The organism is Streptomyces sp. NPDC093801 (assembly GCF_040701585.1).
Taxonomy (GTDB): Bacteria; Actinomycetota; Actinomycetes; order Streptomycetales; family Streptomycetaceae; genus Streptomyces.
In genome coordinates this window covers 113,035-213,280 of the sequence record NZ_JBFBDP010000015.1, presented here as the reverse complement: position 1 = coordinate 213,280, position 100,246 = coordinate 113,035, and the positions used below count along the sequence as shown (strand labels likewise).

The following is a 100,246-nucleotide window of genomic DNA, read 5'->3' as shown; positions in this document are numbered from 1 at the left end:
CCCAACCCTTCTCCGCGACCGCCCCGGGGGACACCGCCCCCGCCCCGTCCCGGCCGGCCGTCCGGGTTCCGCCCTGCCCGGACCCCGCCCCCGGCGCACCCACCCGCATCCGGGGAGGCGGGTGGGCAGGCGCCGCCCCGCCCCCGGCCCCTCGCGGGGGAGATGGCGGGCCCGTACCGCGAGAACACCGCCCCCGCCCCTCGCCGGGGAGAGGGCGGGCTCACCCCGGGAGGGCCACACCCGTCGGGGTCGGGGTCGCCGTCACCAGGGTGTCGCCCGCCAGGGTGGGGGCCGGGCCTCCTCCAGGTGCCTCGTGTTCCCACAGGCGCCGGGCGCGGCCCGAGGCCACCTCCAGGCCCGTCACGAACGGCGGTGCCCCCCGGCCCAGCAGCCCGCGCCGGCCCCCGTGGGCCGAGTGGACGTACAGCACCCCCCGCCTGACGCCCAGCAGTTCGAGTACGCACTCCGTGCCCTCGCGCCGCGTCACCTGCTGCTGCCAGCGCACCGCACCGCTGCCCCCGTCGAGGGCGAACACCGTGTCCCAGCCCTGCTCCGGCCGGTACGCGGCCACGTACACCACGCCGTCCTCGACCAGCAGCCGCTCCGCCGCCGCACCCGGCTCGAAGCGCCACAGCTCGTAGCCCCTGCGCCGGTCCAGGGCGCGCACGACGCCCCCGTCCAGCACGTGCACCGTCCCCGCCGGCAGGTCCGGGAGCTCCCGCGCCCCGCCGCCGTAGCCGCGCGGCCACGACCACAGCGGCGCGCCGGTCGGCAGGTGCAGCGCCCGCAGCTGCCGGCCGTCGCCGAGGACCAGGCACTCGTCCGACACCGTGACCGTCCGCGGGGCCGCCTCCGGCACCGGCTGCCGCCACACCGGCTCGCCGGTGTCCTTGCGCAGGGCGGTCAGCCCGCCCTCCGCCGTCACGAGCAGCAACCCCGGCGACGGCGTCAGCGAAGCCGCCTTCGGCAGCTCCCGCCACCACCGCACCCGCCCGTCCGCCGGCTCCCGGACCACCAGCCGCCCGCCCGGCCCGCCGTCCGTCTCCACCACCACGCACACGCTGTCCGCGTCGGCCGCGCACCACACCCGCTCCGGCTCGGGCAGCGGCAGCGCCGGCACCCCCTCGTCGGCGTACGCCGTCCACCGCGTGGTCCCCGAATCGGCGTCCAGGCAGCCCACCTCGGAGTCCGCCGTCCACACCACCCGCCGCCCGGCCGCGTACAGGGCGTCCGGCCGGGGCGTACCGGCCCGCCAGCGTTCCGCGCGCGACGGACCCGGCCCGGCGGGGAGGCCGCCCTCCCGGCCCGGTGCCGAGGTGTCGGAACGCGGCGGGCGGGTGCCGGGATCGGCCGCGGCCCGCTCCAGCCAGGGCGCGCCCGCCGTGCAGTCCCGGGCGATCCAGGCCAGCTCGCGGCCCCGCTCGGCCGGTTCGGCGAGCTCCCGCGCCGCGGCCGCCCGCTCCCGCGCGGTGGCCGGCTCCAGTACGGACCGGTGGCCCTCGGCGCTCAGTTCCCGGGCGGCCTTGAGGGCGGCGCGGGCCGCGTCCGCCTCCTCCTCCCGCGCCCCGGCCGCCGCCGCCAGCTCGGCCAGGGCCTCCTCGGCCCGTACGAGGGCCTCGTCCGCGCCGGCCCCGTCCCCGACGGCGGTGCGCTCGCCCGCCACCCGGCACAGCGCCCGCACCCTGGCCCCGCCGACGGGTATCCGCGCGGCCAGCCGCAGGGCGCCGGGCAGGTCCTGCCGGGCGACGGCGGTGACGGCCTTGGACTCGGTGGCCGCACGGACCGCCGCGCTCGGGATCCGGGCCAGCCAGCGCTCCGCCCGCGCCGGGTCGGTGGGGGCGCTGGCCAGGACCGCCCGGGCCAGCACCGCCTCCTCCGCCGCGCTGCCGGGGAAGTGCCGCCGGGCCAGCCGCACCCCGCGCTCGGGCGCCACCGCCGCGAGCTCCTCCGCGACCTTCCGCAGCCGGCTGGCGCGGCGCGGCCCGAACACCGGGAACAGCGCCTGCTGCGCGTCGGTCAGGACCCGTTCGGTGCGCGCGGGGGCGTCCCGCGAGATCCGCCGGGCCAGCCCCGTCAGCAGCCCGGCGACCCGGGAGCCGTCCCCGCCGCCGTCGGCCCACGCCCACCGCTCGGCGTCCGCCAGCAGCCGCCCCGCCAGCCCCGCGTCGAACCGCGCCGCCGCCTCGGCCGCCAGCGCCAGCCCCTCGACCCGTACGTCCCCGGCCCCGACGGGCAGCCCGCCGAGCGCATCCTCGGCCTCCAGCAGCAGCTCCCGTACGAACCCCCACGGGTCCTCGGACGTACTCCCGCCCGGGCGGCCCGCGTCGCGGGAGGCGGCGGCGGGCCGGGGCGGGTCGGAGCTCGACGCGGCGGAACCCGCCACGTCCGGCCCCCCGACCGGCTCCGGGCTCCCCGACCCCTCGCCGTTCCCGGCCGGCTCCCCGCTCCCCGAACCCCCGCCGCCCCCGGCGGAGGCCGCCACACCGGGACCCTCCGCCGGGAGCGCGACTCCCGTCCCGTCCGGGCCCGCATCCGCCGCGCCCGCGCCCGCGAGGCCCGCGCCCGTCGCGCCCGCGCCCGTCGCGCCTGCACCCGCGAGGCCCGCGCCCGTCGCGCCCGCGCCCGTCGCGCCCGCGCCCGCGAGGCCCGCATCCGCCGCGCCCGCGCCCGCCGCGCCCGCGAGGCCCCCGCCGGCCGGTAGTTCGCGTAGCGTCCGGGCCACCGTCTGCGCCGACTCCGGGCGGTCCGCCGGGGGCTTCGCCAGCAGGGCGCCCACCAGGGCCTCCAGCTCCGGGGAGACCGCCGCCCCGGCCTCCCGCAGCGGGCGCGGAGGTTCCTCGATGTGGCGCAGCATCAGGACGTACGGGCCCTCGCTCTGGCCGAACGGCGGCTCCCCGGTCAGCAGGGCGTACAGCACGCACCCCAGCGCGTACAGGTCGCACCGGGCGTCCACGTGTTCGCCCCGCCACTGCTCCGGCGCCATGTACGGCGGGGTGCCGAACATCCGGCCGGTGACCGTCCAGCCCGCCGTCGCGTCCGCGGAGTGCGCGATGCCGAAATCGCAGATCTTCAGCCGCCCGCCGGGCAGCAGGAAGAGGTTCTGGGGCTTGAGGTCCCGGTGGACCACCGCCCGTTCGTGCGCGGCGGCCAGCGCCTCCGCCGCCTGCGCGGCCAGCTCCACCGCCTCCGCGGCCGGCAGCCCGCCCCGCTCGCGGGCGAGCACCGCCCCCAGGTCCTCGCCGGGGAGCAGTTCCATCACGATGAACAGCCGTCCCTCGTGCTGCCCCACGTCGTGCACGACGGTGATGCCCGGGTGCTGGAGCCGCGCCCCGATCGTCGCCTCCCGCCGGAAGCGGGCGATCAGTTCCTCGTCGGTCGCCGCCTCCAGCAGCACCTTGACCGCCACCGGCCGGTCCAGGGCCAGGTCGTGGCCCGCCCACACCTCGCCCATGCCGCCCGCGCCGAGCCGGCGGTCCAGCCGGTACCGGTCCGCCAGCAGTTCCCCCACCCGCACCGCGCAGCCCCCTGACACCACGTCATCCGACGGTCGTCCAGGGGGCATTGTCCATCGCGAAGTGAACTACCGGGGGTCGGACGGCGAACGGCGCCGGATCCGGCTGCCCAGCCACACCAGGGGGTCGTACTTGCGGTCCACGGCCCGCTCCTTCAGCGGGATGAGGGCGTTGTCGGTGATCCTGATCCCCTCCGGGCAGACCTCCGTACAGCATTTGGTGATGTTGCAGTAGCCCAGCCCGTGCTCGTCCTGGGCCGTGCGCTTGCGGTCCAGGCCCGCCTCCTCGGCGGCGTCCAGCGGATGCATGTCCAGCTCGGCGACCCGCATCAGGAAGCGGGGGCCGGCGAAGGCGCCCTTGTTCTCCTCGTGGTCGCGCACCACGTGGCAGGTGTCCTGGCACAGGAAGCACTCGATGCACTTGCGGAACTCCTGCGAGCGTTCCACGTCCACCTGCTGCATCCGGTACTCGCCCGGCGCCAGCCCGGCCGGCGGTACGAACGCCGGCACCGAGCGCGCCTTCTCGTAGTTGAAGGACACGTCCGTCACCAGGTCCCGGACCACGGGGAAGGCCCGCAGCGGGGTGATGGTGACCGTCTCGTCCCGGTCGAAGACGGACATGCGGGTCATGCACATCAGCCGCGGCCGCCCGTTGATCTCGGCGCTGCACGAGCCGCACTTGCCCGCCTTGCAGTTCCAGCGCACCGCCAGGTCCGGGGCCTGCGTCGCCTGGAGCCGGTGGACGATGTCCAGGACCACCTCCCCGTCGTGCACCTCGACGGTGAAGTCCCGCAGGTCCCCGCCCTCCGCGTCGCCCCGCCAGACCCGGAAGCGGGCGTCGTAGGTGGTCATCCGGTGAGCTCCTCTTCGGCGAGGTACTTGGCCAGCTCGTCCTTCTCGAACAGGGCGAGCAGGTCGGGGCGGATGGGATCGGTCCGGGTGCGTTCGAGGACGATCCGGTCGGCCGCCGGATCGGCGGGGGCCGGGAGCACGGGCCGGCACAGCAGGTTCACCGGCCGCCACTCCCGCTCCATCGCCGGGCGGTCCTCGCGGGTGTGGCCGCCCCGGCTCTCGGTGCGCTCCAGGGCCGCGCGGGCCACGCACTCGCTGACCAGCAGCATGTTGCGCAGGTCCAGGGCCAGGTGCCAGCCCGGGTTGAACTGCCGGTGCCCCTCGACCCCGGCCCGGGCGGCCCGTACGCGCAGGGACGCCAGCCGCTCCAGGGCCTCCGCCATCTCCGCCTCGCGGCGGATGATGCCGACGAGGTCGTTCATGGTCGTCTGGAGCTCCTGGTGGAGGGTGTACGGGTTCTCCGCGCCCTCGTCGGCGCGGAAGGGGGCCAGCGCCTCGGCGGCCGCGGCGTCGACCTGCTCCTGGGAGACCGCCGGCCGCTCCCCGCCGCCCGCCGCGTGTCCGGCCGCGTGCAGACCGGCCCGCCGGCCGAAGACCAGCAGGTCGGACAGGGAGTTTCCGCCGAGCCGGTTCGAGCCGTGCATCCCGCCCGCGACCTCGCCGGCCGCGAACAGCCCCCGTACCCCGGCCGTGGCGGCGGTGTCGGAGTCGACCGCGATGCCGCCCATCACGTAGTGGCAGGTCGGCCCGACCTCCATCGGCTCGGCGGTGATGTCCACGTCCGCCAGCTCCTTGAACTGGTGGTACATGGAGGGCAGGCGCCGTTTGATCCGCTCCGCCGGCATCCGGGTGGACACGTCCAGGAACACCCCGCCGTGCGGGGAGCCGCGGCCCGCCTTCACCTCGGAGTTGATGGCCCGGGCGACCTCGTCGCGGGGCAGCAGCTCGGGCGGGCGCCGGTTGCCGTCGGGGTCCTCGTACCAGCGGTCGCCCTCCTCCTCCGTCTCGGCGTACTTCTCCTTGAAGACGTCGGGGACGTAGTCGAACATGAACCGCCGGCCCTCGGAGTTGCGCAGCACCCCGCCGTCGCCGCGCACCGATTCCGTGACGAGGATGCCCTTCACGGAAGGGGGCCAGACCATGCCCGTGGGGTGGAACTGCACGAACTCCATGTTGAGGAGCGGGGCTCCCGCGAGCAGGGCCAGCGCGTGGCCGTCGCCCGTGTACTCCCAGGAGTTGGAGGTGGTCTTGAAGGACTTGCCGATCCCGCCCGTGGCGAGGACCACCGCCGGGGCCTCCAGGACGAAGAAGCGGCCGGACTCGCGCTCGTAGCAGAACGTCCCCGAGACCCGGTCCCCGTCCTTCAGGACGCGGGTCACCGTGCACTCCTGGAAGACCTTGAGCCGGGCCTCGTGGTCCCCGTGCTCCCGGAAGTCCTCCTGCTGGAGCTGGACGATTTTCTGCTGGAGGGTGCGGATCAGCTCCAGGCCGGTCCGGTCGCCGACGTGCGCCAGCCGCGGGTACTCGTGGCCGCCGAAGTTGCGCTGCGAGATCCTGCCGTCGGGCGTCCGGTCGAAGAGCGCGCCCCAGGTCTCCAGCTCCCACACCCGGTCCGGGGCCTCCTTGGCGTGCAGCTCGGCCATCCGCCACTGGTTGAGGAACTTCCCGCCGCGCATGGTGTCGCGGAAGTGGACCTGCCAGTTGTCGTGCTCGTTGGCGTTGCCCATGGAGGCGGCGATCCCGCCCTCCGCCATGACCGTGTGGGCCTTGCCGAAGAGGGACTTGCAGATCACGGCCGTACGGGCGCCCCGCTCCCGGGCCTCGATCGCGGCCCGCAGCCCGGCGCCGCCCGCACCGACCACGACCACGTCCCACTGCTGCCGGTCGACTTGGGTCATGTCAGAAGATCCTCGGGTCGGTGAAGGTGCCGGTGGCCAGCAGGTACACGTAGAAGTCGCACAGGGCCACGCTGATCAGGGAGGCCCAGGCGAGCTGCATGTGGCGGGTGTTGAGCCGGCCGACCCAGCTCCACAGCCGGTAGCGCACCGGGTGGGCCGAGAAGTGCTTCAGGCGGCCGCCCATGACGTGCCGGCAGGAGTGGCAGGACAGGGTGTAGGCCCAGATCAGCACGATGTTGAGGAGGAACAACAGGGTTCCCAGGCCCATGTGTCCCCACGCGTAGTGCCGGTCGCGGAAGGTCAGCACGGTGTCGTACGTCAGGATCCCGGCGACCGGGACCGCCGTGTAGAAGAAGTACCGGTGCGCGTTCTGGAGGATCAGCGGGAAGCGGGTCTCGCCCGTGTAGCCGGCGTGCGGTTCGGGGACCGCGCAGGCGGGCGGCGAGGCCCAGAAGCCCCGGTAGTAGGCCTTGCGGTAGTAGTAGCAGGTCAGGCGGAAGCCGAGGGGGAAGACCAGGATCAGCAGGGCGGGGGACAGGCCCCACCAGCTGCCGAACAGGCCGAGGTTGGGGCCGCCGCGCATCGTCTCGCAGTTCTCCGCCAGACAGGGGGAGTAGAACGGGGAGACGTACGGGGCCGCGTAGTAGTGGGCGTTCGCGAAGGCCCGCCAGGTCGAGTAGACGACGAAGGCGAGCAGCCCGGCCGCGGTGCCGGCGGGGGCCAGCCACCACCGGTCGGTGCGCAGGTGCCCGGGTGCGATCGCGGCCCGGGAGGGGGTGTGGACCCCGCCGGGCCGTTGCCGGTGTGGTTCCGTGCCTGTGGCCAAGGAGAACTCCGGGTGGAGTGCGATGAGGGGTGGCCCAGGAGGCCCGGCCGCGCGTGGCGGCCGGGCCAGATGGGGGTGCGGGGACGGGAGGGGATCAGGGGGCGCGGCGGTCGCGGACGCCGAGGCCCTCGTCGTCGGTGTCCGTCCACTTGGACTGGTCGTACGGGGTGTCCGGGACGGGGACCATCCCGCCCGGGGCGGCCGCTCTGGGGGCGGCGGCCGGCGACTGCCGGGCGACGTCCTGCTCCAGCCGTTCCACCGAGCGGACCAGCTCGTTCAGGTTGCGTCGTACGGCCGTCAGATCGTCTTGCAGGGACATGACGTGACCTCACTTCCGCGGGGGTGCGGTGGCAACGCTCACGGGCGCCTGCGAGTGTCGCGCCTCCCGTCCCCGGTTGTGAAGGGACGTGCAGCGATTCCGGGCGCGCAGGCGCAAACCGTGCGCCCCTCCCTGCCCCCATTTTCATCCCTCGAACGAGGGACCGCCCGTCCGGGCCGCAACCGGGATTGGTCCGCACGGGTGGGGTTCGCGGCGTGGCGAGGGTCCGCTCCGGAGGACCCGGCGGGCTGTCTATTTCAGTGGGTTTCGACACCAGTGTGATCAGCTCCATATACCGCCGAACGTGATCAAGACCCCTCTCTTTCACGGCTCCACGCCCCGTCCCGGAGGTACCACCCATGACCCAGAGAAGGCGCAGGTCCTTGGCGCTCCTCACCTCGGGAGTCCTTGCACTGCCGCTCCTCGCGGGATGCGGGGCGGGTGAGGACGACGGCGGGCCGGCCGCCGCCGGTCCGGACATCGGGCTGACGGCCCGCGAGCAGGTCGCCGACGGCGGGGTCCTGCGCTGGGCGGTGGACTCCCTGCCGGAGACCCTGAACGCCTTCCAGGCCGACGCGGACGCCACCACCACGCGGATCGCGGGAGCGGTGCTGCCGCAGCTGTTCACGCTGGACGCCAAGGGGCGGCCGGTGGCCAATCCCGACTACCTGGAGAAGGCCGAGGTCGTCGAGCGCGAGCCCAAGCAGGTCGTGCTGTACAAGCTGAACCAGAAGGCGGTGTGGAGCGACGGGCGCGAGATCGGCGCCGCCGACTTCGTGGCGCAGTGGCGGGCCCTGAACGGCAAGGACTCGGCGTACTGGACGGCCCGCAACTCCGGCTACGAGCGGATCGAGAAGATCGAGCGGGGCAAGAACGACCTGGAGGTCAAGGTCACCTTCGTCCGCCCGTACGCGGACTGGCGCTCCCTGTTCAGCCCCCTCTACCCGAAGCAGGTCATGGGCACCCCGGAGGCCTTCAACGAGGGGGCCCGGGGCGCCCTCAAGGTCACCGCCGGACCCTTCAACCTCGGGGCGATCGACAAGAAGACCGGCACCGCCGCCCTGACCCGCAACCCCCGCTGGTGGGGCCGGGGCGCCAAGCTGGACACCCTCGTCCTGACGGCGGTCCCGCGGGCCGGCCGCCCGGCCGCGCTGGCCGCCGGGAAGGTGGACCTGGCGGAGATCGACCGGGCGGGCGCCGACCGCATCGCCCTCGCCCACCGCGACGCCGGCCGCGTGGACGGCACGCACGGCCCCGGCGCCTCCCTCACCCCCGCGCAGGCCACCCGCTCCTGGGCGCTGGCCCACGGCGCCGACGAGACCAAGGCCAAGGAGGAGCAGGAGAACCGGCAGAAGAACGCCGAGGCGGTGCAGAAGTACGCGGACGAGCAGTCGGCCCTGCGCGGCTTCGAGGTCCGCAGGTCGCTGGAGCCCTCGTACACCCAGCTGGCCATGAACGGGGCCTCCGGACCGCTCTCCGACGAGCGGGTCCGCCGGGCGATCGCCCGGGCCCTGGACCGCAAGGAGCTCGCGGAGATCGTCCTCAAGCCGCTCGGCCTGCCGGCCAAGCCGGTGGGCAGCCACCTGGCGCTGGCCGGGCAGCAGGCGTACGCCGACAACAGCGACGCCCTCGGCGGCCAGGACACCCATGCCGCCCAGGCCCTCCTCGCGGACGCGGGCTGGCGCAAGGACGGCAAGCTGACGGAGCCGCCCGAGGCGAAGGCGGGCCCGGAGGGAGAGGGGGCGACGGACGACTCGAAGACCCCGTCGGGCGCCAAGCCGGGACCGGGCGACGGCACCGGCAACGACGGCCTCTACATCGTGGGCCAGGACGACGGCCGCAACGGCGCCGTGCGCCGGGACCGCCCGGACCGCCGGGGCCGGCCGGGCCGGCCGAGCGCCCCCGTCTCCGGCCCGCGGATCCTCCAGGAGGGGCCCGCCGCCTTCGAGGGGGACCTCGTCGACGAGGGGATGGCCTTCGTCCCCGGTTCCCTGCGCGGGCGGCCCTCGCCCGTGCTGGCCCCGTCCTCCCTGGCCGCCCAGCAGGGTGAGGCGCTGCTGGCCCAGGCGGGCGCCATCGAGGACGGCAAGCGCGCGGCCGCCGCCGCGGCCGCGAAGGCGGAGGCCGAGGCGGACGGGGAGGACGCCAAGGAACCCGCGAAGGCCACCCCGGCCCCGGCTCCGGCCAAGCAGGTCGCCCCCCGCACCTCGGGCGCCATGCTCGCCAAGGACGGCAAGCAGCTCGACCTGCGCTTCGTCCTGCCGGCCGGACCCGGCTCGGAGGCCCTGCGCGCGGTCGGCGAGCGGATCTCCCAGACCCTCCGGAAGATCGGCATCAGCACCCGGATCACCAAGGTCCCGGACGAGAGCTTCTTCAAGGACCACATCGCCTCGGGCCAGTACGACCTGGCCCTCTACTCCTGGCCCGCCACGGCCTTCCCGGCCACCGACGACCGGCCCATCTTCGCCAAGCCGGAGCCGGCCGCCGACGGCTCGCTGCTCGTCGAGCAGAACTACACGCGGGTCGGCACCGACCACATCGACCAGCTCTTCGACCAGGCGGCCGGTGAGCTGGACGAGGCCAAGGCCCGCGACCTGATGCGCAAGGCGGACGCCCGGATCTGGGCGGCGGCCGGCTCCATCCCGCTCTACCAGCGCCCGGAGCTGGTCGCGGCCAAGCCGGGCCTGGCCAACGCCGGCGCCTTCGGCCTCGGGGCGCCCCGCTTCCAGGACATCGGCTGGAAGAAGCCGCCCGCCGCCAAGGACGCGAAGAAGAAGTAGGAGCGGCCGGCCGGGGCCCCGGCGGCCGGAAGGCGGCGCGGCGAAGAAGTGGTGAAAAAACGGGGCCTGTCGGGTTGACCGGCGGGTAGCAAGCTCAGAAGTGACTCAATTTCCTTGCCCGCCGGATTCCCGGCGGGCAAGGTCGTCCCTACCCGTTGACCCGCAGGAACACGGGCCGTACCGACAGCCGGGAACCCCCACCCACGACCCGGCCGTCCTCAGTCGTCCGGCCCCTTGACAGACCCCCCGGCAGGCGGTTCCCGCCGATCGACGTACGATGGTGTAAGGCCGTGGCAGGTTTTCCGCCCGGTCGAGGCGCGCGTGCCAGGCCGTACGCGACGCCATCCACGATCCCGGGAGAAGCGCCGAAGTGCCCACGCGCCACGACATCCGTAACGTCGCCATCGTCGCCCACGTCGACCATGGCAAGACGACCATCGTCGATGCCATGCTCAAGCAGGCCGGTGCCTTCGCCGCCCACCAGCAGCTCGACGACCGCATGATGGACTCGAACGACCTGGAGCGTGAGAAGGGCATCACGATCCTCGCCAAGAACACGGCGGTGAAGTACCACCCCAAGGACGGCGGGGCCCCGATCACGATCAACATCATCGACACCCCCGGCCACGCCGACTTCGGTGGCGAGGTCGAGCGCGGTCTGTCGATGGTGGACGCCGTCGTCCTGCTGGTGGACGCCTCCGAGGGTCCGCTGCCCCAGACCCGCTTCGTGCTCCGCAAGGCCCTCCAGCAGCGGAAGCCGGTCATCCTCTGCATCAACAAGACGGACCGCCCGGACTCCCGGATCGACGAGGTCGTCAACGAGACCTACGACCTGTTCCTGGACCTGGACGCCGACGAGGACCAGATCGAGTTCCCGATCGTCTACGCCTGCGGCCGTGACGGCATCGCCTCGCTGACCAAGCCGGAGGACGGTACCGTCCCGGCGGACAGCGACAACCTGGAGCCGTTCTTCTCCACCATCCTGGAGCACGTCCCGGCCCCGACCTACGACGACGAGGCCCCCCTCCAGGCCCACGTCACCAACCTCGACGCCGACAACTTCCTCGGCCGCATCGCGCTGCTCCGCGTCGAGCAGGGCGAGCTGCGCAAGGGCCAGACGGTCGCGTGGATCAAGCGTGACGGCACGGTCTCCAACGTCCGCATCACCGAGCTGATGATGACCGAGGCGCTCACCCGCAAGCCGGCCGAGGTCGCCGGCCCCGGTGACATCTGCGCCGTCGCCGGTATCCCCGACATCATGATCGGCGAGACCCTGGCCGACCCGGAGAACCCGATCGCGCTGCCGCTGATCACGGTGGACGAGCCGGCCATCTCCATGGTCATCGGCACCAACACCTCCCCGATGGTCGGCCGCGGCGGCTCCGGCAAGGGCGCGGACGCCAAGGCCGCGGTCAAGGACCGCAAGGTCACCGCGCGCCAGGTCAAGGACCGTCTGGACCGCGAGCTGATCGGTAACGTCTCGCTGCGCGTCCTGGACACCGACCGTCCGGACGCCTGGGAGGTCCAGGGCCGCGGTGAGCTCGCGCTCGCCATCCTGGTCGAGCAGATGCGCCGCGAGGGCTTCGAGCTGACCATCGGCAAGCCGCAGGTCGTCACCCGCGAGATCGACGGCAAGGTCCACGAGCCGGTCGAGCGCATGACGATCGACGTGCCCGAGGAGCACATGGGCGCCGTCACCCAGCTCATGGGCGTCCGCAAGGGCCGCATGGACAACATGTCGAACCACGGCTCCGGCTGGGTCCGCATGGAGTTCGTCGTCCCGTCCCGCGGCCTCATCGGCTTCCGTACGGAGTTCCTGACCCAGACCCGCGGCACCGGCATCGGCCACTCGATCCACGAGGGCCACGAGCCGTGGTTCGGCCAGCTGGTCACCCGTAACAACGGCTCCCTGGTCGCCGACCGCGCCGGTGCGGTCACCGCCTTCGCGATGACCAACCTCCAGGAGCGCGGCGTCCTGTTCACCGACCCCGGCACCGAGGTGTACGAGGGCATGATCGTCGGCGAGAACTCGCGCGCCGACGACATGGACGTGAACATCACCAAGGAGAAGAAGCTCACGAACATGCGCTCCTCCTCCGCCGACTCCTTCGAGGCGATCGTCCCGCCGCGCAAGCTCTCCCTGGAGCAGTCCCTGGAGTTCTGCCGCGACGACGAGTGCGTCGAGGTGACCCCGGAGGCCGTGCGCATCCGCAAGGTCGTCCTGGACCAGAAGGAGCGTTCGCGCACCGCTTCCCGCGCCAAGTCGGCCAAGTAGTACGCGAGTAGGCTTCTGGCCGAAACGCACACCATCGGCGACGGCCCCTCCCTGCACCGGCTCGGTGCGGGCAGGGGCCGTCGTCGTTTGTCAAACGGATTGTGTCGCTCAAGTGTCCGCATACCGACCGTGACACTCCGGAAGATGAACTAACCGTCCGTTTCGCACGTGTCTGTCTCCTATCCGTTTGTCCGGATTTCGGGTTTTCGCCATACGGTGATGTTGTGAAAACGAGACCACTTAAGTGTGGTTTACGGTCTGGGCGTCCCTGAGGATGGCTCCATTGAGCTCGGGTCAATGGGTCACACGCTGTGGGGAGCGTCGACTCACGAGCACACACGACGGGACCGGATTTCGCTGTCAGGGGTGTCAGCGGATGACGGACCCTCATCATCGACAGTGACTCCTGAGGAGGCTATTACCCATGCGCGGAGCAACGAGCGCCAAGTGGGTCGTGGGTGCCGTCATCGTGGCGATGGCTGCCACGGCATGCAGCGGTGGCGACGGCGACAAGAAGAACGCGGGTCCGTCGGGCGGTACGTTCCGCCTCGGCATCACCGAGCCGACCGCGATCGACCCGTTCAACTCCCAGGAGTCCGAGGGCGCGCTCGTCACGCACAACCTCTTCACGGGCCTCTACAGCGCCACGGTCGACGGCAAGCTCAAGCCCGAGCTCGCCGAGTCGGTCCAGACCAGCGACGACGGCAAGACCTGGACCTTCAAGATCAAGCAGGGCACGAAGTTCACCAACGGCGAGCCCGTCGACGCCGAGTCCTTCGTCCGCGGCTGGACCCGTGTGGTCGCCAAGGACTCCGCCTCCGACGTGGCCTACCCGTTCGCGGGCGTCAACGGCTACAAGGAGCTCAACGGCGGCAACGCCACCACCTTCGCGGGTGTGACCGCTCCGGACGCCTCCACCCTGAAGGTCGAGCTGTCCGAGGCCGACTTCGAGTTCGACAAGAAGACCGTGCACCAGGCCTTCAGCCCGGTCCCGAAGGCCGCCGGCGCCGCCAGCAACAAGGCGTTCAACGACGCGCCGATCGGCAACGGCCCCTTCAAGATGGAGGGTTCGTGGCAGCACAACAAGTCCATCACCCTCGTCCGTAACGACGACTACGGCTTCGAGAAGGCCAAGCTCGCCAAGGTCGAGATCTCGATCCTGAACGCGGCCAACGGCTCCACCCTGGAGTACCAGGGCTTCCAGTCGGGCCAGTTCGACTGGGCGCGTATGCCCACGCCGCAGCAGCCGGTCGCGAAGGCCAAGTACTCGCCGAAGAAGCAGTGGATCGAGGCCGACACCAGCGGTGTCAACTACCTGGTCGCCTTCAACCAGGTCGCCCCGCTGAACAACCCCGACGCCCGCAAGGCGATCTCCTACGCGATCGACCGCGAGGCCATCGCCAAGGGTGTCTTCCAGGGCATGCAGAAGCCCGCCACCTCCGTCCTGCCGCCGTCCTTCGCGGACACGTACCAGGACGGCGTCTGCTCCTCCTGCGTCAAGCAGGACAAGGAGAAGGCCAAGCAGTTCGCGGAGAAGGGCGGCCTGAAGCCGGGCACCGTCCTCGACTTCGGCTACAACACCGGTGCGGGCCACGAAGAGTGGGTCCAGGCCGTCGCGCAGCAGCTGAAGGACGTCCTCGGCCTCGAGGTCAAGCTGAACGGCAAGCCGTTCAAGGAGGCCCTGGCCCAGCAGCAGGACAAGGGCACCGGCGGTCTGTGGCGCTCGGCCTGGGGCGCGGACTACCCGACCCCGGACAACTTCCTGTACCCGCTGCTCGACTCCGGTTCGATCAACGAGGACCCGGCGACGGGCAAGGCGGCCGGTGACAACCGCGGCCGTTACAACAACCCGAAGTTCGACGAGCTGATCACCAAGGCCCGCGGCACCAAGGACCCGGCGGCCCGCGCCGCGGTCTACAAGGAGGCCGAGAAGCTCGCGGTCGACGAGGAGCAGGGTCTCATCCCGCTGTGGAAGCGCACCCAGTTCCGCCTCGCGGCCACGGACAAGTTCAACAACGTCCAGCTGGACTTCTTCGAGGACCCGAACCTCGCTGAGATCTCGGCCAAGTAAGAGCCTCCTCATCAACAGGTAGGCGAAGGTCGTGGGGGCCCGGAGACACTACTCCGGTCCCCACGGCCTTCGCTCAGTCCCGGGCGCACCCCTCTCTCTCGTCGATCCGCGCCCGGATGCGGCCAATCTCCCGATCGGATGATGCCGCCAACCCCCACGCTCGGTATGTAAAGGAGGCATCGTGGGAAGGTATGTGATCCGGCGGCTCGGACAGATGGTTGTCGTTCTCTTCGGTGCGACGGTTATTCTCTTCTGCTGTCTTTTCGTGCTCCCCGGCGACCCGGTGGGCTCCCTCGGTGGTGACAAGGCCCGTGACCCGGCCGTGGTCGAGGCGCTCCGCGAGCGCTACGGCCTCAACGATCCGCTGCCCGTCCAGTACGGGAACTTCGTCAAGAACCTCGCGCAGGGTGACCTCGGTGAGGACTACACCCAGCGCCGGCCGGTGACGGAGGTCCTCGGGCCGAAGCTCGCGAACACCGCTGAGCTCGCCCTGGCGGCCATCGTCCTGGACATCCTGATCGGCCTGCTGGCGGGTCTGATCGCCGCGCTGTTCAGATACTCGTTCTGGGACGTGCTGATCACGCTCCTGACCACCATGGCCGTCGGCTTCCCGTCCTTCGTGATCGGCATGGTGCTCCAGAAGGCCTTCGTGGTCCAGCTCAAGTGGTTCCCGCTGATCTCCGACGGCACGATGAACTCGCTGATCCTGCCCGCCTTCACGCTGGCGATCCTCGACGCCGCCCTCGTGGCGCGGCTCATGCGCGGCACCATGCTCGAGGTGCTGCGGGCCGACTACGTCAAGACGGCCGTCGCCAAGGGCCTGCCGCGGCGGACCGTGCTCGTCAAGCACGTCATGCGCAACTCGATCATCCCGGTCGTCACGTACCTGGGTATCTCCTTCGGCTCGCTGCTCGGTGGCGCCCTGATCACCGAGGCGATCTTCAACTGGGATGGCATCGGGCTCGCCCTGGTGCAGGCGGTCCAGCAGCAGAACAACCCGATCATCATCGGCGTGGTGAGCTTCGGCGTCGCCGTGTTCGTCCTGCTGAACCTCCTCGTCGACCTCTTGTACGCGGTCCTCGACCCGCGCATCCGCCTCGCCTGATCCCAGGCAGCCCGTTCTAGGAGTTACCCATGACCGAGCTCACCAAGAGCACATCGGTGGCGGGGGACGCGACCGCACCGGCGCAGGCCGCGAACGCGGAGGCCGAACCGGCCGTCGCCCGCGTGACCCAGTGGGGCGAGATCCGCCACCGCTTCCTCGCGAACAAGCTGGCCGTCGTCGGCCTCGGCCTCGTCGCGCTGCTGTTCCTGACCGCGATCTTCGCCCCGCTGATCGCCCCGCAGGACCCGCTGGCCCAGGACCTGAACAACACCCTCCAGGAGCCGGGCAACGGCCACCTGCTGGGCACCGACGCCCTCGGCCGCGACCAGTTCTCCCGCATCATCTACGGCACCCGCATCGCCGTGGAGATCGGTCTCGCGTCGATCTTCCTGGCGTGCCTCATCGGCATCGTCATCGGCGCGCTGGCCGGCTACTTCGGCCGCGCCACCGACTCGGTGCTGATGCGCATCGCCGACATCTTCTTCGCCTTCCCGCTGCTGATCGGTGCCATCGTCATCATCATCGCGATGGGCCGGGGCGTGATGCCGGTGATCATCTCGCTGGCCGTCTTCTCCTGGCCGACGGTCTCCCGTCTGCTGCGCAGCTCGATCCTGTCGGTCCGCGAGGCCGACTACGTGCTGGCCGCCCGCGCCCTGGGCGCGGACACCCGCCGGATCATCCTGCGGCACATCATCCCCAACTCCATCGCCGCCGTGATGGCCTACGCCGCGTTCAGCGTCGGCGGCGCCATCGTGGCCGAGGCCTCGCTGTCCTTCCTGGGCGTGGGCGTCAGCCCGGAGGTCCCGGAGTGGGGCAACATGCTCGCCGCCGCCAAGGACTTCATGGGAGTCAAGGACTTCCTGTGGACCTACCCCAGCATCGCGATCGTGCTGACGGTCCTTGGCTTCGTATTCGTCGGTGACGGGCTCCGCGACGCCCTCGACCCGAAGCTGCGCTAGAAGGGCGGCACCACCGAAATGACTGCTTCAAGCATCACCGCAGACGTGCCCCGCCAGAGGGGCGGCGACTCCGAGGTTCCCGTTCTCGAAGTGCGCGACCTGCACGTCGAGTTCGCCACCCGCGAAGGCGTCGTCAAGGCCGTCAATGGCGTGAACTACAGCGTCTCGTCCGGCGAGACCCTGGCCGTGCTCGGCGAGTCCGGCTCCGGCAAGTCCGTGACCGCGCAGGCGATCATGGGCATCCTCGACTCGCCCCCCGGGCGGGTCGCCAAGGGAGAGATCCTCTTCCGCGGTGAGGACATCCTCAAGCTTCCGGAGAACGAGCGGCGCAAGCTGCGCGGTCCGAAGATGGCGATGATCTTCCAGGACGCGCTGTCCGCGCTGAACCCGGTGTTCTCCGTCGGCAACCAGCTGGGCGAGATGTTCCGCGTCCACCAGGGCATGTCGAAGAAGGACGCCAAGGTCAAGGCCATCGAGCTCATGGACCGGGTGAAGATCCCCGCGGCCAAGAGCCGGGTCGACGACTACCCGCACCAGTTCTCGGGCGGCATGCGCCAGCGCATCATGATCGCGATGGCGCTCGCCCTGGAGCCGGACCTGATCATCGCGGACGAGCCCACCACGGCGCTCGACGTGACGGTCCAGGCCCAGGTCATGGACCTGCTGGCGGACCTGCAGCGCGAGTACAACATGGGTCTGATCCTGATCACCCACGACCTCGGCGTCGTCGCCGACGTCGCGGACAAGATCGCCGTGATGTACGCGGGCCGCATCGTCGAGCAGGCGCCGGTCCACGAGCTGTACAAGCGCCCCGCGCACCCGTACACCCGTGGTCTGCTGGACTCGATCCCGCGCCTGGACCAGAAGGGCCAGGAGCTCTACGCGATCAAGGGTCTGCCGCCCAACCTGCTCAAGGCCCCCTCCGGCTGCGCCTTCAACCCGCGCTGCCCCAAGGTGCAGGACATCTGCCGCACCGAGATGCCGCCCCTGCTGCAGGTGACCGAGCAGGACGGCACCGAGCTGGCCGGCCGCGCCAGCGCCTGCCACTTCCGCGAGGAGCAGCTCCATGGCTGAGACCCACAAGAAGGACGACGCCGTGGACGCCACCCCCGGTATCAGCGAGGTCGAGGTCGTCGAGGCGGCGACCGAGACGGCGGCCGTGGCCGCCATCGAGGCGCCCGTCGAGCGCGGTGAGCCGATCCTGCAGGTGCGCAACCTGGTCAAGCACTTCCCGCTGACCCAGGGCATCCTGTTCAAGAAGCAGATCGGCGCCGTCCGCGCGGTCGACGGGATCTCCTTCGACCTGCACCAGGGCGAGACCCTCGGCATCGTCGGCGAGTCCGGCTGTGGCAAGTCCACCGTCGCCAAGCTGCTGATGCTGCTGGAGACGGCGACGTCCGGCGAGGTCTTCTACAAGGGCCAGGACATCACCAAGCTGTCGGGCAAGGCCCTCAAGGCCGTGCGCCGCAACATCCAGATGGTGTTCCAGGACCCGTACACCTCGCTGAACCCGCGCATGACGGTCGGCGACATCATCGGCGAGCCCTTCGAGATCCACCCCGAGGTGGCTCCCAAGGGCGACCGCCGGCGCCGGGTCCAGGAACTCCTGGACGTGGTGGGCCTGAACCCGGAGTACATCAACCGGTACCCGCACCAGTTCTCCGGCGGCCAGCGCCAGCGCATCGGCATCGCCCGCGGCCTCGCGCTCCAGCCCGAGATCATCATCTGCGACGAGCCGGTCTCCGCGCTCGACGTGTCGGTGCAGGCGCAGGTCATCAACCTGATGGCGAAGCTGCAGGACGAGTTCAACCTGTCCTACATCTTCATCGCGCACGACCTCTCGATCGTCCGGCACATCTCGGACCGCGTGGGCGTCATGTACCTGGGCAAGATGGCCGAGATCGGCACCGACGCCCAGATCTACGACCACCCCACCCACCCGTACACCCAGGCGCTGCTCTCCGCGGTGCCGGTGCCGGACCCGGATGCCCGCGAGGGCCGCGAGCGGATCATCCTGACCGGTGACGTCCCGTCCCCGGCCAACCCGCCCTCGGGCTGCCGCTTCCGCACCCGCTGCTGGAAGGCGCAGGACATCTGCTCCACCGAGGTGCCGCTGCTGGCGGTCCCGGAGCGCTTCAAGGGCCAGGACACGGCGGCCGCGCACGAGTCGGCGTGCCACTTCGCCGAGGAGAAGACGGTCCTGCCCGTCTGATCCCCCTGCGCACACCCGACCGGGCACGGCCGCTGAGCGGCCGTGCCCGGTCGGCGTTCACGGCCCCGTCCGAGCGGAGCCGGGGGTTCCGGAGGTGTACCCGTACCGCCTCGGTAACGTGACCGCTCAGGTATGTTCTAGGGGTCCGGGCGTCCTCGAGGATGGCCCCATCGAGCTCGCGTCTCGGGTCAAGCGCTGTGGGGAGCGTCGGCTCACGAGCACATCGACAGTGACTCCTGAGGAGGCAATTTCCCATGCGTGGAGCAACGCGCGCCAAATGGGCCGCCGGCACCCTGGTGCTGGCGATGGCGGCGACGGGCTGCGGCAGCAGTGCGGAGGACCTCACCGCCGGCGTCAAGACCGGCGGGCACATCAGCGTCCGGCTGAGCGAGCCGCAGCACGGCCTGGTGGGGCAGAACACCGGCGAGTCCGAGGGCTCCGAGGTGCTCCACGCGCTCTTCACGGGCCTGGTCTCGTACGACAACAAGACCAGCGAGCCGAAGCTCGCGGTCGCCGAGTCCATCGAGACGACCGACTCCAGGACCTGGACGGTCAAGCTCAAGGACGGGTACACCTTCCACAACGGCGAGAAGGTCGACGCGCAGTCCTTCGTCCGCGCCTGGAACTGGGGGGCCAACCAGGAGAACAACGCGGAGGCGATGGGCTTCTTCTCGAAGATCGAGGGCTCGGACGAGCTGGCCCCGGGCAAGGGGAAGACCCCCACGGCCAAGGAGCTCAAGGGCCTCAAGATCGTCGACAGCAAGACCTTCGTGGTGACGCTGAAGGCGCCGTTCTCCCAGTTCAAGACCATGCTGGGCTACAACGCCTTCTACCCGCTGCCCAAGGCCTTCGAGGCGGACCCGCAGAAGTTCGGCGAGGCGCCGATCGGCAACGGCCCGTTCCAGATGGACGGCCGGTGGGAGCACAACAAGCAGATCAAGGTCAAGAAGTACGACAAGTACCCGGTCGACGGCCGGGCGAAGCTCGACGGCGTCACGTTCAAGATCTACGACAACCTCGACGACGCCTACGGCGACCTCCAGGCCGGCAAGCTCCAGATCGTCGACAAGCTGCCGGTCACCGCGCTGCCCACCGTCTCCCAGGAGTTCGGCGAGCGCTACATCTACAAGCCCGAGGCGTCCGTCGGCTACATCGGCCTCCCGCTGGAGGCCAACCGCGAGTCCTTCGGCAAGGCCGACGTCCGCAGGGCGATCTCGATGGCGATCGACCGGGACGCCATCGCGAAGAGCATCTTCAACGGCACCCGCAAGCCGGCCGACGACTTCATCAGCCCCATCGTGCCCGGCTACCGCAAGGGCGCCCTGGGCGAGGCCGGGATGTTCAACCCGGTCAAGGCCAAGGAGCTGTTCCAGCGGGCCGGCGGCATCCCCGGGAACCGCATGGAACTCGGATACGACGCGGACAGCGACAACAAGGAGTGGATCGAGGCCGTCGCCGCCCAGCTGAAGACCAACCTCGGCATCGAGGTCACGCCCAAGCCCTTCCCGAAGATCGGCGACATGCTCAACGAGCTGAAGGCCCAGAACTTCGAGGGCGCCTTCCGCACGGGCTGGGCCATGGACTACCCGGCGGCGGAGGACTACCTGCGCCCGGTGTTCTCCAAGGAGGCCATCGCCAACGGCTCCAACTTCGGGCACTACAAGAGCGAGGAGTTCGAGGCGGCCCTCGCCGCGGCCGACCGGTCCACCGACCCGGCCGACAGCCTCAAGCTCTACCAGAAGGCCGACGACATCGTCATCCGGGACCTGCCGTACATCCCGGTCTTCACGTACATGTCCGCCGCCGCCTACGCCAAGAGCGTCACCCACGTCGAGGTCGACGCCCAGGGCCGCATGGACCTCGCGAACGTCCAGCTCAGCTGAGCCACCGCCCGCCCCCGCCGCCGCGGGGGCGGGCAAACCCGCTTGCGGCCGCGCGCGGCGGCGGCCGAGAGTGGGCGGATGGCCACCGACACGCTGACCGTCCGCCCCGCCGGTCCCGGGGACGCCCCGGACATCTGCGCACTGCTCAACGCCGTCGACGTCCTGGAGATCGGCAGACCCGAGACCGACCTCGGCGGGGTCGAGGCCGACCTCAACCACCCCGACGTGGACCTGGCCGCCGACTCCTGGCTCGCCTTCCGGGGCGGCAGGCTCGTCGGCTACGCCCTGGTGTGGGCCGACTCCGGACCGGGCCTGATCGACGGCGCCCCCTACGTCCTGCCCGGCCACAACCCCGCGGCCCTGCGGCTGCTGGAACTGATGGAGGCCCGCGCCCGCGCCATGGCCGGCGCGGCGCCCGCCGCCCGGCTGCGGATCCAGCTCAACACCAGGCCCACCCTCGACCTCTCCCTCCTCACCGGTCGCGGCTACCGCAGCGTGCGCCGCTACCAGGTGATGACCCGCACCCTGCACCCGGCCGCCGACCTGCCCCCCGAGCCGCCCGCCGGGCTCGTCCTGCGCGACTGCGCCGCCGACGAGGCCGACCGCCGCCGGGCCCACGCCCTGGTCGAGGAGACCTTCTCCGCCCACTTCGGACACGCCGGCCGCGGCTACGAGGCCTGGCTGGACCACGTCGACGGCCGCCGCCTCGACTGGTCGCTGGTGTGGATCGCCAGCCTGCCCGGGCAGGGCGACGCGGCCGTCCTCGTCTCCCGCGACGACCGCACCAGCATGGCCTGGCTCAGCCACATCGGCGTGCGCGAGGACCTGCGCGGCCGCGGCGTCGGCGGCTTCCTGCTGCGCCACGGCTTCGCCGCCTACGCCGCCCGCGGCCGGGCGACCGTGGGCCTGGGCGTGGACACCCTCAACGAGACCGGCGCGCTGGCCCTCTACGAGGCGCACGGCATGGCCCTCCACTACGCCGTCGACACCTGGGACCTGCCTTTGCACCCCCAGGGGTGACAGGCGGGGGACGCGAGGGTGCAATCGGGCCAACCACCACGGAAAGGGGTCCTCCATGGGGTGACATTGCCCCTAAGTGAGTCTTGGGACCCCTAGGAGGCAGTCCATGCGCGGAGCCACCCACGCCCAGTGGGCCGCATGTGCGGTGGCCGTCGCCCTCGCGGCGACGGCCTGCGGCAGCGGGAGCGACAGCGGCGGTGGCGGTGCGGCGGGGATCGTCAGCTCCTCCTGGGGCGACCCCCAGAACCCCCTGGAGCCGGCCAACACCAACGAGGTGCAGGGCGGCAAGGTCCTCGACATGCTCTTCCGCGGGCTCAAGCGCTACGACGCCAAGACCGGCGAGGCCCAGAACATGGTCGCCGAGAAGATCGAGACCACCGACAGCCAGAACTTCACCGTCACCCTGAAGGACGGCTGGAAGTTCAGCAACGGCGAACCGGTCACCGCGCAGTCCTTCGTCGACGCCTGGAACTACGCCGCCGACGTGCGCAACAAGCAGAACAACGCACCCTTCTTCGCCGACATCGTGGGCTACGCCGACCTGCACCCCGCGTCCGGGGAACCCAAGGCCAAGACCATGTCCGGGCTGGTGGTCAAGGACCCCAAGACCTTCACCGTCGCCCTGAAGTCGAAGTTCTCCACCTGGCCCGAGACCCTCGGCTACCAGGCCTTCTCCCCGCTGCCCAAGACCTTCTTCACCGACCACTCCGGCTGGCTCGACAAGCCGGTCGGCAACGGCCCCTACACGGTGGACTCGTACACCAAGGGCACCGGCATGAAGCTGCGCAAGTGGGACGGCTACACCGGCCCCGACCCGGCGCAGAACGGCGGCGTGGACCTCAAGGTCTACACCGACAACAACACCGCCTACACCGACCTGATCTCGGGCAACCTCGACCTCGTCGACGACATCCCGGCCCAGCAGCTGAAGAACGTCAAGAACGACCTCGGCGACCGGTACATCAACCAGCCGGCCCTCATCATCCAGACCCTCACCTTCCCCCTGTACGACCCGCAGTGGAGCAAGGAGGGGTCGGACAAGGTACGCCGCGGCATCTCCATGGCGATCAACCGCGACGAGATCACCGAGCAGATCTTCCGCGAGACCCGCACCCCGGCCAAGGACTGGACCTCGCCCGCCCTCGGCGCGAAGGGCGGCTTCAACGCCACGCTCTGCGGCGACGCCTGCAAGTTCAACCCGGCCGAGGCCAAGAAGCTCATCCAGGAGGGCGGCGGTCTGCCCGGCGGCAAGATGACCCTCACCTCGAACGTGGACACCGGCTCGCACCGGGACTGGATGGAGGCCGTCTGCAACAGCGTCAACAACGCCCTGGGCGAGGGCCCCGTCTGCACCGTCAACCCCGTCGGCACCTTCGCGGACTTCCGCAACCAGCAGAGCGCCTACAAGCTGACCGGCCCCTTCCGCTCCGGCTGGCAGGCCGACTACCCGCTCATCCAGAACTTCCTCCAGCCGCTGTACTACACCGGCGCCTCCTCCAACTACGGCAAGTTCAGCAGCCCCGACTTCGACAAGCTCGTCGACGAGGCCAACCAGGAGAGCGACACCGCCAAGGCCGTCGCGAAGTTCCAGGACGCCGAGAAGATCCTCGCCGAACAGATGCCGGCCATCCCCCTCTGGTACCAGAACGGCAGCGCCGGGCACTCCGAGCGGATCACCGACGTCGCCCTGAACCAGTTCAGCGTCCCCGTCTACAACGAGATCAAGGTCAGCTGACCCCCGCCGGCGCACCCGACACCCTGGAGCATCCATGGGACGTTACGTGATCCGGCGGCTGCTCCAGATGATCCCCGTGTTCATCGGCAGCACCTTCCTGATCTTCTTCATGGTCTACGCCCTCGGCGACCCCGTGGCCGCCCTCTTCGGGGACAAGGCCCCCGACCCCGCCACCGCCGCCCGCATCCGCAAGGACCTCTACCTCGACCGCCCCCTGTGGCAGCAGTACGTCCACTACATGGGGCAGATCTTCAAGGGCGACTTCGGCACGGCCTTCAACGGGCAGTCGGTGACCGACCTGATGGCCACCGCCTTCCCCGTCACCCTCCGCCTGACCTGTGTCGCGATCCTCATCGAGATCGTCGTCGGCATCACCCTCGGCGTGGTCAGCGGACTGCGCCGGGGCAAGACGATCGACACCACCCTGCTGGTGGCCACCCTCGTCGTCATCTCGGTGCCCACCTTCGTCACCGGCTACCTGCTCCAGTACCTCTTCGGCGTCAAATGGGGCTGGGTGCGCCCCACCGTCTCCCCGGACGCCCCCTTCGGCGAGCTGATCCTGCCCGGCATCGTCCTCGCCCTGGTCTCCCTCGCCTACGTCACCCGGCTCTCGCGGACCTCCATCGCCGAGAACGCCAAGGCCGACTACGTCCGCACCGCCGTCGCCAAGGGACTGCCGCGCCGCCGGGTCGTCGGCCGCCACCTGCTGCGCAACTCCCTCATCCCGGTGGTCACCTTCATCGGCACCGACATCGGCGCCCTCATGGGCGGGGCCATCGTCACCGAGCGGATCTTCAACATCCACGGCGTCGGCTACCAGCTCTACCAGGGCATCCTGCGCGGCAACTCGCCCACCGTGGTGGGCTTCGTGACCATCCTCGTCATCGTCTTCCTCGTGGCGAACCTGCTCGTCGACCTGCTCTACGCGGTCCTGGACCCGAGGATCCGCTATGCCTGAACCCGAACCACAGCCCTACGACCCGGTGGGACCGGGCGAGAACGAGGCCGTCGCCCCGACCGGGCAGGGAGGTGTCATGGACCTCGCGCTGGACGAGGCCGAGAGCCTGGAGAAGCCCCTCGACCCCGACCCCTCCGCACCCCGGGAGCGGGCCCGCTCGCTGTGGTCCGACGCCTGGCACCAGCTGCGCCGCAACCCCGTCTTCATCGTCTCCTCCCTCTTCATCCTCTTCCTCGTGGTCATCTCCCTCTGGCCCCAGCTCATCGCGAGCGGCGACCCGCTCCACTGCGAGCTGTCCAAATCGCAGCAGGGCTCCTCGCCCGGACACCCCTTCGGCTACGACACCCAGGGCTGCGACGTCTACACCCGCACCGTGTACGGGGCCCGCGCCTCCATCACCGTCGGGATCTGCGCCACCCTCGGCGCCGCCCTGCTCGGCTCCGCCCTCGGCGGGCTCGCCGGGTTCTTCGGCGGCTGGGGCGACTCCCTGCTCTCCCGGGTGGCGGACATCTTCTTCGGGATCCCCGTCATCCTCGGCGGGCTCGTCTTCCTGTCCGTGGTCACCAGCACCACCGTCTGGCCGGTCGTCGGCTTCATCGTGCTCCTCGGCTGGCCGCAGCTCGCCCGCATCGCCCGCGGCTCGGTGATCACCGCCAAACAGAACGACTACGTCCAGGCCGCCCGGGCCCTCGGCGCCGGCAACGCCCGCATCCTGCTGCGGCACGTCGCGCCCAACGCCGTCGCCCCGGTCATCGTCGTCGCCACCATCGCGCTGGGCACCTACATCGCCCTGGAGGCCACCCTGTCCTTCCTCGGCGTGGGCCTGCGCCCGCCCACCGTCTCCTGGGGCATCGACATCTCCAACGCCGCCTCCCAGATCCGCAACGCGCCGCACATGCTGCTCTGGCCGGCCCTGGCCCTGAGCCTGACCGTGCTCGCCTTCATCATGCTCGGCGACGCGGTGCGCGACGCCCTCGACCCCAAGCTGCGCTGAGGAGTGAGCCGCCAGATGCTGCTCGAAGTCCGCGACCTGCACGTGGAGTTCACCACCCGCGACGGCGTCGCCAAGGCCGTCAACGGGGTCGACTACTCGGTGGACGAGGGCGAGACCCTCGCCGTGCTCGGCGAGTCCGGCTCGGGCAAGTCGGTGACGGCGCAGGCCGTGATGGGGATCCTGGAGGCGCCGCCCGGCCGGATCGCGGGCGGCCAGATCCTCTTCAAGGGCAAGGACCTGCTGAAGATGAAGGAGGAGGAGCGCAGGAGGATCCGCGGCGCCGAGATGGCGATGATCTTCCAGGACGCGCTCTCCTCCCTCAACCCCGTGCTCACCGTCGGCGCCCAGCTCGGCGAGATGTTCGAGGTCCACCGCGGGATGTCCCGCAAGGACGCCCGCGCGCGGGCCGTCGAGCTGATGGACCGGGTGAAGATCCCCGCCGCCCGTCAGCGCGTGACGGACTACCCGCACCAGTTCTCGGGCGGCATGCGCCAGCGCATCATGATCGCCATGGCGCTGGCCCTGGAACCGTCCCTGATCATCGCCGACGAACCCACCACCGCCCTCGACGTGACGGTCCAGGCCCAGGTCATGGACCTGCTGGCGGACCTGCAGCGCGAACTCAACATGGGCCTGATCCTGATCACCCACGACCTCGGCGTCGTCGCCGACGTGGCCGACAGGATCGCCGTCATGTACGCGGGCCGCATCGTCGAGACCGCCCCCGTCGACGCCGTCTACCGGGCGCCCGCCCACCCGTACACCCGGGGCCTGCTCGACTCGATCCCGCGCCTGGACCAGAAGGGCCAGGAGCTCTACGCCATCAAGGGCCTGCCGCCGAACCTGCTGGCCATCCCGCCCGGCTGCGCCTTCAACCCGCGCTGCCCGATGGCCCGCGCCGCCTGCCGGGCCGAGGTCCCGCCGCTCGCCGCGGTCGCCCCCGACCGGGCCAGCGCCTGCTTCTTCTGGAAGGAGTGCCTCGGTGCCTGAGCCCATCCTGGAGGTGCGCGGCCTCGTCAAGCACTACCCCCTCACCCAGGGCATCCTCTTCAAGAAGCAGATCGGCGCGGTCAAGGCGGTCGACGGGGTCTCCTTCGACCTCGCGGCCGGCGAGACCCTCGGGATCGTCGGCGAGTCCGGCTGCGGGAAGTCCACCGTCGCCCGGATGCTGGTCCACCTGGAGCGCCCGACCGCCGGGGTGATCTCGTACAAGGGCGAGGACGTCACGAAACTGTCGGGCAAGGCCCTCAAGGCCGTGCGCCGCAACATCCAGATGGTGTTCCAGGACCCGTACACCTCGCTGAACCCGCGCATGACGGTCGGCGACATCATCGGCGAGCCGTACGAGATCCACCCCGAGGTGGCCCCGAAGGGCGACCGGCGGCGCCGGGTCCGGGAGCTCCTGGACGTGGTGGGCCTGAACCCGGAGTACATCAACCGGTACCCGCACCAGTTCTCCGGAGGCCAGCGCCAGCGCATCGGCATCGCCCGCGGCCTCGCGCTCCGGCCCGAGATCATCGTCGCGGACGAGCCCGTATCCGCCCTCGACGTCTCCGTCCAGGCCCAGGTCGTCAACCTCCTCGAACGGCTCCAGGCGGACCTCGGCCTGTCCTACGTCTTCATCGCGCACGACCTGTCGATCGTCCGGCACATCTCCGACCGGGTCGGGGTGATGTACCTGGGCCGGCTCGCCGAGACCGGCACCGACGCCCAGATCTACGACCACCCCACCCACCCGTACACCCAGGCGCTGCTCTCCGCCGTGCCGGTGCCCGACCCCCGGGCCCGCGCCCACCGGGACCGGATCCTGCTCTCCGGCGACGTACCGTCCCCGGCCAACCCGCCCTCGGGCTGCCGCTTCCGCACCCGCTGCTGGAAGGCCGAATCCCGCTGTGCCACGGAGGTGCCGCCGCTGGCCGTCCCGCCGGCCTTCCCCCCGGGTCCGGCGGCGCACCCGTCGGCCTGCCACTTCGCGGCCGAGCGGCAGGTGGTCCCGGCCCCGGGGGAGCCCGGGCCGCCGGATGCCCCGCCGGAGGGGGAGTAGGGGGCGGGCCGCGCCGGAGCGGGGCCCGCAGCCGGGGCCGTTCGAACGTTTCAGGACGTGGGACCGGGCCCCGGAGACCGATGATTTCCGGCCACCCCGAGGACCCGGTCCGGACCGTCCCGTTCCCGCCCCAACCCGTGTGCGGTGAGGGCGACTTGACCGATTCTGCCCCGAGTTCCGGCCCCGCCCGGCCGGGCGGGATACGGCCGTACGGGCGCGGGCGGCCCGGCGGGCGGGCGCGCGGGCCTCCACCCGGGCTCCCGCGCGCCCCCGGGCGTGCGCGGTATGCGCCCCTCGTGCTGCCGGAATTCGACCGATGCACTGGTACGGATAGTTATGATCCGTAGCGCACGGTGGGTATGAATCGCCGAGCACGAGTACGCGTACCGATGTCCGCTCGACGTGGAGGTGAAACGCCGTGGCGCTATCGATCTCGGCCGTGGTGCTGCTGGCGATCGTCGTCTTCCTTCTGGTCCGGAGGTCGGGACTGAAGGCGGGGCACGCGTTCGTCTGCGTCCTGCTCGGGTTCTACCTGGCGAGTTCGACCGTGGCTCCCACCCTCAGCCAGCTCACGTCGAACGTGGCGAACATGATCAGTGGCCTCAAGCTGTAGGTCCTGCTCGTAGGCTGGCCCCATGAACGGTCTTCCCGCCCGTCGTCTGCTCCTCGTGCACGCGCACCCGGACGACGAGTCGATCAACAACGGCGTCACCATGGCCAAGTACGCGGCCGAGGGCGCCCATGTCGCGTTGGTGACCTGCACCCTCGGCGAGGAGGGCGAGGTCATCCCGCCCGAGCTGGCCCACCTCGCGCCGGACCGCGACGACACCCTGGGCCCGTTCCGGGTCGGCGAGCTCGCCGCCGCCATGAAGGAGCTCGGGGTCGCCGACCACCGCTTCCTCGGCGGCACCGGCCGCTTCCGGGACTCCGGGATGATGGGCGCCCCGCAGAACGCCCGGCCCGGCGCCTTCTGGTCCACCGGCGTGGACGAGGCCGCCGGCCACCTCGTCGAGGTCATCCGGGAGCTGCGCCCGCAGGTCCTCGTCACCTACGACCCGGACGGCGGCTACGGCCACCCCGACCACATCCAGGCCCACCGCGTCGCCATGCGCGGCGCGGAGCTGGCCGCCTACCCGGCCTACCGCCCCGAACTGGGCGCCCCGCACACCATCGCGAAGGTCTACTGGAACCGGGTCCCGCTCTCCGCCGTCGAGGAGGGCTTCGCGCGGCTGCGCGCGCTGGGTGCCGCACTGCCCTTCCCCGGCCTCGCGACCCCGGCCGACGTGCCGGGCGTGGTCCCCGACGGGCGGATCACCGCCGAGATCGGCGACGCGGAGGGCGAGCGGGGGCTGGTGGAGGCCAAGGCGGCCGCCATGCGGGCCCACGCCACCCAGATCGCCGTCGACGGCCCGTTCTTCGCCCTCTCGAACGACCTGGCCCAGCCGCTGTTCGCCCGCGAGTACTACGAGTTGGCCGTGGGCGCCTCCGGGGCCCCGGCCGGCGAGCGCGAGCGGGACCTCTTCGCGGGGGTGGGGGCGTGACCGCTCCGGTGACCGCGGGGCGGATCGCCGCCCTGCTGGGCCTGCTGGTGGCCGGGACGGCCACCGGCCTGGCCGGCTGGCTCGTGGTGGACCTGTGGTTCCCGGCCGGGCTGCTGCTCGCCGTGCTGGCCCTCCTCGGGCTGTTCCTCGGGGCCCGGATCGCCCTCGGCGGGGGCATCGGCGTGGGCGTCGCGGCGGCCGGCTGGTTCCTCTCGTACGTCCTGCTCGGTGTCCCGCGCGCCGAAGGGGACTTCCTGCTCGGTTCCTCCGGAATGGGTATGTACGCATACCTTTTGGGGGGAAGTGCGGTCGCTGTGATCTGTGCCACGATGCGCGGGCCCGTGGAACCGCCGGTTTCGGCCTCGAAATCGAGCGGCTGACCGGCCGCCGAACTCCCGCTCCCCCTGATCGGGGAGGGCTTGCGGGGGTTTGACGGACCCTCGGAGAGGGGCTCCGCGAGGGCTAAGAGGAACCTTTCATTCCCCTGGGACAGTTGCGCGCGGGCGGCGGCCAGTATGGTGGACGGGCCGCCGAGCTGCCCGCGCACGGCACGCGGGCGGCGGAGCCAACCGGGAGAACCTGCCTTGAGTCGTGAAACTGACAGTTCGTCCCCCGGGCCCCAAGGGCTCGGTGGGGCCGCCTACCCCTCGGGTACGCCGCCGTATGGAACCGGCCAGTCCGCGCCCACGTCCCCGCCGCCTCGGCCTGGCGCGGCGACCGCCCCGGAGGAGAATCCTGTGACTTCGAACCCGTCCACGCCCGACACCGACGGGCCGAAGACCGAGACCACCCTGACGACCCGCATCCGGATCAACATCCCGGGGTCGCGGCCGATCCCGCCCGTGGTCGTCCGCAAGCCGGTGAAGGACACCTCCGCGGAGGTGGCCCCCGGCTCCGCGGAGCCCGAGCCGTCCCCGCGCGGGCAGGCCCAGCCCCCGGCCCCGCGCGGCCAGGCCCAGCCCCCCGTGCGCGCCGCCCTGCCGGCGCGGCCCACCGCCCAGACGCCCGCGCCGGCCGCCCCGGCCGCGAAGGCGCCCGCCGAGCCGCCGTCGGACGGCGGCTGGTTCGCCCCGCGCAAGGCGGCGACGCCCCCGCCCGCGGCCCCCGCCGCCCCGGCGCCCGCCGCGAGCTACGGCTCCTCCGCGCCCGGCCCCGGCAACGGCCCGGGCGGCGCGCCCGCCCCGGGCCCCGGCAACGGTTTCGACGCCGCCCCGGGCGGCGGCCCGCGCGGCGGCTCCGGCAACGGCTTCGCCCCCGCTCCGCGCGGCGGCTCCGGCGACGGTCCGGGCACCGCCCCGTTCGACGGCCCCGGTACCGGGGCGGGCTTCGCGCCCCCGGCGGCGCCCGGCCGCCCGCAGCCGCCCGCTCCGGCCCCCGGCACCGGCCCCGGCGCCGGGTTCGCGCCCGCCCCCGGCATCGGCGGCCCGGGCGCCGGCTCCCCCCAGGGGTACGCGGCGTACGACAACGGCCCCTCCACCGAGGCCTTCCCCGCCTTCACGGAGCCCGCCGGGCCGACCGGCGGACCCGCGCTGGGCACCGTGCCCGTGGGCGCCGACGAGACCCCGCGCTGGCCCGGCCCCGAGGCCCTGGACGCCCCGGCCCCGGGCCCCCGGACCGGCCCGGCCGTCCCGCCCCCCGGCCCGCAGCCGCCCCTGCCGATGCCCGCCCCGGCCCCCGCCGGGAAGTCCGGCAAGCCCGGCAAGGCCGCCCCGGCCGGCAAGCCCGCCAAGAAGAAGGGCCGCTCCAAGCTGGTCCTGCTCGGCGGCGGCCTCGTCGCCCTCGTCGGCGTGGCCTACGGCGCCGGGCTGCTCATGAACCACTCCGACATCCCCAAGGGCACCACCGTCCTCGGCGTGGACATCAGCGGCAGCCGCGACGACGCCGTCGCCAAGCTCCAGACGGCCTTCGGCAAGCGCTCGGCCACCCCGCTCCAGCTCACCGTCGGCGGCAAGTCCGTCGAGCTGAAGCCCGAGAAGGCCGGCCTGACCCTCGACAGCCAGACCACCGTCCGCAACGCCGCCGGCAGCGACTACAACCCGATCACCGTCATCGGCTCGCTGTTCGGCGTCGAGCGCACGGCGTCCGCCGTCATGCCGGTGGACGAGGAGAAGCTGAAGGACTCCCTCCAGGAGCTCGCCGGCACCGCAGGCACCGCCTCCGAGGGCACCATCACCTTCGACACCGGCAAGGCCGTCGCCGTCCCCGGCAAGGCCGGCACCAGCCTGGACGTCGACAAGTCCGTGGACCTGGTCACGCAGGCCTTCCGCGACCTCGTCGCCAACGGCAGGGCCGCCGCCGTCGAACTCCCCACCGCCACCAAGGAACCGACGGTCAGCCAGGCCGAACTGAACCGGGCCATGAAGGAGTTCGCCGAGCCGGCCATGTCCGCCCCCGTGACCGTCAAGGCGGGCACCAAGTCCCTGGCCTTCGGCGCCAAGTCCCTGCCGAAGATCCTCAGCATGCAGCCGGTGCAGGGCAAGCTCGTCGAGAAGTACGACCTGGAGGCCCTCAAGGCCACCTACGGCAACGCCTTCGACGGGGTCCTGATCACCCGGGGCACGGGCCAGAAGACCCCCGTCACCCCGCAGGACGTCGCGGGCGCCCTCGGCAAGGGCCTCGTCGGGAAGACCGCGGCCGAGCGCGTCGTGTCCATCGACACGAACGCCAACTGAGTCCCGGCAGCCGCCGCGAGGAGCCCCTTCCCGGATCCCGGGGAGGGGCTCCCGCGTTCCCCGGACCCGCCCCGACCGGGCATGTCACACCGGCCGTATGACATCTGTCATGCAGCTGTCACGACTGGAGACACTGCCGCGCGCACCCCCGTCCGGGAGAAGCTCGGTCCATGACGACGACGACCGCGACGCAGTCCGGAGCCCCCGGACCCGCACGCGGTGCCGGCAGCGGCACCGTGGTGAGCTTCCAGAACGTGACCAAGAGCTACGGACAGGTCCGGGCCGTCGACGGGCTGTCCCTCGAACTGCACCCGGGCGAGACCGTGGCGCTGCTGGGCCCCAACGGCGCCGGCAAGTCCTCCACCCTCGACCTCCTCCTGGGCCTGCGCCCCGCCGACTCCGGCACCGTCCGCCTCTTCGGCACCACCCCCCGCGAGGCTGTCACGGCCGGCCGGGTCGGCGCCATGCTCCAGAGCGGCGGCCTGATGGAGGAGGTGACCGTGCGCGAGCTCGTCACCCTCGGCTGCGCCCTGCACCCCCGCCCGTACCCGGTCGAGGAGGTGCTCTCCCGCGCCGGGATCGAGGAGATCGCCGGACGGATGGTCAACAAGCTCTCCGGCGGCCAGGAGCAGCGCGTGCGCTTCGCGCTCGCCACCGCCGGCCACAACGACCTGATCATCCTGGACGAGCCGACCACCGGCATGGACGTCACCGCCCGCCAGGCCTTCTGGGCCACCATGCGGGAGCAGGCCGCACAGGGCCGCACCGTCCTGTTCGCCACCCACTACCTGGAGGAGGCGGACGCGATCGCCGACCGGGTACTGGTCCTGAACAAGGGCCGGCTGCTCGCCGACGGCACCGCCGCCGAGATCAAGGCCAAGGCCGGCGCCCGGAAGGTCGCCTTCGACCTCGACGGCGAGATCGACCGCCAGGCCCTGCGCGCCCTGCCCGGCCTGACCTCCTTCGAGGTCAACGGCTCCACCGTGCGGCTCCAGTCGCGCGACGCCGACGCCACCGTCCACGCGGTGTACGCGCTCGGCCTCTACCCCCGCAACCTGGAGGTCGCGGGCCTCGGCCTGGAGCAGGCCTTCATCGCCCTCACCGAGGCCGAGGAGGCCGACGCATCGTGAACACCGGAACGCTGAACCTGGTCAAGCTGGAGATCACCCGCGCCGTGCGGAACAAGAAGTACATCTTCTTCACGCTGCTCTACCCGGCCGCCCTCTTCCTGATGCTCGGCGGCACCCTGGACGGCACCACCAAGGTCATGGGCACCGAACTGACCATGCCCGCCTTCTACATGGTCGCCATGGCCTCCTTCGGCGCCCTGACCGCCGTCCTGGTCGGCAACGCCGAGCGCATCGCCAAGGAGCGCGAGAGCGGCTGGGTGCGCCAGCTGCGCCTGACGGCCCTGCCCGGCCACGGCTACGTGCTCGGCAAGACCGCCAGCGCGGGCGTGCTGTCGCTGCCGGCCATCCTGGTGGTCTTCCTCGTCGCCGCCGTCGCCAAGGGCGTCCGCTTCGAGATCTGGCAGTGGCTGGCCCTGACCGGCTCCATCTGGGCCGGCAGCCTCGTCTTCGCCGCCCTGGGCGTGGCCATCGGCTACCTCGCCAGCGCGGACAACGTCCGCCCCCTGAGCATGCTCTTCTACTTCGGCCTGTCGATCCTCGGCGGCCTGTGGATGCCCACCGCCGCCTTCCCGCAGTGGCTCCAGGACATCTGCGAGTGGCTGCCGACCCACGCCTACGCGGGCCTGGGCCAGGCCATCGAGCTGGGCGGGGCCCCGCACGTCAAGGACGTGGCGATCCTCGCCGTGTACTTCGTAGTGTTCACCGGTGCGGCCGCCTGGCTGTACCGCAAGGACTCACTGAAGGCGTAGGACCGTGGCGCTGACGCAGGAGGGAGCGGGCACGAGCCCGCTGGGCCCGGCATGCGACATCACCGTGCACCGGGTCGTCAAGACCCTCTGGAACGGCATCTGGCTCTTCTACCTCAGCGCCCCGGTCACCGACCTGGTGCGGGGCGGGCACAGCGCCGGGGCCCGGGTGCTCGGCGGCCTGGGTCTGCTGGCCTTCGTCGGCTGGTACCTGAGGCTGGTGTTCCGGCCCGACCGGCCGCGGCCCGTGCGGTCGGTCCTGCTGTCGCTGGCGCTGCTCAGCACCGAGGCCGCGGTGCTGTCGCTGTCCCTGGGCCGCGAGTGGCTGGTGCTGTTCGTCTACGTCTCCATCTCCTCCGGCGCCGCCCTGCCGGCCAGGGTGTCCCGCCTGACGGTGCCCGGCGCGACGGCGCTGCTGGCGGCGGTGGCCCTCACGGTGCCGGACGGCGGGGACTACCTGTTCGGGCTGCTGATCCCGTCCCTGATGGGCGGGTTCGCGATGGTCGGGGTCCGCGAGATGATCAGCACGACCATGGAGCTCCGGCAGGCCCGGGCCACCGTGGCGCAGCTCGCGGCCAACGAGGAGCGCCTGCGGATGGCCCGCGACCTGCACGACCTGCTGGGCCATTCGCTGTCGCTGATCACGCTCAAGAGCGAGCTCGCCGGCCGGATGCTGCCCGACCACCCCGACCGGGCCGCCCAGCAGGTGGCGGACATCGAGAAGGTCTGCCGCCAGGCGCTGGTGGACGTACGGGAGGCCGTGAGCGGCTACCGGCGGCCCACCCTGCCCGGCGAACTCGCCGGCGCCCGGACAGCCCTGGCGGCGGCGGGGGTGAAGGCCGACCTGCCGGCGGACTTCGCCGACACCGTCCCGGAGGAGCCGGAGTGCGCGCTGGCGTGGTCGCTGCGCGAGGCGGTGACCAACGTGGTGCGGCACAGCGGCGCCAAGCGCTGCACGGTCACCCTGACGCCCCGCCAGACCCTCGCCGGACCGGTGCTGGAGCTCTCGGTGACCGACGACGGCACGGGCGGCACCGCGGTACCCGGCAACGGCCTGACGGGCCTGACGGAACGTCTGGAGGCCATCGGCGGCACCCTGTGGGCCGGGCCGGCAGGGAAGACCGGCTTCCGCTTGCTGGCGAGGGTCCCCCTAGGATCCCCGTCATGACGGAAGCCACGGAAGCCACCGAAGCCATGGAAGCCGCGGAAGCCACCGAGGCCGCCCCGGCCCCCATCCGCATCCTCCTGGCGGAGGACCAGTCGATGGTCCGGGAGGCCCTCGCGGCCCTCCTGGGACTGGAGCCGGACATCGAGGTGCCGGTCCAGGTGGCGCGCGGCGACGAGGTCGTACCGGCGGCCCTGGCCCACGACGTGGACGTGGCGCTGCTGGACATCGAGATGCCGGGCATGACCGGGATCGAGGCGGCGGCGGCCCTGCGCCGGGCCCTGCCCGACCTCAAGATCGTCGTCCTGACCACCTTCGGCCGCCCCGGCTACCTGCGCGGGGCGATGGAGGCCGGCGCCTCGGCCTTCCTGGTCAAGGACGCGCCGGCCGCGCAGCTCGCGCAGGCGGTGCGCAAGGTCCTCGCGGGCGAGCGCGTCATCGACCCCACCCTCGCGGCGGCCGCCCTGGCGGAGGGCGCCAACCCGCTCACGGAGCGGGAGCGCGAGGTCCTGCGCGCGGCGGAGCACGGCGCGACCAACGCCGAACTGGCGGCGGCGCTCAACCTCTCCCAGGGCACGGTCCGCAACTACCTCTCGACGGCGATCCAGAAGCTCGCGGCCCGCAACCGGGCGGAAGCGGTCCGCGTGGCCCGCGAAAAGGGCTGGCTCTGACCTCGCGGTCTTCGCGAGACTGCCCCGGTGTTCAGAAGACTGTGGGCCGCGACCGCCGCGTCCAACCTGTCCGACGGGGTGAGCCTGGCCGCGGCCCCGCTGCTGGCGGCCACGATCACCCGCGACCCGGCCCTGATCGCCGGGATCGGCGTGGCCCAGCGCGCCCCCTGGCTGTTCCTCGCGTTCGTCTCCGGGGCGTTCGCCGACCGCCTGGACCGCCGGAAGGTGGCCCAGAGCGCCAACTGGATCCGCGCGGCGGCCTTCGCCGGCCTCACCGCGGCCGTCCTGGGCGACGTCCTGTCCATGCCCCTGCTGTACGCGGTCTTCTTCGCGATCGGCACCGCCGAGACCCTCTACGACAGCGTCTCCGCCGCCTGGGTGCCGATGCTGGTCGGTCCGGAGGAGCTGACCCGCGCCAACAGCCGCCTGCAGACCACGTACGTGCTCTGCAACGAGTTCGCGGGCCCGCCCGTCGGCGGCTTCCTCTTCGCGGCGGCGGCCGCCGCGCCGTTCGCCCTGGGGACGGCCGGGTACCTGGCCGCCGTGGCCCTGCTGGCCCTCGTTCCCGGGACGGCGCGGGGCGGGGAGGGACCGGCGGCCGGGCCGCTCACGGTGCGGAACGTGGCCGGGGACATCGCCGTCGGCGCACGCTGGTACTGGTCCTCACCCGTGCTGCGCGCCATGAGCCTGCTCGCGGCCGTCGGCAACGCGGCCTTCGCGGCGAGCTACGGACTGCTGGTCCTGCTCGCGCAGGACGAACTCGGCGTCTCCGACGAGGGCTACGGCGTGATGCTCGCGGCCGGCGCCGTCGGCGCGGTCCTCGGCGGCCTGGCGGCGGGCCGCGTCGGGCAACGGCTCGCCCCCGGGACCCTGATCCTGCTGACCAGCCTCCTGTCCGCCGCCGCCACGGCGGGGCTGGGGCTCGCCGTCGGCCCGGTGGCGACCGTCGCCTTCATGGCCCTGGACGGCTTCGTGGTCCTGGTCCTGTCCGTCCACATGGTGACCCTGCGCCAGCGGATCGTGCCGAACGAGCTGATGGGCCGGGTCACCGCCGTCTACCGGGTCGTGGGGCTCGGCTCCTTCGCGATCGGAGGCATCGCGGGCGGCGCGGTGGCCGAGGCGTTCGGGGTCCCCGCCTCCTTCTACGCCGCCGGGGCGGCCATCGCCCTCTCCTCCCTCCTCGCGCTGCCGGTCCTGAGCAACGCCCGCCTGGCAGGGTTCGGAGGGCCGGCCGGGGCCGGGGCCGCGCAGGCCCCGGCCGACGCCGCGCCGGTCAGTTGAGCAGGGCGCGGGCCGAGGAGGCCTCCGTGCGGATGCGGATCGCCGCCTCCGGGTCCACCGCGTCCATGACCACCGCGTACGCGTCCATCTCCGCCGCACCCTCCTGGAAGGAGCCCCGCTCCACCAGCAGCCGCGCCCGCTCGTAGCGCAGCGCCGCCGGGTGCGAGGGCAGCAGCAGGGACAGGTCCAGCGACCACAGGGCGACCGCCGAGTGCTCCGGCCGGGCCGACGCCCAGGCCCGGATGTTGCCCAGCACGCGCAGGACGATGTCCAGGGTGCGCGCGGGCGTCCGCGGACCCCGCGCGAGCTCCGCCGGGCCCGCGCCCAGCGAGGCGCCGCCCGCGAACGGGTCGACCACCACCCCCTCCTCCGGGTCCCCGAAGCCCACCGTGAAGTGCCCCGGCAGCCCCAGCCCGTACACCGGCGCCCCGGCCCGCCGCGCGACCTCCAGCCAGACCACCGACAGCAGGATCGGCAGCCCCCGCCGGCGCCGCAGCACCTCGTGCAGGAGCGAGGACTCCAGCCGGTCGTAGTCCTTCGGGGTGCCGTGGAAGCCGAGCCGGCCGCCCAGCAGGTCCGTCACCGCCGCCGCCCAGGCCTTCGCCCCGTGCAGCCCGTACGGCAGCATCCCGGCCAGCCGGTCCAGTTCGATCTGCGCCCAGTCCATGACCCGTTCGTCGAGCTCCGGGTCCGCCTCCGCCGCCAGCAGCAGGCACAGCTGCGCCAGGTCCGGCCGCTCGGCGCGGGCCTCCGCCGCGAACAGCTCCCGCGAGGCCGCGCTCACGACCCGGCTCCGGCGCGGAAGTGGTGGTAGGCGTGGTGCGTGGCGAAGCCCATGCCGTCGTACAGGGCCCGCGCGGCCGGATTGTCCGTCTCCACCTGGAGCCAGGCCGCCGACGCGCCCTCCTCCAGCGCCCGCCGGGCCAGCGCCGTCATCACCGCCGTCGCGAGCCCCCGCCGCCGGTGCTCCGGGTCGACCGTCACCGCGCCGAAGCCGGCCCAGCGGCCGTCGGCCACGCACCGCCCGATCGCCCGGCCGCCGTCCAGCGAGGCGAACCACACCGACGGGCCCTCCACCAGCATCCGCCGTGCCAGCTCCGGGTCCCGGACCTTGCCGTAGCGGCCGAGCCACTCCTCGTCCGGTTCGCGGGTCAGCCGGACCCCCGACACGTCCGCGTCCCGGTCGGCCACGGGGGCCAGGCCCCCGATCCGGACCTCCGCCGAGACCTCGTTGACCCAGCCGCGCCGCTCCAGCTCCGCGCAGAGCAGCTCCTGGGTGCCGGCGGCGCCGGTCGCGGCCTGTACGTAGGCCGGCAGGTCCCGGCGCGCGTACCAGGCCGTCACCCGCGCGAGTGCTTCGTCCAGGGGTATCCCGGGGTCGCCGAGCGGCAGCACCGAGTTGGCCCGCCGGGTGAACCCCGCGGCCGCCCGCAGCGTCCACCCGCCCAGCGGTTCGCTCTCCAGCGGCTGCCAGGCCCGCGCGGTGACCCGGGCCAGCTCCTCGAAGGAGGCCGCGGGACCCCTGCGGCGGGCCGGCGCGGCCGGCACCACCTTGCCCGCCACCAGCGAGGATTCCGGGATGTGGACGGACACCCCGTCCTTGCGTGTGATCGTCAGCACACCCCCGGTCCATGATGTGAGAACCCCGACCGCGTCGGTGAAGGCGGGGGAGCCGCCCACCGGGTCCTGCACCCGTCGCACAGAGACTCGTTTACCCACGTCAGCCGGGGTAATACGGATTTCCAGCAGTCCACCGGCAGTGATTTCCACAGCTCTGTCCGCCCCTCCTGTTCGGATCGTGCCCGGGAACGGAGATACTAGGTGCGGGCATCGACGACGCCGCGCTCCCGCGCGAATGGACAGCCCTACCGAGGAGGAACGAGAGCGTGACCTACGTCATCGCGGAGCCTTGTGTCGACGTCAAGGACAAGGCATGCATCGAAGAGTGCCCCGTCGACTGCATCTACGAGGGCCAGCGGTCCTTGTACATCCACCCGGACGAGTGCGTCGACTGCGGCGCGTGTGAGCCGGTGTGCCCGGTCGAGGCCATCTTCTACGAGGATGACACCCCGGAGGAGTGGAAGGACTACTACAAGGCGAACGTCGAGTTCTTCGACGAGCTCGGCTCGCCCGGTGGTGCCTCCAAGCTCGGTCTGATCGAGCGCGACCACCCCTTCATCGCCGCGCTGCCCGCCGGCATCAACGGCGAGCACTGACCGTTCACGGCAGACGCGCCTCTCGGTCCCGTACGGCACTGCAGCCGCGCGGGACCGAGCCGTTTTCCCGCACCTTTCCGTCCCCGAGCAGAGAGCAGAGCACCGTGGCCGCAGTTTCCGACCGTCTTCCCACGTTCCCCTGGGACAAGCTGGAGCCGTACAAGAAGACGGCGGCGGCCCACGAGGACGGCATCGTCGACCTGTCCGTCGGCACGCCCGTCGACCCGGTGCCGCGGCTGATCCAGGACGCCCTGATCGCCGCCGCCGACTCCCCGGGCTACCCGACGGTGTGGGGCACGCCCGCGCTGCGCGACGCGATCACCGGCTGGCTGCGCGGACGGCTCGGGGCGAGCGCCGCCGGGCACCGCAACGTGCTGCCTGTGGTCGGCTCCAAGGAGCTCGTCGCCTGGCTGCCGACCCAGCTCGGCCTGGGCGCCGGCGACAAGGTCGCCTACCCCCGCCTCGCCTACCCGACCTACGAGGTCGGCGCGCGCCTGTGCGGCGCCGAGGCCGTCGTCTACGACGACCCCACCGAGCTCGACCCGGCCGGCCTGAAGCTGCTGTGGCTCAACTCCCCGTCGAACCCCACCGGAAAGGTGCTCGGCAAGGAGGAGCTGATCCGGATCGTCGCCTGGGCGCGCGAGCACGGGGTCCTCGTCTTCAGCGACGAGTGCTACCTGGAGCTCGGCTGGGAGGCGGAGCCGGTCTCCGTCCTGCACGACGACGTCTGCGGCGGCTCCTACGAGGGCCTCGTCGCCGTCCACTCCCTCTCCAAGCGCTCCAACCTCGCCGGCTACCGCGCCGCCTTCATCGCCGGCGACGAGGCCGTCCTCGCCGAGCTGCTGGAGATCCGCAAGCACGGCGGCATGATGACCCCGGCCCCCGTCCAGGCCGCCGTCGTCGCCGCCCTCGGCGACGACGCGCACGTCGCGGAGCAGCGCGGCCGCTACGCCGCCCGCCGCGAGGCGCTGCGCACGGCCCTGGAGGCGCACGGCTTCCGCGTCGAGCACAGCGAGGCCAGCCTCTACCTGTGGGTGACCCGCGACGAGCCCTGCTGGGACACCGTCGCCCACCTCGCCTCCCTCGGCATCCTCGTCGCTCCGGGCGACTTCTACGGCGAGGCCGGCGCGACGTTCGTCCGCGTCGCCTTCACCGCCACCGACGAGCGGGTCGCGGCCGCGGTCAAGCGCCTGGGCTGAGCGGTCCGGGGGCCGGGCCGCCGAACGCCCCGAGGGGCCGGGAGCTGTGCGCTCCCGGCCCCTCGGCGTCGCGGTGGGTGCGACGGCTCAGCCGCCCAGCGGCAGGGAGCCCAGCGGCAGCGCGCCGACCGGCAGGTCGTGGCCCACCGGCAGCTGCGACACCGGCAGGCCGCCCAGCATCTGGCCCGCGCTGCCGGCCACGTCGGCGGCGGGGGCGGCGGCCGGGACGGCCTTGGTGGCGGTGCCCGCGAGGTCGGCGGCCGTGCCGGTGGCCGCCCCGGTGGCGGCGGTGGCGTCGGCGCTGTCCGGGGCGGCGAGCGTGCCCAGCTGCGGCACGGACTCCAGGCCCGCGGCGCTGGCCGCGCCGGCCGCACCGACCACGGGAGCGGTACCGGCTGCGAGGAGAAGCGCGGCGCGGGCGATCCGGCGGGTCAGGGGGAGGGACATGATGCTCCTAAGCGGTAGCGGCTGAGTACGCCGTGTACAACCGCTCCCGGGGTACGCCGAGTTGCGGACCCGCCGGGTAAAGGATCGGTAACGCATCGTTTAATCGGCTTCCGTGACAAGCCCATCGGACCGGCGCCCACCAGGGCTTCTGTCCCCACGGGCCCAGCCTGCCCGGATGTCCGGCCTCGCCCTTCCGGGTGACGGGCCGCACGCGCGAGCGGTCCCCGTCCCGTCGGCGGGACGGCGCCCGGCACGCCCGTGCGCCCCCACCGCCGGGGCGGTGGGGGCGCACGGAACGGCTCAGCGGGCGCTGCGGGCCAGGAAGATCCGGAGCTGGCCCGGGGGAGCGCCGTACGGGTCGGGGGCCGAGCCGCCCTTCGTACCGCCGGCTGCCCCGCGCTTCCACTCGCCCCGGTTCTGGCCCGCGACCCAGGCGGAACCGTCGTACGAGACCCGGGAGATGCCCAGCTCCTTCGAGCGGGCCACCGCCCAGTGGGCCATCGCCCGGCCGCGCCGGGCCTCGCCCGGACCGCCGCCGCCGTCCTTCAGCCACAGGTCCACCTCGGCCTCCGGGACGGCCGCCGGGGCGTCCGCGGCGGGGCTCGCCGCCGGGGCGTCCGCTGCGCTCGGCGCGGGGGCGGCGCTCGGCACGGACCCCGCGCCGGTCTTCCCCCCGGCCTTCGGGACGGCGTGCACCGCGGGACGGCCGGTGGACAGGGCCTCCTTGCCGAACGCCCGCCCCAGCTCCGTGCGCACCTTCTCCGGGTCGCCCTTCAGCGGCGCCGGTCCCACGCAGGCCAGGGTGGCCTGGGTCTCGCCCTCGCCGAAGGCGGCCGTCACCACCGTCGCGTCCGGCTCGTGCTTGGCGTACGCCTGCGGGAACCCGCTGAGCTGCACCCGCTGCGCGGCCACCGTCAGCGGCAGCCGGGTGTAGCCCTTCACCTCGACGAGCCGGTCGTAGAAGATCCCCGCCGAGTACACCGGGTCCATGATCTGCTCCGGGGTGCCCCAGCCCTGCGAGGGCCGCTGCTGGAACAGGCCCAGCGAATCCCGGTCTCCGTGGTCGAGGTTGCGCAGCCCCGACTCCTGCATCGCCGTCGCCAGAGCGATCGTCAGGGCCCGGTCCGGGAGCCCCTTGGAGATCCCCACGGCGGCTATGGTCGCGGCGTTCGACGCCTGCTCGGGGCTCATCTCGTACGTCTGCACGGCCCCTCCGGAGCCGCCGCCCGCGCCCTTCGCCGTGACCGTGCAGTGCGGGGCGCCCGCCCCGCCGTTGGAATAGTGGTGCACCAAGACGTACCCGATCACCGCGAGCAGGACGGCCAGACCCACGGCCGCGCGGAGCGGCCCGCGGCGGCGGGGACGGGGGCGATCGGTCTCGGACACGCGGCCCACCGTACTTGAGGCCGATAACGCGTCCACCGACCGGACGCTCCCGGTACCCGCCCATCCCGGGGCGTTAGGGTCGGTTCATGTCCGAATCCGAGCTCGACCTCACCCTCGACGCTGCCGGGCTGACCGCCCGCCTCGTCGACATCCCCTCCGAGAGCGGCGACGAGAAGGTGCTCGCCGACCTCGTGGAAGACGCCCTGCGCCGGCTTCCGCACCTGACCGTCGACCGCCACGGCAACAACGTCGTCGCCCGTACGCACCTCGGCCGCGCCGAGCGCGTCGTACTCGCCGGCCACCTCGACACCGTGCCGATCGCCGACAACGTCCCGTCCCGCCTGGACGAGAACGACGTCCTGTGGGGCTGCGGCACGACGGACATGAAGTCCGGGATCGCCGTACAGCTGCGGATCGCCGCGACCGTGCCCGAGCCGAACCGCGACCTCACCTTCGTCTTCTACGACCAGGAGGAGGTCGCCGCCGACCTCAACGGACTCGGCAAGGTCGCCGCGGCCCACCCCGACTGGCTGGCCGGCGACTTCGCCGTGCTGCTGGAGCCCTCCAACGCCGAGGTCGAGGGCGGCTGCCAGGGCACCCTGCGCGTCCTGCTGCGCACCCGCGGCGAGCGCGCCCACTCCGCGCGCAGCTGGATGGGCTCCAACGCCATCCACGCCGCGAGCCCGATCCTCGCGAAGCTGGCGGCCTACGAGCCCCGCAAGCCGGTCATCGACGGCCTGGAGTACCACGAGGGCCTCAACGCCGTCCGCATCGAGGGCGGCGTCGCCAACAACGTCATCCCGGACGCCTGCACGGTCACGGTCAACTTCCGCTACGCCCCCGACCGCAGCGAGGCCGACGCGCTCGCCCACGTCCGGGAGGTCTTCGCGGACTGCGGCGTCGACGAGTTCGTGGTCGACGACTCCTCGCCCGGCGCCCTCCCCGGCCTGTCCCACCCGGCGGCCGCGGCGTTCATGGAAGCGGTCGGCGGCCAGGCCATGCCCAAGTTCGGCTGGACGGACGTCTCCCGCTTCAGCGCGCTCGGCGTCCCGGCCGTCAACTACGGTCCCGGCGACGCGCTGCTCGCGCACAAGGTCGACGAGCGGGTCGAGACCAAGGCGATCCTGCACTGCGAGGAACGACTCCGCGCCTGGCTGACCTCGTAAATTCCCCCTCCCGTCACTTTTGTGCGCCTAACCTGATCCAACGATCAGCAGGAGGGAGCACATCATGGGCAACTCCGAAGGAAACGGACGCCGGCGCCCCGAGGAGCAGCAGCTCGGGCCGGTGCTGCGCAGGCGGGGCCAGGTGCAGGCGGGCAGCACGACGGACCAGCGGCTGCTGGACTCGGCCGGCCCCTCCGAGTGGGTGCACACCGACCCCTGGCGGGTCCTGCGCATCCAGTCGGAGTTCATCGAGGGCTTCGGCACGCTCGCCGAGCTGCCGCCGGCGATCAGCGTGTTCGGCTCGGCCCGCACCGCGGTGGACTCGCCGGAGTACGAGGCGGGCGTACGGATCGGCAGCGCGCTCGTCGAGGCCGGCTTCGCCGTCATCACCGGCGGCGGGCCGGGCGCGATGGAGGCGGCCAACAAGGGCGCCCGCGAGGCGAACGGCATCTCGGTCGGCCTCGGCATCGAGCTCCCCTTCGAACAGGGGCTCAACCAGCACGTGGACCTCGGGCTGAACTTCCGGTACTTCTTCGTCCGCAAGACGATGTTCGTGAAGTACAGCCAGGGGTTCGTGGTGCTGCCGGGCGGCTTCGGCACCCTGGACGAGATGTTCGAGGCGCTGACCCTGGTGCAGACGCAGAAGATCACCCGGTTCCCCATCGTGCTCTTCGGCACCGAGTACTGGGGCGGGCTCGTCGACTGGCTGCGCAACACGGTCATCGCCCAGGGCAAGGCCTCGGAGAAGGACCTCTACCTCTTCCACCTCACGGACGACGTGGACGAGGCGATCGCCCTGGTGACGAAGGAAGTCGGCAAGTAGCCGCGGGGTAGGCGCCCCGGCGCGAGGGGACCACGCCGCCGCCCGGCGGCCGGCCGCCGGGGACGGGGTGGCCCCCCGGGCGGCCCGCGGCGGGCGGCGGCTCAGGCCAGGCCGCGGCGGGCCACGGCCGGCGGGCGGTGGCCCTGGATCGAGCGGACCATGTCCAGGACCTGCCTGGTCTCCGCGACCTCGTGGACCCGGTAGACCTGGGCCCCGAGCCAGGCCGAGACGGCGGTGGTCGCCAGGGTGCCGAGCAGCCGCTCCTTGACCGGCTTGTCGAGGGTCTCCCCGACGAAGTCCTTGTTGGACAGGGAGACCAGGACCGGCCAACCCGTTTCGGTCATCTCCGTCAGGCGGCGGGTGGCTTCCAGTGAGTGCCGCGTGTTCTTCCCGAAGTCGTGGCCCGGGTCGATCATGATCGACTCCCGCGGCACGCCCAGGGCCTCCGCCCGCTCCGCCAGCCCGACCGTGACGCGCAGGATGTCCTCCATCACGTCCTCGTACGAGGTCCGGTGCGGACGGGTGCGCGGCTCGACCCCGCCCGCGTGGGTGCAGACGATGCCCGCCCCGTAGCGGGCCGCGACCTCCGCCAGCTTCGGGTCCACCCCGCCCCAGGCGTCGTTCAGCAGGTCCGCCCCGGCCTCGCAGACGGCCTCGCCGACCTCGTGCCGCCAGGTGTCCACGCTGATCACCACGTCCGGATGGCGGCGGCGCACCTCCGCCACGAAGCCGACCGTGCGCCGGGCCTCCTCCGCCGCGTCCACGTGCTCGCCGGGCCCCGCCTTGACCCCGCCGATGTCGATGATCGCCGCGCCCTCGGCCACGGCCCGCTCCACCCGGTCCAGCGCGGGCTGGTCGCGGAAGGTGGCGCCCTGGTCGTAGAAGGAGTCAGGGGTCCGGTTCACGATGGCCATGATCACCGGCTCGTGGGTGTCGAACTCGCGCCTGCCCAGTCGCAGCATCCCGCTCTTTCCTCCTTCGGCGACCCTCGCGCCTCGTCTGCGACCTTAACCTGGTGGCCGGAGTCTCTCAGGGGAGTTGATCGTGTTCTGGTTCTTGCTGATCGCGCTGGTCGTGGTCGTGGCCGCGGTCACCCTCGCGGTGGTCGGCGGAGGCGCGGAGGCCGTCCTGCCCGAGGCCGAGCCGGACCGGGTGGCCGACGCCCTGCCCGAGACCCGTCCGGTGGTACGGGAGGACGTCGAGGCGCTGCGGCTGCCGGTCGGACCGCGCGGCTACCGGATGGCCGAGGTGGACGACGTACTGGACCGGCTCGCGGCGGAGCTCGCCGAGCGGGACGCGCGGATCGCGGAGCTGACCGCGGCGCGCGCCGGCGCCGCGGCCCCGGCCGCCGGACAGGCGCAGCCCCAGGACCGGCCCGCGGACCGGCCCGAGGCCCCGGCCGACCGGCCCGCCCCCGCCGTCGACCTCACGAAGGACGAGCGGTGAGCGGCGGCGGGCTGCTGGCAGGACCGGACGGAGCCCTGCGCTGTCCGTGGGGGCTGTCCACGGAGGACTACGTCGCCTACCACGACACCGAATGGGGCAAGCCGGTCCACGGCGACGACGCCCTGTACGAGCGGCTGTGCCTGGAGGCCTTCCAGTCGGGGCTGTCCTGGCTGACGATCCTGCGCCGGCGCGAGGGGTTCCGGAAGGCCTTCTCCGGCTTCAGGATCGCGGAGGTCGCGGAGTTCGGCCCGGCCGACGCCGAGCGGCTCCTCGCGGACGAGGGGATCATCCGCAACCGGGCCAAGATCGAGGCCACCCTGGCCAACGCGAAGGTGCTGGCCGCGTGGGAGCCCGGGGAGCTGGACGCCCTGATCTGGTCCCACGCCCCGAAGCGGAAGGGCCGGGCCCCGAGGACCACCGGCGACGTGCCGGCGGTCACCCCCGAGTCCACGGCCCTGGCCAAGGCCCTCAAGAAGCGGGACGTCCGCTTCGTCGGGCCCACCACGGCCTACGCCCTGATGCAGGCGTGCGGCCTGGTCGACGACCACCTCGCGGGCTGCGTGTCCCGCGGGAAGTGAACCTTCCGTGAACGTTCAGCGGCCCAGGTACTGCGGCGGCTGCTTGGCGAGGAAGGCCTGGACGGCGATGGAGTGGTCCTCCGAGGCGCCCGCCCGGGTCTGGAGGACGTCCTCGCGCTCCAGGGCCTCGGAGAGGGTGTGGGAGGCCCCGTACGCCAGGGACTCCTTGATCGCGGCGTAGGCCACCGTCGGACCGGAGGCGAGGGCCCGGGCCACCGCCTCGGCCTCGGCGTGCAGGTCCTCCGCCGGCACCAGGCGGTTCACGATGCCCAGCTCACGGGCCTCCTGCGCCGTGATGGAGCGGGGGAACAGCAGCAGGTCGGAGGCGCGCGAGGCGCCGATCAGGCGCGGGAGCGTCCAGGAGACGCCGGAGTCCGCGGTCAGCGCCACCCCGGCGAACGAGGTGTTGAACGAGGCGGTCTCGGAGACCACGCGGAAGTCCGCCGCCAGCGCGAAGCCGAAGCCCGCCCCGGCCGCGACGCCGTTGACCCCGGCCACCACGGGCTTGGGCATCTCCGTGAGGGCCCGCACGATCGGGTTGTAGTGCTCGGAGACGGTGTTCATGGTGAGCTTCGAGCCGGTCTCGCGGTCGGCCGCCAGGTTCCCGATGTGCTCCTTGAGGTCCTGGCCCACGCAGAAGGCCCGGGTGCCGGAGGCGGTCAGCAGGACCGCCCGCACGGCCGGGTCCCCGGCCGCCGCCCGCACCGCGTCGCGCAGGGCGACCTTGGCCTCCGTGTTCATGGCGTTCATCGCGTCGGGCCGGTTGATCGTGACCTTCGCGAGTCCGTCGGTCACTTCGTAGAGCACGCTGTCGCCCATGGCGGGGGTCCCCCTTCGTCGCGGGTGTGGCTACCGGCCGGTACCGGCCGGTCCAAGGGCCAGCATGGCGGACGCGACCGCAGCCGGGCATGTGATGTGCGTCAAACGCGGCGGAGGCCCTGCCCGGGGAGCGACGGCGAAGTATCGCAGGCGGATCCCCGAAATGAGTGGTTTTGAGAGAGCGCGTTGCGCAAGCGTTCCCCGCCGATGTTGGTCATCGGGTCCTGACATGCGGGATAATGGCTGGGAAGCAATGTGTTCGATGCCGGGTATTAGGCGCCTGAACGGGGCCGTCGGCTGACGATGAGCTGGTTTCAGGAAGGGGAACGAGCATGGCGGCCATGAAGCCGCGGACGGGCGACGGCCCGCTCGAGGTCACCAAGGAGGGGCGAGGCATCGTCATGCGCGTACCGCTCGAAGGCGGCGGTCGGCTTGTCGTCGAGCTGACGCCGGACGAGGCGGACGCCCTGGGTGACGCCCTGAAGAAGGTCGTCGGCTGAGCCTCGGCCACTGATCCCTGCACCGCTCCCGCCGCACCCGCGGCGGGGGCGGTGTTGTTTCCCCGGCGGCGCCCGCCGCCCGGGCCGGGGCTGCCGCGGTCCGGGCGTGCCGCCGCACCCCCCGGGCTGGGCCTGCCGTCGTCCGGGCCGGGCCTGCCGTTGCCCGGGCGTGCCGCCGCCCCCCGGGCTGGGCCTGCCGTCGTCCGGGCCGGGGCTGCCGCGGTCCGGTCGGCACTACCGCCGGACGGGGCGGAGCAGCCCGTCGCCGCGGCCCTACCGCCGGACGGCGCAGAGCAGCCCGTCGCCCACGGGCAGGAGCGCGGACTCCAGCGCCGGGCTCTCCCGCACGCTGCGCAGCAGCTCCCGCACCCGCAGCACCTCCACCGGCTGCGCGGCGGAGTCGACGGTGCGCCCGTCGGCGAAGACCCCCTCGAAGCACACCAACCCCCCGGGTCGCAGCAGGCGCAACGATTCCGCGAGGTAGTCGAGGGACTCGGTCGGGTCCCCGTCGCAGAACACGAGGTCGTAGCCGCCGTCGGCGAGCCGCGGCAGGACGTCCAGGGCCCGCCCGGGAATGAAGCGCGCCCGGTTCCCCGCGAAGCCCGCCGCGCGGAACGCCTGCCGGGCGAAGGCCTGCCGGTCCGGCTCCGGGTCCACCGTCGTCAGTACGCCGTCGGGGCGCATCCCGTGCAGCAGGTGGATGCCGGAGACCCCGGTCCCCGTGCCGATCTCGGCGACGGCCTTGGCGTCCGCGGTGGCGGCGAGCAGACGCAGCGCGGCCCCGGTGCCGGGGGAGACGGAGCGCAGGCCCGCTTCCCTGGACCGGTCGCGGGCCCATCGCAGAGCGTCGTCCTCGGCGACAAACGCGTCGGCGAACGCCCAGCTCGTCTGCCGGTTGCCGGTAATGACCCTCTCCTGTCCCCATAGTTGGCGCAACGGTGACTGTATCCGCTGACGTCGGGAACCCGCAGATGGGACCGGGCGTTGGGAGGGTGAGAGGCGGGATAGAGGGGACGCCGGCGGGCAGATCGGCGGCGCGGAACCCGAGTCCCGGGCAAAGTTACTGCAAAAATGCTTATCCGGAGCTGACGGGAGGGGTGGCTATGGTAGGGGCTCCACTGGACACCACCAGAGCCGACAGGGGAGGTGCGGCTGCGCCTGTGGATCGTGGGGGCGTACTCAGACGCCTCTTCTGGTCGGCGGGTGAGCCGAAATCCGTGACCTACACCGCTGACCGTTTCCACTCCGCCCACACCGCGACCACCGCGACCTTCGCCGCCGATGCGGGCTCCCAGGCGTGGACCCCTCCCTCATGGGAGGAGATCGTCAGCACGCACAGCGCGCGGGTCTACCGCCTCGCCTACCGCCTGACGGGCAACCAGCACGACGCCGAGGACCTCACCCAGGAGGTCTTCGTCCGCGTCTTCCGCTCGCTGTCCACGTACACGCCCGGCACCTTCGAGGGCTGGCTGCACCGCATCACCACGAACCTGTTCCTGGACATGGTCCGCCGCAAGCAGCGCATCCGCTTCGACGCGCTCGCCGACGACGCCGCCGAGCGGCTGCCGAGCCGTGAGCCCTCCCCCCAGCAGGTGCTCCACGACACCCACTTCGACGCCGACGTGCAGCAGGCGCTGGACACCCTCGCGCCCGAGTTCCGCGCCGCCGTGGTCCTCTGCGACATCGAGGGCCTGTCCTACGAGGAGATCGCCGCGACCCTCGGCGTGAAGCTCGGCACCGTCCGCAGCCGCATCCACCGCGGCCGTTCGCACCTGCGCAAGGCGCTCAAGCACCGCTCGCCCGAGGCCCGCGCGGAGCAGCGCGCCCTGGCGGGTGTGGCGGTGGGTGTCCCGGGCGCCGGGGGAGAGGGCGGAACCGAGTGAGCGGAGCCGGTCCGTCTCCCGCCGAGCAGCACCTGGGCGATCGCCTCGCCGCCCTGGTGGACGGGGAGCTGAAGCACGACGCCCGCGAGCGGGTACTGGCGCACCTGGCGACCTGCGCCAAGTGCAAGGCCGAGGCCGACGCCCAGCGCCGGCTCAAGACCCTGTTCGTGGAGAGCGCTCCGCCGCCGCTGTCCGCCGGCCTCCTGGCCCGGCTGCAGGGGCTGCCGGGCGCCGGTCCCGAAGGCCCCGCCGGGCCGCCGGGCGGCCCGGGCGGCGACGGAGCGGCGCGCACCCCCGCCGCGCCCGGCGCCGACCCCTTCGCCACGTTCGGGTTCGCCGCGCCCTCCGCCCCGCGTGAGGGGTTCCGCATCCATGAGGTCGGGCGGCCCAGACGCCGGTTCGCCTTCGTGGCGGCCGGGGCCGTGTCGCTGGCCGCGATCGCGCTGGGCGGTGCGCTCCCGCTGGACGCGATCGAGCCGAACGCCCGCGGTGAGGCGCCCGCCTCCCGCCCCGGGCCCTCGGTGCCGCTGACCGACGCCGCCGTCCGCGACCGCCTGCCCCTGCGCGACGGGATGCGCACCCCGAGCCCGTCCGCCCCGCTGCCGACGGCCTCCCCGTCGCCCCCGATATCGGCCCAGCCGGCCTCCCTCGCCCGCTGACGGCCCCGGCCCGCGGCCGGGCCGCCGGGTCCGCCCCGGGCCAGCGCGGACGTGCGGCACCTGGTTGAATCTGCGGCACACGCGCCGCCCCGCGGCGCGCCAGGCCAGCCGGGGGAGCGCACATGTCCGACAGTCCCAAGAGCGACCCGGCCCCGTCCTGGTGGAGCCGGCCCGCCGACCCGGTACGGCCGCACCCGGAGCCCGGCCCGGAGGCCCCCGCGGACGCTCCCGATGCTCCGGCCCCGGGCGGTGCGGCTCCGGCCGTACCGCAGGGGGAGCACTCGGACGGCCCGGCGGAGCCGGTGCCCGGAGCCGACCCGGCCGCCGGCGGGGAGCCGGCGCCGGAGGCGTCGCACGCAGGACCCGCCCCCGAGCCGCGCTACGACCCCTGGGCCGAGCGTCCGCTCCAGCTCGCGGACGCCGGGGGCGCGCCGCGGCGGCCCGCGCCGTCGGTGTGGCGGCTGGCGGCCTTCGCCGTGGTGATCGCCCTCCTCGCGGGCGGCGTCGGCGGCTGGCTGGGCATCCTCGCCGAGCGCCGCACCGGCACCCGCCTGGAGCTCCCGCAGGCCGCCGCCGACCACAAGGGCCGGGCCCCGGACAGCGTGGCCGGCATCGCCGCCACCGCCCTGCCCGGCGTCGTCACCCTGCACGTCAGCGGGGGCGCCGGCGGCGGCACGGGAACCGGCTTCGTCCTGGACGAGCAGGGCCACATCCTGACCAACAACCACGTCGTGGCCGACGCCAAGGACATAACGGTCACCTTCGGCTCCGGCGACAGCGTCACCGCCGAGCTGGTCGGCCGCGACAGCGGCTACGACCTCGCCGTCGTGAAGGTCACCGGCGTCCGGGGCCTGCGCCCGCTGGCCCTCGGGAACTCCGAGAACGTCCGCGTCGGCGACCCCGTCGTGGCCATCGGCGCCCCCTTCAACCTCTCCAACACCGTCACCGCCGGCATCATCAGCGCCACCGGCCGCCCCATCACGGCGGGCGGCGACAAGGGCGACGGCAGCGACATCAGCTACGTCGACGCCCTCCAGACCGACGCCCCCATCAACCCCGGCAACTCCGGCGGCCCGCTCCTCGACTCCCGCGCCCACGTCATCGGCATCAACAGCGCCATCCGGGGCGCCGACAAGGGCGACGACGACGCCGACCGCACCCGCCAGAGCGGCAGCATCGGCCTCGGCTTCGCCATCCCCGTCAACCAGGGCAAGCGCGTCGCGGAGGAGCTCATCCGCACCGGCCACGCCACCCACCCCGTCATCGGGGTCACCTTGGACATGCAGTACAAGGGCGACGGAGCCCGGGTCGACGCCAAGGGCGAGGACGGCAAGCCCGCCGTGGTCGCCGGCGGCCCCGGGGCCCGCGCCGGGATCCGCCCCGGCGACGTGATCACCAAGGTGGACGGGGTCCGCGTCCACGGAGGTGACGAACTGATCATCAAGATCCGGGCCCACCGGCCCGGCGACCACCTCTCCCTGACCGTGCTCCGCGACGGCCGCGACACCGCGCTCGACGTCGTCCTCGGCTCGGCGAGCGGCTCCTGAGTCCGCGCGGCCGGCGGGGAAGGACCGCCCGACGGCCGGGTGAATCCGGCGAAGGGCCCGCACCGGCGTAGGGGCGGGCCGGGAACGCCGGGTACCGTTGACCGGGCCGGACGTGGAGAGAGCCGAGGAGCGGCAAGGTGTTCAACGACATAGGCGCACTCGAGCTGGTCACCATCGTGGTGCTCGCCATCCTCATCTTCGGGCCGGACAAGCTCCCGAAGGTGATCCAGGACGTCTCGGGCTTCATCCGCAAGATCCGCGCGTTCTCGGACAGCGCCAAGCAGGACATCCGCTCCGAACTGGGACCCGAGTTCAAGGACTTCGAGTTCGAGGACCTGAACCCGAAGACCTTCATCCGCAAGCAGCTGACCGAGAACGAGGACCTCCAGGAGCTGCGCAGCAGCTTCGACCTCCGCAAGGAGCTGAACGAGGTCACCGACGCGGTCAACAGCCGCGAGACGGGCCCGGCGCCCGCCGCCTCCCCGGCGTCCGCCACGCCCGCCGCCGGTACCGGTCCCGATCTGCTGAAGAAGCCCGCCGCACCGGCCCGGGAACCGCGCACGCCCTTCGACGCCGACGCCACCTGAGCCGCAGCCTGCCCGTCGATCCCGGGCCGGCTGGCTATCCTCCATCTGTCCGGAGCCAGGACGCCCGAGGGTGGGGGTCCCCCCAGCGAAGCGAGGGGGAGGGCCGTTCCGGATCCCACGGAACGAGAGGCCGCCCATGGAGACGACGAGCACGAGCAGCAGCCGGGTGGGCGTACAGCCCGCCGAAGCCCCCGGCGCCACGGCCCCGCAGCCCGAGCCGGGCGAGCAGGCGGCGCCGCCCGCCGACGCCACCGCGCCCGTCCCGGCGGCCCGCAGGGCGGCCGAGGGGTACCTGAGGGCCGAGTTCCCCTGGTACGGGCTGGACGGGGCCTTCACCGGCCCCCGCTGGCTCATGCAGGTCGGCACCGGCGCCGACGGCACCGTGGAGCACGGCTCCACCGGCCACGGCGACGAGCCCTCGGTCCGGGGGGAGATCGCCACCGGCGAGAAGGAGCGGTTCGCGGTGGTGGTCACCGTCGCCAGCAACCCCCTGCGCCGCAGCGGCGACGGCACCGGCGTGCTGGAGGCCACCTCGGTCTCCTCGGCCGCCTGGCTGGCCGGCTCGGGCCTGCTGGCCTACAGCTGGCCGCCCCAGATGGACCACACCCTGCGCGACGACTGGCTGGACCAGCAGACGGAGGCGGCGTGGGAGCTCGCCGACGACCTGGAGGGGCCGGACTGGTCGACGCTGTCGCTGCCCGTCGACGGGGAGCCGACGACGTTCCACTACCGCGAGTCGGAGTTCGGGTGGGTGCTCGCCGGTTCCACCGGGAGCGGGGTGCACCTGGGCGCGTACGGGCGGGGGATGAGCGCGTACGGACTGGGCTTCTCGGCCATCGCGGACCTCGCGCTGTACGAGTAGGCGGGGCACGGGAAAGGGGCACCGCCCGGCGGCGATGCCCCTTCGTGCGGCGCGCACCCTGCGGGTGCGCGCCGGGGTGCGTCAGAACTTGTTGCGCGGCGTGATGCCCAGGGACATGCCCGACAGGCCGCGGGCGCGCCCGCCCAGCTTGCCGGCGATCGTGCGCAGGGCCGCGCCCGCCGGGGAGTCCGGGTCCGCCAGGACGACCGGCTCGCCGTTGTCGCCGCCCTCGCGCAGGCGCACGTCGATCGGGATCTGGCCCAGCACCGGCACCGTGGCGCCCGTGGTCTTCGTCAGGCCGTCCGCGACCAGCTGGCCGCCGCCGGTGCCGAAGACGTCCACCATCTCGTCGCAGTGCGGGCACGGCAGGCCCGACATGTTCTCGACGACGCCCACGATCTTCTGGTGCGTCTGCACGGCGATCGAGCCGGCCCGCTCCGCGACCTCGGCCGCGGCCTGCTGCGGGGTGGTGACGACCAGGATCTCGGCGTTCGGGACCAGCTGGGCCACCGAGATGGCGATGTCGCCCGTGCCCGGCGGGAGGTCCAGCAGCAGCACGTCCAGGTCGCCCCAGAACACGTCGGCGAGGAACTGCTGGAGCGCCCGGTGCAGCATCGGACCGCGCCACACCACCGGGGCGTTGCCCGGGGTGAACATGCCGATGGAGATGACCTTCACGCCGTTCGCCGAAGGCGGCATGATCATGTTCTCGACCTGGGTGGGCTTGCCCTCCACACCCAGCATCCGCGGCACGCTGTGGCCGTAGATGTCCGCGTCGACCACGCCGACCTTCAGGCCGTCGGCGGCCATCGCCGCCGCCAGGTTGACCGTGACGGACGACTTGCCGACACCGCCCTTGCCGGAGGCGACCGCGTACACGCGGGTCAGCGAGCCCGGCTTGGCGAAGGGCACCTCGCGCTCGGCGGTGCCGCCGCGCAGGGTGGCCGCGAGCTCCTTGCGCTGCGCGTCGCTCATCACGTCCAGGGAGACGGACACGGAGGTGACGCCGGCGACCTTCGCGACCGCGTCGGTGACGTTCTTGGTGATGGTCTCGCGCATGGGGCAGCCCGACACCGTCAGGTAGACCGTCACGGCGACCGCGCCGCCGTCGCCGATCTCCACCGATTTGACCATGCCGAGTTCGGTGATCGGCCGGTGGATCTCGGGGTCGTTGACCGTCGCCAGCGCGTCCAGGATCGCGTCCTGCTCCGGCACGGCGGCGGAGGGTGTCTCGGTAGCCATGCCCCCGATGGTACGGCTCGGTAGCAGGGCTCCGGTAAGCCGATCAGCGGTCGCCTTCGTCACTTTCGCCGGGGAACAGCCGCCGCTCGTCCATCTCCTTGATCAGGTCCTGGAACTCCGAGCGGATCCAGTCGCGCGTGGCGACCTCGCCCAGGCCCATCCGCAGTGCCGCGATCTCCCGCGTCAGGTACTCGGTGTCCGCGATCGACCGCTCGTTCTGCTTGCGGTCCTGCTCGTGCGTGACCCGGTCCCGGTCGTCCTGACGGTTCTGCGCGAGCAGGATCAGCGGGGCCGCGTACGAGGCCTGCAGGGACAGCATCAGCGTCAGGAAGATGAAGGGGTACTGGTCGAAGCGCAGGTGGTCCGGCGCGAAGACGTTCCACAGCACCCACAGCACGATGACCAGGGTCATCCAGACGATGAACCGGCCCGTGCCGAGGAACCGCGCGACCCGCTCCGACAGCCGCCCGAAGGCCTCCGGGTCGTACTCGGGCAGCAGCTTGCGCCGGTCCTGGCGCGGCTGGTCCAGCCGCACCCGGGACCGCGTCAGCGCGCTGGCCCCCGAGGGCGCGCCGCCGCGCGCCCGCTCGGAGGAACGTTCCGCCGCCCGCTCGCCGCGCTGCCGCGCCGCCTCCTCCAGCCGCTCCGACAGCCCCTCGCGGGCCTGCTCGCGCCGCTCCCGCCGACGCTCGCGCGCCGCCTCGCCGCGTCCGCGTTCAGTGGCCACTGACGGCCTCCTCGGAGTGGAAGTCCGTCTCCCGCCAGTCGTCGGGCAGCAGGTGGTCCAGGACGTCGTCGACCGTCACCGCGCCCAGCAGCGAGCCGCTCTCGTCGACGACGGGCGCCGCGACCATGTTGTACGCGGCCAGGTAGCTCGTCACGACGGGCAGCGAGGCGTCCGGGGGCAGCGGCGGCAGGTCCGTGTCCACGATCGAGCTCACCAGGGTGAACGGAGGGTCCCGCAGCAGCCGCTGGAAGTGCACCGTGCCCAGGTACTTGCCCGTCGGCGTCTCGTCAGGCGGCCGGCACACGTACACCTGCGCCGCCAGCGCCGGCGACAGGTCCGACTGGCGTACGCGGGCCAGCGCGTCGGCGACGGTCGCGTCGGGCCGCAGCACGATCGGCTCCGTCGTCATCAGACCGCCCGCGGTGTTCTCCTCGTACGACAGCAGGCGGCGCACGTCGGCCGCGTCGTCCGGCTGCATCAGCGTCAGCAGCCGCTCCTTGTCGTCCTCGGGCAGCTCCGAGAGCAGGTCGGCCGCGTCGTCCGGGTCCATCGCCTCCAGGACGTCGGCGGCGCGCTCCTCCTTGAGCTTGCCGAGGATCTCCACCTGCTCGTCCTCGGGCAGCTCCTCCAGGACGTCCGCGAGCCGGTCGTCGTCGAGGGCGTTGGCCACCTCGGCGCGCCGCTTCGGCGTCAGGTGGTGCAGCACGTTCGCCACGTCGGCCGGGCGCATCTGCTCGAAGGTGGCGACCAGGTTCTCGGCGCCCTGGCCCTCCTCCTCCAGGGAGAAGCCGGTCACCGCCGACCACTCCACGGTCAGCGTCTCGCCGCGGCGGCGCAGCGCGCCGCCCTTGCCCTTGCGGACGAAGATCCGGTCGATCTCCCAGTCGCGGCGGGCCGGCAGCTGCTGGATGGCCACGTCCAGGACGGTGACCTCCTCGCCGCTGGCCACCAGCGTGACCCGGCGGTCCAGCAGCTCGCCGATGATCAGCCGCTCGGTCGGCCGCTGCTCGAAGCGCCGCATGTTGACGACGCCGGTGGTGATGACCTGACCGGACTCCACGCCCGTCACCCGGGTCATCGGCAGGAAGATCCGGCGCCGGCTGACCACCTCGACCACCAGGCCCAGCAGCCGGGGCGGGCGCCCGCCGACGCGCAGCATCGCGACGAGGTCGCGGACCCGGCCGACCTGGTCGCCGTTGGGGTCGAAGACGGGCACACCCGACAGATGCGAGACGAAGATCCGCGGGGCGCCTGCACCCATCCGAGCGCCTCCTAGAGCGTCGATCACCAGTCATGCCGTGCCTCAGGCTAGCCCCTGCCGGGGGAAAGCGTCCTGGTGGGGCAGTCCGGCCGGGGGTCCGGCGGGCCCGGTTCCGCAGGCGGGTACGCTGCCTGCTGCTCCCCCGGCCATCACGGGAGGTGTCCCGGCCGACCAACGACGAGAGGCAACCGACGTGACCGCCTACCCCTCCGCCGTACGGCTGCGCCGGGCCGCCCTCATCGGTGCCCTGTGCGCGGGCATCGCCGTCACCGGGACGGGCTGCGCGGAGAAGACGGACCCCGACAAGGGGACGAACGGGGTCGGCAAGCAGGCCCCCGAGAAGATCGAGAGCCAGGCGAAGGCCGCGGCCACCGCCGCCCAATCGGTCCGCCTCTCCGGCACGCTGGTCAGCGGCGGCAAGACCTTCACCCTCGACCTGCGGCTCAAGGCGGACGGCGGCTCCGGCCAGGTGAAGTCGCAGACGGACACCTTCCAGGTGCTGCGGGTCGGCGAACAGCTGTACCTGAAGGCGAGCGCGGCCTTCTGGGGGAAGTCGGACTCGGCCGGCAAGCTCGGCGACAAGTACGTGAAGGTCCCCGAGAGCGACCCCACCTACAAGCAGTTCCGCGGGTTCACCGACATGCACGTGCTGCTCGACGGGCTCCTCGGCCTCCAGGGCAAGCTCACCAAGGGCGGCTACACCAGCGTCGGCCACACCAAGGCGGTGCCGGTCTCGGCCGACGCGGGCAAGGGCGGCAAGCTGACGGTGTCCCTGGAGGGGACCCCGTACCCGCTGATGATGGAGCGGGCGGGCGGCGCCGGCCGCGTGGAGCTGTCCGAGTGGGGCAAAACCTTCCCTCTGGAGGCCCCGGCGCAGGACCAGACCGTGGACTACGGCTCCCAGCTGCCGACCACCAAGGACGGCGCGGGCACGGGGACGGGCGCGGGCACCGGAACGGCCTCCCCGGCCCCGTCGAAGGGCGCCACCACGGGCGGCACGGGCAGCACGGGCGGTTCGGGAAGCACCGGCGGGACCGGTGGTACGGGCGGCACGGGTGCCGGCTCCTCCGGCCAGGGCTCCAACCCGACCGGTGGCTGAGCGGCCCCGGCCGCTACTTCCTCTTCCGCTTCAGCAGCAGCTTCGGCAGCCCCGCCGGGATCGGCCTGCGGGTCGTCGCCGGGGAGCCCAGCGGCGCCGCGGCCAGCGAGCCCTCGGGCAGCCGGTCGGCCACCGACACCGGCTCCAGGCGCAGCAGCCGGCACTCGCGGGCCCAGCGCTCCGTCATCTCCTCCGAGTCGGGTGCGTTCAGCCGCTTGCCCTTGAGCTCGGCCACGGCGGCCTCCCACGGCCCGGTGCGCGGCGCGAGCTCCCGTACCGCCGCGGTCCAGGCCACGAGCCGGCCGCCCTTGTCCTTGCTGCGTACGGTCACCTCGGCGGCCGCGCCGTCGGCGAGCCCGGGGAACGGCTGCTCGCCGGGACCGTCGCCGAGCACGTGCGCGGCGCCGTCCACCCAGGCGTGCCACAGGGCCCGGTCGGCGCCCGCCCCGCGGACCCAGATCAGGCCGGACTTCTTGGAGGCCTCCTCGACGAGGGCCAGGTCGAGTGCGCTGAGAGTCATGCGCACAGCGTAGGCGCTGCGCTCCCGCCCGCTACAGCCAGCCGTTGCGCCGCAGCGTCCGGTGGATGGCGAAACAGCTGCCCACGATCGCGGCCATCACCATCGGATACCCGTAGCGCCAGTGCAGCTCCGGCATGTGGTCGAAGTTCATCCCGTACACGCCGCAGATCATCGTGGGGACGGCGACGATCGCCGCCCAGGAGGTGATCTTGCGCATGTCCTCGTTCTGGGCGACGGAGGCCTGGGCCAGGTTCGCCTGGAGGATGGAGTTCAGCAGCTCGTCGAAGCCGATCACCTGCTCGTGCACCCGGGCGAGGTGGTCCGCGACGTCGCGGAAGTACTTCTGGATGTCCGGGTCCACCAGCCGCATGGGCCGCTCGCTCAGCAGCTCCATCGGCCGCAGCAGCGGCGAGACCGCCCGCTTGAACTCCAGCACCTCCCGCTTCAGCTGGTAGATGCGGCCCGCGTCGCCGCCCCGGGCGACGCCCTTGGCGGGCGCGGCGAAGACCGCGCTCTCCACCTCGTCGATGTCGTCCTGCACGGCCGCGGCCACCGCGATGTAGCCGTCCACCACGTGGTCGGCGATCGAGTGCAGCACCGCCGAGGGGCCCCGCACGAGGAGCTCCGGGTCGTCCTGGAGGCGGTGGCGCAGCGTCCGCAGGGAGCCCTGGCCGCCGTGCCGGACCGTGATGACGAAGTCGGGACCGGTGAAGCACATCACCTCGCCGGTCTCCACGACCTCGCTGGTGGCGGTGAGTTCGGCGTGCTCCACGTAGTGGATCGTCTTGAAGACGGTGAAGAGGGTCTCGTCGTAGCGCTCCAGCTTCGGCCGCTGGTGCGCGTGCACCGCGTCCTCCACGGCGAGGGGGTGCAGGCCGAACGTGGCGGCGATGCCGGCGAACTCGGCCTCGGTGGGCTCGTGCAGCCCGATCCAGGCGAACCCGCCGTCCTCCCGGACCCGGCGCAGCGCCTCACGGGGCGTCAGGCAGTCGCCCTGCGCCCGCCGGCCGTCGCGGTAGACGGCGCAGTCGACCACCGCGCTGCTCGCGGAGGGGTCGCGGGTGGTGTCGTAGCCGGGCTGGACGGGGGTGGACTTGCGCAGTGCCGGACGGACGGCGGCACGGAGGTAGGGCAGCATCGACATGGCAGGCTCCTTCTCGCGCGCGGCTGCGGACCGCACGGGTGGGAGGCCCTCCGGCAGTGGGCGGACAGGCCCGTGCGGACGGAGGGAAACAGGACGGGAGGACAAAGTTCTGCCGTCGCTCTTCTGCTGATCAGAAGATCAAAGGGGGCTGGAGCCACCCTGGAAAGTCGCCGAAGAGCGATTGGTACTGCACGATCGACTTCGGTCCATCGCAGCCCCACCTCCTCCGGCCGGTCCCCCGTGGGGGACGTCCTGTCGCCGGAGCCTGGAAACAACGCTTCTGCGCAGCGGCCCCGACCAGCTGTCAACACTATCAGCCGACGGATGGTCAAACGCCTGTCTTTACCCGGCGGATAGGAGTTCTATGCTCGCTCCATGGCAGAAATTCCGGCCCTCGTCGAAGCCCGGCTCCGCAGCGCGTTCGGCGAGCCCGACGCCCGCGCCGCCGTCACCTTCCTGGGCACCGACCGCATCGAGGTCCTCCGCTTCGCCGAGGGCGACCTCGTCCGCTACGCGACCCTCGGCATGTCCGCGCATCCCATGACCGATCCGACCGCCGTGGTCGCCGACCCGGTGCGCGGCCCGCGCGCCGAGCTCGTGCTGACCGTACGGGCGGGGCTCGCACCCACCGACAAGGTGCTGCGGCCGCTCGCGGTGCTGGCCGCCTCACCGGTGGTCGAGGGGCTCGTCGTGGCCCCCGGCGCCTCCCTGGACGTGGGCGAACCGCTGTGGGAGGGAGCGCCGTTCACCTCGGTCCTGGTCGCCGAGCCGGGCGGACTCGTCGAGGACCTCGAACTGGACGAGCCGATGGAGCCCGTCCGCTTCCTCCCCCTGCTGCCGATGACGGCGAACGAGGCCGCCTGGAAGCGGGTGCACGGCGCGGCCGCCCTCCAGGAGCGCTGGCTCGCGCGCGGCACGGATCTGCGGGACCCTCTGCGTACGGCCGTCGCACTGGACTGAGCACGGGGCCCGCGGGTACGGACGCCATCCGGACGGGTGATCGTGTCTTGACGGGGCGCCGGGCGGGGAGGAGCGTGCTTCCTATGAGGGGCGAACCGAGTTGCCCGAAGTGTGGTGGCCGGGTCCGCGCGCCCGGTCTTTTCTCCGACTCCTGGCAGTGCGCCGTGCACGGCCCCGTCCATCCGCTGCAGCCGGTCCTCCCACCCAGCGTGGAGGGCCTCGGCGTGGTGGCGAACCGGTCCAAGGTGCCGGTGTGGATGCCGTGGCCGCTGCCGGTGGGATGGCTGTTCACCGGGGTGGCGTCCGCCGGTGACGACCGGACCGGCGGCCGGGCCACGGTCGTGGCCTGCACCGGCCCCGGCCCGCTGGGCGGCCTGGGCGAGATGCTGCTGGTCGCGGAGGAACTGGGCGTGGGCCTCGGCGCCCGCTTCGCGGGCATCGACGGCCCCGACCCCGGCCCGGGCCTCGACGTCTCGGGCCCGCCCCACGCCAAGGTCGTCACCGACGGCCGTCCGACCCCGCTGTGGCACGTGAAGGGGGCCCCGGAGGACCGGGCCGTGTTCGCGGGCGAGGCCCGCGGACTGTGGCTGTGGGCCATCGTCTGGCCGGAGCAGTCGGGCCTCCTGATGTACGACGAACTCGTCCTGGCCGACCTCCGCGACGCGGGCGCCGAAGTCGAACTGGTCCCGTGCGGAGCCCTGAGCCCCAGGATCCTGGGGCCCTGAGGGACGGACGCCCCGGCGGGGGCGGGGGGCCCGCGCCGCGAGCCTTCGTCCCCGCCCCGCCGCCCGGGGCCTCCGGCGGCTCGGGGCACGGGTACCCTGGAGTGTCCCCCTCGTCCGCCCGAACCCTGGAGCCCGGCTGTGCGCATCGACCTGCACGCCCACTCCACGGCTTCCGACGGCACCGACACCCCCGCCGAGCTGGTGCGCAATGCCGCCGCGGCGGGGCTGGACGTGGTCGCGCTGACCGACCACGACACCGTCGGGGGACATGCCGAGGCGATCGCGGCCGTGCCGCGGGGCCTCACGCTGGTGACCGGGGCCGAGCTGTCCTGCCGGCTCGACGGGGTGGGGCTGCACATGCTCGCCTACCTCTTCGACCCGCAGGAGCCCGAGCTCGCCCGCGAGCGGGAGCTCGTCCGCGACGACCGCACCCCGCGCGCCCAGGCCATGATCGGCAAGCTGCAGGAGCTCGGTGTCGGCGTGACCTGGGAGCAGGTCGCCCGGATCGCGGGGGACGGCTCCGTCGGACGCCCGCACATCGCGACCGCCATGGTCGAGCTGGGGGTCGTCCCCACGGTCTCCGACGCGTTCACCGCGGACTGGCTCGCCGACGGCGGCCGGGCCTACGCCGAGAAGCACGAGCTCGACCCCTTCGACGCCATCCGCCTGGTCAAGGCGGCCGGCGGGGTCACCGTCTTCGCGCACCCCGCCGCCGTCAAGCGCGGCGTGTGCGTGCCCGAGGAGGCGATCGGCGCCCTCGCGGCGGCGGGCCTGGACGGCATCGAGGTGGACCACATGGACCACGACGCCGACACCCGCGCGCGCCTGCGCGGACTGGCCGGGGACCTCGGTCTGCTGACGACCGGTTCCAGCGACTACCACGGCAGCCGCAAGACCTGCCGTCTCGGGGAGTACACCACCGACCCCGAGATCTACGGCGAGATCACGCGCCGTGCGACCGGGGCCTTCCCCGTTCCGGGCGCCGGCGGAGACGCCCGCGCCTGAGCGCCGCCGGCCGCTGTGACGCGGCCACCGGGCTCACGTGCGCCCTTCCCCCTCGCCCTTTTTCGTAACACCCCTCTATGCAAGGCATCACTGTGTTCGACTTCGCCGTCTTCGGATCCCTTTTTCTCACGCTTTTTGTGATTATGGACCCGCCGGGCATCACGCCGATCTTCCTCGCCCTGACCTCGGGCCGCCCCGCCAAGGTCCAGCGCCGCATGGCCTGGCAGGCCGTCTGCGTCGCCTTCGGCGTGATCGCGACCTTCGGCATCTGCGGCCAGCAGATCCTGGACTACCTGCACGTCTCCGTCCCGGCCCTGATGATCGCCGGCGGTCTGCTGCTCCTGCTGATCGCGCTCGACCTGCTCACCGGCAAGACCGACGAGCCCAAGCAGACCAAGGACGTGAACGTCGCGCTCGTCCCGCTGGGCATGCCGCTGCTGGCCGGTCCCGGTGCGATCGTCTCCGTCATCCTGGCCGTGCAGAAGGCCGACGGTTTCGGCGGGCAGCTCTCCGTCTGGACCGCGATCGCCGCGATGCACGTGGTCCTCTGGCTGACCATGCGCTACTCGCTGGTGATCATCCGGATCATCAAGGACGGCGGCGTCGTCCTGGTCACCCGCCTCGCGGGCATGATGCTGTCGGCCATCGCCGTCCAGCAGATCATCAACGGCGTGCTCCAGGTCGTCCACGGCGCCTGACCCCGCACCGCCCCGCGCATGCGAACGCCCCCGTACCGGATCGGTACGGGGGCGTTTCGGGAAGCATCAGGAGGACGCACTCTCGGCCGGTCGGATCAGGATGCGCTGGCCGATCGCGGCCGCCTGCTGCACGATCCGGTTGACGGAGGCCGCGTCCACGACGGTGCTGTCCACGGCGGTTCCGTCGACGTCGTCCAGGCGCAGAATCTCGAAGCGCACGGCTTCTCCCTTCGTCGGTGTTCTCCTTGCACAGGGTTCAACCAGGCGCCCCTCAGAAACATTCCCTACGCTAAGGAAATTTTTTCCTTAGCTAACTACCGGGTGGTCGAGGATCGCCAGAAGCCCACTAGAGAAACCGCGGTGACCTGCGGGTTCTCCGCGTTCGGGGAGTGTTCGGCGCCCTCGACCACCACCCGGGAAGCGCCCAGACGGACCGCCATCTCGTCCATCAGCGGTACCGGCCAGGCGTAGTCGACCACCCCCGACAGCACCAGCTTCGGCAGCGCCACCGCCGCCAGCTCCTCCACCCGGTCCGGCTCCGACACCAGGATCCGGCCGGTGGTGATCAGCTGCTCCGGGACGGTGGCCAGCCAGCGCCCGCGCAGGAACGCGGCCAGCTCCGGCGCGTCGGGGACGGCGTCGGCGGGGTCGTGGGCCCGCATGGCCTCCCAGACGGCCGGCATGTCCTCCCGCATCGCCTCCAGCGCCGCGACCAGCAGCTTCGTCCGGGCCTGCTGCTCCTCCGCGATCGCGGCGGGGCCGCTGCTCATCAGGGTGAGGGAGGTGAAGGGGGAGGCGTCGCGCAGGACCGCGGCGCGCGAGACCAGCCCGCCCAGGGAGTGGCCGACCAGGTGCAGCGGCCCCGCGCCCCCCAGGGCCCCGGCCTGGGCGAGGAGGTCGAGGGCCAGCTCGTGGAGCTCGTAGGCGGACTCCTCGCGCGGGCCGGGGCTCTCGTGCTGCCCGCGCCCGTCGACGGCGACCACCCGGTACCCGGCGGCGGCGAGCGGCTCCAGCAGGGCGATGAAGTCCTCCTTGCTGCCCGTGAACCCGGGGACCAGCAGGGCGGTGCCGTGCTCGGGCTCGCCCGCCTCGTGCACGGCGAACTCGCCGCGGGAGGTGGTCAGGCGGTACGCACGGGCGGCGGGGGGCAGGGTGAGGCGCGGCGGCTTGCTCATGGCCCGAGGTTACCGGCCCGTAGGCCCGGGAACGAGGACGGCCCCGGCCCCTCGAAAGGGGACCGGGGCCGTACCGTCGTGCGCCCGTGCCTACCGGAAGCGGCGGGTCGTGCGGACCGGCTCGCTCGGCGGGGCGATCTGGAACTGCGGCTCGGAGGCCGGGGCGGCCACCTTGCGGGTCCGGCGACGGGGCGCGACCGGCGCCTCGTCGATGACCACGTCCGGGATCGGGGTGGCCACGGACTTGCGGGTCGGAACCCGGCGCGGCCGGACCGGAGCCGACGCCTCGGCGACCGGGGCGGCGGCCACGGGGGCCTCGGCCACCGGGGCCTCGGCGACGGCGGCCTTGCGGGTCCGGGTGCGCTTCGGCTTCGCCGGAGCCTCCTCGGCCACGACCGGGGCCTCGGCCGGAGCCTCGGCCACGGCCACGGGGGCCTCGGCGGCCGGGGCCTCGACGGCCGCGGCGGCCGTCTTGCGGGTCCGGGTGCGGCGCGGCTTGACCACCGCCGCCTCCTCGACCGCGACCACGGCCGGAGCCGGGGCCTCGACCGCCGGCGCCTCGGCGACGGGGGCCTCGGCCTCGTTGACCGCGGCCACGGCCGCGGCCGTCAGCCGGGTGCGGCGGCGGCGCGGACGGCGCGGCTCGTCGTCGGCGGGGGCCTCCGCGGCCGGGGCCACCGCGGTGGACGCGGCCTCGGCCTCGGCGCCGACCTCCGAGCCGCCACGGGTGCGGCGGCGCTGGCGCGGCGTACGGGTCCGGGCGGGACGCTCCTCGGCCGGAGCGGCGGCGCCGCGGCCGCCACGGCCACCGCGCCCGCCGGTCTCGCCCAGGTCCTCCAGCTCCTCGGCCTTCAGGCCGGCCCGCGTGCGCTCGGCGCGCGGCAGGATGCCCTTGGTGCCGGCCGGGATGCCCAGCTCCTCGTACAGGTGCGGCGACGTGGAGTACGTCTCGACCGGGTCGTGGAAGTCCAGCTCCAGCGCCTTGTTGATCAGCTGCCAGCGCGGGATGTCGTCCCAGTCGACCAGGGTGACGGCGGTGCCCTTCGCGCCCGCGCGGCCGGTGCGGCCCACGCGGTGCAGGAAGGTCTTCTCGTCCTCCGGCGTCTGGTAGTTGATGACGTGGGTCACGCCCTCGACGTCGATGCCGCGCGCGGCGACGTCGGTGCACACCAGCACGTCGACCTTGCCGTTGCGGAACGCGCGCAGCGCCTGCTCGCGGGCGCCCTGGCCCAGGTCGCCGTGGACGGCGCCGGAGGCGAAGCCGCGCCGCTCCAACTGCTCGGCGATGTCGGCGGCCGTGCGCTTGGTGCGGCAGAAGATCATCGCGAGCCCGCGGCCGTCGGCCTGGAGGATGCGGGAGACGAGCTCCGGCTTGTCCATGTTGTGCGCGCGGAAGACGTGCTGCTTGATGTTGGCGACGGTCGCGCCCTCGCCGTCCTCGGAGACGGCGCGGATGTGCGTCGGCTGCGACATGTAGCGGCGCGCCAGACCGATGACCGCGCCCGGCATGGTCGCCGAGAACAGCATCGTCTGCCGCTTGGCCGGCAGCAGGTTCATGATCTTCTCGACGTCGGGCAGGAAGCCCAGGTCGAGCATCTCGTCGGCCTCGTCGAGGACGAGGGCCTTGACGCGGGACAGGTCGAGCTTCTTCTGCCCGGCCAGGTCCAGCAGGCGGCCCGGGGTGCCGACGATCACGTCGACGCCCTTCTGGAGCGCCTCGACCTGGGGCTCGTACGCGCGGCCGCCGTATATGGCGAGGACGCGGACGTTGCGGACCTTGCCCGCGGTCAGCAGGTCGTTGGTGACCTGGGTGCACAGCTCGCGGGTCGGAACCACCACGAGGGCCTGCGGGGAGTCGGTGAGCTGCGCGGGCGTGGCCCGGCCGGCCTCGACGTCCGCGGGGACGACGACCCGCTCCAGCAGGGGGAGGCCGAAACCGAGCGTCTTGCCGGTGCCGGTCTTCGCCTGGCCGATGACGTCCGTGCCGGAGAGGGCGACGGGGAGGGTCATCTCCTGGATCGGGAAGGGGGACACGATGCCGACGGCTTCCAGGGCCTCGGCCGTCTCGGGGAAGATCCCGAGTTCTCGGAACGTAGTCAGGGTGCTGCCTCTTCTGTGAGACGCGGCGCGAGGCGGCGAGGGGGGTCCTACCGTGCCGGGCTTGCGGTACTGCGCCCGCCCGGTGTGGGGCGGGGGTCGTACGAAGCTGCGCGGGACCACTGCCATCGCTCAGGCGCTCGTGCCGCTGAGGGGGCCCCTCGTGGAGGCGGTACGCATGGGCGTACTCCCCGCTAAGAGGGCGGTCGGGTGGAGCCGATCGGGCCACCGACCGGGCATCCTCATTCGGATGGCCCGCCGAGTATTCGGCAGGCGCATTACCACTGTACCCCGGAATCGCGCAGGTGTGTCGGGTGAATTCACCAGGTAGGCGGGTTTACACGGACGGAGAGCACGGTGGAGTGGTGACTTGTCCCGCCTTTCGGCGGGCTATTGTGCGGAGCATGTCGACCGTTGAAAACGCATCTCCCGCCGACGACAACGCCCAGGCCGGGGCGCAGGGCATCGCCGCCCAGGACTGGGCGACCGCCTCCGCCTCCCCGCAGTACCGGGCCGCCGTCGTGGACCTCCTCGGCGCGCTGGCGTACGGAGAGCTCGCGGCCTTCGAGCGCCTGGCGGAGGACGCGAAGCTCGCGCCCACCCTGGCCGACAAGGCCGAGCTGGCGAAGATGGCCTCCGCCGAGTTCCACCATTTCGAGCGGCTGCGCGACCGGCTCGCCGCGATCGACGCCGAGCCCACCGCCGCGATGGAGCCCTTCGCGAAGGGCGTGGACGACTTCCACCGCCAGACCGCCCCCTCCGACTGGCTGGAGGGCCTGGTCAAGGCCTACGTCGGCGACTCGATCGCCAGCGACTTCTACCGCGAGGTCGCCAGCCACCTCGACACCGACACCCGCGCCCTGGTCGTCGGCGTCCTCGACGACACGGGCCACGGCGGCTTCGCCGTGGAGAAGGTGCGCGCCGCCATCGAGGCCGACCCGCGCGTCGGCGGCCGGCTCGCGCTGTGGGCGCGCCGCCTGATGGGCGAGGCCCTCTCGCAGGCCCAGCGCGTGGTGGCCGAGCGCGACGCGCTGTCCACCATGCTGGTCGGCGGCGTCGACGGGATGGCCGCCGGCTTCGACCTGGCGGCCGTCGGCGAGATGTTCACCCGGATCACCAAGGCCCACACCAAGCGCATGGCCGCTCTCGGCCTCGCCGCCTAGGGTTCCCCGGTCACGGTCGTCCGCGCCCGCCCTCAGCTCCGCGACGGGAGCGAAAACGGAGGGCGGCGCGGGCCCCGGCCGCCCCCGGCGGCCGGGCGCAGCAGCAGGGACAGCACGACGGCCGACACCCCGACTCCGCCCAGCAGGGTCGCGAACAGGGTGTTGTGCCCCGGCCCCAGCGACATGTGCGTCAGGTAGGCCCCGAAAAGGGCGCCTGTCACCCCGCTGACCAGTACCGTTCTGGTGGAGGGGAGGCGCTTCGAGAGCAGGCGCACGGCCACGCCCGCGAGGGCGAGGCCCAGCAGACCGGAGCCGACGGCCTCCATCAGCATCATCTGGTGACTCCCCTACGTCAGGGCAAAGCGGGTCACTGCGGTCCTACCCGAAGCGGAAGAAACGGAAACGGCCCGGCGGATCCATCCGCCGGGCCGCTCCAGTCGTACTCCGGTGCCTCAGAGCGCGCCGAAACCGACCTTGCGCTGTGCCGGCTCGCCCAGGTCCACGTACGCCAGACGGTCGGACGGCACCAGGACCTTGCGGCCCTTGGTGTCGGTCAGGCTCAGCAGCGGCGCGGTGCCGGTCAGCGCGTCGGCGACGATGCTCTCCAGCTCCTCGGCGCTCAGGCCGCTCTCCAGCACGATCTCCCGGGGTGCGTGCTGCACGCCGATCTTGACCTCCACGGCTTTGTCCCTCCGACGGTCCGGTTCGCGCGATCAGCCGCGCCGTACCCGGTCCACATTAGCCCGGTGAGGGGACACGATCGGCTCGCGGCGGACACGCTCGCAGCGAACAGCGGCCGGTCAGGCTTCCGCGGCCTCCGTGCCGTGCAGCGGGAAGCCCGCGATGCCGCGCCAGGCGAGGGAGGTCAGCAGGCCCACCGCCGTGTCACGGGCGACCGGGCTCTCGCTCGACAGCCAGTACCGGGCCACGACCTGCGAGACCCCGCCGAGGCCCACGGCCAGGAGCATCGACTCGTCCTTGGACAGTCCGGTGTCCTCGGCGATCACGTCGGAGATGGCCTCCGCGCACTGGAGCGAGACGCGGTCCACGCGTTCGCGCACCGCCGGCTCGTTGGTCAGGTCCGACTCGAACACCAGCCGGAACGCGCCGCCCTCGTCCTCGACGTAGGCGAAGTAGGCGTCCATCGTCGCCGCCACGCGCAGCTTGTTGTCGCTGGTGGACTCCAGCGCCCCGCGCACCGCCTGGAGGAGGTTCTCGCAGTGCTGGTCCAGCAGCGCCAGGTACAGGTCGAGCTTGCCGGGGAAGTGCTGGTAGAGCACCGGCTTGCTGACGCCCGCCCGCTCCGCGATGTCGTCCATGGCCGCAGCGTGGTAACCCTGCGCGACGAACACCTCCTGGGCAGCGCCCAGCAGCTGGTTGCGCCGGGCACGGCGCGGCAGTCGCGTACCCCGCGGACGCGCTGCCTCGGTCTGCTCGATGGCTGTCACGCCGCCTCCCACTTTCTCTAAGAACACAGTGCGCTCTGCGCCGCGCGGCCATCGTACTTTTCGGTAACCGAATCTGGTGGGTTCAAGCCTAGTTTTCTCGCTGTGCGGACGGCCTGGACACACCCCGGACACGCTGGTCAGCGCCTGTCAGATGCTGTCAGCGGTAGTCCTCCTCGTCCAGGGGTACCACCCGGGCCTGCTCGGCGGCGTCCGCCTCGGGGGCCTCCCCCCGGTCCGCTCCGGTGAGCGGGTCGTCCTCCTGCGGCTGGATGTCGGCGAGCTGTTCGGCGGCGTCCGCCTCCGGAGCCTCGGCGTCGGGCGGGTCCGCGATCCGGTCCCGGAAGGTGTCCGGTTCGGCAGGGTCGACAGTCATTCCACTCCCCTCGCCTTCGCTCGTTCACTTACGAGCCTAGGAGGATGAGGAGTCCGCCGCCAGGCGGTCCTGTGACCGCGGACACAAGGGATCTCAAGGGGGCGAGCGTGATCGTCTCGTAACATTGGCCCATGTCTTCGACCGAGCTGCCGGGCGTACGGTCCACCGCCGAGCCGACCTCCCAGGTGGGAGCCGTCCGGGTGGGCGAGGGAGAGGGGCTGCGCACCGTCGCGCTGCCGGGCCTGGAGATGAACGCACGTTTCCGGCCACCGCAGCGGGAGGGCCTGCCGCCCGCGCTGTACGTGCACGGACTCGGCGGATCCTCCCAGAACTGGTCGGCGCTGATGGAGCAGCTGGCCGACGCCGTCGACGGCGAGGCGCTCGACCTGCCCGGCTTCGGCTGGTCCGCGCCCCCCGCCGACCGCGACTACTCGATCACGGCGATGGCCCGCGCCGTCATCCGTCACCTCGACGCCGCGGGACGCGGCCCGGTCCACCTGTTCGGAAACTCCCTCGGCGGCGCCGTCTCCACCCGCGTCGCGGCGGTCCGCCCCGACCTCGTGCGCACGCTGACGCTGGTCTCGCCCGCGCTGCCCGAGCTGCGGGTGCAGAGCTCGGCCGTGCCCACCGCCCTGCTGGCCCTGCCCGGCGCGCCCGCCCTGCTCGGGCGCCTCACCCGGCACCTGACGGCCGAACAGCGCACCCGGGGGGTGACGGCCCTCTGTTACGGAGACCCCTCACGGGTGACACCGGAGGGCTTCCGCAGCGCCGTCGAGGAGATGGAACGGCGCATGGCCCTCCCGTACTTCTGGGAGGCGATGAGCCGTTCCTCGCGCGGAATCGTCGACGCCTACACGCTCGGCGGCCAACACGGGCTGTGGCGCCAGGCGCAGCGCGTGCTCGCGCCGACGCTGCTGGTCTACGGTGGCCGGGACCAGCTGGTCTCGTACCGTATGGCGCGCAAGGCCGCCGCGGCCTTCCGGGGTTCGCGGCTGCTGAGCCTGCCCGAGGCCGGACACGTGGCGATGATGGAGTACCCCGAGGTGGTGGCCGCCGCCTTCCGGGAGCTGCAGCGCGACACCGCCGCCCGGGACACCGACCGAGATACCGCAGACGGCAAGGGCTGAGCACGTGGGACGACATAGTCGCAAGGCCCCCGCCCCCGCCCGCCCGCAGCCGGCGCCCGCGCCGTCGCCGCACGGGCCCGGGCCGGACGGACCGTACGCAACCGGGCCCTACGCGCCCGACCCGTACCCGCCGCAGGCGCGACCGCAGCAGCAGGCGCAGCCGCAGTCGCAGGCGCGACCGCACGAGCCCGCGCCGCAGGCGCCCGCCGGGCACGGGGAGCCGGGCGGACGCCGCCGGTCCGCCGAGCCCGCCGTCGTGCACCAGGGCTACGCCCCGCCCCCGGCCCGCCCCGGCGGCCACCCCGAACAGCGCGAGGAGGGCGGCGCCTGGGGCGCGGCAGCGGCCCCCGCCTCCCCGTACGGCGACCGGCGCGGCACCCGCGCCGCCGCGCCCGCCGCACCGCCCGCCCGCGACACCGACACCCCGGCCTTCGGCACCCCCGCGGCCGGCTTCCCCCGGATCGCCGAACGGCCCCGGGCCCCCGCGCCCGACCCCCTCACCTCCACCGGCTCCCACCGCCGCGTACCCGGCCCCCGCACGCCCGAGGCCCCCGAGGCCGGCCGGCCCGCGAACGGCCGCGGCACCCGGGTCCGCACCTACACCGGGATCGCCGCGCTGGCCGTCACCGCCGTGCTCGCCGTCGTCGTCGCGGGCCAGGTCACCAGCGAGGGCGACCCGGCCTCCTCCGGCGCACGCGCCGCCGGGGACGACGCGCCCCAGCGGCCCCTCGGCGACAAGGCGGCCTCCCGCTCCGACGGCCGCCCCACGCCCGCCTCCCCGCCGCCGCTGACGTACGAGCAGCAGATGGCGCAGCAGCTGCCCATCGACGCGAAACTGACCGGCACGGGCGCCTTCGACACCGTCCCCGGCATCGCCAAGGCCCCCGGCAAGGGCAAGGTCGTGCGCTACCGCGTGGACGTGGAGCAGGGCCTCGGCATGGACCCGCAGCTCTTCGCGGAGGCCGTCCAGCGCACCCTCAACGACCCGCGCAGCTGGGGTCACGACGGTGCGATGACCTTCGAGCGGGTGCCGGACGGCAAGGCCGACTTCGTCATCACCCTGGCCAGCCCCGGCACCACCGGCACGTGGTGCGCGAAGTCCGACCTGGACACCACCATCGACAACGTCTCCTGCGACTCCGCCAGCACCGAACGCGTGATGATCAACGCGTTCCGCTGGGGACAGGGGTCGCCGACCTACGGCGCCGAGCAGATGCTCGCCTACCGGCAGATGCTCATCAACCACGAGGTCGGCCACCGGCTCGGACACGGGCACGAGAGCTGCCGGAAACCGGGTTCACTCGCGCCGATCATGCAGCAGCAGACGAAATCCCTCGACATCGACGACATTCACTGCCTTCCCAACCCCTGGGTATTCCCCGGGAATTGACCGGACGGGGCGGGGGAGTGGCCGGTTCGTGCGTTGACAGGGCGTTCGATGATCGGCAATTGTTCTCCGCATGTCGCACCGCCACACCTCCGCCGCGAGCGCCGCCATCGAGCTGGCGCTCCTCGGTGTGGCCGCGCACAGCGTGTCCGACATCTTCTGTCGCTGACGCTCCCCCCGGGCCCTGCGGCCCGGGAGGCCCGGCCCGAGCGCGCGACTCCCCTTCCCCCTCCTTCGGCTTCGCCGCGCCCGGGCACTCCCCCCGCCCGCAGGCGCGGCTTCCGCCACCACCTTCCTCCCCGAGCGCGAGGCCTTCGGTCACACGGCCTACGAGCACTTCCCGGCGGGGAAGACCGGCAACCCGGCGAAGGCCAGGGAACTGCTGAAGGAGGCGGGCTACCCCGACGGCCTGACCGTCACCCTCACCCACTCCAATGCCCAGAACCGCCAGACCGGCCCCGAGATCGCCACCGCCGTCCAGCAGGCCCTCGCCGCCGCCGGCATCACCGTCAAGCTCGAAGGCCTGGAGAACAACGCCTTCAACGAGCGCCGCTGGGACGCCAGGAACACCCCCGGCCTCTTCCTCTCCCGCTGGGGCGCCGACTGGCCCTCCGGCGGACCCTTCCTCGCCCCGATCTACGACGGCCGGCAGATCGTCACCAACGGCTCCAACTACAACCACGCCCAGCTGAACGACCCGGCCGTGAACACCGAGATCGACGAGATCGCCAAGCTCACCGACCTCGCCGCCGCCGGCAAGCGCTGGGGCGCCCTCGACAAGAAGATCGGCGAGCAGGCCCTCGCCGTGCCGCTCTTCCACCCGGTCTACAAGCGCCTCGTCGGCAAGGCCGTCAAGAACGTCGTCATCAGCGACTGGACCGGCGTCCTCGACATCTCGCAGGTCGCCGTCAAGTGAGCACCTTCCCCGCCCGGCCGGCGCCGGCGAACGGGGCCCCCGCCCCGGCCGCGGGCGCCGGCCGCCGGGTCCGGCGGTGGCTGCGCGGGCGACCGTCCGCCCTCGCGGCCGCCGCCGTCCTGGCCCTCCTCGTCCTCCTCGCCCTCGCCGCACCCCTGATCGCCCACCTCACCGGACAGGACCCGAACGCCTACCACGACGACCTCGTGGACTCGGCCCGCGGCGGCGTCCCCCTCGGCTCCTTCGGCGGGATCTCCGCCGACCACTGGCTCGGCGTCGAACCCGGCACCGGCCGCGACCTGTTCACCCGCCTCCTCCACGGGGCGCGGATCTCCCTGCTGGTCTCCCTCGGCGCCACCGTCGTCCAGGTGTCCGCCGGCGTCGCCGCCGGACTCGCCGCGGGCCTCTACGTCGCCCCCGGCGACCCCGCCCGCCTGGCCTGCGGGGAACGCTGCAACCCGCAGCAGATCGCCCAGGTCCGCGAGCAGCTCGGGCTGAACGACTCCACCGTCTCCCAGTACCTGCACTTCCTCCGGGGACTGCTGGCCGGGCGGGACTGCTCCGGCGGCGCCGGACGGGTGCTCCACTGCGACGCGCCCTGCCTCGGCTTCTCCTACCAGAACGACCGACAGGTCACCGGACTCCTCCTGGAGCGGCTGCCCGCCACCTTCTCCCTGGCGCTGGGCGCCCTCGTCATCTGGCTCGTCGTCGGCGGCCAGATCGCTGAGGTGTACCGCGTCCACACCACCGCCGGCCGCCGGGCCGCCTGCGCCCGGGCCGTGGAGGTCCTCGACCGCGTCGCCGTCATGCACGCCGGCCGGGTCGTCGAGCAGGGCCCGGTGGACGAGGTCTACGGGCGGCCCGCCCACCCCTACACCCGCCGGCTCCTCGACGCCGTGCCCGCACTGGACCCGGAGCTCGCCGCCCGGCGCCGTTCGGTCCGGCAGGAGGTGTACGCGTAGCGCCCCGAACACGTCTTTCCTAGCGCGCTCGAACGCGAACCGTACGGGAAAGTTACGACTCTTCACCCCTTCCGGTGGCGCGACGGACAACCGTCCGTCGTGCCACCGGCGCATCCGCTTGAGTTCTCCCGCGGCGGGTCACCGGGCCTGCGGCGACCGCCAGGAATCGGGAGAACGGGGGTGCCACTCGTGCGGATCGGACTGCTCACCGAAGGCGGTTATCCGTATGCGGCCGCGGAGGCGGGGCACTGGTGCGACCGGCTCGTGCGCGGACTTCCGCAGCACGAGTTCGAGCTCTACGCGCTGAGCCGCAGCGCCGAACAGGAGGAGCGCGGCCGGGTACCGCTCCCGCAGCACGTCACCCGCGTGCGCACCGCCCCGCTGTGGGCCCCCGCCGACGACGGCCGCACCCACGCGCGCCGCGAGCGGCGGCACTTCGCCGACGGCTTCCGGGAGCTGGTGCGCGGCATCTGCGGCGGGGGCGCCGCCACCGCGGGCCCGGAGGCAGCCGAGGCCTTCGCGGCCGGGCTCCACGGGCTCGCCGACCTCGCCCGCGCGCACGGCGGGATGTACGCGGCCCTGCGCTCGGAGACCGCGGTACGGGTCCTGGAGGCCGGCTGCCGGGCCCCCGGCGCGGGCCGGGCCGTAAGGGCGGCACGCGTCCCCGACCTGCTGGAGTTCGCCGACGAACTGGAGCGCCTGCTGCGGCCGCTGTCCCTCGACTGGTACGGGGACCGCGGGCTCGCAGCCGTCGACGTCTGCCATGCCGCCGCCGGCGGGGTGGCGGCCCTCCCCGGACTGCTGGCCAAACGCTTCTGCGGGGTCCCGCTGCTGGTCACCGAGTACGGGGTCCGGCTGCGCGCCCACTACCTGGACCAGGGCTCCGACGGCCCCTCCGGCCCCGCGGGGGCCGCCAGGCCGGCCGTCCGCGCCCTGCTCGCCGCCTTCCACGTCCGGCTGGCCGGGGAGATCTACACCCGCGCCGACCTGCTGACCCCCGGCAACGCCCACGCCCGCCGCTGGCAGGAGCGCTGCGGCGCGCCCCGGGAGCGGGTGCGGACCGTGTACCCGGGGATGGAGGCGGACCGATTCGCCGCCGTCGGCGAGGACCCCGGCTGCGGCGACCCCGACACCCTGGTGTGGGTCGGGCGGGTGGAGCCGGCCAAGGACCTGATCGCCCTGCTGCACGCCTTCGCGGAGGTCCGCCGGGCCGCGCCGCGGACCCGGCTGCGGATCTTCGCCACGGCCGCCGCGCCGGCCTACCTGGCCGACTGCCGCTCGCTGGCCGCACAGCTCTTCCCCGACGAGGCCGCCGACGCGCGGACGGTCGGGGAGAACCCGGTCGCCTTCGAGGAGGTCGGCGGACCCGAGGCGCCCTCGGCGGCCGACGCCTACGCCGCCGGGCGGATCGTGCTCCTGTCCTCGGTGATCGAGGGCTTCCCCCTCACCCTGGCCGAGGCGATGCTGTGCGGCCGGGCCACCGTGTCCACGGACGTCGGGGCCGTCTGCGAGGTCATCGGCGGCACCGGGCTCGTCGTCCCCCCGCGCAACCCCCGCGCCCTGGCCGACGCCTGCCTCGCCCTGCTCGGCGACCCCGAACGGGCCCAGCGGCTCGGTGCGGCGGCCCGGACCCGGGCGCTCGAGCTGTTCACCGTCGAACAGAACGTGGAGGCCTTCCGCGAGAGCTACCTGAGGCTCCTGGCCAAGGCTTCCTCGCGCGGGCAGGGCGAGGTCCCGTTCGGCCTGCCGGCGGAGGCCCGGCTCCCCGGGCACTGGACGACCCCGACCTGGATCGCCGCCGGGCCGGACGAACCGGCCGAGCCCGCCGGGGTCGAGGAGGCGGCGGTATGACGACGTCGGACCTCGCGGGCACGGCACCGCTCCCGGGTTCCCCGCCGCCGGGCGGCCCCCCGGCCACCGCCGGGGACCGCGGCCGGGAGGGGGCCGCGGTGCGGCCCGGGCACCGGGGCGCGGATCCCGTCAAGGCGCTGCTGCACCGGCACCGGGAGCTCTGCGCGCGGGCCGTCGACCCGTTGGAGATCGCCGCCGGGCTGGAGGCGCACGGGATCACCGACCGGACCGCCGCGCGCTTCCGGCACCGGGACGTGTTCTCGCTCGCCGAGGAGCTGTACGCACGGACCCCGCGCGGGGAGGAGCCCGCGGACCGGCCCGCCCCCGTCCCGGCCGGGGCCCCGGCCGGCATGCGCCGCTTCGGGTGCGCCCTGCTGCCCGGCGCCCTCGGGTGCGCGGCGGCCGCCGCCGGGCTGCCGTGGGCGGGGCTCCTCGCGGGGCTGCTCGCCGCCGCCGCGCTGGTGTGGCCCGGGCGGGCCGCCGGGGGCCGCTTCCCCTGGACCGCCCACCTGCTCGCGGCGGCCGCCGCCGGCGCGGCCGTCCACCGCTGCGGCCCCGCCCTCGGCCCGGCCCTCGCGCTGGCCGTGGCACCCGGGCACCTCACCGCCGTCCTCTACTCCGCCCGGGTCCGGCGCCGTCTCGCCGGGAGCCGGGCCCTGGCCGATTTCGCCACCGGGGTCCGGCCCCTGGCGGCCGGAGCGCTCCTGCTGTTCACCGCGGCCGCCACGGGGGCCGCCGCGCTCGCCGGAGCCGCCCCGGCGACGGCCGTACCGCTCGCGGTGCTGCTGTTCCTGGTCCGGCTCCTCCTCGGCCACGGCGTCCACCGTGCACCGGTGGCCGCGGCCCTGGCGCTCGCCCTGGTCCCCGGCCCGGCCGCGGTGTACGCGGCCGTCGCGGGACTCCTCGTACACGCCCTCACCGCGCTCTCCCGTGCCTCCGCACACGCGCGTCCCTGAGCGCCGTACCCCACCACCGACCCACCCACCCAAGGAGAAACAGGATGACCGGCCAGCCAACCAACCGAGGGGCCGCGCGATGAGGGTGCTGCTGATCGGAGCCAACGGTTACCTCGGCCGCTACGTCGCGGACCGGCTGCTCGCCGACCCCGCCGTCCAGCTCACCGCGCTCGGCCGCGGCGACGACGCCGACGTCCGCTTCGACCTCGCCACCGGCAGTCCCGGCGCCCTCACCCGCTTCCTGGACGCCGTCCACCCCGGCGTGGTCATCAACTGCGCGGGCGCCACCCGGGGCGGAGCCCGCGAACTCACCCGGCACAACACCGTCGCCGTCGCCACCATCTGCGAGTCCCTGCGCCGCAGCGGCTGCGGGGCCCGCCTCGTCCAGCTCGGCTGCGCCGCCGAGTACGGGCCCAGCCAGCCCGGATCGTCCACGGCCGAGGACGCCGTCCCGAGACCCGGCGGACCGTACGGGGTCAGCAAGCTCGCCGCCACCGAGCTGGTGCTCGGCTCCGGACTGGACGCCGTCGTCCTGCGGGTCTTCTCGCCCGTCGGCCCCGGCACCCCGGCCGGGTCCCCGCTCGGCCGGCTCGCCGAGGCCATGCGGCGCGCCATGCAGTCCGGGGACGGGGAGCTCAAGCTCAGCGGGCTCGGCGTGCAGCGCGACTTCGTCGACGTGCGGGACGTGGCCCGGGCCGTGCACGCCGCCTCCCTGTCCGCCGCCCAGGGCGTGGTCAACATCGGCACCGGCCGCGCGGTCCGGCTGCGCGACGCGGCGGCCGTCCTCGCCCGGGTCGCCGGCTACGGCGGCGCCCTCAACGAGCTGGACGTCCCGCACGGCGGACCGCACAACGCCCCGCACGGCCACCCCGGCCGCCCGCACGGCCTGCCCGGCATCGGCTCGCCCCGCTCCGAGGCCACCGCCGAACAGCTCGCCACCGCGGCCCCCCAGCCGTACCCGTACCCCGACGGCTGCGGCGCCTGGCAGCAGGCCGACGTCCGCACCGCCCGGGACCGGCTCGGCTGGCGGCCCCGGATCAACCTCGAGGAATCCCTCGCCGACATCTGGATGGAGGCGGCGTGCCGTATCTGACCACCCCGCCCGGGGCCACGGCGACCGCGGCCACGGAGTCCGGCCGGCTCGGCCTGGGCATCCCCGGCTACGCGCACCCGTTGCTCGCCCCCGTGGAATGGGCCGAACTGACCCGCCCCGGCACCCCGCTGCACTGGGCCGTGCTCAACGTCGCCGACGGCCCCGGCGGCCGCCCCGACCCGCACTGCACCGAGGCGGCCGCGAAGCTCCGGAGCGCGGGCGGCACCGTCCTGGGCCACCTCGCCCTGCGCGGCGGCACCCGGTCCTTCGGGGAGCTGGTCTCCGACGCCCACCGCTTCCGGGACTGGTACGGCGTCGGCGGCTTCTACCTGGCCGAGGCTCCCTCGGACCGGCCGGAGCTCGCCGCCACCCAGCGGCTCACCGACGCCCTGCGGGGGCTCGGGGAGGACCTGCGGATCGTGCTCGGGCACGGCACGCACCCGTGCGAGGGCTACCTGGAGGCCGCCGACCAGCTGGTGACCTTCTCCGGGGCCTGGACCGACTACCGCTGGTCGCAGGTGGCGGAGTGGACCGCCGACCACCCGCCGGAGCGGTTCTGCCACCTCGTCCACGGCGTGCCCCGCACCCATCTGGAGGAGGCGGTCCGCATCGCCCGCTGGCAGGGCGCCGGAACCATCTGGTTCACCGACCGGCGCGCCACCCCCGACCGGGACCCGTGGGAGTCGATGCCCGCGTACTGGGACGAATTCGTCTCACGTATCGGACCGGGTGTCTCGGAATGAAGAAGGGCGTGGCAGTGTTACGGAGAGAACCACCGTTCAGACTTACCCATCTACGGAGTCCCCGTGTCGCTGCCACCCCTGGTCGAGCCAGCTGCTGAGCTCACCGTTGACGAGGTCCGTCGGTACTCCCGCCACCTGATCATCCCGGATGTCGGGATGGACGGCCAGAAGCGCCTGAAGAACGCCAAGGTGCTGGCCGTGGGCGCGGGCGGCCTCGGCTCGCCCGCCCTCATGTACCTCGCCGCGGCCGGCGTCGGCACGCTGGGCATCGTGGAGTTCGACGAGGTCGACGAGTCGAACCTGCAGCGCCAGATCATCCACAGCCAGTCGGACATCGGCCGCTCCAAGGCCGAGTCCGCCCGCGACAGCGTGCTGGGCATCAACCCGTACGTCAACGTGGTCCTTCACGAAGAGCGGCTCGAGGCCGAGAACGTGATGGAGATCTTCAGCCAGTACGACCTCATCGTCGACGGCACGGACAACTTCGCCACGCGCTACCTGGTCAACGACGCCTGCGTGCTGCTCAACAAGCCGTACGTGTGGGGCTCGATCTACCGCTTCGACGGCCAGGCCTCCGTGTTCTGGTCCGAGCACGGCCCCTGCTACCGCTGCCTCTACCCGGAGCCCCCGCCGCCGGGCATGGTCCCGAGCTGCGCCGAGGGCGGCGTCCTCGGCGTGCTCTGCGCGTCCATCGGCTCCATCCAGGTCACCGAGGCCATCAAGGTCCTCACCGGCGTCGGCGAGCCGCTCGTCGGCCGCCTGATGATCTACGACGCCCTGGAGATGCAGTACCGCCAGGTCAAGGTCCGCAAGGACCCCGACTGCGCGGTCTGCGGTCCGAACGCGACCGTCACCGAGCTCATCGACTACGAGGCCTTCTGCGGCGTCGTCTCGGAGGAGGCCCAGGAGGCCGCCGCCGGCTCGACGATCACTCCCAAGCAGCTCAAGGAGTGGATCGACGAGGGCGAGCAGATCGAGATCATCGACGTCCGCGAGAAGAACGAGTACGAGATCGTCTCGATCCCCGGCGCGAAGCTGATCCCCAAGGGCGAGTTCCTGATGGGCACCGCCCTCCAGGACCTTCCGCAGGACAAGCGGATCGTCTTGCACTGCAAGACGGGTGTCCGCAGTGCGGAAGTCCTCGCGGTCCTCAAGAGCGCGGGCTTCGCGGACGCCGTCCACGTCGGCGGCGGCGTGATCGGCTGGGTCCACCAGATCGAGCCCGAGAAGCCGGTCTACTAGGCCTGTCCCGGAGGGGTCGTACCGCTCGACGGTACGACCCCTTCGTCGTTCGCCGTCCCGGGGGTGCACACGGCGTTCGCGCCCGGCACCTTCCCGTCCAGCAGGTAGGCGTTCACCGCCTGCTGCACGCACGGGTCGCCGCTGTTGTAGGCGCCGTGCCCCTGGCCCTTGTAGGTCAGCTCCACGCCCACGCCCTTGCCCAGCCGGTCCACCATGTTGCGCGCGCCCTCGTACGGGGTGGCGGGGTCGCCGGTGTTGCCGACGACCAGGATCGGCGCGGAGCCCGGGGCGGAGACGTCCGGGGTCTGCCAGACCCCGGGCACCGGCCAGCCGGTGCAGCTCAGCAGCGCCCAGCCCAGGAAGTCCCCGAAGACCGCGGAGGCCTTGCGGAACTCCGGCAGCTTCGCCTTGGTCTGCTCCAGGCTGTAGCGGTCCTTGGAGTCCGCGCAGCTGATGGCGGTGTTCGCGGCGCCGATGTTGCTGTAACGGCCCTGCTGGTCCCGCCCGTTGAGGGCGTCGGACAGGGCCATCAGCAGCTGCCCCTGTCCGCCTTCGGCCTCGTCCAGGCCCTGTTCCAGCAGCGGCCACAGCTCCTTCGAGTACAGGGCCTGCGCGATGCCGTTCGTGGCCATCGTCTCGGTGAGCATCCGGTCGCCGATGCCGGGGATGGGCTTGGCCGCCAGCGCCTTCTGCAGCTTGACGATGTTCGCCTCGACCTCCTTGGCGGTGGTGCCCTGGATCCGGCACTGCTCGCCCCGGTCCACGCAGTCCTGGGCCCAGTTGTCGAGGGCCAGCTGGAAGCCCTTCGCCTGGCCGAGGGCGCCCTGCGCGGAGTCCTTGGTCGGGTCCACGACCGCGTCGAAGACGGCCCGGCCGACGTTCTTGGGGAAGAGGTGGGCGTAGACCCCGCCGAGCTCGGTGCCGTAGGAGATGCCGAAGTAGTTCAGCTTCTCGTCGCCGAGGGCCTGGCGGATCCGGTCGAGGTCGCGGGCGGCGTTCTCGGTGCCCACGTGGGGGAGCACCTTGCCGGAGTTGGTCTTGCAGGCCTCCTGGTACCTGCGCAGCCCGTCGGTGAAGGCCTTCTCCTGCGCCGGGGTGGCGGGGGAGGAGTCCTGTCCGTAGTACGCGTCCAGCTGTTTGTCGTCCTCGCAGAGCACCGGGGCGCTGCGGCCGACCCCGCGCGGGTCGAAGCTCACCAGGTCGTAGCGGTCGCGCAGGGCCGCGTAGTCCTTGGCGGCGCCGGGCAGGGTGGTGATCCCCGAGCCGCCGGGGCCGCCGAAGTTGAAGACGAGCGAACCGAGCCGCTCCTTGGGCTTCCTGGCCTTCGCCCGGATCAGGGCGATGGGGATGGTCTCCCCCTCCGGCTTGGCGTAGTCGAGCGGTACCCGGAGGGTGGCGCACTGCCAGTCCGCGGGCGGTGCCTGCCCGCCGCCCTGGGCGGCGTCCGGTGCCTCGCACTCCCCCCACTTCAGCGGCGGGGTGTCCATGGCGCCCCCTGACGGGGCCTTGCGCAGCCCGGCTCCCCCACCCGAACAGGCGCAGGTGGTGAGCAGTGCGGCGGCAACGGCGGCGGCTGCGGCGGTCCGGAGGGCGATCGTCGGCATACCCCCCATCGTGGGCGCCCGGCCCGCGCTCCGCCCGCTGACGGTCCAGCCGGGTGACCCGCCCGGTCGGCCCGGAGCCCGTCCGGGGACGCGGCCGGCCGCCGCGCCCCCCGTGGCGACGCCGGCGGCGCCGCGCACCGCGGAGCTAGATGGCTTCCTTCCGCGTCAGGTAGTTGAACGAGACCCACCCCGGCAGCACCGGCAGCCAGAACGTCATCAGCCGGAACAGCAGCACCGCGGAGATCGCCACCTCCTTCTCCAGCCCGGCCGCGATCAGCCCCAGCGTCAGCGTGGTCTCCACCGCGCCGATGCCGCCGGGCGTGGGCGCCGCCGAGCCGAGCGCGTTGCCCGCGAGGAAGACCACCGCGATGCTCGCGTAGCTCAGCGTGTCCCCGCCCCCGAAGGCGCGGATGGACGCGTCCAGGCACATCACGAAGCAGCCGGTCAGCAGCAGGGTGCCGCCGATGCCCGTCATCAGCTTCTGCGGCCGCTGGAGCACGTCCAGCATGCGCGGCACCACACCCGCGAACAGCGCCCGCACCCGGGTCACCACGAACTTCCGCAGGAACGGCACCGCCGTGACGACCAGAACCAGCACCGCCACCGTCAGCAGACCGGCGATGACCGTCCTCGACGGGGTCATCTCCGGGGTCTTCTCCGTCCCCGTCAGGTAGCCGAACGACAGCAGCAGGAGGATGTGGCAGGCCAGGGAGAACAGCTGCGAGGCGCCGACGCTCGCCACCGCGAGCCCCGGCCGGACCCCCGCCCGCTGCAGGAACCGCGTGTTCAGCGCGTAGCCACCGACCGCCGCCGGGGCCACCAGCTTCACGAAGGAGCCCGCCACCTGCGTGATCACCGACCGCAGGAACGACACCCGTTCGGGCACGAACCCCAGCAGGCTCATCGCCGCCGCCACGTACGTGAGCGCAGAGAAGGCCAGCGCGGCCCCCACCCAGCCCCACTGGGCCTCGCCGACGATCGTCGCGAAGTCGACGTGGGCCAGCTGCGTCAGCAGGAAGTACGCGCCGAAGGCGCCCGCGATGAACGACACCAGCGTCCGCGGCCGGATCCGCTCCAGCCGGGCCGGCTCCACCGGGGCCTGCGGGCGGATCAGCAGCACCTGCTTGCGGATCTGGCTCAGCAGGTCCTCTTCCCGCGCTCCTTCCAGCGCGTCGTCCAGCGCCCTCTTCTCCGCCTTGCGCTCCGCTGCCGCCGAGGTCCCGGAGGTCCCCGACGCCGCCTCGCGGGCCGCCTTCGCCGCCCGGGAGGACTCCAGCACGGCCTCCCGCTGCCGGTCGGCCCGCTCCCGGGCCAGCCGGCGCAGCGTCGCCCGCGTGGAGCGGCTCAGCGCGATCGGCTGGAGCAGCGGCAGGCAGTCCGCGACCGTGTCCGGGCCCAGCACCGACACCGCCGAGGCCACCGACCGCTCCGCGCCGACCCGCAGGCCGAGCGTGGTCAGCAGCTGGGCGACGTCCATCCGCAGGACGAGGTCGCCGGCGGCGATCTCGCCGCCCCGCAGGTCGGTGAGGACGACCTTGCCGGAACGATCCACCACCAACGCGTCCCCCGTGAGGCGGCGGTGGGCGATCCGGCGCGACTGGAGGGCCCGCACCTGCTCCCACGCGTTGCGGATCAGCTCGTCGGTGATCTCCTCGTCGGGGAGGGCGTCGAGGGTGCGTCCGCCCAGGTGCTCGTAGACCAGCATCACGGCGTCCGGGCCCAGCTCGGAGGTGGCGATCAGCCTCTGCGCGTTCGCACCGGCCGCGATCGCCGCGTACGCGAGGAGGGCCTCCTGCTCCAGGGCCTGCCGCAGCGACTGGATGCTGCGCCGGGTGGTGATCCCGCGCAGGGTCATCCGCCGCCAGACCCGGTAGAAGAACCCCTGCGCCTGCTGCTCGCGGTCCACGACGGTGACGTCCAGCGGCGGGCCGTCCTCCAGCGTGACGTGGTAGCGCCGGCCCCGGTCGCCGGTCTCGGCGGTGTCCCCGTCGGACGCCTCCGCGCGCATCGCGCTGACCGGCTGGAAGCCGACGCGGCGCAGTCCGGCGAGGAGGTGCTGCCCGGTGGGGCGGACGTTCGGCGAGCCGACCGCGTACAGGGTCCCGTAGGCGACGCTCCAGCCGATCAACACCGTCAGGATGATCGAGAAGGGCGTGGTGTACCCGCTGACCAGCATCGCGAAGGCGTCCAGCAGCAGCACCACCCACAGCGCCACCCGCCAGCGCGGCCGCCGCGTCATCCCGACCGCGGTCATGTACGCGATCACGGGCGCGAGGTACCCGTGCACGGGGTCGGTGAGCGCCCCGCCGCCGGCGGAGCGGGTCAGGGCGTCCTGGATGGTCTCCGGGGCGGCCTGGGAGACCCACAGGTCGGTGGCGAGGGTGACCCCGTGCGCGAGGACGGCGGCGAGGACGCCGTCGGCGATGCGCAGCCCGTCGCGTTTGATCAGCCGTTCGATGGCGAAGGCGACGGGCACGAGGAGCACCGCGATGCTGGACACCAGGCCGGCGACCTTGATCAGCAGGTCGGGCGCCTGGCCGGTGCCCTTGCTGATGTCGGCCTCCAGGCCCACGGTCGTGCCGTGGGCGAAGGCGGCGATGCCGAGCACGACGGCGATCCCGAGGACGCCGACGAGCAGGCGCACCAGGTCGGACGGGCGGTGCACGCGGGCGGCGAGCAGCGGCTCGTCCACCTGGACGCGGTCGGCCGCCGTCGGGGTGTGGCCGGGCGGGTCGTCGGGGTGCGGGTCGTGCGGGGCCGGCCGGGCGCTCCCGTCCGCCCCGGTGTTCCCGGTGTTCCCGGTGTTCCCGGCGTCTGCGGCGGCTGCCCGGCGGGCGTCGTCGGAGGCCCGCCCGCGGGTGTCCGCGGCGGGCTCGCCGGGGCGTGCGCCGGCCCCGTCGGGCGCGTCGTCGTGCGGGCGGGCGTCCCCGCCCGATCCCGCGCCGTCCGGAGGGCTCACACCCCGCTCCTTCGCCGTCACTTCCGTCTCTTCTTGATCACGTATCACCAGTCACCGCCCGGAAGATGGTGGCACGGACCGGCGCCCTCGCGGGGCATCAGGGTGCGCGCCGGTATGGAACCGAAGCTTCCGCCGAGGCGCCCCCGGCATCCGGCACCATGGGCCGAATGAGCGGAGAGCTGCCCGCGTACGCGGAGCGGGTACTGGAGGTGGCCGAGCGGATTCCGCCCGGCCGGGTGATGACGTACGGCGACGTAGCCGAGTGGCTCGGCGAGGGCGGACCCCGCCAAGTCGGGCGCGTCATGGCCCTGTACGGAGGAGCCGTGCCCTGGTGGCGGGTGGTGCGCGCCGACGGCGTCCCCCTGCCCGGACACGAGCGGCGCGCCCTGGAGCACTACCGGACGGAGGGCACCCCGCTGCGCGAGACCCCCTCCGGCGAACCGCGTCTGGCGATGCGGCGGGCACGCTGGGACGGCAGCGGGACGTCCGCCGGAGGCGACGAGACTCACACCTGACGGCTGCGGCCGTCCGGAATCCGTACGGGCACGCGGGGGCCCGTACGGGGGACGGCCCGCGGGCCCGCCGGGTCGACGCCCGGGCCCACCGGGAGGGACTGCGACGCCCCTCCCGGTTGCCGTAGCGTTGCCTCTTCGGCTCCGGCGCCCGCGCCGGCCGCCCGGCTCACCGCACCCGCAGACCCACCAGGACCGGCACCCCACGTGATCACCTCTTCTCCCGGCCGCTCGGAGCGGCGTACGCGTACGCCCGACGCGTACCGCCTGGTGCGCACCGGCCCGCGGCAGGTGGCCCCCCCTGTTCTGGACGCGGCCCAGCGGGCGGTGGTTGATCACACCGCCGGACCGCTGCTCGTCCTGGCCGGCCCGGGCACCGGCAAGACCACCACCCTCGTGGAGGCGGCCGCCGCCCGCGTCGAGGCCGGCACCGACCCGGCCCGCATCCTCATCCTCACCTTCAGCCGCAAGGCGGCCGTCGAGCTGCGCGACCGCGCCGCCCTGCGGCTCGGCGGCGCCCGCGCCCCGCAGGCCACCACCTTCCACTCCTTCTGCTACGGCCTGGTCCGCGCGCACCAGGACCACGAGCTCTTCGCCGACCCGCTGCGGCTGCTGTCCGGACCGGAGCAGGACGTGATGGTCCGCACCCTGCTGGAGGGCCAGCGCCGGCTGCGCACCATCCGCTGGCCCGAGGACCTGCGGGCCGCGCTCACCACGCGCGGCTTCGCGGACGAGGTCCGCGCCGTCCTGGCCCGCGCCCGCGAGCTGGGGCTGGGCCCGCGCGCCCTCGCCGCCTTCGCCGACCGCATCGGCCGCCCCGACTGGAAGGCGGCCGCCGCCTTCCTCTCCGAGTACCTCGACGTCCTGGACCTCCAGGGCTCCCTGGACTACGCCGAGCTCGTGCACCGCGCCGTCCTGCTGGCGGAGGAGACCCCGTCCGTCTCCTCCTCGTACGACGTGATCTACGTGGACGAGTACCAGGACACCGACGCCTCCCAGCTGAGGCTGCTGCGCGCGCTGAACGGCCCGGCGGGGACGCTGGTCGCCTTCGGCGACCCGGACCAGTCGATCTACGCCTTCCGGGGCGCCGACATCAACAACGTCCTCGACTTCGAGTCCTCCTTCCCGGGTGCGGAGGTCCGGGCCCTGGCCGTGGGCCGCCGCTCGGGCGCGAACCTCCTGGCCGCCACCCGCCTGCTCACCGCCCGGATGCCGGTCCCGCGCCTGCCCGCCGCCGCCGTACGGGCCCACCGCGACCTCGCGCCGGTCCGGGAGGGCGGCAGCGCGGAGGTGTACACGTACCCGACGGCCGGGGCCGAGCTGGACAACATCGCCGACATCCTCCGCCGGGCGCACCTGGAGGACGGCGTGCCCTGGCACGACATGGCCGTCCTGGTCCGCTCGGGCGGCCGCACCCTCCCGGCGATGCGCCGCGCCCTGATCGCGGCGGGCGTCCCGGCGGAGACGGACGCCACGACCACCCCCCTCCGCCACGAACCGGCCCTGTCCCCCCTCCTGACGGCCCTCCGCCTCACCGCCACGGCCGCCACCGCCCTCCCGCCCCCCACCACACCACCCGAGCCCCCGGCCGCCGCCGCGCCGGCCGCCGCCGCGCCGGCCGCCGCCGCGCCGGCCGCCGCCGCCCCGCCGGGCGCGGAGCCGGGTGTGGAGCCCGACGGGGCCGAGCCGTCCCCGGCGACGGCCGAGCCCGCCCGCGCAACCGCCGGGGGCGGAGGGTGGGTCGGGGTCGAGGACGCCGTCGAGCTGCTCGGGTCGCCGCTCGGGGGGATGGACGCCGCCGATCTGCGCCGGCTCGGCCGGGCCCTGCGGGACGAGGAGCGGGCCGCCGGGGCCGCCGTGCCCGCGCCCTCCGACGTCCTGCTCGCCCGCGCCCTCGCCGAGCCCGAGCGCCTCACCGCGCACGACCCCGCGTACGCCCGCGGCGCGCAGCGCCTCGGCCTGCTCCTGCGCAAGACCCGCGAGCTCCTCCAGGGCGGCGGCACCGCCGAAGAGGCCCTGTGGACCCTCTGGGACGGCACCCCCTGGCCGCAGCGCCTCGAACGCCAGGCCCGCCGCGGCGGCCCCGCCGGCCGCAACGCCGACCGCGACCTCGACGCCGTCTGCGCCCTCTTCGACAACGCCGCCCGCGCCGAGGAGCGCACCGGCGGCCGCGGCGCACTCAACTTCCTGGAGCAGCTCGAAGCCGAGGACATCGCCGCCGACACCCTCACCACCCGCGCCGTGCGCTCCGACGCCGTGCGCCTGATGACCGCCCACCGCTCCAAGGGCCTGGAGTGGGGCCTCGTCGTCGTCGCCGGGGTCCAGGAAGGGCTCTGGCCCGACCTGCGCCGCCGCGGCTCCCTCCTGGAAGCCGACCGCATCGGACGCGACGGCCTCGCCGAGCCCCTCACCCCCGGCGCCCTCCTCGCCGAGGAACGGCGGCTCTTCTACGTCGCCGCCACCCGCGCCCGCCACCGCCTCGTCGTCACCGCCGTCAAGGCCCCCGCCGAGGACGGCGACCAGCCCTCCCGCTTCCTCACCGAGCTCGGCGTCACCCCCAAGGACGTCACCGGCCGCCCCCGCCGCCCCCTCGCCGTCGCCGCGCTCGTCGCCGAGCTGCGCGCCACCACCGTCGACCCCGACGCCCCGCCCGCCCTGCGCGACGCCGCCGCCCGGCGCCTCGCCCGGCTCGCCGCGCTCACCGACGACGAGGACCGCCCCCTGGTCCCCGCCGCGCACCCGCAGCGCTGGTGGGGCCTGTACGAGCCCACCCGCGCCCCCGCCCCCCTCCGCGACCCCGACCGGGCGCTGAACCTCTCGCCCAGCTCCCTGGAGCAGCTGGCCGGCACCTGCTCCCTCCAGTGGTTCCTGGGCCGCGAGGTCAAGGCCGACGCGCCCTCCACCGCGGCCCAGGGCTTCGGCAACGTCGTCCACGTCCTCGCCGACGAGGTCGCCTCCGGCCGCACCCCCGCCGACCTCGCCGTCCTCATGGAGCGCCTGGACTCCGTCTGGGACGCCCTCGCCTTCGACGCCCCCTGGAAGTCCCGCCAGGAGAAGGACAACGCCCGCGCCGCCCTGGAACGCTTCCTGCGCTGGCACACCACCGACCGCGGCGGCCGCACCGCCGTGGCCAGCGAGCACGACTTCGACGTCACCCTCGACGCCGGGGAGTACGCCGTCCGCATCCGCGGCTCCATGGACCGCGTCGAGGCCGACCCGCAGGGCCGCGCGTACGTCGTCGACTTCAAGACCGGCAAGGGCGCCCCCACCCGCGACGAGGTCGCCCGCCACCCCCAGCTCGCCGTCTACCAGCTCGCCGTCCGCGAGGGGGCCGTCGACGAGGTCTTCGACGGCCGGCGGCCCGAGCCCGGCGGCGCCGAACTCGTCCAGCTGCGCCAGGGCGCCGCGCAGCGCGACGGCGGCGACGGGGTCCCGAAGATCCAGGCGCAGGAGGCGCTGTCGGCGGGCAGCTCGGGCGAGTGGGTCGGCGACCTGCTGGCCACCGCCGCGGGCCGGGTCCTGGACGAGCGCTTCGCACCCGCCACCGGCGAACACTGCAAGCGCTGCTCCTTCCGCAGCTCCTGCAGCGCCCTCCCCGAGGGCCGCCAGACCGTGGAGTGAGACGGCGGCCGGGAGTGTCGGCGCGGGCGGCTAGCCTTTTGAGGTGACCGCGTACGACTCCGGGCGCACCCCCGTCCTCGACGATCCCGAGCAGCTCAAGGAGCTCCTCGGGATCCCCTTCACGCCCGAACAACTGGCCTGCGTCACCGCTCCGCCCGCCCCCCAGGTCATCGTCGCCGGAGCCGGCTCCGGCAAGACCACGGTCATGGCCGCCCGCGTCGTCTGGCTCGTCGGCACCGGCGCCGTCGCCCCCGAGCAGGTCCTCGGCCTCACCTTCACCAACAAGGCCGCCGGAGAACTCGCCGAACGCGTACGCAAAGCCCTCGCACGGGCCGGCATCACCGACCCCGACCCTCCCCCCGGCTTCCCCGGGGGCACCCCCGACCCGGCCGGCCCCGACGCGGCCGGCGGCGAGCCCCGCATCTCCACCTACCACGCCTTCGCCGGCCAGCTCCTCAAGGACCACGGCCTGCGCATCGGCCTCGAACCCAGCGCCCGCCTCCTCGCCGACGCCACCCGCTTCCAGCTCGCCGCCAAGGTGCTCCGCGAGGCCCCCGGCCCCTACCCCGCCCTCACCAAGTCCCTCCCCGACCTGGTCGGCGACCTCCTCGCGCTCGACGCCGAGCTCTCCGAGCACCTGGTCGAGCCGGCGGAGCTGCGCGCGTACGACACGGAGCTCCTCGGCGTCCTCGCGGACACCCGGCTCACCAACGAGGACCTGCGCAAGGCGCCCGCGGCCGTCCGCGGCCGCCTGGAGCTGCTGGAGCTCGTCGTGCGCTACCGCGAGGCCAAGCGCTCCCGCGACCTGTTCGACTTCGGCGACCAGATAGCCCTCTCCGCGCGGCTCGCCACCACCCGCCCCGAGGTCGGCTCCCTGCTGCGCGAGGAGTTCCGCGTCGTCCTCCTCGACGAGTACCAGGACACCTCCGTCGCCCAGCGGCTGCTGCTGTCCGGCCTCTTCGGCGGGGGCGCGGGACACGCCGTCACCGCCGTCGGAGACCCCTGCCAGGCCATCTACGGCTGGCGCGGCGCGTCCGTCGCCAACCTCGACGACTTCCCCGAGCACTTCCCGCACGCCGACGGCAGCCCCGCGACCCGGCTCTCCCTCAGCGAGAACCGCCGCAGCGGCGGCCGCCTGCTCGACCTCGCCAACGGGCTCGCCGCCCCGCTGCGCACCCTGCACGAGGGCGTCGAGGCGCTGCGCCCCGCCCCGGGCGCCGAACACGACGGCCTGGTCCGCTGCGCGCTGCTGCCCACCCACGCCGAGGAGCTGGAGTGGGTCGGCGACTCCGTCGCGCACCTGGTGCGGACGGGCACGGAACCGGGCGAGATCGCGGTCCTGTGCCGCTCGGCCGCCGACTTCGCCCGCATCCAGGCGGTGCTGGTCGCCCGGGACGTCCCGGTGGAGGTCGTCGGCCTGTCCGGCCTCCTCCACCTGCCCGAGGTGGCCGACCTGGTCGCGGTCTGCGAGGTGCTCCAGGACCCCGGCGCCAACGCCGCCCTGGTCCGCCTCCTGATCGGCCCGCGCTGGCGGATCGGCGCCCGCGACCTGGCGCTGCTCGGCCGCCTGGCCCGGCAGCTGGTGGCCCGCCCCGACGCCTCCGCCGGCCCCGACGGCCGCCTGGCGGCGGCGGTCGAGGGCGTCGACCCGGCCGAGGTCGTCTCCCTGGCCGACGCCCTGGAGACCTTCCTGGACGGCTCGGCCGCCCAGGACCTCCCCTTCTCCGCGGCCGCCCGGGTCCGCTTCGCGCACCTCGCGCAGGAGCTCCGCGACCTGCGCCGCTCCCTCTCCGACCCGCTGATGGACGTCCTGCACCGGGTCCTGACCACCACGGGCCTGGAGGTGGAGCTCGCGGCCTCCCCCCACGCCCTGGCGGCCCGCCGGCGCGAGACCCTCTCGAACTTCCTGGACGTCGCGGCCGGCTTCGCCGCGCTGGACGGGGAGGCCACCCTGCTGGCCTTCCTGGGCTTCCTGCGCACGGCCGCCCAGTACGAGAAGGGCCTGGACCACGCCCTGCCGGGCGGGGAGAACACGGTGAAGGTCCTCACGGCCCACAAGTCGAAGGGCCTGGAGTGGGACGTGGTGGTCGTCCCCGACCTGTGCGCGGGCTCCTTCCCGAAGGAGAAGGCCCCGGAGGCCTGGACGGCGTACCCGAAGGTGCTCCCGTACGCCCTGCGCGGCGACGCCGAGACCCTCCCGGCCGACCCGGCGTGGACCTCGGCGGGCCTGAAGTCCTTCAAGGCGGCCCTGAAGTCCCACAAGGAGACGGAAGAGCTCCGCCTGGGCTACGTCACCTTCACCCGCCCCCGTTCCCTGCTGCTGGCCTCGGGCCACTGGTGGGGCCCCACCCAGAAGCGCCGCCGGGGCCCGTCGGCCTTCCTCCGGGCCCTCCACGACCACTGCGCCCGGGGCCACGGCGAGATCGAGGCCTGGGCGGACGCCCCCGCCCCCGACGCCGAGAACCCGGCCCTGGCCGAGAACGCCGGCCCGGACCACTCCTGGCCCCTGCCGTTGGACCCGGCGTCCCTGACCCTCCGCCGCGAGGCGGCGGCCCTGGTCGAAGCCCACCTCACGACCCTGGCCGGACCGGCAGCCCCGGACCGGGCCCCGACGCCGACCCGCGCCCCGGACCCGTCCGGCGACACCTTCCTCTGGCCCCCCGACTGCGAGGACCCGTCCTACGAGGACGAACCCCCACCGACGGAACCCGAAGCCCCCGGCACCCCCTGGGCGGGCGAAGCCGTGCCGGCGGACCCGACCCTGCCCGGGGCCGATCCGACCGCGCCCGCCGGCGGCCCGGCCGACGACCTCTGGGCGGGCGAAGCCATCCCCGAGGACCCGCGGGGCGAAGCCCCGGCCCCGCCCCGCCGCAGCCCCTCCCAGCCCGCCGCCGACGACCTGTGGGCCGGCGAGGCCGTGCGCGCGGACCCCTGGGCCGCAGCCCCGGACGGGCACGCACCCGGCCCCCGGCCCACCGGAGCCGTCCCCGCCCCCCGCACGGCGGGACCCGGGGCCGGCAGCGGGCTGCCCGGTGACGCCGACGCCCCCCCTGCCCCGGACGACCAGTGGCCCGGCGAAGCCATGCCCGAGGACCCGTGGGGCGGAGCCCCGGTTTCGGGAAGGGGCGGGGTGGGGGAACCCGTCCTCCGGCCCGAGCCCGCCGACGCCGCCGACGACCTGTGGGCCGGCGAGGCCGTGCTGCCCGGGGACGGGGCGGGACACGACGGTCCGTACGCCGGCGAGCCCGGGCGGCCGTCCTCCCGCGGCCGCGCACCGGAGGGCGCCGGGCTGACCCCCGAAGAGGCGCGGACCATCGCCTCCTGGGACCGCGACCTCGACGCCCTGGAGGGCGAGCTGCTGCGCGCCCGCGCCGCCGTGCGCGACGTGGAGCTGCCGCCCGCCCTCTCCGCCAGCCAGCTCCTGCGGCTCGCCGCCGACGAGCAGGCCTTCGTCCGCGACCTCGCCCGCCCCATGCCCAAGCCCCCCCAGCCCGCCGCCCGCCAGGGCACCCGCTTCCACGCCTGGGTCGAGTCCCGCTTCGACGCGCTGCCCCTGCCCCACCTCGACGTCCTCGACCCCGCCGCCGACCTCCCCGGCACCGACCAGGAGATCGCCGACACCGCCGACCTCGAAGCCCTCAAGGCCGCCTTCGAGCGCAGCGAGTACGCCGAGCGCACCCCGTACAGGATGGAGGCCCCCGTCCAGCTCACCCTCGCCGGCCGGGTGATCCGCGGCCGGATCGACGCCGTCTACCGCAACCCCGACGGCTCGTACGAGGTCGTCGACTGGAAGACCGGCTGCACCACGCAGGCCGACCCGCTCCAGCTCGCCGTCTACCGCCTCGCCTGGGCGGAAGCCACCGGCACCCCCCTCGACCGGGTCGCCGCCGCCTTCCTCCACGTCCGCAGCGGCCGCGTGATCCGCCCCCGCGACCTCCCCGGCCGGGAGCGTCTTGAGCGGATCCTCCAAGGCAAATCGGGCACGGACGGTGCCCACCAGGTGGACGGCTAGGCTCGTGGCCATGAGCGAAACCCCGGACAACGTCGTCCGCACGTACATCGACACGCACCGCACGGCCTTCCTCGACGACCTCGCCGAGTGGCTGCGCATCCCGTCCGTGTCGGCGCAGCCCGAGCACGCGGGCGACGTACGCCGCAGCGCCGAATGGCTCGCCGCGAAGCTGAAGGAGACCGGCTTCCCGGTCGCCGAAGTCTGGGAGACGGCCGGCGCCCCCGCCGTCTTCGCCCACTGGCCGGCCGCCGACCCGGCCGCCCCCACCGTCCTCGTCTACGGCCACCACGACGTCCAGCCCGCCGCCCTCGCCGACGGCTGGCACACCGAGCCCTTCGAGCCCGTCGTCAAGGACGGCCGGATGTACGGGCGCGGCGCGGCCGACGACAAGGGGCAGGTCTTCTTCCACACCCTCGGCGTCCGCGCCCACCTCGCCGCCACCGGCGCCGGGGCTCCCGCCGTGCACCTCAAGCTCCTCGTCGAGGGCGAGGAGGAATCCGGCTCCCCGAACTTCCGCGCGCTCGTCGAGGCCCGCGCCGCCGAGCTCGCCGCCGACGTCGTGATCGTCTCCGACACCGGCATGTGGTCCGAGACCACCCCCACCGTCTGCACCGGCATGCGCGGCGTCGCCGACTGCGAGATCGACTTCCACGGCCCCGACCAGGACATCCACTCGGGCGCCTTCGGCGGAGCCGTGCCCAACCCGGCCACCGTCGCCGCCCGCCTGGTCGCGGCCCTGCACGACGAGGACGAGCGGGTCACGATCCCCGGCTTCTACGACGGCATCACCGAACTCACCGACGCCGAGCGCCGGCTGATCTCCGAGCTGCCCTTCGACGAGGCCGAGTGGCTGCGCACGGCCAAGTCCCACGCCGCCTCCGGCGAGGCCGGCTACTCCACCCTGGAACGCGTCTGGGCCCGCCCGACCGCCGAGGTCAACGGCATCGGCGGCGGCTACCAGGGCCCCGGCGGCAAGACCATCGTCCCCGCCTCCGCCCACCTGAAGCTCTCGTTCCGCCTGGTCTCGGGGCAGGACCCGTACGAGGTCGAGGACGCCGTACGCGCATGGGTCGCGGCCCGCGTGCCCGCCGGCATCCGGCACTCGATCACCTTCGGCGCGCCCACCCGCCCCTGCCTCACCCCGCTGGACCACCCCGCGCTCCGGTCCGTCGTGCGCGCCATGGGACGCGCCTTCGGGCAGCAGGTCCGCTTCACCCGCGAGGGCGGCTCGGGACCGGCGGCCGACCTCCAGGACGTCCTGGACGCGCCCGTCCTCTTCCTCGGGATCTCCGTCCCCTCCGACGGCTGGCACTCCCCGAACGAGAAGGTCGAGCTGGACCTGCTCCTCAAGGGCGTCGAGACCGCCGCCCACCTGTGGGGCGACCTCGCCGAGAACTGGGCCCCGCCCGCGCCCGTCGCGGCGGCCGCCGCCACCACCGCCTGACCGCACGCACCACCCGCGTCCGTACGCCTGCCTTGTCCCATCCACCGGGGGAGTTGGAAGTACCCGTGAGCACGCACACCGAGCGCCCACTGTCGCTCACCGCGCCCAGCGACATAGACCGCGCCGCGCACCACCGCCTCGACGAGGCCTGGCTCGCCGCCGCCTGGAGCCACCCGACGACCCGCGTCTTCGTCGTCTCCGGCGGCCAGGTGCTGATCGACGACACCCCCGACGGCGGCACCGGCATCGTGATGACCGCGGCCTTCGAGGCCCCGGCCACCGAGACCCACCGGTACTTCCTGGGTACCGACGAGGACGGCGTACGGTACTTCGCCCTGCAGAAGGACTCGCTGCCGGGCCGCATGGACCAGTCGGCCCGCCCCGCCGGGCTCCGCGAGGCCGGCCTGCTGCTGTCCCCGCGCGACGCCGGGCTGATGGTGCACGCGGTGGCGCTGGAGAACTGGCAGCGCATGCACCGCTTCTGCTCCCGCTGCGGCGAGCGCACGGTGGTCGCCGCCGCCGGGCACATCCGCCGCTGCCCCGGCTGCGGCGCCGAGCACTACCCCCGCACCGACCCGGCGGTGATCATGCTGGTCACCGACGAGCAGGACCGCGCCCTGCTGGGCCGCCAGGTGCACTGGCCCGAGGGCCGCTTCTCCACGCTGGCCGGCTTCGTGGAGCCCGGCGAGTCGATCGAGCAGGCCGTGGTCCGCGAAGTGTGGGAGGAGGCGGGCGTGCGGATCGGCGAGGTCGAGTACGTCGCCAGCCAGCCCTGGCCCTTCCCGTACAGCCTGATGCTGGGCTTCAACGCCCGCGCCGTCAGCTCCGAGATCACGGTCGACGGCGAGGAGATCCAGGAGGCCCGCTGGTTCTCCCGCGAGGAGCTGCGCGAGGCGTTCGAGTCCGGGGCGGTCGTCCCGCCGTCGGGGATCTCGATCGCGGCCCGGCTCGTCGAGCTCTGGTACGGCCGGCCCCTGCCCAAGCCCGCGCCGTAACGTCCGTCACGTGCGGAAGGCCCCCGCCTCGGCGGGGGCCTTCCGCTGCCGCGGGCCGGGCGGCCCTCAGACCGCCAGGGCCTGCTTGACCTGGGCGAGGCTCGGGTTCGTCATGACGGACTCGTTGCCGGCGGAGGACTTCACGAGCACGGTCGGGACGGTCTGGTTGCCGCCGTTGGCCTGCTCCACGAACTTTGCGGACTCCGGGTCGAGCTCGATGTTGATCTCGTTGTACGCGATGCCCTCGCGGTCCAGCTGCGTCTTCAGCCGACGGCAGTAGCCGCACCAGGTGGTGCTGTACATCGTGACCGTGCCCGTGTCCTGCATGCTCGCTCCTCTGTGAGGTCTGGGGGAACCGGAGCCCCGCCCGGTCCGAGTACTCGAACGTACGCCGCCCCCGGGCCATTCCCGGCCGCCGCCCGGTATGACCCATCCGACAACCTGCCCGGTCCTGTGGACGGATTTCCCGGCCGCCCCACCCGACCTGGCAGCATGTTGGGGTGACAGCAGCAACGCACTCCTCATCGTTCCCGGCCGGCCCGGGCACCGGCGCGGCCGACGCCGACGCCGTGCTCCTGGGCCTCGACCCGGAGCAGCGCGAGGTCGCCACGACCCTGCGCGGCCCGGTGTGCGTGCTGGCCGGAGCCGGTACCGGCAAGACCCGCGCGATCACCCACCGGATCGCGTACGGGGTCCGCTCCGGGCAGCTCATGCCGGCCAGCGTGCTCGCCGTCACCTTCACCAACCGCGCCGCCGGGGAGATGCGCGGCCGGCTGCGCGCCCTCGGCGCCGGCGGGGTCCAGGCCCGGACCTTCCACTCCGCCGCCCTGCGCCAGCTCCAGTACTTCTGGCCCAAGGCCGTCGGCGGCGACCTCCCCCGGCTCCTGGAGCGCAAGATCCAGTTCGTGGCCGAGGCCGGCGCGCGCTGCCGCGTCCGCCTCGACCGCAACGAGCTGCGCGACGTCACCGGCGAGATCGAGTGGGCCAAGGTCACCCAGACCGTCCCCGCCGACTACCCGGCCGCCGCCCTCAAGGCGGGCCGCGAGGCCCCCAGGGACACGGCCGAGATCGCCCAGATCTACAGCACCTACGAGCAGCTCAAGCGCGACCGCGGGATGATCGACTTCGAGGACGTGCTGCTCCTCACCGTCGGCATCCTCCAGGACCGGCACGACATCGCCGAGCAGATCCGCGCCCAGTACCAGCACTTCGTGGTGGACGAGTACCAGGACGTCAGCCCGCTCCAGCAGCGGCTCCTGGAGCTGTGGCTCGGCGAGCGCGACAGCCTCTGCGTCGTCGGCGACGCCAGCCAGACCATCTACTCCTTCACCGGTGCCACCCCCGACCACCTGCTCGACTTCCGCACCCGCTACCCCCGCGCCACCGTCGTCAAGCTGGTCCGCGACTACCGCTCCACCCCCCAGGTGGTCCACCTCGCCAACGGCCTGCTGGCCCAGGCCCGGGGGCGGGCCGCCGAGCACCGGCTGGAGCTGCTCTCCCAGCGCGAGCCCGGCCCCGACCCGGTCTACGCCGAGTACCCCGACGAGCCGGCCGAGGCCGAGGGCGTCGCCCGCCGGGTCCGCGACCTGATCGCCGCCGGGGTCCCGGCCGGCGAGATCGCCGTGCTCTACCGCATCAACGCCCAGTCCGAGGTCTACGAGCAGGCCCTCGCCGACGCCGGGGTCCCCTACCAGCTGCGCGGCGCCGAGCGCTTCTTCGAGCGTGCCGAGGTCCAGAAGGCGGTCCTCGCCCTGCGCGGAGCCGCCCGCTCCGCCGGCAACGACCCGCTGCTCGACGACGTCGTGGAGCTCGGCTCCCAGGTCCGGGCCGTGCTCAGCTCCACGGGCTGGACCGCCGAGCCGCCCGCCGGCTCGGGCGCCGTGCGCGACCAGTGGGAGTCGCTGGCCGCGCTGGTCCGCCTCGCCGAGGACTTCGCCCGCAGCCGGCCCGGCGCCGGCCTGGCCGAGCTCACCGTCGAGCTGGACGAGCGCAGGGCCGCCCAGCACGCCCCGACCGTCCAGGGTGTCACCCTCGCCTCGCTGCACGCCGCGAAGGGCCTGGAGTGGGACGCCGTCTTCCTCGTCGGCCTCACCGACGGCATGGTCCCCATCACCTACGCCAAGACCGACGAGCAGGTCGAGGAGGAGCGCCGGCTGCTGTACGTCGGGGTCACCCGCGCACGGCTGCACCTGACGCTCTCCTGGGCGCTCTCGCGGGCTCCGGGGGGCCGGGCCTCCCGCCGCCCCAGCCGCTTCCTGAACGGCCTGCGGCCGGGCTCGGCGGCCCCCTCGGCGCGGACGGGAGCCCCGGCCGAGCGCGGGGCCCGCAGGCGCGGCAGCCGGGGGCCGGCGCTGTGCCGGGTCTGCGGCAGGACCCTGACCGAGGCCGGGGACATGAAGCTGATGCGCTGCGGGGACTGCCCGTCCGACATGGACGAGGGCCTCTACGAGCGGCTGCGCGAGTGGCGGGCCGGCCAGTCGAAGCTCCAGGGGCTGCCCGCGTACTGCGTCTTCACGGACAAGACGCTGATGGCCATCGCGGAGGCCGCGCCCTCCGAGCCGGGCGAGCTCTCGATGATCTCTGGAGTCGGAGGCCGCAAGCTCGACCGGTACGGGACCGACGTCCTGGCGATCTGCGCAGGCCAGGAGCCTGCGGGCGAGGATCCTGACGACGCGTAGAAACTCGTCGGAAAAATAGTTTGCACATGCCGCACGGATCCCCATAGGTTCTTAGCAACGGAAACGGTGGCTTCTCCGAAGCCCCGGATCCGTGCTGTACTTATCCGAATACGCATGGGACAGGCCCTCGGGCCGGGTCCCCGAGACGCCGAGAGGAGGCGAGACCAGTGACCAGCTTCATGACCTTCACCAAAATGACCGATCGCTCGGTCGACGCTTCCTGCCTGCTCGGTTCCGTCTCCCTCCGGGGCACCGGTCTGTCCGCGATTTCCGCCGACAAGCCCGCCCTGCTGGCGACCCTTCCGGTCAGCGAGCGCAATGAGCGACCGACCAAGGCACTGGTGGCAGTAGCGGAAGCCCAGCAGGCGCATGGCGCCTATGGCTTCGCGGCCGCAGCCGGTGCCGGATTCCTGACGAAGACGACGAAGCAGCAGCACCACCTGATGTGGGCCTTCCGTGGGCTCGAACCCTGGAGTGATCCAGCCTGATCGCATGATCAGGCCGGCGCCTTCAGGGCCGCGGAACCCCACCCGGGATCCGCGGCCCTTCTGTTTGTCCCCGACCGGGGACGACGGAGCGAAGGGGCCTCGGGACTGGCAGGACCAGGTAGCAGCCGCCACCCGGCCGACCGGCCGGAACGACTAGCCGAACAAGACGAGGAAGAGACAACCGTGCAACTCGAAGCGCACGCCCCGTCCGTGACCCAGACCCGAACGATCTCCCCGCCCGCAGTCCCGGAGGACCCCGCCTTGACCCCCCTCACCGCGCTCACCGCGCTCGACGACGCCATCGAGAACCTCGGCGTCCCGGTACCCTGCCGCACCTTCGACCCCGAGGTCTTCTTCGCCGAGTCCCCGGCGGACGTCGAGTACGCCAAGTCCCTCTGCGGCACCTGCCCGCTGGTCGAGGCCTGCCTCGCCGGCGCGAAGGAGCGCCGCGAGCCCTGGGGCGTCTGGGGCGGAGAGCTCTTCGTCCAGGGCGTGATCGTGGCCCGCAAGCGTCCCCGCGGCCGCCCGCGCAAGAACCCGGTTGCTGCGGCATGACCGCCACCGGAACCATCGACCGCCCTCTGACGCACGACCCCTTGAAGCAGGCCCCCATGTCCCCCCACGCCACCACGAGCGAGCAGCCGAACGGCTCCGCCACCGCAGACTTCATCACCACCGGCGCGATCACCTCGCGTCAGAACAGGACCCGCGAAATGCAACTCATCCCAGAAGCCCTGGCCCGTGCGCATATGGACGACCGGCTGCGCGAGGTGGACGCCCAGCGTCACGCCGTGCGCCTGGTCACCGCCCGGCGCATGCAGCGCAAGGCCGAGCGCGTTTCCCTGCGCGCCCGGCGTGCGCTGGCCATGGCCGTCATGCACTGACCGTCCCGCACCGGGCCGGAAACCGGCTCGAGGACGGCATGAAGACGGCTTGAGCACCGCCGCAGCCGGCCGACCCCGGCAGGCTGCGGCACTCCCCGGAGGGACCGGTCCGAACGGACCGGTCCCTCCGGTGCGTTGCGGGGCCGGCACGGCCCGCCGGGGATATCGTCTGGTGGTGGACCAGCCGAATCCCCACCCCGCCCAGCGGGGACCCGAGGACCAGCCCGTCGTCTGCGCGCGCTGCGGTGCCCGCTCCCCGAACGGCGCCCCGCCCACCTGGACCTGCTCCGTGGAGAACGGGACCAGACAGTACTTCTGCGTCGACTGCGCGCGCGCCAACCTCCGGGCGATCGAAGGCCGGCTCGACTCCTCCTGGTGGTGACGCCGGTTCGGCCGGCCGCCCCAGCCCCACCGCCCGGACGGGCGCTCAGTCCTCGGGAGCGAACCCGGGCAGCCAGGCGTCGAGTTCGTCCCGCAGCCGCACCGTCGCACCCAGCTGGCACAGCACCCCGATGGTGCTGAGCGTCACCCGGTGGATCAGCAGGTAGGACGGCGGCAGGTTGATCTGCCGCCCCAACTGGTGTGCGGGGGAGCGGGGATCGGCGATCCGGGCCGCCTGTCCGCGCAGCCACGACCGGGTGAAGGTGAACTCGTCGGCCTCGGCGGGCTCGATGATCGGCTTGAGGTAGTCGAGCACGGCGTCCGGGTCGAGTTCGATGGACTCCTTCACGAAACCCTCGGCGCACAGGTGTCCGTAGACGCCTTCGGCGTCCCCCTCCAGGGTCATCCGCAGCGACCGGCCGATCGGCTTGGGCCAGCCGCCCGGCAGCCGGTCCACCGTGCCGAAGTCCAGCACGCCCAGCCTCATCCGGCCGTCGGCCCCGGATATGAGCCGGAAGTTCCCCGGGTGCGGATCGGCGTGCAGCAGCCCGGTGCGCGCGGGACCGGAGAAGAGGAAGCGGGTCAGCAACTGGCCGGCCCGGTCGCGCTCCTCCTGCGTGCCGTCGGCGACGATCTCCGACAGCGGGGTGCCCTCCAGCCACTCGGTCACCAGCACCTGGTCGCCCTGGTGCACCACGTCCGGGACGACCACGTCCTCGTCCCCGTCGAAGGCGTCCGCATGGGTGCGCTGGGCCTCGGCCTCCAGCTCGTAGTCCAGCTCCTCCGCGACCCGGTCGCGCAGCTCGGTGATCAGCGGCTTGACGTCCATGCCCGGGATGAGCGGGCCCAGCAGCCCGGCGAACCGGCCCAGCTGCCTGAGGTCCGACAGCAGCGCCTCCCCGGCCCCCGGGTACTGGACCTTGACCGCCACCTGCCGCCCGTCGTGCCACACCGCCCGGTGCACCTGCCCGATGGAGGCGGCCGCGGCCGGCTTGTCCTCGAACTCCTCGAACAGCTCCCGCCAGTCCTCGCCGAGCCGCTCCGCGAGCACTTGGTGCACCCGCGCGGCCGGCAGCGGAGGGGCCGCCTCCTGAAGCTTGGTCAACGCGGCCCGGTAGGGCCCGACGACCTCCTCGGGGAGCGCCGACTCGAACACCGAGAGGGCCTGCCCGAACTTCATGGCACCCCCCTTGAGCTCGCCGAGCGTACGGAACAGCTGTTCGGCGGTGCGCTGCTGGAGCTCCCGGGCCACGATCTCGGCGGACTTGCCGCCGATCCGCTTGCCCAGCCCCCAGGTGGCCCGGCCCGCGATGCCGAGCGGCAGTGCGGCCAGCTTGACCGTGCGGGTGACCGCCTTCCGGGGAAGATCAGACATACGCCCCTCCAGTTCCCAGACTGCTGTGCCGCGAGCGGCGGTTCGGGGCGCCCCTCGGCCCCCGACGCATCCTGCCATGGCCGTCCCGCCCACCGGACCGGGGCTCCTCCCGGGGTTCCGGCGGAAGTCAGGCCGCTCACGACCGCACCGCCCCGGGCTCCGCCGCCGGCACCGCCGCCGCGCACGGGCAGTCCGGGTGGGGGTCCAGCCCCGAGCGCTCCCAGTGCAGGGCGGGAAGGGCAGCCTCCCAGCGCGACCCGGTGGAGGCGGGGAGCCGGCCGTCGAGGAAGGCCAGGGCGTGGGCTGCGGCCAGGCCGGCCACCGCCGTGGACAGTCCCAGATCGCAGGCGGCCCGCTCCCGGCGCCGGTGCGCCGACCGCCACTGGACCAGCATCCGCGGCCAGGCCGGATCCCGGTCGACGCGCTCGCGCTCCATGCACCCCGCGCAGGCCGTCACCCCCGGCAGCACCAGCGGCCCGACCAGCCCCGTCCCCTCCAGCACCCCCGCGTACAGGTGCGGGACGCCCGTCGCCACCCAGTCTGCGGCCGTGGCCGGGTCGGGCGCCCATGCCCGCAGGCCGTCCCGGGGCGCGACCACCACCAGCGCGACCTC

88 protein-coding genes and 2 pseudogenes (1 of these 90 cut by a window edge) are annotated in these 100,246 nt (G+C 73.4%); 61 read left to right on the top strand and 29 right to left on the bottom strand.

Translation table 11 applies throughout. The annotated features are described in order from the left end of the window. Positions 1-220: 220 nt before the first annotated feature. The 5 genes from AB0469_RS19620 to AB0469_RS19600 form a co-directional block, all read right to left on the bottom strand. Entirely contained in the window at positions 221-3,535 is a 3,315-nt protein-coding gene (locus AB0469_RS19620; RefSeq protein WP_366452655.1) for a serine/threonine-protein kinase, read from the bottom strand. A 45-nt stretch (positions 3,536-3,580) separates the two neighbouring features. After that, complete coding sequence (locus AB0469_RS19615) at positions 3,581-4,363, bottom strand: succinate dehydrogenase/fumarate reductase iron-sulfur subunit (protein WP_366452654.1); 783 nt, start codon at positions 4,361-4,363, stop codon at positions 3,581-3,583. Next, positions 4,360-6,261 (bottom strand): fumarate reductase/succinate dehydrogenase flavoprotein subunit, encoded by a 1,902-nt coding sequence (locus tag AB0469_RS19610; protein WP_366452653.1) that lies wholly within the window; start codon positions 6,259-6,261, stop codon positions 4,360-4,362. Before AB0469_RS19610 ends, AB0469_RS19615 begins: the two co-directional genes overlap by 4 nt. Before the next feature lies 1 nt (position 6,262). Beyond that, a complete protein-coding gene (locus tag AB0469_RS19605; protein WP_366452652.1) occupies positions 6,263-7,087 on the bottom strand; it encodes a hypothetical protein in 825 nt (274 codons plus the stop codon). A gap of 94 nt (positions 7,088-7,181) precedes the next feature. Next, positions 7,182-7,406, bottom strand: coding sequence for a hypothetical protein (locus AB0469_RS19600; protein ID WP_366452651.1), 225 nt, complete (start codon positions 7,404-7,406; stop codon positions 7,182-7,184). Between the two features lie 359 nt (positions 7,407-7,765). On the opposite strand from AB0469_RS19600, the gene AB0469_RS19595 reads away from it, so the two are divergent. From AB0469_RS19595 to AB0469_RS19485, 23 genes are all read left to right on the top strand, one after another. Then, on the top strand, positions 7,766-10,186 hold the full coding sequence (locus tag AB0469_RS19595; RefSeq protein ID WP_366452650.1) for an ABC transporter family substrate-binding protein: 2,421 nt from the start codon (positions 7,766-7,768) through the stop codon (positions 10,184-10,186). A 370-nt stretch (positions 10,187-10,556) separates the two neighbouring features. After that, complete coding sequence (gene typA, locus AB0469_RS19590; protein ID WP_366452649.1) at positions 10,557-12,461, top strand: translational GTPase TypA; 1,905 nt, start codon at positions 10,557-10,559, stop codon at positions 12,459-12,461. 424 nt (positions 12,462-12,885) lie between these two features. Next, positions 12,886-14,532: an ABC transporter substrate-binding protein gene (locus AB0469_RS19585; RefSeq protein ID WP_366452648.1), complete on the top strand. Its 1,647-nt coding sequence runs from the start codon at positions 12,886-12,888 to the stop codon at positions 14,530-14,532. A gap of 181 nt (positions 14,533-14,713) precedes the next feature. Then, complete coding sequence (locus tag AB0469_RS19580) at positions 14,714-15,637, top strand: ABC transporter permease (protein ID WP_366452647.1); 924 nt, start codon at positions 14,714-14,716, stop codon at positions 15,635-15,637. Between the two features lie 29 nt (positions 15,638-15,666). Further along, positions 15,667-16,596: an ABC transporter permease gene (locus AB0469_RS19575; protein WP_366452646.1), complete on the top strand. Its 930-nt coding sequence runs from the start codon at positions 15,667-15,669 to the stop codon at positions 16,594-16,596. Between the two features lie 18 nt (positions 16,597-16,614). Further along, entirely contained in the window at positions 16,615-17,670 is a 1,056-nt protein-coding gene (locus AB0469_RS19570) for an ABC transporter ATP-binding protein (protein WP_366452645.1), read from the top strand. After that, positions 17,663-18,808 (top strand): dipeptide ABC transporter ATP-binding protein, encoded by a 1,146-nt coding sequence (locus AB0469_RS19565; protein ID WP_366452644.1) that lies wholly within the window; start codon positions 17,663-17,665, stop codon positions 18,806-18,808. The genes AB0469_RS19570 and AB0469_RS19565 overlap by 8 nt, the downstream gene beginning before the upstream one ends. Positions 18,809-19,062: 254 nt before the next feature. Continuing rightward, a complete protein-coding gene (locus tag AB0469_RS19560) occupies positions 19,063-20,691 on the top strand; it encodes an ABC transporter substrate-binding protein (protein ID WP_366452643.1) in 1,629 nt (542 codons plus the stop codon). A 78-nt stretch (positions 20,692-20,769) separates the two neighbouring features. Next, positions 20,770-21,711 carry a GNAT family N-acetyltransferase gene (locus AB0469_RS19555; RefSeq protein WP_366452642.1) on the top strand — a complete coding sequence of 314 codons (942 nt, stop codon included), beginning with the start codon at positions 20,770-20,772 and terminating at the stop codon, positions 21,709-21,711. 106 nt (positions 21,712-21,817) lie between these two features. Beyond that, the gene (locus AB0469_RS19550) at positions 21,818-23,446 is read left to right on the top strand and encodes an ABC transporter substrate-binding protein (protein ID WP_366452641.1); all 1,629 of its coding nucleotides are present in this window, start codon (positions 21,818-21,820) and stop codon (positions 23,444-23,446) included. Positions 23,447-23,480: 34 nt separating this feature from the next. After that, on the top strand, positions 23,481-24,404 hold the full coding sequence (locus tag AB0469_RS19545) for an ABC transporter permease (protein ID WP_366452640.1): 924 nt from the start codon (positions 23,481-23,483) through the stop codon (positions 24,402-24,404). After that, positions 24,397-25,398: an ABC transporter permease gene (locus AB0469_RS19540; RefSeq protein WP_366452639.1), complete on the top strand. Its 1,002-nt coding sequence runs from the start codon at positions 24,397-24,399 to the stop codon at positions 25,396-25,398. Before AB0469_RS19545 ends, AB0469_RS19540 begins: the two co-directional genes overlap by 8 nt. A 15-nt stretch (positions 25,399-25,413) precedes the next feature. Further along, entirely contained in the window at positions 25,414-26,388 is a 975-nt protein-coding gene (locus tag AB0469_RS19535) for an ABC transporter ATP-binding protein (protein WP_366452638.1), read from the top strand. After that, positions 26,381-27,442 (top strand): dipeptide ABC transporter ATP-binding protein, encoded by a 1,062-nt coding sequence (locus AB0469_RS19530; RefSeq protein ID WP_366452637.1) that lies wholly within the window; start codon positions 26,381-26,383, stop codon positions 27,440-27,442. Before AB0469_RS19535 ends, AB0469_RS19530 begins: the two co-directional genes overlap by 8 nt. A 418-nt stretch (positions 27,443-27,860) precedes the next feature. Beyond that, positions 27,861-28,055, top strand: a complete 195-nt coding sequence (locus AB0469_RS19525) for a hypothetical protein (protein ID WP_042809907.1) — start codon at positions 27,861-27,863, stop codon at positions 28,053-28,055. A 22-nt stretch (positions 28,056-28,077) separates the two neighbouring features. Further along, positions 28,078-28,983, top strand: coding sequence for an N-acetyl-1-D-myo-inositol-2-amino-2-deoxy-alpha-D-glucopyranoside deacetylase (mshB, locus tag AB0469_RS19520; RefSeq protein ID WP_366452636.1), 906 nt, complete (start codon positions 28,078-28,080; stop codon positions 28,981-28,983). Then, a complete protein-coding gene (locus AB0469_RS19515; protein WP_366452635.1) occupies positions 28,980-29,363 on the top strand; it encodes a DUF6113 family protein in 384 nt (127 codons plus the stop codon). The genes mshB and AB0469_RS19515 overlap by 4 nt, the downstream gene beginning before the upstream one ends. A 357-nt stretch (positions 29,364-29,720) precedes the next feature. After that, the gene (locus AB0469_RS19510; RefSeq protein ID WP_366452634.1) at positions 29,721-31,655 is read left to right on the top strand and encodes a hypothetical protein; all 1,935 of its coding nucleotides are present in this window, start codon (positions 29,721-29,723) and stop codon (positions 31,653-31,655) included. A 170-nt stretch (positions 31,656-31,825) separates the two neighbouring features. After that, positions 31,826-32,785, top strand: coding sequence for an ABC transporter ATP-binding protein (locus tag AB0469_RS19505; protein WP_366452633.1), 960 nt, complete (start codon positions 31,826-31,828; stop codon positions 32,783-32,785). Then, positions 32,779-33,534, top strand: coding sequence for an ABC transporter permease (locus AB0469_RS19500; RefSeq protein ID WP_366452668.1), 756 nt, complete (start codon positions 32,779-32,781; stop codon positions 33,532-33,534). The genes AB0469_RS19505 and AB0469_RS19500 overlap by 7 nt, the downstream gene beginning before the upstream one ends. Before the next feature lie 40 nt (positions 33,535-33,574). Next, positions 33,575-34,699 (top strand): sensor histidine kinase, encoded by a 1,125-nt coding sequence (locus tag AB0469_RS19495; protein ID WP_366452667.1) that lies wholly within the window; start codon positions 33,575-33,577, stop codon positions 34,697-34,699. A gap of 26 nt (positions 34,700-34,725) precedes the next feature. Further along, the gene (locus tag AB0469_RS19490; RefSeq protein WP_366452666.1) at positions 34,726-35,367 is read left to right on the top strand and encodes a response regulator transcription factor; all 642 of its coding nucleotides are present in this window, start codon (positions 34,726-34,728) and stop codon (positions 35,365-35,367) included. Between the two features lie 27 nt (positions 35,368-35,394). Further along, complete coding sequence (locus AB0469_RS19485; RefSeq protein WP_366452632.1) at positions 35,395-36,648, top strand: MFS transporter; 1,254 nt, start codon at positions 35,395-35,397, stop codon at positions 36,646-36,648. Here AB0469_RS19485 and AB0469_RS19480 read toward each other — a convergent pair. Both AB0469_RS19480 and AB0469_RS19475 read right to left on the bottom strand, forming a co-directional pair. After that, positions 36,641-37,432, bottom strand: coding sequence for a transglutaminase-like domain-containing protein (locus AB0469_RS19480; protein WP_366452631.1), 792 nt, complete (start codon positions 37,430-37,432; stop codon positions 36,641-36,643). The genes AB0469_RS19485 and AB0469_RS19480 overlap by 8 nt on opposite strands. Next, a complete protein-coding gene (locus AB0469_RS19475) occupies positions 37,429-38,418 on the bottom strand; it encodes a GNAT family N-acetyltransferase (RefSeq protein ID WP_366452630.1) in 990 nt (329 codons plus the stop codon). Before AB0469_RS19475 ends, AB0469_RS19480 begins: the two co-directional genes overlap by 4 nt. A 116-nt stretch (positions 38,419-38,534) precedes the next feature. Between AB0469_RS19475 and fdxA the strand changes: the two genes are divergently transcribed. Both fdxA and dapC read left to right on the top strand, forming a co-directional pair. Further along, positions 38,535-38,864, top strand: a complete 330-nt coding sequence (fdxA, locus tag AB0469_RS19470; RefSeq protein WP_030713714.1) for a ferredoxin — start codon at positions 38,535-38,537, stop codon at positions 38,862-38,864. 104 nt (positions 38,865-38,968) lie between these two features. After that, the gene (dapC, locus tag AB0469_RS19465) at positions 38,969-40,063 is read left to right on the top strand and encodes a succinyldiaminopimelate transaminase (RefSeq protein ID WP_366452629.1); all 1,095 of its coding nucleotides are present in this window, start codon (positions 38,969-38,971) and stop codon (positions 40,061-40,063) included. 87 nt (positions 40,064-40,150) lie between these two features. On the opposite strand, the gene AB0469_RS19460 is transcribed toward dapC, so the two are convergent. Together AB0469_RS19460 and AB0469_RS19455 are read right to left on the bottom strand one after the other, a co-directional pair. After that, positions 40,151-40,510 (bottom strand): ATP-binding protein, encoded by a 360-nt coding sequence (locus AB0469_RS19460; RefSeq protein WP_366452628.1) that lies wholly within the window; start codon positions 40,508-40,510, stop codon positions 40,151-40,153. A gap of 300 nt (positions 40,511-40,810) precedes the next feature. Next, a complete protein-coding gene (locus tag AB0469_RS19455) occupies positions 40,811-41,896 on the bottom strand; it encodes a hypothetical protein (protein ID WP_366452627.1) in 1,086 nt (361 codons plus the stop codon). 86 nt (positions 41,897-41,982) lie between these two features. On the opposite strand from AB0469_RS19455, the gene dapE reads away from it, so the two are divergent. Both dapE and AB0469_RS19445 read left to right on the top strand, forming a co-directional pair. Then, the gene (gene dapE, locus AB0469_RS19450; protein ID WP_366452626.1) at positions 41,983-43,062 is read left to right on the top strand and encodes a succinyl-diaminopimelate desuccinylase; all 1,080 of its coding nucleotides are present in this window, start codon (positions 41,983-41,985) and stop codon (positions 43,060-43,062) included. Between the two features lie 64 nt (positions 43,063-43,126). Beyond that, a complete protein-coding gene (locus tag AB0469_RS19445) occupies positions 43,127-43,885 on the top strand; it encodes a TIGR00730 family Rossman fold protein (protein ID WP_366452625.1) in 759 nt (252 codons plus the stop codon). Between the two features lie 101 nt (positions 43,886-43,986). Here AB0469_RS19445 and folP read toward each other — a convergent pair whose 3' ends face one another. After that, on the bottom strand, positions 43,987-44,847 hold the full coding sequence (folP, locus tag AB0469_RS19440) for a dihydropteroate synthase (protein ID WP_366452624.1): 861 nt from the start codon (positions 44,845-44,847) through the stop codon (positions 43,987-43,989). Positions 44,848-44,923: 76 nt separating this feature from the next. Here folP and AB0469_RS19435 point away from each other — a divergent pair, with 76 nt between their 5' ends. Together AB0469_RS19435 and AB0469_RS19430 are read left to right on the top strand one after the other, a co-directional pair. Next, a complete protein-coding gene (locus tag AB0469_RS19435) occupies positions 44,924-45,331 on the top strand; it encodes a DivIVA domain-containing protein (protein WP_366452623.1) in 408 nt (135 codons plus the stop codon). Then, on the top strand, positions 45,328-45,909 hold the full coding sequence (locus AB0469_RS19430) for a DNA-3-methyladenine glycosylase I (RefSeq protein WP_366452622.1): 582 nt from the start codon (positions 45,328-45,330) through the stop codon (positions 45,907-45,909). Before AB0469_RS19435 ends, AB0469_RS19430 begins: the two co-directional genes overlap by 4 nt. Before the next feature lie 15 nt (positions 45,910-45,924). On the opposite strand, the gene AB0469_RS19425 is transcribed toward AB0469_RS19430, so the two are convergent. Continuing rightward, positions 45,925-46,728: an enoyl-CoA hydratase-related protein gene (locus AB0469_RS19425; RefSeq protein ID WP_366452621.1), complete on the bottom strand. Its 804-nt coding sequence runs from the start codon at positions 46,726-46,728 to the stop codon at positions 45,925-45,927. 332 nt (positions 46,729-47,060) lie between these two features. On the opposite strand from AB0469_RS19425, the gene AB0469_RS19420 reads away from it, so the two are divergent. Continuing rightward, on the top strand, positions 47,061-47,228 hold the full coding sequence (locus AB0469_RS19420; RefSeq protein WP_003966491.1) for a DUF3117 domain-containing protein: 168 nt from the start codon (positions 47,061-47,063) through the stop codon (positions 47,226-47,228). A 273-nt stretch (positions 47,229-47,501) separates the two neighbouring features. On the opposite strand, the gene AB0469_RS19415 is transcribed toward AB0469_RS19420, so the two are convergent. Then, positions 47,502-48,164, bottom strand: a complete 663-nt coding sequence (locus AB0469_RS19415; protein ID WP_042820075.1) for a class I SAM-dependent methyltransferase — start codon at positions 48,162-48,164, stop codon at positions 47,502-47,504. Between the two features lie 167 nt (positions 48,165-48,331). On the opposite strand from AB0469_RS19415, the gene sigE reads away from it, so the two are divergent. The 5 genes and pseudogenes from sigE to AB0469_RS19390 all read left to right on the top strand — a co-directional run bounded on the left by sigE (position 48,332) and on the right by AB0469_RS19390 (position 52,766). Then, positions 48,332-49,111 carry an RNA polymerase sigma factor SigE gene (gene sigE / locus AB0469_RS19410; protein WP_366452620.1) on the top strand — a complete coding sequence of 260 codons (780 nt, stop codon included), beginning with the start codon at positions 48,332-48,334 and terminating at the stop codon, positions 49,109-49,111. After that, positions 49,108-49,563: pseudogene (locus tag AB0469_RS19405) on the top strand (zf-HC2 domain-containing protein); the annotation flags it as partial. The gene sigE and the pseudogene AB0469_RS19405, both read left to right, overlap by 4 nt. Positions 49,564-49,892: 329 nt before the next feature. Further along, entirely contained in the window at positions 49,893-51,317 is a 1,425-nt protein-coding gene (locus tag AB0469_RS19400) for a trypsin-like peptidase domain-containing protein (RefSeq protein ID WP_366452619.1), read from the top strand. Positions 51,318-51,454: 137 nt separating this feature from the next. Then, on the top strand, positions 51,455-51,904 hold the full coding sequence (locus tag AB0469_RS19395; protein ID WP_042816340.1) for a sec-independent translocase: 450 nt from the start codon (positions 51,455-51,457) through the stop codon (positions 51,902-51,904). Between the two features lie 136 nt (positions 51,905-52,040). Next, positions 52,041-52,766, top strand: coding sequence for a hypothetical protein (locus AB0469_RS19390; RefSeq protein ID WP_366452618.1), 726 nt, complete (start codon positions 52,041-52,043; stop codon positions 52,764-52,766). Between the two features lie 81 nt (positions 52,767-52,847). Here AB0469_RS19390 and AB0469_RS19385 read toward each other — a convergent pair whose 3' ends face one another. From AB0469_RS19385 to AB0469_RS19375, 3 genes are all read right to left on the bottom strand, one after another. Continuing rightward, positions 52,848-54,008: an Mrp/NBP35 family ATP-binding protein gene (locus tag AB0469_RS19385; RefSeq protein ID WP_366452617.1), complete on the bottom strand. Its 1,161-nt coding sequence runs from the start codon at positions 54,006-54,008 to the stop codon at positions 52,848-52,850. A 43-nt stretch (positions 54,009-54,051) separates the two neighbouring features. Continuing rightward, positions 54,052-54,558, bottom strand: a complete 507-nt coding sequence (locus tag AB0469_RS19380; protein WP_366452665.1) for a DUF1003 domain-containing protein — start codon at positions 54,556-54,558, stop codon at positions 54,052-54,054. 166 nt (positions 54,559-54,724) lie between these two features. Beyond that, positions 54,725-55,996: a CBS domain-containing protein gene (locus AB0469_RS19375; RefSeq protein WP_042811277.1), complete on the bottom strand. Its 1,272-nt coding sequence runs from the start codon at positions 55,994-55,996 to the stop codon at positions 54,725-54,727. A gap of 193 nt (positions 55,997-56,189) precedes the next feature. Between AB0469_RS19375 and AB0469_RS19370 the strand changes: the two genes are divergently transcribed. Beyond that, positions 56,190-57,095, top strand: coding sequence for a hypothetical protein (locus tag AB0469_RS19370; RefSeq protein ID WP_366452616.1), 906 nt, complete (start codon positions 56,190-56,192; stop codon positions 57,093-57,095). Positions 57,096-57,108: 13 nt separating this feature from the next. On the opposite strand, the gene AB0469_RS19365 is transcribed toward AB0469_RS19370, so the two are convergent. Both AB0469_RS19365 and AB0469_RS19360 read right to left on the bottom strand, forming a co-directional pair. Continuing rightward, positions 57,109-57,615: a hypothetical protein gene (locus tag AB0469_RS19365; protein ID WP_042811276.1), complete on the bottom strand. Its 507-nt coding sequence runs from the start codon at positions 57,613-57,615 to the stop codon at positions 57,109-57,111. Between the two features lie 31 nt (positions 57,616-57,646). Beyond that, complete coding sequence (locus AB0469_RS19360; protein ID WP_366452615.1) at positions 57,647-58,759, bottom strand: magnesium and cobalt transport protein CorA; 1,113 nt, start codon at positions 58,757-58,759, stop codon at positions 57,647-57,649. Positions 58,760-59,134: 375 nt separating this feature from the next. On the opposite strand from AB0469_RS19360, the gene AB0469_RS19355 reads away from it, so the two are divergent. The 4 genes from AB0469_RS19355 to AB0469_RS19340 all read left to right on the top strand — a co-directional run bounded on the left by AB0469_RS19355 (position 59,135) and on the right by AB0469_RS19340 (position 62,147). Continuing rightward, positions 59,135-59,719: a suppressor of fused domain protein gene (locus AB0469_RS19355; RefSeq protein WP_366452614.1), complete on the top strand. Its 585-nt coding sequence runs from the start codon at positions 59,135-59,137 to the stop codon at positions 59,717-59,719. 83 nt (positions 59,720-59,802) lie between these two features. Continuing rightward, complete coding sequence (locus tag AB0469_RS19350) at positions 59,803-60,444, top strand: DUF6758 family protein (protein WP_366452613.1); 642 nt, start codon at positions 59,803-59,805, stop codon at positions 60,442-60,444. A 138-nt stretch (positions 60,445-60,582) separates the two neighbouring features. Further along, the gene (locus tag AB0469_RS19345) at positions 60,583-61,449 is read left to right on the top strand and encodes a PHP domain-containing protein (protein WP_366452612.1); all 867 of its coding nucleotides are present in this window, start codon (positions 60,583-60,585) and stop codon (positions 61,447-61,449) included. A 92-nt stretch (positions 61,450-61,541) separates the two neighbouring features. Beyond that, positions 61,542-62,147, top strand: coding sequence for a MarC family protein (locus AB0469_RS19340; RefSeq protein ID WP_079429653.1), 606 nt, complete (start codon positions 61,542-61,544; stop codon positions 62,145-62,147). A gap of 66 nt (positions 62,148-62,213) precedes the next feature. Here AB0469_RS19340 and AB0469_RS19335 read toward each other — a convergent pair whose 3' ends face one another. The 3 genes from AB0469_RS19335 to AB0469_RS19325 form a co-directional block, all read right to left on the bottom strand. Then, positions 62,214-62,366, bottom strand: coding sequence for a hypothetical protein (locus AB0469_RS19335; RefSeq protein ID WP_007266367.1), 153 nt, complete (start codon positions 62,364-62,366; stop codon positions 62,214-62,216). Positions 62,367-62,461: 95 nt separating this feature from the next. Then, entirely contained in the window at positions 62,462-63,322 is an 861-nt protein-coding gene (locus AB0469_RS19330; protein ID WP_366452611.1) for an alpha/beta fold hydrolase, read from the bottom strand. 90 nt (positions 63,323-63,412) lie between these two features. Beyond that, on the bottom strand, positions 63,413-65,356 hold the full coding sequence (locus AB0469_RS19325) for a DEAD/DEAH box helicase (protein ID WP_366452610.1): 1,944 nt from the start codon (positions 65,354-65,356) through the stop codon (positions 63,413-63,415). 467 nt (positions 65,357-65,823) lie between these two features. Between AB0469_RS19325 and AB0469_RS19320 the strand changes: the two genes are divergently transcribed. Then, positions 65,824-66,582, top strand: coding sequence for a ferritin-like fold-containing protein (locus AB0469_RS19320; protein ID WP_366452609.1), 759 nt, complete (start codon positions 65,824-65,826; stop codon positions 66,580-66,582). A gap of 32 nt (positions 66,583-66,614) precedes the next feature. On the opposite strand, the gene AB0469_RS19315 is transcribed toward AB0469_RS19320, so the two are convergent. The 4 genes from AB0469_RS19315 to AB0469_RS19300 form a co-directional block, all read right to left on the bottom strand. Continuing rightward, entirely contained in the window at positions 66,615-66,914 is a 300-nt protein-coding gene (locus AB0469_RS19315; protein WP_366452664.1) for a hypothetical protein, read from the bottom strand. Positions 66,915-67,034: 120 nt separating this feature from the next. Then, entirely contained in the window at positions 67,035-67,262 is a 228-nt protein-coding gene (locus AB0469_RS19310) for a DUF3107 domain-containing protein (RefSeq protein WP_366452608.1), read from the bottom strand. Between the two features lie 120 nt (positions 67,263-67,382). Beyond that, complete coding sequence (locus AB0469_RS19305; protein WP_366452607.1) at positions 67,383-68,030, bottom strand: TetR/AcrR family transcriptional regulator; 648 nt, start codon at positions 68,028-68,030, stop codon at positions 67,383-67,385. Positions 68,031-68,187: 157 nt separating this feature from the next. Next, entirely contained in the window at positions 68,188-68,403 is a 216-nt protein-coding gene (locus AB0469_RS19300; protein WP_366452606.1) for a hypothetical protein, read from the bottom strand. Between the two features lie 131 nt (positions 68,404-68,534). Between AB0469_RS19300 and AB0469_RS19295 the strand changes: the two genes are divergently transcribed. The 10 genes and pseudogenes from AB0469_RS19295 (at position 68,535) to moeZ (ending at position 78,680) form a co-directional block, all read left to right on the top strand. Next, positions 68,535-69,530 (top strand): alpha/beta hydrolase, encoded by a 996-nt coding sequence (locus AB0469_RS19295; protein WP_366452605.1) that lies wholly within the window; start codon positions 68,535-68,537, stop codon positions 69,528-69,530. Between the two features lie 4 nt (positions 69,531-69,534). Beyond that, the gene (locus tag AB0469_RS19290) at positions 69,535-70,920 is read left to right on the top strand and encodes a DUF3152 domain-containing protein (RefSeq protein WP_366452604.1); all 1,386 of its coding nucleotides are present in this window, start codon (positions 69,535-69,537) and stop codon (positions 70,918-70,920) included. Positions 70,921-70,990: 70 nt separating this feature from the next. Further along, entirely contained in the window at positions 70,991-71,086 is a 96-nt protein-coding gene (locus AB0469_RS19285; RefSeq protein WP_366452603.1) for an Ms4533A family Cys-rich leader peptide, read from the top strand. Between the two features lie 114 nt (positions 71,087-71,200). Next, positions 71,201-71,833: pseudogene (locus AB0469_RS19280) on the top strand (ABC transporter substrate-binding protein); the annotation flags it as partial. Beyond that, a complete protein-coding gene (locus AB0469_RS19275) occupies positions 71,830-72,795 on the top strand; it encodes a hypothetical protein (protein WP_366452602.1) in 966 nt (321 codons plus the stop codon). The pseudogene AB0469_RS19280 and the gene AB0469_RS19275, both read left to right, overlap by 4 nt. Before the next feature lie 189 nt (positions 72,796-72,984). Further along, positions 72,985-74,646, top strand: a complete 1,662-nt coding sequence (locus AB0469_RS19270) for a DUF3492 domain-containing protein (RefSeq protein WP_366452601.1) — start codon at positions 72,985-72,987, stop codon at positions 74,644-74,646. Beyond that, positions 74,643-75,602 carry a hypothetical protein gene (locus AB0469_RS19265; protein WP_366452600.1) on the top strand — a complete coding sequence of 320 codons (960 nt, stop codon included), beginning with the start codon at positions 74,643-74,645 and terminating at the stop codon, positions 75,600-75,602. The genes AB0469_RS19270 and AB0469_RS19265 overlap by 4 nt, the downstream gene beginning before the upstream one ends. A 79-nt stretch (positions 75,603-75,681) precedes the next feature. After that, the gene (locus AB0469_RS19260; RefSeq protein ID WP_366452599.1) at positions 75,682-76,695 is read left to right on the top strand and encodes an NAD-dependent epimerase/dehydratase family protein; all 1,014 of its coding nucleotides are present in this window, start codon (positions 75,682-75,684) and stop codon (positions 76,693-76,695) included. Continuing rightward, a complete protein-coding gene (locus AB0469_RS19255; RefSeq protein WP_366452598.1) occupies positions 76,683-77,438 on the top strand; it encodes a spherulation-specific family 4 protein in 756 nt (251 codons plus the stop codon). Before AB0469_RS19260 ends, AB0469_RS19255 begins: the two co-directional genes overlap by 13 nt. A gap of 63 nt (positions 77,439-77,501) precedes the next feature. Then, complete coding sequence (gene moeZ, locus AB0469_RS19250; RefSeq protein ID WP_042814972.1) at positions 77,502-78,680, top strand: adenylyltransferase/sulfurtransferase MoeZ; 1,179 nt, start codon at positions 77,502-77,504, stop codon at positions 78,678-78,680. Here the strand turns inward: moeZ and AB0469_RS19245 are convergent. Both AB0469_RS19245 and AB0469_RS19240 read right to left on the bottom strand, forming a co-directional pair. Next, positions 78,677-80,284 carry an alpha/beta hydrolase gene (locus AB0469_RS19245; RefSeq protein WP_366452597.1) on the bottom strand — a complete coding sequence of 536 codons (1,608 nt, stop codon included), beginning with the start codon at positions 80,282-80,284 and terminating at the stop codon, positions 78,677-78,679. The genes moeZ and AB0469_RS19245 overlap by 4 nt on opposite strands. Positions 80,285-80,429: 145 nt before the next feature. Then, positions 80,430-83,291, bottom strand: a complete 2,862-nt coding sequence (locus AB0469_RS19240; protein WP_366452596.1) for a lysylphosphatidylglycerol synthase transmembrane domain-containing protein — start codon at positions 83,289-83,291, stop codon at positions 80,430-80,432. A 119-nt stretch (positions 83,292-83,410) separates the two neighbouring features. Here AB0469_RS19240 and AB0469_RS19235 point away from each other — a divergent pair, with 119 nt between their 5' ends. The 5 genes from AB0469_RS19235 (at position 83,411) to nudC (ending at position 93,827) form a co-directional block, all read left to right on the top strand. After that, on the top strand, positions 83,411-83,758 hold the full coding sequence (locus AB0469_RS19235; RefSeq protein ID WP_366452595.1) for an MGMT family protein: 348 nt from the start codon (positions 83,411-83,413) through the stop codon (positions 83,756-83,758). A 204-nt stretch (positions 83,759-83,962) separates the two neighbouring features. Next, positions 83,963-87,376: an ATP-dependent DNA helicase gene (locus AB0469_RS19230; RefSeq protein ID WP_366452594.1), complete on the top strand. Its 3,414-nt coding sequence runs from the start codon at positions 83,963-83,965 to the stop codon at positions 87,374-87,376. Between the two features lie 43 nt (positions 87,377-87,419). After that, complete coding sequence (locus AB0469_RS19225) at positions 87,420-91,388, top strand: UvrD-helicase domain-containing protein (protein ID WP_366452593.1); 3,969 nt, start codon at positions 87,420-87,422, stop codon at positions 91,386-91,388. Positions 91,389-91,398: 10 nt separating this feature from the next. Further along, complete coding sequence (locus tag AB0469_RS19220) at positions 91,399-92,832, top strand: dipeptidase (protein WP_366452592.1); 1,434 nt, start codon at positions 91,399-91,401, stop codon at positions 92,830-92,832. A gap of 53 nt (positions 92,833-92,885) precedes the next feature. Next, positions 92,886-93,827 (top strand): NAD(+) diphosphatase, encoded by a 942-nt coding sequence (gene nudC / locus AB0469_RS19215; protein WP_042816459.1) that lies wholly within the window; start codon positions 92,886-92,888, stop codon positions 93,825-93,827. 66 nt (positions 93,828-93,893) lie between these two features. On the opposite strand, the gene AB0469_RS19210 is transcribed toward nudC, so the two are convergent. Continuing rightward, complete coding sequence (locus AB0469_RS19210) at positions 93,894-94,154, bottom strand: mycoredoxin (protein ID WP_045949161.1); 261 nt, start codon at positions 94,152-94,154, stop codon at positions 93,894-93,896. Positions 94,155-94,327: 173 nt separating this feature from the next. Here AB0469_RS19210 and AB0469_RS19205 point away from each other — a divergent pair, with 173 nt between their 5' ends. The 5 genes from AB0469_RS19205 (at position 94,328) to AB0469_RS19185 (ending at position 98,259) form a co-directional block, all read left to right on the top strand. Further along, positions 94,328-96,505: an ATP-dependent DNA helicase UvrD2 gene (locus AB0469_RS19205; protein ID WP_366452591.1), complete on the top strand. Its 2,178-nt coding sequence runs from the start codon at positions 94,328-94,330 to the stop codon at positions 96,503-96,505. Positions 96,506-96,684: 179 nt separating this feature from the next. Further along, on the top strand, positions 96,685-96,993 hold the full coding sequence (locus AB0469_RS19200) for a hypothetical protein (protein ID WP_366452663.1): 309 nt from the start codon (positions 96,685-96,687) through the stop codon (positions 96,991-96,993). 183 nt (positions 96,994-97,176) lie between these two features. Beyond that, positions 97,177-97,548 (top strand): WhiB family transcriptional regulator, encoded by a 372-nt coding sequence (locus AB0469_RS19195; RefSeq protein ID WP_366452590.1) that lies wholly within the window; start codon positions 97,177-97,179, stop codon positions 97,546-97,548. Further along, entirely contained in the window at positions 97,545-97,877 is a 333-nt protein-coding gene (locus AB0469_RS19190) for a hypothetical protein (RefSeq protein ID WP_366452589.1), read from the top strand. Before AB0469_RS19195 ends, AB0469_RS19190 begins: the two co-directional genes overlap by 4 nt. 175 nt (positions 97,878-98,052) lie before the next feature. Then, positions 98,053-98,259 (top strand): hypothetical protein, encoded by a 207-nt coding sequence (locus AB0469_RS19185; RefSeq protein WP_042813622.1) that lies wholly within the window; start codon positions 98,053-98,055, stop codon positions 98,257-98,259. Between the two features lie 45 nt (positions 98,260-98,304). On the opposite strand, the gene AB0469_RS19180 is transcribed toward AB0469_RS19185, so the two are convergent. Both AB0469_RS19180 and AB0469_RS19175 read right to left on the bottom strand, forming a co-directional pair. Further along, on the bottom strand, positions 98,305-99,633 hold the full coding sequence (locus AB0469_RS19180) for an AarF/ABC1/UbiB kinase family protein (RefSeq protein WP_366452588.1): 1,329 nt from the start codon (positions 99,631-99,633) through the stop codon (positions 98,305-98,307). A gap of 136 nt (positions 99,634-99,769) precedes the next feature. Then, a protein-coding gene (locus tag AB0469_RS19175; RefSeq protein ID WP_366452587.1) for a ThiF family adenylyltransferase crosses the window boundary here: on the bottom strand, positions 99,770-100,246 show its 3' end. The gene runs 633 nt beyond the window's last position; 477 of the gene's 1,110 nt are visible here — the last part of the coding sequence; the start codon falls outside the window, past its right edge; the stop codon is at positions 99,770-99,772.

Coding starts and splice junctions, on each gene's coding strand:
- AB0469_RS19550 (WP_366452641.1), top strand. CDS start 21,818: ATGCGCGGAGCCACCCACGCCCAGTGGGCCGCATGTGCGGTGGCCGTC.
- AB0469_RS19320 (WP_366452609.1), top strand. CDS start 65,824: ATGTCGACCGTTGAAAACGCATCTCCCGCCGACGACAACGCCCAGGCC.
- folP (WP_366452624.1), bottom strand. CDS start 44,847: ATGCTGCGACTGGGCAGGCGCGAGTTCGACACCCACGAGCCGGTGATC.
- AB0469_RS19180 (WP_366452588.1), bottom strand. CDS start 99,633: ATGTCTGATCTTCCCCGGAAGGCGGTCACCCGCACGGTCAAGCTGGCC.
- AB0469_RS19315 (WP_366452664.1), bottom strand. CDS start 66,914: ATGCTGATGGAGGCCGTCGGCTCCGGTCTGCTGGGCCTCGCCCTCGCG.
- AB0469_RS19220 (WP_366452592.1), top strand. CDS start 91,399: ATGAGCGAAACCCCGGACAACGTCGTCCGCACGTACATCGACACGCAC.
- AB0469_RS19420 (WP_003966491.1), top strand. CDS start 47,061: ATGGCGGCCATGAAGCCGCGGACGGGCGACGGCCCGCTCGAGGTCACC.
- AB0469_RS19545 (WP_366452640.1), top strand. CDS start 23,481: ATGGGACGTTACGTGATCCGGCGGCTGCTCCAGATGATCCCCGTGTTC.
- AB0469_RS19390 (WP_366452618.1), top strand. CDS start 52,041: ATGGAGACGACGAGCACGAGCAGCAGCCGGGTGGGCGTACAGCCCGCC.
- dapE (WP_366452626.1), top strand. CDS start 41,983: ATGTCCGAATCCGAGCTCGACCTCACCCTCGACGCTGCCGGGCTGACC.
- AB0469_RS19575 (WP_366452646.1), top strand. CDS start 15,667: ATGACCGAGCTCACCAAGAGCACATCGGTGGCGGGGGACGCGACCGCA.
- AB0469_RS19235 (WP_366452595.1), top strand. CDS start 83,411: ATGAGCGGAGAGCTGCCCGCGTACGCGGAGCGGGTACTGGAGGTGGCC.
- AB0469_RS19200 (WP_366452663.1), top strand. CDS start 96,685: ATGACCTTCACCAAAATGACCGATCGCTCGGTCGACGCTTCCTGCCTG.
- AB0469_RS19385 (WP_366452617.1), bottom strand. CDS start 54,008: ATGGCTACCGAGACACCCTCCGCCGCCGTGCCGGAGCAGGACGCGATC.
- AB0469_RS19600 (WP_366452651.1), bottom strand. CDS start 7,406: ATGTCCCTGCAAGACGATCTGACGGCCGTACGACGCAACCTGAACGAG.
- AB0469_RS19445 (WP_366452625.1), top strand. CDS start 43,127: ATGGGCAACTCCGAAGGAAACGGACGCCGGCGCCCCGAGGAGCAGCAG.
- AB0469_RS19610 (WP_366452653.1), bottom strand. CDS start 6,261: ATGACCCAAGTCGACCGGCAGCAGTGGGACGTGGTCGTGGTCGGTGCG.
- AB0469_RS19350 (WP_366452613.1), top strand. CDS start 59,803: ATGAGGGGCGAACCGAGTTGCCCGAAGTGTGGTGGCCGGGTCCGCGCG.
- AB0469_RS19595 (WP_366452650.1), top strand. CDS start 7,766: ATGACCCAGAGAAGGCGCAGGTCCTTGGCGCTCCTCACCTCGGGAGTC.
- AB0469_RS19400 (WP_366452619.1), top strand. CDS start 49,893: ATGTCCGACAGTCCCAAGAGCGACCCGGCCCCGTCCTGGTGGAGCCGG.
- AB0469_RS19355 (WP_366452614.1), top strand. CDS start 59,135: ATGGCAGAAATTCCGGCCCTCGTCGAAGCCCGGCTCCGCAGCGCGTTC.
- AB0469_RS19260 (WP_366452599.1), top strand. CDS start 75,682: ATGAGGGTGCTGCTGATCGGAGCCAACGGTTACCTCGGCCGCTACGTC.
- AB0469_RS19265 (WP_366452600.1), top strand. CDS start 74,643: ATGACGACGTCGGACCTCGCGGGCACGGCACCGCTCCCGGGTTCCCCG.
- AB0469_RS19285 (WP_366452603.1), top strand. CDS start 70,991: ATGTCGCACCGCCACACCTCCGCCGCGAGCGCCGCCATCGAGCTGGCG.
- AB0469_RS19505 (WP_366452633.1), top strand. CDS start 31,826: ATGACGACGACGACCGCGACGCAGTCCGGAGCCCCCGGACCCGCACGC.
- AB0469_RS19560 (WP_366452643.1), top strand. CDS start 19,063: ATGCGTGGAGCAACGCGCGCCAAATGGGCCGCCGGCACCCTGGTGCTG.
- AB0469_RS19190 (WP_366452589.1), top strand. CDS start 97,545: ATGACCGCCACCGGAACCATCGACCGCCCTCTGACGCACGACCCCTTG.
- AB0469_RS19490 (WP_366452666.1), top strand. CDS start 34,726: ATGGAAGCCGCGGAAGCCACCGAGGCCGCCCCGGCCCCCATCCGCATC.
- AB0469_RS19245 (WP_366452597.1), bottom strand. CDS start 80,284: ATGCCGACGATCGCCCTCCGGACCGCCGCAGCCGCCGCCGTTGCCGCC.
- AB0469_RS19375 (WP_042811277.1), bottom strand. CDS start 55,996: ATGGGTGCAGGCGCCCCGCGGATCTTCGTCTCGCATCTGTCGGGTGTG.
- AB0469_RS19535 (WP_366452638.1), top strand. CDS start 25,414: ATGCTGCTCGAAGTCCGCGACCTGCACGTGGAGTTCACCACCCGCGAC.
- AB0469_RS19565 (WP_366452644.1), top strand. CDS start 17,663: ATGGCTGAGACCCACAAGAAGGACGACGCCGTGGACGCCACCCCCGGT.
- AB0469_RS19210 (WP_045949161.1), bottom strand. CDS start 94,154: ATGCAGGACACGGGCACGGTCACGATGTACAGCACCACCTGGTGCGGC.
- AB0469_RS19365 (WP_042811276.1), bottom strand. CDS start 57,615: ATGACTCTCAGCGCACTCGACCTGGCCCTCGTCGAGGAGGCCTCCAAG.
- AB0469_RS19300 (WP_366452606.1), bottom strand. CDS start 68,403: ATGACTGTCGACCCTGCCGAACCGGACACCTTCCGGGACCGGATCGCG.
- AB0469_RS19425 (WP_366452621.1), bottom strand. CDS start 46,728: ATGGGCGACAGCGTGCTCTACGAAGTGACCGACGGACTCGCGAAGGTC.
- AB0469_RS19615 (WP_366452654.1), bottom strand. CDS start 4,363: ATGACCACCTACGACGCCCGCTTCCGGGTCTGGCGGGGCGACGCGGAG.
- AB0469_RS19555 (WP_366452642.1), top strand. CDS start 20,770: ATGGCCACCGACACGCTGACCGTCCGCCCCGCCGGTCCCGGGGACGCC.
- sigE (WP_366452620.1), top strand. CDS start 48,332: ATGGTAGGGGCTCCACTGGACACCACCAGAGCCGACAGGGGAGGTGCG.
- AB0469_RS19570 (WP_366452645.1), top strand. CDS start 16,615: ATGACTGCTTCAAGCATCACCGCAGACGTGCCCCGCCAGAGGGGCGGC.
- AB0469_RS19295 (WP_366452605.1), top strand. CDS start 68,535: ATGTCTTCGACCGAGCTGCCGGGCGTACGGTCCACCGCCGAGCCGACC.
- AB0469_RS19360 (WP_366452615.1), bottom strand. CDS start 58,759: ATGTCGATGCTGCCCTACCTCCGTGCCGCCGTCCGTCCGGCACTGCGC.
- AB0469_RS19585 (WP_366452648.1), top strand. CDS start 12,886: ATGCGCGGAGCAACGAGCGCCAAGTGGGTCGTGGGTGCCGTCATCGTG.
- AB0469_RS19540 (WP_366452639.1), top strand. CDS start 24,397: ATGCCTGAACCCGAACCACAGCCCTACGACCCGGTGGGACCGGGCGAG.
- AB0469_RS19330 (WP_366452611.1), bottom strand. CDS start 63,322: ATGAGCAAGCCGCCGCGCCTCACCCTGCCCCCCGCCGCCCGTGCGTAC.
- mshB (WP_366452636.1), top strand. CDS start 28,078: ATGAACGGTCTTCCCGCCCGTCGTCTGCTCCTCGTGCACGCGCACCCG.
- AB0469_RS19460 (WP_366452628.1), bottom strand. CDS start 40,510: ATGTCCCTCCCCCTGACCCGCCGGATCGCCCGCGCCGCGCTTCTCCTC.